This is a genomic window from Amycolatopsis sp. NPDC049253, assembly GCF_040678995.1.
GTDB lineage: Bacteria > Actinomycetota > Actinomycetes > Mycobacteriales > Pseudonocardiaceae > Amycolatopsis.
Genome location: NZ_JBFAQX010000028.1, coordinates 1 through 105,605 on the forward strand (window position 1 = coordinate 1; position 105,605 = coordinate 105,605).

Below are 105,605 nucleotides of genomic sequence, written 5' to 3' on the forward strand. Positions count from 1 at the left end.
GCCTTCAACGAGAAACTCAAGGAATGGGAGGACTACTACAACTTCCACCGCCCTCACGGCGGCCTCGCCGGCCAGACCCCGTATGAGAGGCTGCTACAGAAGACCCAACCCCACGCCCAACCTGTCAACCACCAACGACAGCAGCACACCTAGTCGCCTTCGCGCGCTGGCGTTTGCCAGGTCGCGTTGGCCGGATTGCGATCGGTCACGGGGATCGGGGACGCGCGGGCGCTGCTGATACCGAGACCTGCCTGGGACTCAGCGCTGGTGCCGGTTCCGCCGGCGGTGAGGGCCGGCGGAACCGGTGCTCACTCGGCGGCGCCGGTGAACATCGCCACGAGGTCGCGGGCCGAGGTGCCGCGCGCGAAGAGTTGCTGTATTTCGTCGCCCTCGGCGGCGATGGCCTGGCTGCGCGGGAACATTTCCTGTTCGTATTCGGACAGGGCGGCCTCGACGTCGCCGGGGTGGGTGGCGAGGGCTTGGCCGAGCCGGGCGGCGTCGAGCATGGCGAGGTTGGCGCCTTCGCCGTTGGGGGGCATGAGGTGGGCCGCGTCGCCGACGAGGGTGACGCCCGGTGTGCGGTCCCAGCGGTGGTCGTGGGGCAGCGTGAAGTGGGGGCGTAGCAAGGGGGCGGTGTCGCCGTCGGTGATGAGGGCGGTGAGTTCCGGGGCCCAGCCGTCGAATTCGCGGGCGATGCGTGCGGCGGTCGCGGCGGCGTCGGTGAAGTCGATGGCGGCGAACCACTCCTGCGACCGGGTGAGGACGACGTAGGTGTGCAGCGTGTCGCCGCTTTCCCGGTGCGCGTGGATCTCCCGGCCGGGCGCCGGCGCGATGAGCGACCCGCCGCCGACGGCTTTCGCGGCCGCCGCGTGGCGGGTGTCGGCGTTGTGGAGGTAGACCTCGACGAACGAGGTGCCGGCGTACTCGGGAACGGCCGACGAGAGCAACGGCCGCACGCGCGACCACGCGCCGTCCGCGCCGACCAGCAGGTCGCTCACGACCACGCTGCCGTCGGTGAAGGTCACCTCGTGGCGGCCCCCGCCCACGGCGCGGGCGTCGGCGACCTTGGCGCCCCAGCGAACCGTGCCGGCGGGAAGCGAGTCGAGCAGCAGCTGCCGCAGCTCCCCGCGTTGGACTTCGGGCCGGCCTCCGGTGCCGTCGTCGGCTCGGTCGAGCAGGACGGTCCCGTCGGGATCGAGGACCCGCATCTGCTGGCGGCCCTCGAGGATCAGGCCGCGGAACTCGTCCATGAGCTCGGCGGCTTCGACGGCGAGCTGGCCGTTGTAGTCGTGGATGTCGAGCATGCCGCCCTGGGCGCGGGACGTCGGGGACGGCTCGGCCTCGTAGACGGTGGCCGCGATGCCGTGGACGTGCAGGACGCGGGCGAGGGTGAGGCCGCCGAGACCGGCGCCGATGATCGTGACGGTGTTCACGGTGACTCCTTCGAATCGGACTGGAATGTCGTTCCAATGTTGGAACGACATTCCAGATGTGTCAAGATGGGCACATGGTTGCGCGGACCCGCCGAGCTCAGCGGCGTACCGAGGCGCTCTCCCGCGAGCGCATCACCGAGGCCGCCGTCGAGCTGCTCGACGCGTCCGGCGAGAGCGGGCTGACGTTCCGGGCGCTGAGCGAGCGCCTCGCCACCGGGCCGGGGGCGATCTACTGGCACGTGGCGAACAAGGGTGAGCTGCTCGAGGCCGCGACCGACGTCGTGGTCGCCGCCGCGCTGGCCGAGCCCGCCGAGGCCGCGGGCTCGCCGCGCGATGAGATCCGCGCCGTCGCGCTCGGCCTGTTCACCGCGATCGCCGAACACCCGTGGCTCGCCACGCAGGTGTCGTTGCAGCTGTCGCACGGTCCGACGAAATCGGTGCCGCTGCGGATCTTCGAGGGCATCGGCCGGCACGTCGGCGCGCTGGGCGTGCCCGAGGACAGCTGGTTCACCGTGGCGTCGGCGCTGATGCACTACATCCTCGGCTCCGCCGCGCAGAACGCTTCGAACGCCCGCGTCGCCGGGTCAGTCGTGGATCGGGCGGAGTTCCTCGACGCGGTGTCGGCGGCGTGGGAAGAGCTTGACCCGGACGACTACCCGTTCACCCGAGCCGTTGCCCGCCAGGCGCGCGAGCATGACGACCGCCAGCAGTTCCTCACCGGGATCGACCTCATCCTCGCCGGGATTCGCGCCCGGTGACGGCGTTGCCGGCGTGGTGGGGCAGCCGGATCGCGGCGACGAGCGGGATCACCAGCAGGACGGCCAGCAGCGCCAGCGCCACGCGGAACGGGCCGGGCGCGTCGGTGGTGACCAGGCCACCAGCGCGGATGAGCAGGGCGCCGATGGCCACACCCAGGCCCGCGCCGAGCTCCTGCAGCGTCGAAAGCAGGGTGTTGGCGTGGTTCATCAGGAGCTCGTCGACGTCGGCGAAGGCGACGCTGTTGTAGGCCGTGAAGCCGGTGGAACGGGAGATGCCGCTGACGAGGAGCAGGGCGAGCAGCACGGACAGCGAGGTGCCGGCCTGCACGAAGGCCAGGCCGACGAGGCAGGCGGCGCCGACGAGGATCGACCCGAGCAGCACCGTGCGGATGCCGAAGCGGCGCATGAGCGGGGTGGTGGCGGGTTTGATGCCGACGTTGCCCACGAACAGCGCGATGACCACCAGGCCGGCGCGCGCGGGGGTCCAGCCGAAGCCGAGCTGGAAGAGCAGCGGGAGGACGAAGGGGATGGCGGTGATCACGCCGCGGTAGACGGAGCCGGTGGCGGCGGTGATGCGGTAGGTCGCGATGCGGAGGATTCGCAGGTCCAGCAGCGGATTCGGCGCGCGCAGCAGGTGCCTGATCGCCCAGCCGAGTCCCACGACGGCCACGACCAGCGCCACGGCCGTTGCCGGGCCGAACCCCGAGCCGAGACCTTCGAGCGCGACGACCAGCGCGGCGGTGCCGACGGCCACCCACCCGAACCCGACGCGGTCGAACGGCGCCGGCCGCTCCGCGCGCAGGTCGGGCACGATCGCCCACGCCACGGCCAGCGCGGCGATGCCCAGGGGCAGGTTGATCACGAAGATCCACCGCCACGACGCGTACTGCGCCAGCAGCCCGCCGACGACGGGCGCCACCACGGGCGCGAGCAACGCGGGCCACGTCAGGTAGGCGACTGCTTTGACCAGGTCTTTTTTGGGCGTGGCGCGCAGCACCACCAGCCGGCCGACGGGCACCATCATCGCGCCGCCGACGCCCTGCACAACACGCGCTGTTGTCAGCAGCACAAGGTTTGGTGCGAGTGCGCACGCCAATGATGAAAGCGTGAAGAGGATCAGTGCGGTCGCGAACACGCGGCGCGCGCCGAAGCGGTCGGTGAGCCAGCCGCTGATCGGGATGAGGACGCCGAGAGTGAGAACGTAGGCCGTGATGGTCACGTTGACGTCCACCGAACTCACCCCGAGGTCGGCCGCCATGAGCGGCGCCGCGGGCGCGATGATCGTGGCGTCGACGATCTCCATGAAAAACGTGGCGGCCACCAGCAGCGCCAACCCCCGCCGAAACCCCATGGCGATCGACCCTACTGGCCCCGCGGGGCTGGCCGGCCGGTCGCGATGGGGATCACATTGGTTCGGACAGACGGCGCGGCAGGCGGCGGCGCGGCTCGCCCCGACGGCCGCGCGGATTCGGCCGAGTGGTCCGGCCGCGGTTGTGCCGCGCACGGTGGACAACGGTTCGGTCGCGCGCCATCAGTGAGCGCGGCGGAGGGAGAGAACCCCGCGAGTGAACTGCGTTCGCGATCGCGGCGGCGTGGCGGAATCCGTTGCGGTGATGAGGGCTTCGGCTGAGCGGGGTGTGGGGCGGCGCGGTGGGGCCGGGTGCGGGACGAGGTCCTTGTGAGTGGTGGGGCCAATCGCGAAGCAGGTCGACGGCGACGGTGCGCGGCGGGGTGGTGCCCGCCGCCGCGCTGGGCGTGCGGGCAGGAGCCGTGGGAGACGGCGGGTCGGCGGCGGGGCGGAGCTGTCCGTGCGGGGTCAGGTGAGGGAAGCGAGCGCGGCCGACAGCCGTTGGGTGCGGTCCTTGCGCGCCAAGAGGGCGGTGTCGAGGTCGACCTCGCGGAAGTGGGTTTTCGTGCCGGGGGCGGCGCGGGCGACGAGGTCCATGTCGGCGCTGATGACGGTGGCGACCATGGCATAGCCGCCGCCGGAGACGGCGTCGCGGTGGAGGACGATGGGCTGGGTGCCGCCGGGGATCTGGATGGAGCCGACGGCGTAGCCGGCGTCCACGATGTTGGACGGGTCGGAGCCGGCGCCGAAGGGCTGCACGCGCTCGCGCCATTCGACGCCGGGGCCGTCGTAGCGCAGGCCGGCGCGGTCGGCGACCGGGGTGAGGGTCCATTCCTCCTCGACGAGGTTCGCGAGGCCGCGTTCGGTCAGGCGGTGGTCGTAGAGACCCAGCAGCACGCGCACATCCTGGTGTCGGGAAAACACCGGGCGGTGTTCGGGATCAACCACGGAACCGGGAGGCAACGCCCGCGGCGCGCCGATCGGCACCACGTCACCCGCCGCCAGTTTGCGGCCCTGGAAGCCGCCGAGGGCGCCGAGCAGGTACGTCGAGCGGCTGCCCAGCACGGAAGGGACGTCGATCCCGCCGGAGAAAGCCAGGTAGTACCGGGAGCCGCCGCCGATGTAGCCGAACGACAGCTCGTCGCCTTCCGCCAGGGACAGACGGGTCCACTGTGGATGCTCGACCCCGTTCACCTGCACCGGCACCGGGGCGCCGGTGACCGCGACGTCGAGCGGAGCCAACGCGCGAAGAGCCGGCCCCAGGTAGGTGCACTCCAGCAGCGCCTCGCCGTCGACGTTGCCCACCAGCGCGTTGGCCAGCTCCGCCGAGTACTGGTCCAGCGCCCCGCCCTGGGGAATGCCGAGGTCGTAGTACCCGACCCGCCCGCGGTCCTGGACGGTGGTCGCCAGCCCGGGCTGGTTGATCTCGATCGCGCGCTCACTCGCCACGGAGCACCTCCAGCAGGGTGGCGTTGTAGGCCTCGGGGTCGGCGATGGCCTGCTCGGTGTCGAACTCGACCGGGACGGTGCGGTAGCGGAACGTGCCCGCCTCGACGTCCGCCTCGATCCGGCGGTACTCCTCCTCCGACACCGGGGTGAACTTCACGATGTCGCCGGGTCGGAAAAACACCATGGACTGCGTGAAATCCGCCAGTTTCTGTGCGGGATCGAAGATCGGCGCCGCCGCGATGCCGAACATCTGGTAGCCGCCGGCGCCGCGCACGGAGTAGATGCACGCGAAGCACCCGCCGTGGCCCACGGTCAGTTTCGGGGTGTCCGTGCGCGGGCTCAGGTACTTCGGCACTTCCAGCTGGTGTTCGCGGTCCACCAGCTGGAACAAGAACGGCAGCCCCGCGACGAACCCCACCATCGACACGATCCACGGCTGCGTGTGGTGCCGGCGGATGAACTCCGCCGCGTCGGCGAGCCCGTTGACCCGCGCCGCGTAGTCCAGATCCGTGCCGGTCGGATCCTGGTGGTACCCCTCGCGGAACCGCCCCACGACCTCACGCGTGTACGGATCGTCGTACCACACCGGCACCTCCACGATCCGCGTCGACAACACGGTGTTCGTTTCCGAACGCGTCCGCGCTTCCAGCTCGCGCACCGTGCTCTCCAGCGACGCCGGCTCCAGCACGTCCGGGTCGAAGCGGATGAGCAGCGACGCGTTGGCCGGGCAGATGTCGACGACCCCGTCGAGCGCCAGCCCGGCCAGCCCCCGGGCGATGCCCATCGCCCGCAGGTTGCCCGGCAGGCTCATCTCCTCGGCGATCTCCACGAACAGGAACTCGTCGCCGCCCCAGGTGTAGCGGGCCGTGGCGGGCAGGGTCTGCGGTGCGCTCACGCCGTCTCCTTCAGCAATCCGGGAGTCGTCTCGATGAACTTCGTGTGGTGCTCCACCGCGGCCAGCTCGGGCCGGGCGAACAGGTCCAGCTGCAGCCCGACCGTCGTCGCGATGCCGGTGATTTCCACGCCCCGCAACGCTTCCGTCATCCGCGCGATCGCGGCCGTCCGATCAGGACCGTGCACGATCAGCTTCGCGATCATCGAGTCGTAGTACGGCGCCACCGCGTCACCCGCGGCCACCCCGCTGTCCACGCGCACGCCGGGACCCGAAGGCCAGGTCAGCGCCGAGATCGTCCCGGGACTGGGCAGGAAACCGCGATCCGGGTCCTCGGCATTGATCCGCGACTCGAACGCGTGCCCGGTGAACGTCACGTCCGCCTGCGCGAGCCCCAGCTCCTCGCCCCGCGCGATCCGCAGCTGCTGCTCGACCAGGTCGACGCCGGTCACCAGCTCTGTCACGGGGTGCTCCACCTGCAGCCGCGTGTTCATCTCGATGAACGCGGCCTCCTGGCGCACCGGGTCGTAGAGGAACTCCACCGTGCCCACGCCGCTGTAGGAGCACGCCTTCGCCAGATCCACCGACGAGCTGCGGATCCGTTCACGCACCTCGTCCGGCAGGTCCGGCGCCGGCGCCTCTTCGAGCACCTTCTGCGACCGCCGCTGCATGGTGCAGTCGCGGTCGCCGAGGTGGATCACGCGCGAGCCGTCGCCGAGCACCTGCACCTCGACGTGCCGGGCGCGTTCGACGAAGCGCTCCAGGTACATCGTGTCGTCGCCGAAGCTCGCCCGCGCCTCCGACCGCGTGAGGTCGAGCGCGCCGAGGAAGTCCGCGGGATCGGTGACGAGCCGGATGCCGCGCCCGCCGCCGCCCGCGGAAGCCTTGAGCACCAACGGAAACCCGACCTCGCGCGCGACCGCCAGCGGGTCGGCTGTGACATCGAGCGGCCCGTCGGACCCGGCGAGCACCGGCACCCCGGCCCGTCGCGCCGCTTCCCGCGCGGCCACCTTGTCACCCATCAGCCGGATCGCGGACGGAGCCGGTCCCACCCACGTCAGCCCGGCATCGAGCACGAGCTGCGCGAACTCCGCGTTCTCGGAAAGGAAACCGAACCCGGGGTGCACCGCGTCGGCGCCGGTGTCCACAGCCGCCTGCACGACGGCAGCGCTGTTGAGGTAACTGTCCCGTGCCGGCGGCGGGCCGACGACGACGGCCTCGCCCGCGGTCCGCGCCGCGAGCGAATCGCGATCGGCCTCGCTGCACACCACGACGGTCGCCAGGTCCAGTGCGTGGGCCGTGCGCAGGATCCGCACGGCGATCTCGCCGCGGTTGGCGATGAGCAGCTTGCGCACTAGTCCTCCACCACGACGAGGACTTCGCCCGGGGTGACGGTGCCTCCGTCCGCGACGTTGATCGACACGACCGTGCCCGCGCTTTCCGAGCGGATCTCGGTGAACTGCTTCATCACCTCGACGATGCCGACCGCGGCGCCGGCCTCGATGTGGTCGCCGGGCTGCACGAACGGTTCCTTGTCGGGCCCGGGCCGGGTGTAGAAGATGCCCGGGAGCGGGGAGAGGATGTCGGACACGGACCTGCCTTCCTCAGCGTTGACGGTCGAGCACGGCGCGGACGGCCGCGGCCACGTCGGGGGAGTTGGGGGCGTCGGAGTGCACGCAGACGCTGTCGAAGCGCAGGTCGAGCTCGGTGCCGTCGACGGCGAGCACCGGCTTTCCCGCCAGCGCCCGCGAGACGCGGTCGGCCGCCGCGGCGGGATCGGTGCGGGCGGGGCGCCGCAGGATGATGAGGTTGCCGTCGCCGTCGTAGTCGAGATCGACGTAGAGCTCGGCGACGAAGTCCACGCCGAGCTCGGCGCACACCGTTTCGTGGGCGCTGCCGGGAATGCCGAAGAACGGCACGCCGTACAGCTTCGCCACGCGCGCCGCACCGGCCATCAGCTCCGGGTCGCCGGCGAGCATCCCGTAGAGCGCGCCGTGGGGTTTGACGTGGTTGAGCGCGGCGCCGTGCTTGGTGAGGAACGCCGTGAGGGCGCCGACCTGGTAGAGCATGATCGACTCGACCTCTTCGGCCGCCAGGACCATGCGCCGTCGTCCGAAGCCGGTGAGGTCCGGCAGGCCCGGGTGCGCGCCGATCCGCACGTCGTGCGCGACGGCGGCGGCGACGGTCGCGTCCATGACGTCCGGGTCGCCCGCGTGGAACCCGCAGGCCAGGTTGATCACGTCGACGAGATCGAGGAGCGCTTCGTCGTTGCCGAAGCTGTGCAGGCCGAGTCCTTCGCCCATGTCGGAATTCAGGGTCGCGGTCATGCTTGGCAACCCTAGGCACCGTGTGGTGCCCGGCACATTGGTCAAAGTGACCTAATCGATCGGCTGTGATTGTGCGCAGTGCTCTAGCCTGGCCGGGTGCGAGTCTCCGACCTGCTCGAAGATCCCCAGCGCCGCATCGAAATCCGCGTCGCGGGGCCGCCCTCTGCGCTGGAGCGGCAGATCACCTGGTGCGCGCCGACGGAATCGATCGATCCGTCGCCGTTCCTCACGCCGGGCGCGGTGATGCTGACGTCCGGGATGGCACTGAACGTCACCGACGTCCGGATCTGGGACGCCTACGTCGAACGCCTCGCGAACGTCCCCATCGCCGCGCTCGCCTTCGGCCTCGGGCCGGCGCACGCGACGCTGCCCGAAGGCCTGGTGGTGGCGTGCCGCAACCACGGCGTGCCGCTGCTGGTGGTGCCGGACGAGGTGCCGTTCGTGCTGGTGCAGCGCGACGTGCAGGACCGGCTTTCGGCCGAACGCTACGAAGCCCTGCGGCGCGGCTCCGAGCTGGCCGACGACTGCACGCGCATCGCCGCCGACCAGGGCACGATGCAGGACGTGCTGCACCGGATCAGCGAGGCCGCGGGCGCGCGGGTGTCCATTCAGGACTCGACCGGCGCGACGCTGCTCTCGGCCGGCGACGAGCGCGGGTTCGCGGCCCGCACCGAGTTCACGCTGCCGGGCAACAACCGCGATCGGTTCCGGCTGGTCGTGGAGGAGGCTGTGGCCCAGCCGGCGATCCGGACGCTGCTCGCGCCCGTCGCCGCCGTCGTGTCCATGCAGCTGAGCACCACGCTCGGCTCGGCCGGGGTCGCGCACTCGCGCAACGCCGGGCGGCTGACCGAAGCCGTGTACGGCAATGACGCGGTGCCCACGGCCGAGCTGATCGCCCTGGCCCGCGACGCCGAGCTGGAGCCCTACCAGCGCACGGGCGTGGTCGTGCTGCAGGCCGAGGCCGGGATGTCGACGACGTACCTGCGGTCGGTGTCGTGGCGCGCCCGCGTGATCCTCGCGGGCGAGTTCTCCTCGATGCGGTTCGTGGAGGAGCCGGATCTGTCGACGATCCTGCTGCAGAGCGAGGCCCTCGATCCCGGCCACCTCGTGACGTCGGCGCGGGCCGCGGTCGGGCACGCACGGTCGGTTTCGGCGGTCGTCGCCACGGCCGAGAACGCTGCGGAACTGGGCCTCGTCCTGCGGATGTGCCGCCGCGCGCTGGGGGATCCGGGGGTGCACGCGGCGCCGAGCCTGGACTTCGACGCGGTGGTCGACACCCTGCGCCACCCCGGCGCGATCAGCCTGGCCCAGCGCCTGGTCGCGCCGCTGTCGCGCTCCGACGACCGCACGCTGCTGACCACGCTCGAGGCGTACCTGCGCCACAGCGGCGCGACGCCCGCGATCTGCGCGGAGCTGTTCATCCACCGCAACACGCTCGCCTACCGGCTCAAGCGGATCCGGGAACTTCTGGGGCTCGACCTGCAGGACGGCCGCGTCCGCGCCACACTGCTCATGGCGCTGCGGCTCGCGTGACCCGCAGTCCGGTTTGTGCTGAGTGCACAGCTTGGCGGGCCGCGGTTGGGCAGACCGCCGTGGCTGCCGAATTCCCGTGGCACCCGCGCCGGCAGCGACGGCGGTTCGGCGCCGAGCAGCAGCGCTCCTGCCGCGACGTCGTAGGTGTCGGGCCCGGCCGCCGCCGCTGACGGCGGTATGGCCACCAACGCCGACGTGTTCGGCCGGCGTGTTCCCAGCTGTCGCAAGCAAACGCGCCCGGTTCGCTCGACTGCATGGGCCCGCAGCCGATCGCATCGGCCGCGTCGACGAACCCGTTGCTGACGGGCCGAGCGAGCCGGGCGGTTCTGCCGTGCGGGGAAGGGCGGGCGGCCTCGGCGTGGTGGGAGTTCATCGGCTTGAGTTCGTTTCCGACCGTTCGGCGGCACCGGGCGGACACCGTCGCCGAGGCCGGTGGCGGGCGCCGAAGGGTGCTCCGGCCTGGCGATGCTTCAACTCCATCGGATCGGGGTATGAGGACGCTGGATCATGCCGAAGTTCGGAGAAGGAGCGCTGACCGCTGGTGGACTGTCCTGTGCGCTCGAGCCGGACGCGGCGATGACAGCGCTGCCGCTGACCGGCGCCGGCGGTGAGCTGCACCAGGTGCGGTGCTGGACGCGCGAGCACCTGCACGACGTCGATGCCGACGTGCTGATCGACGTCGTGCAGGTGGTCGACGAGCTGGCCACCAATGCGCTGTCCCACGGTGGGCCGCCGCAGTGCGTACGGCTGCTGCGGTTGCCCGGCCTGGTCCGCATCGAGGTCGACGACAGCACCCCGGTCCGCGCGGCGCCGCGGCCGCCGGACAACGAGGGTGGCCGCGGCCTGCACCTCATCGCCGCCTTGAGCGTGGCGTGGGGCCAGCAGGTCACGGCGACCGGGAAGACCGTGTGGGCCGAGCTCGCACTGGGGTCGGGCAACGGCACCGGTTCGTGAGGGTGACCGGCCGCGGCCGGAAGTGGTGTGGCGCCACCACCTTGTGGTGGAATTTTCCCGTGAGTTCGGATCTGGAACCGGTGGAGCAGGCCGCCAAGGTGGAGCAGCTGGAGGCGGCGCTCGCAACGCGCCCGGTGATCGAGCAGGCCAAGGGCATGCTGATGCTGGTGCGCAGCTGGACCGAGGACGAGGCCTTCGAGGCCCTGCGTGAGGTCTCCCAGCACACGAACGTGAAACTGCACGACGTCGCCACGGTCGTCGTCGCGAGCGGCGCGGGCGCGAAGCCCGAGTTGCCGGCTGAGACCGCCGACGCCGTGCTCGCCGAGCTGCGGGCCGGTGTGCTGGGCAGCGCCTTCGGCACCGACAGCTGAGTCCCGACGGGAACGACCGGCGCGCGCCTGAGCGAGGGCGGCTTCGTGCGGAAGTTCCGCCACACCACCGGGACGACGGTGTTCGACCGGATCGACCGCGAGCGCGAAGGTTCTGCTCGAAAGCACCGGTCACCGCATCTCCGAAATCGCTCCGACGGTGGGGTCGGCTCCGCGGAACCCCTGCGTCACCACGTCGAACGCCCAGCCGGCACCACCGCGGGCAGCGGCCGGTTCCCCTTCCGCGCGGCACTCGCCCTGAGCTGGCCGGCCGCTAAGATACGACTGGAATTTCTTCCCGACCTCACGGGGGATCGATGGCGAGCGAGCGCTTCGGTGCGAAGGACCGCGCGCTCGCGTACGTCAAGGAGCAGGTGCTGTCCGGTGGGTTCCCGGGTGGCGAGCTGATCAGCGAGGGCGAGGTCGCCGAGGCCCTCGGTATGTCCCGGACGCCGGTGCGCGAGGCGTTCCTGCGGCTGGAAGGCGAGGGGCTGCTGCGGCTGTACCCGCAGCGTGGCGCGCTGGTCGTGCCGGTTTCGCCCGACGAGGTGCGCGCGGTGCTGGAGGCGCGGCTCGTGCTGGAGCAGTTCGCGGCCGGCAAGGTCGCGGCCGCGCGGCCGGAGGTGCGCGAAGCCGTCTTCGCCGGCATGGAGGAGCAGCGGGCCAAGCAGCAGGCGGCGGCCGGTCTCGGCGAGTTCCTCGAAGCCGATCGCGCGTTCCACACCGTGCTGGTCGACGCGGCCGAGAACCCGATCCTCCGCTCGGTGTACGGCTCGCTTCGCGACCGGCAGATGCGGATGATCGGTGAGTCCACCGTGAACGGCCGCACCGGAACCCGGAACCGTCTCGACGTGATCCTCGAGGAACACCAGGAAATCGCGGAAGCCGTTCGCGCGGGCGACGGCGAACGCGCGTGCGAGGCGGTCCGGGTGCACTTGGCCGGCACCCGCCGGGCCCTGGGCGTCACGGAGGACGCGGGGCGGTAACGAGCCCGGCCATTGTTCAACCGGGACTCAACCGTTCCGGAGCTATCGTGGCCGCATGGCAGGTGACGCGGATCTCGCCCGGATCGGATTCCTTCTCTCCGACCGAAACCGCGCCGCGATGCTCCTGCTGCTCCTCGACGGACGGCCGCAGCCGGTTTCGGCGTTGATGGCGGAGATCGGCATCTCGGCGTCGCTGGCGAGCACCCACCTGCGCAAGCTGAAGGACGGCGGCCTCGTCGTCGTCGAGGTGTCCGGCCGCCAGCGGCTGTACCGGCTCGCGAGCCCGGTCGCCGACGCGATCGAGGGCCTTTTGCTGCTCGCGCCGCCCGGGCCGGCGAAGTCGTTGCGGCAGGCGACGCGCGGGCGCAAGCTGCGCGAGGCCAGGGTCTGTTACGACCACCTCGCGGGCAGCGTCGGCGTCGCCATCAACGACGCCTTCCTGGCGAAGGGTTTCCTGGTCGAGGACCACGGTTCCTACGGTGTTTCGGCCGACGGGCGCGCCGAGCTGGCGGCGTACGGGATCGACGTCGACGGGTTGCGCGGTCGCGCCCGGCCGCTGGCCCGCCCGTGCATGGACTGGAGCGAACGCCGCCACCACCTCGCGGGCAGCCTCGGCGCCGCAGTGAAGAGCCGGCTGCTCGAACTGGGCTGGATCGACCTCCTGGAAGCCAGCCGTGCGGTCGACCTCACCGAGTCCGGGCGGCGCGAGCTGCGCGAATGGCTGGGTGTCGACCCGGTGTAAGTGTTGCTGTTCAACGCCGGAACGGAGCGAGATGTTCGAGGTCAGCGAGGTGACGGTGGTCGCCGTCGACGTCTTCGGGACCACTGTGGACTGGCGCAGTGGCGTGATCGACGGCGTGGCCGCGATCGCCGAGCGGCACGAGGCCGAGTTCGACTGTCCCGCGCTCGTGGACGCGTGGCGCGAGCGGTACCTGCCCGCGGTCGGGCAGATCAACCGCGGCGAGCGCGCCTGGGCGAACCTCGACGCCGTGCACCGCGAGGCGCTCGACGAGTGCCTGGAGGTGTTCGGCGTCGCGGGGAAGTTCGGCGCCGAGGCGCGCGAGCGCATGGTCCGCGCCTGGTACGCGCTGCCGCCGTGGCCGGACGCCGCCGAAGGGCTGGCCAAGCTGCGGCGCGACTTCGTGGTCGTCGCGCTGTCCAACGGCGGGTTCGCCCAGCTCACCCACGTGGTGAAGGGCGCCGGCCTCGAGTTCGACGCGATCCTTTCGGCCGAGAACGTGGGTGCGTACAAGCCGGATCGCCGCGCGTACACCAACGCGGCGAAGCTGCTCGACGTCGAGCCCCGCCACATCCTCATGGTCGCCGCCCACACGTGGGATATCCACGGCGCTCGCGACGCCGGGTTCCGCACGGCCTTCGTCGAGCGACCGCGGGAGAAGGGCCCTGACCGGCCCGCCGACACCGCCGAGACCACGGACTGCGACCTCAGCGCGGGGAGCTTCGCCGACCTCGCGGTCCGGCTGCGCGCTGCCGCGAAGGAGGTCGCCGGCGACCGATAATTTCACGATACGGAAGATGAATTACACTTGGTGGAAATTTCTGGCGTTCAGGCCTTGTGGCCCGGTAGGCTGAGAGTTAGCGTTGATCGGGCTACGACTTGTATCTCAGTCATGTTCCAGACCTCCTCCGCGAACCGGGAGAGGTCTGGACGACCTGGTGGAGGTGGCGACGGTGCCGCAGCGCTTGCACGCCGAGTTCGTCGAAGCCGTGGGTGCGGACGCGGTGGTGTCCGACCCGGTCGCCTTGAGGTCCTACGAATGCGACGGGCTGACCGGCTTCCGCGTCGTCCCGTCGCTGGTGCTCGTGCCGGCCACGGCGGAGGCGGTCGCCGCGGCGGTGCGGGTCTGCGCGAAGCACGATGTGCCGTTCGTCGCCCGCGGCGCCGGCAGCGGGTTGTCCGGTGGCGCGCTGCCGGTGGCCGACGGTGTGGTGATCTCGCTGCAACGGCTGAGGTCGGTCGTCGAGATCGACGTGGTGAACCGGCGGGCGATCGTCGAGCCCGGAGTGACCAATGTGGACATCAGCCGGGCGGCGGCGCCGTACGGGCTGTACTTCGCGCCGGACCCGTCGTCACAGCAGGTGTGCACGATCGGCGGCAACGTCGCGGAGAACTCCGGCGGCGCGCACTGCCTCAAATACGGCTTCACCGTCCACCACATCCACTCGGCCGAGGTCGTGCTGCCCGACGGCTCGACCACGGTCCTCGGCGGCGACAGCCCGCAGCTGGGCGGCTACGACCTGCTCGGCGCGTTCATCGGCTCCGAAGGCACGCTCGGCATCGCCACGCGCATCACCGTGAAACTGCTGGCCAAGCCGGTCGCGGTGAAGACGCTCGTGGCCGACTTTCCGTCCGTCGAGCAGGCGGGCGACACGGTGAGCGCCGTGATCGAGGCCGGGATCGTGCCGGCGGCGGTGGAGATGATGGACGCGCTGGCCATCGAGGCGGTGGAATCCGCGGTCGACGCCGGCTACTCGAGGGACGCGGCCGCGGCGCTCGTGGTGGAGCTCGACGGGCCGCAGGCGGAGGTCGACGCGCAGTTCGCTCAGGTGAAGCAGCTGTGCGAGGAGTTCGGGACGACGAAGCTGCGTATTCCGGCGAGTGCCGAGGAACGGGCGCTGGTGTGGAAGGGCCGCAAGGCCGCGTTCGCCGCGGTCGGGCGGATCAGCCCGAACTACTTCGTGCAGGACGGAGTTGTCCCGCGCACCCAGCTGGCGACGGCGTTGACGCGGATTTCCGAGCTGGCCGCGGAGGCCGGGCTGCGCGTGGCGAACGTGTTCCACGCGGGCGACGGGAACCTGCATCCGCTGGTGCTCTACAGCGAGGCCGCCGGCGAGCACGAACCGGCGGAGGCGCTCTCGCGGGCCATCGCCGAGCTGTGCGTGGACCTGGGCGGCTCGTTGTCCGGGGAGCACGGGATCGGAACGGACAAGGCTTGTTCGATGCCGCGGCAGTTCGGCGAGGACGACCTGGCCACGATGGCGCGGCTGCGGCACGCGTACGACCCCTCGGGGATCTGCAACCCGGGCAAGCTGCTCCCGACTCCTCGGTTGTGCGGGGAACGCCCGGGTGTCTACAAGCCACATCCCCTCGAAGCCGCCGGCTTGATCGAGCGGATGTGAGGGACGTGACTCAGGTGACCACGTTCTCTCCGTCCACTGTGGAGGAAGTGCACGCCGCGGTGGCGGACACCCGGGCGAGCCACCCCCGACTGCTCGTGACCGGTGCGGGGACCGCTTCCGAGTGGGGCGCGCCGGCCGAGCCGGCCGACGCGGTCATCGACACGACGTCGTTGACCGGGGTGCTGAAGTACGCGCCTTCGGATCTGACGATCGCGGTCCGGGCGGGCACGCCGTTCACGACCGTTCAGGAGACGCTCAGGGGGGCCGGCCAGCGCGTGGCGCTCGACGCGGCCCGCGCCCGGCGGGGCGCCACGGTCGGCGGGCTGCTGGCCACGGCCGATGCCGGGCCGTTGCGCACGACGTTCGGCAGCCTGCGTGACCTGGTCATCGGTACGACCGTCGTGCTGGGTGACGGCACGGTCGCGCGGTCCGGCGGGCACGTGATCAAGAACGTCGCCGGCTACGACCTGGCGAAGCTGTTCCACGGTTCGCTCGGGACGCTCGGGGTCGTCGCCGAAGTCGTGCTGCGGCTGCACCCGCTTCCCCAAGCTGTAGGCACGGTGGCGATCGAGGCCGAGGCGGCCGAGGCGTTCGACCTGGCCGGCAAGGTCGTCATGACAGGACTGGAAGCGTCCGCCCTCGAATGGTCCGGCGGACGGCTGCTGGTGAAGCTCGAAGGAACGCCGGAGGGCGTCGAGCAGCGCGAACGTGAGCTGTGCCGGCTCGGGGGCACTACGGCCCGGGTGCTCACGGACGAGGAAGCGGACGCGGCCTGGACGGGTGTTGCCGCGATCGCGGATGGAGTTCGAGGAACAACAGTTGTTCGAATCGGGACCATGCCTGCCGGCGGTCCGGTGCTGGTGGCGAGGCTGGTCGCCGAGGGAGCCGCGGTGACCAGCTCGATGGCGATCGGCGTCCACACCGTGCAGCTCACCGGCGGAGACCACGACGAACTTCTCACCCAGTTCCACCAGGAGTTCGGCGCGGCCGTGACCGTGCTGCGCCGTGACGGCCTCTCCGCCGGCCGCGCATGGGGTCCGCCACCCGCGCCGGTGCGGGTGATGCAGGCGATCAAGCGGCAGTTCGACCCGGCCGGACGGTTCGGTGCCGGTCGGTTCTCACTCTGGCTCGAAGAAGAGGAGCGTGCGTCATGACGTCGACGATCGGCAGCTCCTTCGACGAGCACCACCCGCCGAAGCGGGAGCTGCTCGACGACTGCGTCCACTGTGGGTTCTGCCTCCCGACCTGCCCGACCTACGCGGTCACCGGCCAGGAGATGGAATCCCCGCGCGGGCGGATCTACCTGATGGACCTGGCCGCCAAGGGTGAGATCGGCTTGGACGAGACGTTCGGCCACCACATGGACACCTGCCTCGGCTGCCTGGCGTGCACCACCGCCTGTCCCTCGGGTGTGCAGTACGACAAGCTCATCGAGTCGGTCCGGCCGCAGGTCGAACGCCACGTGCCGCGCGGCTTTCTCGACAAGGTGTTCCGCGCGTTCGTCTTCTCGCTGTTCCCCTACCCCCGCCGGCTGCGGCTGGCGGCGTTCGGCGGCCTGCTCTACACCCGCCTCGGCTTGCGCGCGCTCGTCCACCGGCTGGGCATCCTGAAGGCCCTGCCGCCCCGGCTCAGGGCGCTGGAGGCCTTGCTGCCGCCGGTGACACTGCGGGCGTTGCTCGCGAAGACGCCGGAACGGACCCTCAAGCCCACCGGTGAAGCGCGCTTGCGCGTGGGGCTGCTCGCGGGCTGCGCGAACCGGGTCTTTTTCGGTGACGTCAACGCGGCCACCATCCGGGTGCTCGCGGCCGAGGGCTGCGACGTCTACGTCCCCCAGGACAACCAGTGCTGCGGGGCGCTGTCCGTCCACGCGGGACGGGAGGAAGACGGCCTCACCCGCGCCAAGGGGACCATCGAGATGTTCGAGCGCTACGACCTCGACGTCGTCGTCGCCAATGTGGCCGGCTGCGGTTCCACGCTCAAGGAGTACGGCGACCTCCTCGCGGACGTACCCGAGTACGCCGAGCGGGCGCGGACCTTCGCCTTGCGAGTGCGGGACGTCAACGAACTGATCGGGGACCTGCCCGCGCGCGCCACCCGGCACCCGATGAAGACCAAGGTCGCCTACCACGACGCCTGCCACCTGGCCAACGCCCAGGGCGTCCGCCGGCAACCGCGTGAACTGCTGCGCAGCATCCCCGAGCTGTCCGTGCACGAGATCGCCGAGGCGGAGCTGTGCTGCGGATCGGCCGGGATCTACAACCTGGTGGAGCCCGTGACGGCCGAAGAACTCGGCCGCCGCAAGGCGAAACACCTCGCGGACGTCGAACCCGACGTGGTGGCGACCGCGAACGCCGGGTGCCTGCTGCAGATCCGCCGGTTCCTCGAACAGGGGGTCCCGGTCGTGCACCCGATCCAGCTGCTCGACGCGTCCATTCGCGACGTCGATCCACTCGATATGCGTTCCTGAGGGTTCTTTCACAGCACCATTTGTCCAGCGCCGATTGATTCGGCGTCGGTTCAGCGTGCCGATTTTCACAGGAGATTTCACATGAGCACGGTGGGTTTCATCGGCCTGGGCATCATGGGCCTGCCGATGGCCGAGAACCTGGTCAAGGCCGGGTACGACGTCGTCGGCTGCAACCGCAGCGCCAAGCGGGTCGACGCGCTGGTCGCCGCGGGTGGCCGTGGCACGTCGAGCGTCGCCGAGGCGGTCGAGGGCTCGGACGTCGTGATCACGATGCTGCCTGACTCGCCGGACGTCGCGGCTGTCGCGACGGGCGAAGGCGGCATCTTCGAGAACTCGCACCCCGGGCAGCTGGTCATCGACATGAGCACCATCGAGCCGGCGACGGCTCGCGCGGTCGCCGAAGCGGGCGCGAAAGCCGGCGTGCGCGTGCTCGACGCGCCGGTGTCCGGCGGGGAAGCCGGTGCCGTCGAGGGCGCGTTGTCCATCATGGTCGGTGGCGCCGCCGAGGACTTCGCCGCAGCCAAGCCGGTGCTGGAAGCCGTCGGGCGCACCGTCGTGCACGTCGGCCCGCACGGCGCGGGCCAGACCGTCAAAGCGGCCAACCAGCTCATGGTCGCCGGGCACCTGCAGCTCCTCGCCGAGGCGCTCGTGCTCGCCGAAGCGTCCGGTGTGGACCCCGTGGTCGCCGTCGAGGTGCTCGGCGGCGGGCTGGCCGGCAGCACCGTCCTCGACCGCAAGTCGGACACCATGCTCAAGCGCGATTTCACCCCCGGTTTCCGCCTCTCCTTGCACCACAAGGACATGGGCATCGTCACCGCGGCCGCACGGGAGGCCGGGGTGGCGATCCCTCTCGGCAGTGCGGTCGCCCAGCTGATCGCCGCCCTCGTCGCTCGCGGCGACGGCGGGCTCGACCATTCCGGTCTGTTCAAGCTCACCGAAGAGCTCGCCGGCCGGACCCAGTAGGACAGTCACTTGTCAGGAGTGGACTCATGCCCAGAATGACCGCAGCCGACGCCGCCGTCGCAGTGCTGCGCCGCGAAGGAATCACGAACGCCTTCGGGTTGCCCGGCGCCGCCATCAATCCGTTCTACGCCGCGTTGCGCCGAGACGGGAACGTCGCGCACACGCTGGCCCGCCACGTCGAGGGCGCCTCGCACATGGCCGAGGGCTACACGCGGACGCAGCCGGGGAACATCGGTGTGTGCATCGGCACCTCGGGCCCGGCCGGCACCGACATGATCACCGGCCTGTACTCCGCCAGCGCGGACTCGATCCCGATCCTGTGCATCACCGGGCAGGCGCCGGTGGCCAAGCTGCACAAGGAAGACTTCCAGGCCGTCGACATCTCGGCCATCGCGGCCCCGGTCACCAAGTGGGCGGTGACGGTGATGGAGCCGGCGCAGGTGCCGGGCACCTTCCAGAAGGCGTTCTGGCTCATGCGCACCGGCCGGCCCGGCCCGGTGCTGATCGACCTGCCGATCGACGTGCAGCTGGGCGAGATCGACTTCGACATCGACTCCTACGAGCCCCTGCCCGTCGCGAAACCGGCGGCGACGCGCGCCCAGGTCGACCGGGCGCTGGACCTCGTGGCCGCGGCCGAACGGCCGGTGATCGTGGCCGGCGGCGGGATCATCAACGCCGACGCGGCCGACCTGCTGGTCGAGTTCGCCGAGCTGACCGGTATTCCCGTGATCCCCACGCTCATGGGGTGGGGCACCATCCCCGACGACCACCCCCTGATGGCCGGCATGGCGGGGATCCAGACGAGCCACCGCGGCGCCAACGCCACCATGCTCGAAGCCGACTGCGTGCTGGGCATCGGCAACCGCTGGGCCAACCGGCACACGGGTGACCTCGACGTCTACCGCGGCGAGCGCACGTTCGTCCACGTCGACATCGAGCCGACGCAGATCGGCCGGGTGTTCGCGCCGCACTACGGGATCGTGTCCGACGCGAAGGCCGCGTTGGCGCAGTTCGTCGCGGCCGCCCGGGAGCGGAGGGAGGCCGGCACGCTGCCCGATCGTTCGGCGTGGGCCGGGGATTGCGCGCGCCGCAAGTCCACGATGGCACGCAAGACGCATTTCGACGAGGTGCCGATCAAACCGCAGCGGGTCTACGAGGAGATGAACCAGGTGTTCGGCAAGGAGACCCGCTACGTCTCGGCCATCGGGCTCTCGCAGATCGCCGCGGCGCAGTTCCTGCACGTGTACCGGCCGCGGCACTGGATCAACTGCGGGCAGGCCGGGCCGCTCGGGTGGACGGTCCCGGCGGCCCTGGGCGTCGCCGCCGCGGACCCCGGCGCCGAGGTCGTGGCGATCAGCGGCGACTACGACTTCCAGTTCATGATCGAGGAGCTGGCCGTCGGGGCGCAGTTCAACCGCCCCTACGTCCACGTGCTGGTCAACAACTCCTACCTCGGCCTGATCCGCCAGGCGCAGCGGGCGTTCGACATGGACTACTGCGTGCAGCTGGGGTTCGAGAACGTCAACTCGCCCGAGACGGCCGGGTACGGTGTGGACCACGTCAAGGTGGCCGAGGGCCTGGGCTGCAAGGCCATTCGCGTGCGCCGGCCGGAGGATCTGCGGGCGGGGCTCGAGAAGGCGCGGCAGCTGGCGGCCGAGTACCGCGTGCCGGTGATCGTCGAGGTGATCCTGGAGCGCGTCACGAACATCTCGATGGGTACGGACCTCGCGGGCGTGAACGAGTTCGAGCCGCTGGCCGAACGTCCGGAAGACGCGCCGACGGCGCTCACGCACTGACGCGTCCGAAGTAGAGGGTTCCGGTGCCGTAAGGAATCGGAAACTACTGCCAGGCCTTCGTCGGCGATTAGTCTGGTTTTTCCAAGCCGGGCCAAGACGAAGGAAACATTCATGGTGAAACGCGTGGTGGCCGGCGGTCTCGCGGCCGTGGTCGCGGTCGGGCTCGCAGCTTGTTCGTCGGACGAGCCCGCCGCGCCCGCGGCCCCGGGCCCCCACGCGGTGTACGTCACCAACTGGGCTTCCGACACCGTCGCCGAGTTCGGGCTCAACGACGACGGTTCCCTGAAGGCGCCGGCGATTTCACTGCCGGTGGGCAAGGGCGACACCCACCCGCAGGCGTCGATCCGTTCGCACGACGGAAAATGGCTCTACGTCGGCAACTGGGGCACGCGGGACGTCACCCCGTTCCGGATCGAAGCCGACGGGCGCCTGACTCCGTTCCCCGCCGCGCACGGTCCGGCGCCGGAACCCGTGACTCCGTCGGGCATCGCGTTGAGCCCCGACGGCAAGAATCTCTACACGGCCAACTTCAGCAACGGCGGTGACGGAACCGTTTCGCACTACCGCGTTTCCGCCGACGGCCGGCCGGCCGGCGTCGCGACGATCCGGGCCCACGGACGCGGCACGACGGCGCTGGCGGTCGCACCCGACGGCCGCACACTCGTCACGGCCAACAGCGCTTCCGGTGACGTCTCGACGTTCACCATCACCGCCGACGGCAGTCTCACGTGGGTGACGACCCTCGCCACGGGCAAGGGCGCGTTCTTCGCCGCCATCACCCCGGACAGCTCACACGTGCTCGTCACCAACTCGCTGGCCGACAGCATCAGCTTCCTCGACCTGGGCAAGGATTCCCGGCCCACGCTGGTCGCCACCGTGCCCAACCCGGCCGACGAGCCCCGCGGCATCGTCCTCACCGCCACGGGCGACCGCGCGTACGTCGCCAACTTCGCGAACGGCACGGGCCCCGGCCACATCACCACGTTCAGGGTGACGGCCACCGGCATCAGCCAGGCGGGCCCGGCCGTGGCGACCGGCGGCAACGGCGCCGAGGGCATCGCGCTGTCCCACGACGGCCGCAGCCTCTACAACGCCAACTTCAACACCGACGGCGACGGCAGCGTCACGAGCTACCCGCTGGCCGCCGACGGTTCTGTGGGCCCTCCGCGGCCGCCGGTGCTCACGGGTGGCCGTCAGCCCGACCTGACGAGCATTACCCTGCCGGCGCGCTGACCGTGCCGGCCCCGGATGCCGCTTCCGGGGCCGGCACCGGTCACCTGCGCGCGAACGACGCGAGGTACGCGGCGGCCGGGGTGCCGACACCGGTGGTGGTGTCGTAGCCCGGAGCCGTGGTCAGCGAAGTGTCCAGATCGGACGTGCGCAGTGTCGTCACGAGGCCTTGGCTCGCGTCGAAGGAGTTCGAGTAGTCGACGCGTACCACCGCCGGGTTCTGGCTGGTGCCCAGCGGGTTGCCGTTCGGGTCGCGGAACAGCCGGCCGCGGTACTTCTGGTAGATCAGCGGGTTGGCGAAGCCGAGCGGTTCGCCGGTGAGCTGCTGCACCAGCGCCTGGATGCCGGCGATCACGGGGGTGGCCAGCGACGTCCCGCCGATGCGGTGTTCGTTGTACTGCGCGGTGCCGTCCGGGAACAGCTGGGTGTCGCCGGTGATGAACCCGGTCGTGGGATCCCCGACGGCCGCGAGGTCGGGCGTGACGCGCACCGCGGTGGCCGATCCGTCCGGATGGGACAGTGCGTCGGGCACGATGCCGCGCTGGTACGCCGGTTGCGCGGTGCCGGGGACGGCGCCACCGCCGGTGCCGTTGATGAAGTCGCCGGGCGCGGAGGTCCACGCCGACCCGTCGGCGCTCAGCGCCGCGCTGTGCGAACCCCAGCCCGTTTCCCACAGGTACTGATCGCCGGCGCCGATGGCCAGCGTGGTGCCGCCGACGGAGGTGACCCACGGGTCGCGCGAGGGGAAGTCGACCTCGCCGGTGTGGGTGTTGTCGAGCCGGAAGTCGCCGAGGTCGCCGTTGTCGCCGGACGCGGCGTAGAAGCCGATGCCCTGCACAGCGCCCAGCTGCAGCAGGTTGTCCACAGTGGCCTGCTGGGCGGGGGTGACGGGATCGACGGCGTACCAGGAGTTGGACACGATGTCGGCGAGGTGGCGGTCGACCACGGTCGCGATCGAGTCGTAGAAGTCCTCGCTGCGACAGGACGCGGAGCTGACGACGGTGAGGTCCGCGGCCGGGGCGATGGCGTGCACGGCCTCGGTGTCCAGTGTCTGCTCGCCGAACTGGCCGCCGGGGTCGCAGATGTCGAGGTTCGTGTAGGCCGACGGAGTCACCTGGCGGAGCTGGCCGGGGCGGTAGGCGGCGTCTCCGTTGCGGGCGGCGTACTGGGACAGGTCCGCCGCCAGCGTGGGCGAGGCGTAGGCGGTGATGACGGCGATCTTCACGCCGGCGCCGGTCATGGCCGGCGTCGCACCGTAGACGTCGCGCAGCTGCCGGCCGTTGTAACCGCGCACGGCGTACGGCACCTTGGCTCCGTCGACCGCGGGCAGGGTCGTCGCGACCTTTTCGCCGTAGTAGTCGGACAACGGGCCGGAGTTGCGGAAGACCGGCTCGGGCTTGGCGTCGGTGGGCCGCACCGTGTCGCCGATGACCGGGGCCGGAGCGCCGTCGACGGCGCCGGGGTCGGCCGGCAGCGTGGTGCCGGGAGTGGACGGGGCGGCCCGGCGCGGGGTGGTGTCGAGCCCGGTGACGGCCAGGACGTCGTGGGCCATCGAAGCGGGGACCGAAGGCGGTTCGCCGGCGGAGCGGTAAGTGGTGCCGTGTCGGGTGTAGCTCGTCAGCTTCACCGCGAACGCACTGTCCACGGCCGCCGCCGGGCCTTCGAACGTGACGTAGTTCCGGGTCCTGGCGGTCACGTGCAGGTCGTTCGAGGCCAGCCAGCCGGAGACCCGGTCGGCCTGCTGCGGTGTCGGGCCGAAGCGTGACAGCGCCTGCGCGGTCGAGAGGTAGCGGCCGTAGTTCTTCGAGTCCGGATCGGACACGTCCGCGGCGGACGCCGCCAGGCCCGCGGGATCGCGGCCGGCGAGGTAGACGCGGCCGGACACGACGGTGGCCGGATCGACGTTCTGGCCCGAGGACACGGGACTCACCACGTCCGAGGCAACCGGATCACGGGTGGTGGTGGCGGACGCGCTCGGCGCCGAACCCAGCAACAGGGTCGCGGTGAGCGCCGCACTCAGCGGACTGATCATGAGGCGAGCCTAAGCCGGACCACGCTGTCCTCGTGGCCACTCGTTCGTGGCCACGACGCCACTTTGACTGCTGCGGTAAGGAATTCGAAAGATCTCAGGTGAGCATGTGCATCCCGCCGAAGAACGCGACGGCGAGGACACCCACGGCGAACCCGACGAACAGCGCGGCCCCGAGACCCGGCCGCAGCCTGGTGCCCGCGTAGGCCAGGCCCAGCGTGAGGATCAGCCACGACCCGATGAGGGCGACGCCGCTCATCATGGACTCGGCGAAGATGGCGGCGACGCGTGCGCCGGCCGCGACGAACAGGGCGAACCCCGCCGCCGCGGCCGGGATGACCCAGGGCCTGCGGCTCACGTGCGGGGTGCGGGCGGATTCCGGTGACCTTTGCATGACAACGCTCCTTGGCTGGATGACCACTGTTCGTAGTGTGCCCTGCGTCACGGCAAAGATCCCTTACCGTCGGCTAACGCTCGGTCTGCCCGGTGCTCGCGCAGGTAGCGGATCATGCCGATCACGTCCTCGTTGACGAACGCGCCGAGCTTGTGCTTGGCCGCGAGGTCCTTTGTGGTCTCTTCGTCGTCGGCGGACAGCGCGACGACCGTGACGTCCAGTTCCGCCGAAGTGTCGGCCGCCCGCTGGAACGGCTACCAGCTGCCGCAGCTCGGCGGGCAACGGTGGACGGTGCCGTCCACAGTGGTCGGCGACAGGCCGGGGAAGCTGTTTCCGGGTTGGCCTCCGGCCGCCGGTTCTTGCCCGGTTCGCCCGGGATTTCGGCGAGGTAGTGTCGGCGGACGTGGATCCGGAGTCAGCCGAGTGGGTGCGAGCGCTGTCGGTCGGCGCACCCACGCGGGAGGCGGCGGTCGAACGGCTGTACGCCAGGCTGCTGCGGATCGCGCGCGCCGAGTGCGGGCGTCGTGGGGCGGGCGGAGACGCCGACGACCTCGCTCAGCAGGCGGCGACCGACGCCGTCGTGGCCGTGCTGGCCAAGCTGGGCGAGTTCCGCGGGGAGAGCCGGTTCACGACGTGGGCGTGCAAGTTCGTGGTGTTCGAGGTGTCCGCGACGCTCGGCCGCCACTTCCGGCGCACGTCGCCCGAAGGCTGGGACGTCGAGGACTGGGCCGCGGTCCCGGACCGCTTCGGGCTCGTGCCCGAGCAGCAGGCGGAGTGGCAGGACCTGGTGCTCGGCCTGCGCAAGGCCGTGCACGAGGTGCTCAGCGAGCGGCAGGGGCGGGTGTTCGTGGCGCTGGTCCGCAACGCGGTGCCGCTCGACGCGCTCGTGGCCGAGCTCGGCACGAACCGCAACGCGATCTACAAAACCCTCTTCGACGCCCGGCGCAAGCTGCGGGCGCGGTTCGTCGCCGAGGGGCACCTCGACGAGCCGGGAGAACGAGCGTGAGCGACCTGAACGCGTTGGCGCGATTCCTCGACACCGATCCGTGCGACCGTGGGTGCGGCGAGGCGATGGAGCTGTTGCACGTCTACGCCGAGCTGCTCCGGCGAGGCGAGGACGCGGCCCGGTTCCACCCGAGCGTCGCCGCGCACCTGCGCACGTACGGACCCTGCGAGGGAGACCTCGAAGGTTTGCTGCTGGCCATTGAGGACGGTTCCGGTTAGGGGTTCGTAATGACCGAGTCGCCCCTCCGGCGGGGTCGGCGCTTGTAGCTTCGGGGACGTGGTGTTCCGACGTTGTGCTCTGGCTGCCAGTGCGTTGCTCCTCGCCGCTTGTGGTGCGGCTCCGGTGACTCCGGCCGCGCCGCCGTTCGTGTTCCCCCGGGCGGCGGCCGGGGTCGCGACGTGGACGCCGTGGCCTTCGGCGTTGCACGACGCCCGGCACTCGGGCGCCTCGGCGGTGGCGGGACCGACGCACGGAACCATCCGCTGGCAACGCCGCCTCGAAGGCGCCACGACCCCGGGACCGGTGGTCGGCGCGGACGGCACGGTGTTCATCTCCTCGAACGCCGGGGTCCTCCACGCCCTCGATCCCGCCGACGGGCACGACAAGTGGACCTACGACACGAAGAACCCCGTGGGTGGTGATCTGTCGATCTCGCCCCTCGTCCTGCCGAGCGGCACGATCCTGCTCCCCAGCGGCGAGGACCTGATCGCGTTGTCCCCGAGCGGCCGGCCACTGTGGACGAAGGCGTTTTCTTCTCGGGTGACGTCTCCGGTCTCCGCCGACGGGAACCGGGTCTACGTCGGGACCGGCGACGGTTCGGTGTCCGCAGTGGACGCCACGGCCGGGCGTGTCATCTGGACCGTCGGCAACGGGGCGGCCTCTTACGGCTCGGTGGTCACCGACGGCCGGGGCCGTGTCTACACCACCGCCGGCTCGTCGCTGATCGCCCTCGACGACCAGGGCACCTCCGGCCGCGTCGCGTGGCGCGTGGACCCCCACGACGACATCACCGAGGTCTCCGCGGGACTCGCCCCGGACGGCACCGTGCTGCTGGGCACCAACGGCCGCGCCGAGTGGGCCTACCACCCGGACGGGAAACTCGCCTGGCAGGCCCCACGGGTGATCACGTATTCCTCACCCGTGGTCACCGCCACCGGCCTGGCCTACGTGGCCGACCACAGTGGACAGGTCCACGTCTTCGACGTCCACACCGGACACGAGACCACCCGCTACGGCCCCATCGGCGCCCAGATCTGGAGCTCCACCGTCGTCGACCGCACCTACCACCTGTACTTCGGCGGCGAAAACGGCCACGCTTACGGCTACAACCCCGACGGCACCCGGCTGTTCGATCTCGACCTGGGCGGCAAGGTGGACAGCTACCCGGCCCTCACGGGAGACGGGGCGCTGGTGATCGGCAGCCGCAACGGGTTGGTCACCGCCATCGACTGAGCCGACGTGGTTCAGGCGGGGTATCGGCGCTCGATCTCGGCCAGCTTGCGGTCCACGACCTGTTGCGCGGCCGTCCTGGGGGAGACCGCGTCGGTCTCGGACCGGGCGAGCAGGTCGGTGACGATGCGGTCCATCGCGTCTCGGACCTTGGCTTCGGCCTGCCGCGCGTCCGCGTCGAGGTCACCGAAGAGGGTCCACCACCACCAGGCGTTGGTGGCCGAGTTGGCGGCGAAATCGGGGATCACGGTGACACCGCGGGCGGCGAGCGCGGCCTCGGCCGCCGCCGTGGTCGGCATGTTGGCCGCTTCGACGACGACGCTTGCGGTCACGCGGTGCTGGTTCGTCTCGTCGAGACAGTGGGAAACCGCGGCCGGGACGAGGACGTCGCACTCGACGTCGAGCCAGGAATCCAGCGGGAGCTCGCGGTCGGCCGGCCGTAGCCGTGCGCGGTCGAGGCCGCCGAAGGGATCGCGGGTGAGTAGGAGGCGCTCGACGTCGAGGCCCTCGGGGTTCACCACGACCCCGTCCGCGTCGGCGATGCCCACGACGAGGACGCCGGCCCTGGCCAGGTAGCGGGCGGTCGCGCCGCCCATCGAACCGAAGCCCTGTACGACGGCCCGCCTGGGCGCCGAAGGCAGCCCGAGCCGGTCCATCGCCGTGAGCGCGGCTTGCGCGACGCCCAGCCCGCCGACGAGCTCGGGCAAGGCGACGCCGTCGACATCGATCGAAAACGCCTTCGCCAGCCGGGCGCGCGCGTCGTCGGCGTTGTCCAGCAAGGGATAGACGGCCTGCACGGAACTTTCCAGGCCGAGCTCCGCCACGACCTCGTCGATCGTCTCCTGCCGGACGCCCAGGTCCTCCCCGGTGGTCCAGTGCCGCTCGACGATCGCGCGCACCGCGCCCAGGAACCGCGTGAGCACGTCGCGGGCCTCGGGGTCGTGAGGGCTGCAGTCGATGCCGCCCTTGGCGCCGCCGAGCGGGATGTAGCGGGCGCCGGGTTCGTAGTGCAGGGCTTCCTTGCGGGTCATGCCTGCCGCGAGGCCGCGCACCTCGTCCAGCGTGCAGCCCTCGCGCATCCGCAGCCCACCGCTCGCGACGCCGCGCACCAGGCGGTCGACGACCACGAAGCCGCGGCGGCCCGTCTCGGCGTCGGTCCAGGTGATCGAGAGGTGCGGCTCCCGCGCTGTCATGTGTGCCCCGTTCGTCTACTACTGAATCACGATGCAGTAGCGGGCGAAGGATTGTCAACCGGCCAGACCCAGCTCCTGCGCGACGTGCCGGCGCGCCCACGCCTGCATGCGCTCGCGGTTCTGCACTCCGCCGTGCACGAGCGCCTGCACGGCGAGCCCGTCGAGGAACGCGGTGATCCGCCAGGCTGCGCCGCGCGGGTCCGGCGCGGTGAACTCACCGGTGTGGACACCGTCCTGGATGATCGCGACCAGCGCCTCTTTCCACCGCAGGTCCAGCTCGCGGCCGACCTGCCGGAGCTCGGGTTCGCGCAGCGCGGCGGCCCAGCCCTCGATCCACAGGCGCCACCCCTTCGCCTGCCCGGTCGGGGCGTACCACGCCAGCGCGGTGCGCAGGCGTTCGGGCGCGGTGGCCACGTCCGCGGTCAGCCGGTCGAGCTTCTCGAGGTCGCGTTGCGCGGCCCAGGTGAAGGCCTCCGCGATCAGCGCTTCCTTGTTCTTGAAGTGGTAGAGCACGAGCGAGGTGCTCACCGACAGGTCGGCCGCGACGTCGGCCATCCGCACGGCGTGGATCCCGGACTGCTCGACGTGGCGAACGGTGGCGCGCAGGATCTCGTCCCGGCGCACGGTGGTGTCTTTCCGGCTGCGGCTCACGGGGCCGAGCCTATCCTGAATGGTGAGTCAGTAGTGACTTACAGGACACCGGCGCGGAGAGCGAAGGCGACGGCCTGGGTGCGGTTGCGGAGGTTGAACCGGCCGATGATCGACGCCAGGTCCTTCTTCACCGTGCTCTCCGAGTACACGAGGGTTTTGGCGATCTCACGTGTCTCGACGCCTTCGGCGAGCATGCGGAGGATCTCGACCTCGCGAGTGGACAGTCCGGGGCCGGTGTAGCCCAGGGGTTCCAGGACGTTGCGTTGCAGGCCGCGGATTTGCGCGACGAGGTTGCCGAGCAGGCGGGGCGACAGGACGGCGGAGCCGTTGGCGCTCGAGAGGACCGCGTCGGCGAGGTCGGCGCCGGTGGTGGTGGCGCGGTCGAGGACGGCGACGACGCCGTGGCTGACGAGGGAGAGCAGGGAGTGCTCGCGCACGTCGGCGGTGAGCAGGACGATGGGGGCCGCGAAGACGGCTGCGGCGTGGACGCGGCGCATCGTGGCCGTGGAGAAGCGGTCGTCGGCGACGACGGTGACGTCGGGCGGCTCTTCACCCGACGTGCGCGGGGGTTCGACGCCCAGGAGCTTGCGGATGCCTTCGGCCGTCAGCGGATCGGGGCCGACGACCGTGACCGCGACCTCGGCGAGCGACCGGCGCGGCCTGGCCGCGACGGGTGAGCAGGACGTCACGACGAATCCCTCCTCCGGTGCCGTTCTCCCACCGAAGATACTGAGCGAACTCGCCGGAAACCGGTTTCGCAAGAGTTCGGTCACATGAGAAATCCGGTGGCCGGACCACGAAACGGCGAATGGATCCGTCAGCGCTGGAGGGCGTGTGCCGCCAGCACGTGGGCGACGGTTTCCGTGACTTGCCGGGCGAAGGGGATGTTCAGCCATTCGTCGGGCACGTGCATGTTCGACTCGGCACCGACCGCGCCCGTGACGAGGAAAGCCGCGTCCGGGTAGGCCTGCCCGAGCATCTGCATGAACGGGATTCCGCCGCCCAGCCCCAGGAACTGGTGCGGGGCCTCGAAAACGCCGGATTCGAGCGCGGCGGACAGCCACGCCGGTGGCTCGGGTGCGCACCAGCCGTCCTGGGCCATCACGTCGGTGAGGGCCGCCGAAGCGCCGAACGGCACGTCGGTGGTGGTCACCCGCTCGATCGCGGCCGCCGCGTCGGCGGCGTTGACGGTGGGCGGCAGGCGGAAGCTGAGCCGCAAGGACGTCGAGGCCCGCAGGACCGCGCCGGCTTCGGCCACGTCCGGCAGGCCGGCCGCGCCGGTGACCGACAGCGTCGGGCGCCAGGTGTTGTTGAGGATGCGTTCGGCCTCGTCCTCGGCGGCGGGCCGGCCGCCGGGGACCAGGGAAAGCGGGTGCAGCGTCGAGAGCGGGCGCAGTTCGGCCAGCCGCTTCGCGTCCGCCACGCGTTCGGGCGGGATCGGTGCGTTCAGCTCAGGCAGCAGGATCCGGCCGGTGGCGGGATCTTCGAGCCGGTCGAGCAGCAGCCGCAGGATGCGGAACGAGCTGGGGACGACCCCGCTGGCGATCCCCGAGTGCACGGCTTCTTCGAGCACGGCGACGGTGAGCGTGGCCTGCAGGATGCCGCGCAGGCTCCGCGTGACCCACAGCCGTTCGAAGTCGCCGCCGCCGGAGTCCAAACAGGTCACGAGGCTCACGCCGCCGAGCCGGTCGGCCAAGTGGCCGAGGTAGTCCGGCAGGCCGGGGCTGCCCGACTCCTCGCCCGCCTCCAGCACGAGAACCACGCGGCAGTGCTCGCCGCCGGCGGCCCGGACCGCGGTGACGGCGGTGAGAGCGGCGTAGGCCGCGTAACCGTCGTCCACCGCGCCGCGGCCGTAGAGCCGATCACCGCGCAGCACCGGTTGCCACGGGCCGAGTCCCTCGGACCAGCCGTCGAAGGGCGGCTGCTTGTCGAGGTGCCCGTACAGCAGGGCCGTGCCCTCGCCCGAGGCTCCCGGCGTGGCGGGGATCTCCGCGAACAGCAGCGGCGGCACGCCGTCGAGCTCCACGACCTCGGCGGTGCTGCCCTCCGGCGCGGTCGCCTCGATCCAGCCGCGGACGTGCTCGATCGCGCGGCGCAGGTACCCGTGTTCGCGCCATTGCGCGTCGTACGCGGGGGAGACCGCGGGGATCGCCACGAACTCCGCGAGACTCGGCAGGACCCGGTCCGCCCAAGCGGCCTCGACGTGGTGTCGTACCTGTTCGAATTCCACCAGTTCGCCCTACTCCTCGGTGACTACCTGATCATCGAATCACAAAACCCCGGCGCGCAGGGCGAACGCGACGGCCTGGACGCGGTTGCGGAGCTTGTACCGCGTCGTGAGGCTGTGCAGGACGTGCTTGATCGTGCTCTCCGAATAGGTCAGCTTCCGGGCGATCTCGGCGGTTTCCGCCCCGTCGGCCAGGAGCCGCAGCACCTCGACCTCGCGCTCGGTGAGGCCGGCGCTGTTCACGCCCAGGGGCCCGAGCGTTTCGCGCTGCATCCGCCGCACCAGGCCGATGAGCGTCCCGAGCAGGTCCTGCGGCATCACGCTGTGCTGGTGCGCAGCGGCCGACACCGCGGCCGCGAGCTCGGCGCCGTCGGCGGACTTGCTGTCCACGATGGCCACCACCCCGTGCTCGATCAGGGTGAGCAGCGCGGCTTCCTCGACGCCGGCGGTGAGCAGCACGACCGCGGCACCCGAGGGTTGCAGCGCCCGCAGCTGCGCCACAGCCGTCGCGTTCACGTGCGGCGTCGAGAAGACGAGGACGTCGGGACGCGAGCCCGGACGCGCCCGCACGAGGCCGGCGTGGCTTTCGAGGACCAGCCGCAGACCCGTGGCGCTGAGGGTGTCCGTGGCTTCCACCCGGACCGAAACCTGCTGGGCGACCCGCGGCCGGAGCGCGACGGGGTGGGATCCCGGGACGGGGGGCCGGGGCCGGACCGCAACGTGTTCCATGGTGCTCTTCCTTGCCTGTCTCGTCATCCGGAGCCGGTGCGGGGACGCGGGTGTGCTCCTGGTGCTCGTCCAGCATGCCTCGGGCGCGTTCGCGCGGCCTTGACGAAACCTTTATCGCGCGCGGCGATCACCCGCGCACGGTCGGTTTCATTCGTTCTTCGGCGGCTGAGCTTCGGAAAGACTCATGCGACGACACCGTCGCGACGGCCGGGGACGATCTACGCTCATCCGGCGAACAGCAGTGAACCGCAGTTCGTCCGCCGGCGAAAGGTGTGGACCCGAAATGGCCGAAGTGGACCCCGAGGTCGAGTACACGGTCACCCACCAGTGGGTGCGACGGCTGCCGGACGGCTTCGCGCGAATCGGCATCAGCGACTTCGCGCAGGAAGAGCTGGGCGACATCATCTCCGTGTCCCTGCCGGCGGTCGGTGCCGAGGTCGTGGCGGGTGAGCCGTTCGGCGAGGTCGAGTCGACGAAGAGCGTGGCCGAGGTCTACGCGCCGGTGTCCGGGGTGGTCACCGCGGTCAACGGCCTGCTCGCCGACAGCCCGGAGATCGTCAACGACGACCCGTACGGTGACGGCTGGCTCGTCGCCGCGGACGTGCGGGCCGGGGAGACGAAACTGCTGAGCGCGCAGGACTACCGGACCTTCACCGAGGGCTGAGCCACGCGGGCGAGGCAGGCGTAAGTCGCTTCGACCAGCGCCATCTTGCGCGGGTCGTCGCGCGGGTGGGAGCCCATCCGGTTCATCACGTACCCGAATCCGACGCCGCTCTCCGGGTCGGCGAACCCCGTCGAGCCGCCGAACCCGTCGTGGCCGAAGCCGCGCGGGTTCGGGCCGAAGCTGAGCTGGTCGCCGCCGAGGGTGAAGCCGAGGCCGAACTCGTTGTCCAGCCCCATGACCAGGTCGCGGCAGCGGCCCTGGCCGGTGCGGCCGAGCTCGATGGTCTCGTGCCGCAGCAGCCGTTCCGAACCGTCGGCGAGGGCGCCGTAGATCGTGGCGAGGCCGTGGGCGGTGCCGTGCCCGTTGGCCGCCGGCACCTCCGCGACGCGCCAGCGGGTGAGGTTCGCGGTGCGGCCCAGGGGAAGAGGGTTGGCGAGCGCCGCCAGCGTCGCGCGGTCCGGCACCACCGTCCTTTCCGGACCGGCGGCCGGCTCGACCATCGTGGAGCAGCGGGTGAGGTCGTCGCGGCCCACTCCGATGTGGACGTCCACGTTGAGCGGTTGCGTCACGTTGGCGCGGAAGAACTCGCCGACGGTCTGCCCGGTGATCCGGCGGATCACCTCGCCGACGAGGAAACCGTAGGACAGCGCGTGGTATCCGCTCGCCGAGCCGGGTCGAACAACGGTTCCTGCGCGGACAGGAGCAGGGTCATCTTCGTCCAGTCGAGCAGGTCGTCGATCTGCAGCGGGTGCTCCGGCGCGACCCCGGTGACCCCGGAACGGTGGGAAAGCAGCCAGCGGACCGGGATGCCGGCCTTGCCCGCGGCGGCGAACTCGGGCCAGTAGCGGGCGACGGGCGCGCCGAGATCGAGGTCGCCGCTTTCCACGAGCTGCAGCGCGCACAGCGCGACGAGGCCCTTGGTGGTCGACCACAGGTTGGTCAGCGTCGGGCGCCGCCACGGAGCCCGGCGCTCCTCGTCCGCCCAGCCACCCCACAGGTCGACCACGGTCCGGCCGTGCACCACGACGGTGACGGCCGCGCCCAGCTCGTTCCGCTCGCTGAAGTTCTCGCGGAAAGCCTGGGCCACCGGCTCGAAACCTTCGGCGATCTCACCGTGGACGGGTGCGGGTGACGAGAGGGTCATCGGGCGTTCCTTAGGTCGAGGCGAGATCGCCGGACGCGCTGGTGGCGGCCCGGCGAAGCCGATTCTCCCCGGCCGTGCGGCGCGAAAACGCGGACTTGGCCGGAAAGGCGGGAAACGTCGCCCGCGCGATCACGGGATCTCCCGCAGGAGCTCGTCGAGCGCGCGCCGCGCCTGCCGGCCGTCGTGCTCGCGGTGTTGCTGGTGGTAGAGATCCACCGCTTGCCGCAGGCTCTTCACCGCCAGGTCGTGGCGGCCCAGCTTCTCGTAGGCCGCGCCGAGCGTGAGCAGGGTGTCCGGGATGGAGAACATCTCGTCCCCGAACAGCGCCAGTGCCTCTTCGAGGTAGGCGATGGCCCGGTCCACGTTGCCGAGTCCGAGGTGGATGGTGCCGAGAGTGTCCAAAAGGGCCGGCCGGATGTTGTTCATGCGGGCCTCGTCGGCCAGCGCGAGCGTCTTCTCCGAGATGGCCAGTGCCTGTTCGTACCGCTTCTCCAGCTGCAGCGCCCACGCCAGGTGGTTGCCGACCCAGGCCCGGATCGCCGGCGGCAGCTCGGTGGCCAGCTGCCACGCTTCCGTGCTCAGCTCGACGGCCTCGGCGATCCGCTGCGCCCGCACGGAGATCTCCGACCACGCGTTCAGGCTGAGCACGCGCTGCGACACGTCGCCGAGCTCTTCGGCGATGGTCAGCGCCACCTCGACGTGCTGGACGGCTTCCTCGTGGCGGCCGGTGCGGGTGAGCGCCTGCGCGATCACGCGGCGGGCCAGGCACTCGGAGCTGCGTTCCCCGAGGATCTGCGCCGCGGCGAGACCGTCGCGCCAGACGCCGATGGCGTGGTGCGCGTCGCCCTGGGTGGCGTAGAGCGAGCTGCTGCCCCACGCCAGCTGCCACACGATCTTGTGCCACGCGCGCTCTTTCGCCAGCGACCGGACGGCGCGGATGTTCTCCGCCTCCGTGTTCACCCACCGCTTGGCTTCGGTGCTGTCGCGCAGCGGCACGGGCGTGCAGCCCGCGGGCAGCGGCACGGGGGTGATGGGCGGGCGCCCGGCGTCGGCGAGGGTGACCGCGTGGACCAAGGTGTGGAGGTAAAAGCACGTGAGCCGGTGGAGTGCGGCCGTGATTTGTTCGTTGTCGCGCGAAAGCTGTGCGAGTTCTCGCGCGTACGCACGCACCAGGTCGTGGAGGCGGAAGCGGCCCGGCTCGTGTTGCTGGACCAGCGAAGCTCGTTCGAGAACTCGCAACGCGGTCCGCGTCGCCGCGTAGGTCTTGCCCGCGAGCGACGCGGCGGCGTCGAGCGAGATGTCCGGGCCGGGGACGAGACCGAGCAGCGTGAACAGCTCGGCGGGCTCGCCCGCCAGCGCCGCCAGTGACGTCCGCAGCACGGCCCGGATGCTGAGGTCGGTGCCGATCTCCAGCGCGTTGAGGGTGGAGCCGGAGTCGACGAGCTCGTCGGCCAGCGCGGTGAGCGCGAACTCGGGGTGCTCCTGCGCCCGGCCGACGACGATGCTCAGCGCCAGCGGCAGGCCACCGCACGCGTCGGCCAGCCGGGTGACGGCGGCCGGTTCCGCAGCCGTCCGCGACGGGCCGAGCCGCGAGACCAGCAGCTGCCGGGCGGCGGCGCCGTCGAGGACGTCGAGGGAGATCAGGTCGGCGTGGTGGCTCGAGACCAAAGTCGTCAGCCGGTTGCGGCTCGTGACCACGACCGGGCACCGCGGAGTGCCCGGAAGCAGCGGCGTGACCTGGTCGGCGTCGAGCGCGTTGTCGATGACCACCAGCAGGCGCTTGTCCGCCACCAGGCTGCGGTAGAGACCGCTCATCGCGGCGAGGTCCTGCGGGACGGCCGCCGGCTTCACCCCGAGCGCGGAGAGGAACGCGCGCACGGCGGTCTCCGGCGGCACCCGGTCACCCGACGGCGCGAAGCCACGCAGGTCCACGAACAGCTGCCCGTCGGGGTACCGGCCGGCGTTGTCGTGGGCCCAGCGCAGGGCGAGGCACGTCTTGCCGACACCGCCGGGGCCGACGATCACCGACACCGGGGCGTCCGCCAGCGCTTCGAGCTCCCGGTCCCGCCCGGTGAACGCGCGGGGCGGCGCGGGCAGCTGCCGCGGCACCGGCGGTGGCAGGCCGGGATCCTCGTCGGCCGGACCGGGCCGCGCGGCGCGATCGTCCACAGTGGTCTCATCCCGCAGGATGGCCTGGTGCACGGCCCTCAGCGCGGGCCCGGGATCCACCCCGAGCTCCTGGGCCAGCAACGTTTTCACCTTCTGGAAGTGCCGCAGCGCGTCGGCCTGGCGGCCGGTGCCGTGCAACGCGAGCATCAGCTGGCCGGCGAGGCGTTCGTCGTACGGGTGGTGCTCGGCCCGGCTGGTGAGCGTCGGCAGCACCCGCGCGTGGCGGCCGAGTTCCAGCTGCAGGTCCGTTCTGGTCACCAGCGTTTCGTCGCGCTCGGCCAGCAGCGCCGTGCGGAACTCCCGCAGCCACGGGCTGTCCAGCCCCGCGAACGGTTCGCCCCGCCACAGGTCCAGCGCTTCGTCGAGGAACCCGAGTTTCTCTTCGGCGTCCGCCGAGCGGCGCGCCCGGCCGCTCAACCGCCGGAAGCGATGCACGTCGACGTGGTCGGGATCGACGTCGAGCACGTAACCGTGGCCCCGGCGCACGATCTGGTGCTCACCCGCCAGCGCGGTGCGCAGCCGGGTGAAGTAGCTGTGCAGGATGCCCCGCGCGCTGCCCGGTGCTTCGTCGCCCCACACACGCACCACGAGGTCGTCGAGCGAGACCGGCTGCCCGGCTTCGAGCAGCAGCGACACCAGGACGCTGCGCGGCCCCGCCGGGCCGATCGGCTGGGGCTCCTCGCCCCGGACCACCTCGACGTTGCCCAGGAGCCGGAAGCCGAGAGACATCCGAGACCACCTCTGACCCGCTCCGCGCGAACATTCGCCACATCTTAAGCACGGCCGCCGAATGTCTTGCCCGACAGGTAACCGCATCCCGCATTCTAGATCCGCGCCGCCGACGAATTCGGATCCGGAATCCTTATCATTCGATTAAGGAATGCGCCGCGTCATGCCGCGCATGTTCGGTCGCGGCGGCTACATTCTCCGGGAAGACTCGCGAAAGGAGCCCAGACATGGCCGCACCGTCCCGGACCGTGGGCTTCACCGGCATCTGCCTGGGGTATTTCGCGATCATCCTCGACGGCAGCGTGCTCAACATCGCGGTGCCCGCGCTGCGCGACGACCTCAAGACCTCCCTGGCTTCGGTCCAGTGGGTGATCAACGCGTACACGCTGTGCCTCGCCGCCCTGCTGCTCACGGCGGGCGCGCTGGGGGACCGCTGGGGTCTGCGAAGGTGTTTCCTCTGGGGCACCACGATCTTCACCGCCGCCTCGCTGGCCTGCTCGCTCGCGCCGTCGGTGCACGTGCTCATCGCGGCCCGCGTGGTCCAGGGCGTGGGCGCGGCGGCCCTGCTGCCGGCGACGCTCGCGCTGATCCGCACGCTGTTCTCCGACGACGGCGACCGCGCCCGCGCCACGGCCGTCTGGGTGTCCACCGGCGCGATCTCCACCGCGGTCGGGCCGATGGTCGGTGGCCTGCTGATCGACGCGTTCGGCTGGCGCAGCATCTTCCTGATCAACCTGCCGATCGGCATCGCCGCGATCCTGCTGGCCCGGGCGGGGATCACAGAGGCGCCGCGGCACGAGCGCAAGGTCGACCACGCCGGGCAGCTCACGGCCGTGGCCGCGCTCGGGCTGATCACCGCGGGCGTGATCGTGAGCGGCAGCGCGGGCTGGAGCTCCCCGCTCAGCCTCGGCCTGCTCGCGGGCGGCGTGGTGTCCGCCGTCGCGTTCTGGCTGGTGGAGCGCCGGGTCGCGCAGCCGATGCTGCCGCGGGGCTTCTTCTCGGTCCGGGTGCGCTCGGTCGCGGTGGCGAGCGCGGCGTTCATGGGGTTCCTGTTCTACGGCACGCTTTTCGTGATGTCGCTGTACTTCCAGCAGGCGCGCGGCTGGTCGGCGGGTGAGGCGGGGATCGCGCTCCTGCCGCTCACCGTCGGGTCCACGGTCGGCTCGCTCGTGATCTACCGGCCGCTGTCGCGGCGGTTCGGCAACCCCGTGGCGCTGCTGACCGGGTTCGCCTTGTGCGCGTCCGGCGTCGCGGTGCTGCTGATCTTCACCGGGGCCACGGCGTACGTGCCGGTCGCGGTCGGCCTGCTGCTGGTCGGGCTGTCGAGCACGATCGCGTTCTCCGCGCTCACGTCGCTGCTGGTGCCGAGCGTGCCGGTGCACCAGTCGGGTGTCGCGTCCGGCGTGCAGAACACGAGCCGGCAGTCGGGCGCGCTGATGTCGGTGTCGGTGCTGGGCGCGATCCTGAACACGGCGGCGTTCGCGGCCCGGCTGCCGATCGCGTTGAGCGTGCTCGCCGCGGTGGTCGTGCTCGCGCTCGTCTCGGCCGGCTTCGCGACGCGACCCGCCCGCTGAACCGTTGTCCGTTCGGATCACGAAATCGGCCTGTGCGACCAAGATCGGCGTGGGGCCGGTTCACCCGGCGAGGCCGCCGGGTAGCCAGGTGCCGACCCGGACGAAGGGAAGTACTCATGTCGGCTGGCACTCGGTGGCACGTGATCCCGCGAACCGCGGGACGGTGCGTGCTCTGGCTCCTCATCGGTCTCGCGCTGGCCGTTCAGGCCGTGCTGGTGCTCAGCACCTCCAGCGTGAACCAGCCCGCGCTGGAGGTGGTCGTGGCCGTGCTGGGCGTGATCCTGGCGGGGTGCTCGATCGCGGGGCTGGTGGCCCCGCGCCTGCGCGGCCGGTGAGCCACTGGTCGCGCAGCGCCGGGTCACACGTCGTCGTACCGGCGAGCGGCGGGGTGCCACAGGTGTGGCCGACGCCGCTGCGGCAGGCCCAGCGGCGTCGGCACGGAACACGCTTCGCGCGCGACGGCGACGGCCCCACGCACGCCGGGGTTGATCGCGGCGAGGGCGCCGAACAGCAGCGTCCGGCCGCTGACGCGCCGGATTCCGGCCGGGAGCGCTTCGCCGGGCGCGTCGAGTTGGACGGACGTGATGGTCGGGCGCTCGTGCACGAGCTTCGTCACGGTCAGCGGCCGGAAGCCGGTCCGGCCCGGACCCGCGGGCTGCTCGGCCGAGCTGAGCAGGTCCCGGAACGACCGGCGCCGGCCGGGGCTCGGCGCGGGGATGTCGACGGCGGATCCGAGGGCTTCGGTGGTGCGGTTCGCGGTGTGGAGCAGGGCGGCGACGGCGGCTACGGTCATCTCGTGCGGCCCGCGCCGTGTCCGCACGATATCGTCGCCGGCCGTGACGTGGCCCTCGCGGAGGACGCGGAAACAGAACCCCGGGCGCCCGTGGGAAACCAGCGGCGAAGGCAGCTTCGGCTCGTTGAGGTGCAGGGCCGGCCATGAGCGCACCATCCGGGGGCCGCTGACGGCGGTCTTCCCGATGCCGGTGTGGACGATCCTGCCGCTCCGCTCGACGGATTCGGGCATTCCCACGTTGACCGACACCAGCGTCAGCACTCTTGCTCCTTCCTGTCGGCGCCGAACTGCTGGGGACGCGTTTTCCCCGGCGTGCGGAAATCGTCACGGCACATGAAATTTCCGGAGGATCTTGTTAGATTTTCCGAATGACAACGCTGCGCGCCCTGGAATGTCTGGTCGCCCTCGTGGAAGAGGGCTCGGTGACGCGTGCCGCGGCCTCGTTGCAGATGTCGCAGCCCGCGCTGTCGCACCAGCTCGCCTCGCTCGAACGCGAGATCGGCACCCCGATGGTGCAGAAGATGGGCCGCGGCGTGCGCGTGACCGCCGCGGGCCACGCGGTCGCGGAAGAGGCGCGGGTGGCGTTGAAGGCGTCCGAACGCGCGGTGCGCGTGGGCCGGCAGATCGGTTCCGGCGGCGCGGGGCGGCTGCGGATCGCTTGCGCGGAAACGATGACGGCGTGGCTGCTCGTGCCGGTGCTGCGGCACTGGCGGGCGCGCCGGGCCGAGGTGCTCATCGAGCTCAGTGAGCACACGAGCTCCGACCGGATGGTGGATCTCGTGTGCTCGGGCGAGGTCGACGTCGCCGTGGGGCCGCGGCCGTCGGAGACGGGTGAGCACCTCGAAGTGCTCGGCGAGGAGGAGGTGGTGGTCGTCGCGCCGGCGGGCCACCCGTTCGCCGAACGCCTGTCGGTGCCGTTCGCGGATCTCGCGGCGGAGCCGTTCGTCCACTTCGTCAGCGACAACGGGTTGTCGGTGTGGCTCGACCAGCTCGCCGCGGAACACGGTGTGGTGCTGGATCCCGTGCTGCGCACCAGGAGCCCGCGCACGGCCGCGCAGCTCGCGGCGGCGGGCATGGGCGTGACGATCGTGCCCGTCTCGGCGCTGCCGGCTCGCCCGCCGGGTGTGGTGCGGCGGCTGGATCCCCTGGTGGAGCGGGAGATCGTGGTCGTGGTCGCGGCGCCGTCGGACTCGCTGGTCGAGCTGTTCGTGGGCGATCTGCGCCGGCGCGGGTTGCCGGGTGGCCGGCCGGGTCGCGTCCACTGAGAGTGTGACGGAATTCTTTCGGTCCCGGCGACGCGGGTTTCGCCGTGCCCGGCGCGGCTACCGTGACCCTCGACCTGGTTGTCGACCGGGAACGCGAGGTGGGTCCGCGGGCGCGGACCGGCACCGGACTCTCTTCTCTCGCAAGGATTCCCGCGGCTTCGTGCGGTCCTGCGCGCGTTCCCCCGAACACGGAAGAAGCGCGCACGTGGATCAGCTGCAGGCTTATGTACTCGACGTCGACGGGACCGACATCCAAGCGGAGGGCGCGCGGCTGCGCGAAGGCGGCTCGGCGGTGGTGGTGGAGCTGCCGGGCGGGGTCCGCGCCTGGGCGGTCGGCCACGCCGGCACGCTGAAGTCCTTGCTGACCGACAGCAGAGTGTCCAAGGATCCGCGGCAGCACTGGGCCGCGTGGAAGGAAGACCGCATCGCCGCCGACTGGCCGCTGCGGATCTGGGTGTCGGTGCAGAACATGTTCACCGCCTACGGAAGCGAGCACCGGCGGCTGCGCTCGCTGGTCGCGTCGGGCTTCACCGCGAAGCGGACGATGGAGCTCAAGCCGTGGGTCGAACGGATCACGGCGACGTTGCTCGACGAGGTGGCCTCACTGGGCCGGGCGGACGGTGTCGTCGATCTGCGCGCGGCGTTCGCGTATCAGCTTCCGGTGGAGGTCATCTGCCGGCTGTTCGGGGTGGACGACTCCCAGCGCGCCGGCCTGCGCAAGGTCGTGGACACCGTCTTCGACACCACGACCACCCCCGAAGCCGCGCAGGCCAACGCCGAGGACATGTACCGGATCCTCACGGGCCTGGCCGAGCAGAAGCGCGCGCATCCCGGCGACGACGTGACGAGCGCGATCATCCAGGCCGGCTCCGATCGCTTCGGCCGGCTCACCGACGCCGAGGTCGTCGACACGCTCATCCTCATGCTGACCGCCGGGCACGAGACGACCGTGAACCTGCTGGACCAGGCCGTGACGGCGATGCTCACGCACCCGGAGCAGCTGGCGCTCGTGCGCTCCGGCGAACGCACGTGGAGCGACGTCGTCGAGGAAACCCTGCGGTGGCAAGCCCCCGTGGCCTACCTGCCGCTGCGGTACGCGGTGGCCGACATCGACCTGGGTGACGTCGTGATCCCCGAGGGCGACGCGATCCTCGCCGCCTACGCCGCGGCCGGCCGTGACGAGGCGGAGTACGGCGAGACCGCGGACGAGTTCGACATCACGCGCGGGGTGAAGCAGCACCTGGCGTTCGGGCACGGGATCCACCACTGCCTCGGTGCCCCGCTGGCGCGGCTCGAGGCGACGACGGCGTTGCGGATGCTGTTCGAGCGGTTCCCGGAGCCGGCGTTCGCGGAGCCGTCGGCGCAATTGGTGCCGATGAGCTCGTTCCTGTCCAACGGTCACGCGCGGCTGCCGGTGCGGCTGGGGCGCGACGCGGCGGTCTGATGCTGGTGGCGGGGCCTCGATTCCGCGCGGATTCGAGGCCCCCGCCGTGATCGCCGTTCCGGGTCAGGTCAGCGGTTCGCCGCCGTCGACGCGCAGGGTCACGCCGGTGAGAAACGGGTTCGTCATCGCGAACAGCACGGCCGAGGCGATGTCGTCGACGGTGCCGATGCGCCGGGCGGGGTTGTGCGTGCGGAAGTGCTCGAAGTACGCAGCTTTGCCTTCTTCGCCCATGGCGTCCCAGATGCCGGTGTCGATGACGCCCGGGGAGATGGCGTTCACGCGGATCGGCGCGAGCTCCAGCGACAGCGAGCGCGTGAGGAAGTCGGCCGCGCCGTTGGTGATGGCGACGCCCAGGAAGCCGACCGCGGGCTTGAACGCAGCCACGCCGGAGAAAAGGGTGAAGGAACCGCCCTCGGCGAGGTGCGGGGCGAAGTGCTTGGCCAGCATCACGGGTCCGATGACCTTGGTGTCGAACGATCGGCGCAGCGCGTCGCGGTCCAGGTCCGCAAGGAGGCCGCGGGCTCGCGACGACGCCGTGGTGACGAGGTGGTCGACGGAACCGAGGCGTTCGGCCAGTGCCGCGATGGACTCGTCGACGGTGACGTCGACCTCTTCGGCGCGGATGCCCTCGTCGTCGTAAGCCTGCACCAGCTTGGCCTTGTCGCGGCCCGCAACCACGACCTGGGCACCCTCGGCGCGCGCGGCGAGCGTGACCGCCCGGGCGATGCCGCTCGGCCGTCCGATGACCAGAACCGTGCGGTTCTCCAGCGCTGTCTCCACGACCGTCCCTCCCGTGCTCCTCTGTGGACGCTTCCACCGTACGGTCCTGGCGCGCCGGGGAGCCATCGATGTAATGGCAGGTCAGGCGAGGTTTCCTGCATGGATCGATGGCAAGCATTAGGTGAGTTCCCGGGTGCCGACCTTGATCACCTGAGTGACTGAAAGGTTCGGTCTTGCATTCTCCTGACTAATGGGTATAGCGTCACGGTATACGTTAGTTGAGCGGCGGACGGGCCGGGTGTGAAGAGGAAGGACAAGGGGGCCGGAGCCCGGCAAAAGCCGCGCGAAACATTCGCCGGCTCTCGCTCACGGGCAGAAAACTTTCATGAAGCGGGCCGAATCACCGGCCTACGCTTCCTCGCGGGACTGTTCAAAGGAGACACACTCATGTCCGAATCCCTCAAGGGACGCAAGGTTCTCGTCATCGGCCGCGGCAGCGGCATCGCCCGCGCCGTGGTGCTCGCGGTGCGCGCCGCCGGTGCCGAGGTCGTCGTCGCCGGGCGTGACGAGGAGAAGCTCAAGGGCGCGTACGACGATCCGGGTGTCTCGGTCGAAACGGTCGACCTGACCGACGAGGCCAGTGTGGCCGCGCTCGCCGAGCGCCTCGGGCAGGTCGACCACGTCGTGTCCACCGCGTCGGCCCGCGCCCGCGGCCTGGTCGGCGACCTCGCGCAGGGCACGATCGCGCTTTCGTTCGAGACCAAGGTCATCGGCCCGATCCTGCTGGCGAAGCACCTGGCCCCGAAGATGCCGGCCGACGGCTCGATGGTGATCTTCTCCGGCGCGACGGCCCGCAAGCCGTCGATCGGGATGCTGGCGGTCGCGGCCACCAACGGTGCGGTCGACTCGCTGACCAAGGCGCTCGCGGTGGAGCTCGCGCCGATCCGCGTCAACGCCGTCTCGCCGGGCACGATCGACACCGGTGCGTACGACGCGCTGGGCGACGAGAAGAAGGCCGCGCTCTTCACGCAGCGTTCGGCGAGCAACCCCGCGCGGCGGATCGGGACGTCGGAAGACATCGCCGACGCCGTGGTCTTCGCGCTCACCAACGGGTTCGTGACCGGGGTGTCGCTGGGCGTCGACGGTGGCGAGCCGCTGGTGTGACGCTTTCCTCGGTAGACAGTGACCGGGTCGACGGTGGTGTGACCGAGCGACTGGGGCCGACACCGGTCGCGCCGCGAAGTTCGAAGCGATGAAGGGAGGTTCGTGATGCCATTGCCGTGGTTGGTCGCTGCGCCGCTGGAGGAGTTCCGGGGCAAGTTCCTGGTACCCGACGCGTTGCCGGATCGCCTGTCGTACCGCGAACCCCTGCGGCGCAGGCTGCGGGTGCGGTTCGCGGGGGAGTGGATCGCGGACAGCGAGCACGTGGTTCTCCTGCACACGCCGGGCCGGTTCCCGGTCGCGTACTTCCCGGCTTCGGACGTGCGGGTGGAGGTCCTGGAGTTCCGCCAGCGGACGACGCTGCACCCGGATCTCGGGAAGACGGCGTGGTTCGCCGTCCGTGTCGGCGACCGGGTTCACGAGGGCGCGGCGTGGCAGCACGTGCGTCCGCCGGCTCACGCCGCGGAGTTCGCGAACCTCGTCGCCTTTTCGTGGCGGGCGATGGACGGGTTCCAGGAGGAGGACGAGCCGATCATCGCTCACGCGGCGGACCCGTACCACCGCGTCGACGTGCGGAACGCGTCGCGCGAGGTACTGGTCGAGGTGGACGGGCGGGTGGTCGCGAAGTCGCGCCGTTCGCGGGTGCTGTACGAGTCGGACCGGGAGCCGCAGTGGTACCTGCCGCGCGCGGATGTCGACGAGACCGCGTTGTCCGAGGAGACCTTGCGGACCCGGTGTCCGTACAAGGGGGTCGCGACCTACTACGCCATCGGTGGTCAGTCCGGGGCCGCGTGGTCCTACGCGGACCCGCCGGGCGAGTCAGCGGGGATCGCCGGGTTCGTCGCGTTCGACGCGAACAAGCTCGGGGTGTACGTCGACGGCAGGCGGCTGCACCACACGCTCGGCCGGCGCGGAGCGAGGACGGGTCTGGATCGGGCGTTCGCGTCGGGACGCAGAGGCTGAGACGGTGGGGCCGGCCCGGTGAGACCACGACGGCGAGATCAGCGGCCTTGCGCGAACAGCCGTTCGCAGTGGTCGAGGAACGCCTGCGCCCGATGCGTCAGTGGGCCTCCGGCCGGCCAGCCCATGACGACGGGCGTGGAGGGTGCTTTGTCGCGCAACGGAAGCGCGATTACCGCCAGCCCTTCGTAGGACTGTGACAGCGCGGGTTGCTGAACGGTCATCGAGTAGCCGAGGCCACGTGCGACAAGCGACCGCGCGAGTTCGAAACTTCGCGCCCGGTGTGCGGGCACCATCGCCAGCTGTGCGGACTCGAACACGGCGCGGAAGTAGCGCTCGCTCGGGGGCACGTCGAGGAGGATGAAGGGCTCGTCGGCCAGCTCCTCGAGCGACAGCGACTCGCGATCGGCCAGCGGGTGGTCGCCCGGCAGGAGGATCGCGGGCTGCTGGTCGTACAAGGTCCGGAAGGTGATCGCGGGATAGATGTCCTGTTCGTAAAGGAACGCGATCTCACATCGCCCGTCGAGCAGGTAGTCCTGGATCTCGGGCAGGCTGCCCTCGACGAACCGCACCGAGACGTCGGGATGATCGTTTTCGAACGTCGCGATCGCCGCCGGCAGGTGGAAGGGCGCGATCGGGCCGTAGCAGCCGACGACCAGCGTGCCGCTCACGTCCCGGCCCAGGCCCAGGGCCTCGACGCCGAGGTCGCTCAGGGCTCCGACCACCCGCCGCGCGTCCGCGAGCACCTGCTTGCCGGCCGCGGTGAGCGAAGCACCACGCCGGGGTGACCGGATCACCAGCCGCAGGCCGAGAGCGCGTTCCACCTCGGTGAGGGCCAGCGAGATGGCGGCCTGCGAGACGTGGCAGCGCGCGGCCGCCGTCGTGAGCGAGCCCGTTTCGGCGACGGCGATCAGGTATTCGAGCTGCCGGATCGTCACGTTCGGCAGATTCATGAGCTCAGCATATAACTGGCCTCAGTTCTTCAAGCTGGACTTGGTAATCACTGGTCGGCAGTGTTGCCGGTGTGACTCAGCCGCGGAAGCACCGATACCCGTTCGTGCCGTACGCCCCGCCGCGGCTGCCCGTCGACGAGGGGCTGCGCCGGGGCGCCGAGTTCCGGCACCTCGATCGGCGGCGGTCGGTGCGCTGGTTCTCGCCCGACCCCGTGCCGGTCGAGGCGATCGAGCTCGCGGTGCGCGCGGCGAACACCGCGCCGAGCGGCGCGCACCAGCAACCGTGGACGTTCGTCGCCACACGGGATTTGGTGGTGAAACACCGGATCCGGGTGGCCGCCGAACAGGAAGAGCGACGTTTCTACCGCGAGCGGAAGATCCCCGAGTGGCGTGCCGCGCTGGCGCCGCTGGAAACGGGCGAACACAAGGAGTTCCTGGAAGTCGCGCCCTGGCTCGTGGTCGTGTTCGCGCAGAAACACCGGGTATTGCCGAACGGACAGCTGCAGAAGACCTACTACGCGTCGGAAAGCGTCGGGATCGCCTGTGGGTTCTTCATCGCCGCGCTGCACTCCATGGGGCTCACGACGTTGACGCACACGCCGAACCCGATGGCGTTCCTCGGCCGGGTGCTGCACCGCCCGGCGACCGAGCGGCCGTACATCCTCTTCCCGGTCGGTTATCCGGCCGACGACTGCGAGGTCCCGGACCTGACGCGGAAGCCGCTGTCGGAAGCGTTGGTGTTCGTCGGCGACTGAGCCGTCAGGCCAGGGTGATCGGGTCGTCCAGGTGGACCGTGCCCGGCCGGACGACCTCGGCGTACACGCCCGCGCACGGCATGGCCTTGCCGAGCCCGGCGACGTCGACGCGGTTGCCCGCCATCACCGCCCGCACGGCTTGCGGGTTGCGCGGCAGCGTGCCGTGGGCGAGCGACGGCACGGCGCACCGCGGGGTCGGCAGGGTGACGCGCAGCCGCGCACCCGTGCCGGCCTCACCGAACTGGATTTCCTTGCCCAGCCAGTGGTTCTCGACGAACGCGTCGGTGCCGGGCGGTGTCGCGATGACGAGGTTCGGCCGGTACCGGACGGCCTCGGTGTCGAGGTGGTCCAGCGTCGCCGTGCTGATGAGGTGGATCGGGGAGTGGTCCACGAAGTTGTGGCCGGGCGTGCCCTGGCCGATCTGCAGGGTTTGCGCCGGAACCACGGCGCTCACGCCGTTGTCGAGCACGTCTTCCGGTGCCGGGCGCTCCACGGACGCGCCGTCGGGCCGGATCCCGGACACCGTGATCGCGCGGCCCAGCAGGTCCGACAGGCGCGAGCCCGCTTCGGGGTCGTCGGCGGCGAGTTTGGTGCCGTCGGGGAAGGTGATGAACACCCGGCCGTCGGTCTCGGCCGCGAGCTCCAGGAGCCGGCGCCACAGGCGTGGGTGCTTCGCCGTCGCGACGAAGCCGGTGTCGGAGTCGATCACGGCGAGCGTGCGGTCGCCGTCGAGACCGGCGGCGCCGACCCGTGCTTCGGTGACTTCCTCGCCGAGCATGGATTTCACCGGGTAACGCCGCAGCGCGACTACACGCACGTCTGCCTCCTCAGGGGTGATCGGAACCGGACACGGGATGGTGGACGGCCGAAGCGGTCGAGCAGATCAGCACCCGCGCGGCCCGGGCGGACGTGTTGTGCAGCCGATGCGTGCTGCCGGAGTCGAACCGGACGGAGTCGCCGCCGTTGAGCGCGATCTCCTCGTCGCCCAGGAGCAGCACGACGGCGCCGCTGCGGACGTGGAGCCATTCCTCGCCGGTGTGGTGCACCGCGCCGGTTCTCCTGCCGGGCGGCGGCGCGAGCCCGACCACCGCGCTGGCGGCGCGCGGCCCGCTGCCGTCACGCATGGTCGGACACCGCCCGGCGGCCGCTCACGCGCCGGCCTGGCGGGTGCGCTGGTAGTGGCGGCGGGCCTTCATGCGGTTGCCGCACACGGCCATCGAGCACCAGCGGGCGGTGTTCGGCTTGCTGTGGTCGATGAGGAACAGACGGCACTCCGGGTTCGCGCACGGCCGAAGCCGGCCGGGGCTCGCGTGGCGCAGCGTGTCCCAGGCCAGCACCGCGCGGGAGGCCGCCGCACGGCCGGACGCCGTGTCGAGGTCCCACTTGATGCCGCCGTCGTCGAAGACCGCGCGGTAGCCGAGGCCGTCGACGAAGGGGGCCAGGGCTTCCGGCTCCGCGTCTCCGCGCACGACGTCCTGCAACGCCGTGCGCACGTCGACCAGCGCGCGCCACTCCTGCGCGGACGCCGGCTGCCCGTGGGCGGCGAGCCACTCGCGGCCCAGGTCGGCGTCGGCGAGCTCGTCGTGCGGCGTCCCGTCGACCACCGGGGTGGTGTTCAGCAGGTCGAGCAGCAGCTTCTCGTCGGTCACCAGGTCAGGCTAACCGGCAAACTCGGGCTTGACAAGTTAGGTGGACCCTGTTTGAGTCCTAACCAACAAAAGATGCGTTAGGAGTTAGACGTCATGACCGCTGTTCATCACCGCTACGCGACCGTCGACGGCCGGCAGCTCTTCTACCGCGAGGCCGGGCCCGCGGACGCCCCCGTGGTCGTGCTGCTGCACGGCTTCCCGACCAGCTCGTTCATGTTCCGGAACCTGATCCCGGCGCTGGCCGACCGTTACCACGTGATCGCGCCCGACCACCTCGGTTTCGGCCTGTCCGACGCGCCTTCGGCCGGCGATTTCGACTACACCTTCGAGGCGCTGACGGACCTCACGGCCGGCCTGCTGCGCCAGCTCGGCGTCACCCGCTACGCGATCTACGTGCAGGACTACGGTGCCCCCATCGGCTGGCGCCTCGCGCTCGCGAACCCCGACGCCATCACGGCGATCATCACGCAGAACGGCAACGGTTACGACGCCGGTTTCGTCGAGGGGTTCTGGAAGGTCGTGTGGGACTACCAGGCCGAGCAGAACGCCGAAACCGAGGCCGGCATCCGCAACGCGCTCAGCCTCGACCTGACGAAGTGGCAGTACGTCACCGGCGTCCCCGACGAGACCCTCGTCAGCCCCGACACCTGGAACCACGACTTCGCCCTGCTTTCGCGCCCGGGCAACGACGAGATCCAGCTCGCGCTCTTCCGCGACTACGCCACCAACCCGCCGCTGTACCCCGCGCTGCACGAGTACCTGCGCAAGACCCAGCCGCCCGTCCTCGCGGTCTGGGGCAAGAACGACCCGATCTTCGGCCCGGACGGCGCCACCGCCTTCGCCACCGACGTGCCCAACGCCGAAATCCACCTCCTCGACGGCGGCCACTTCCTCCTGGAGAGCGCGGGAGACGAGGTCGCGGCCCACATCCGCGACTTCCTGGGCCGCGTGACGGTCGGCAACTGACGGTTCTTCGGTGCGTTGCGGGGTTTCGGACCTCCTCTTCGCGTCTCTGGTCTCCACCCCACCTCCGGCTCCTTCCGGGCCGCACCTGCCTTCGCGGCGCCATCCCCGTCGCGAAGGCAGGTCTGGCAGTGGTCGTGCTGACCGACAGCGCGGGTGCCGAGCCGCGGGCCGACGAGAGCTTCGGCACCGTGCTCAGCGGCCTCGCCGGCGTCGAGACAGCGCCGCTGCCGATGCCGCCCGCGAACCGGCCCGCATCGACATGGGCTCTCTGCGGAGAAGTCCCGGCGCACCGTGGGGACTTCCTGGACGGCATGTGTCACCCGGAGGCGGGCTACGTCGGACGGCACGTGGCTCGCCCGGACCGCGGGAACGCCGACGTCCTCATACCGCCGGAGCGGCACGGGCGGTGGCTCGCCGGCACCTTCCCGGGCCGCCTGTCACTGGGCTGGCTCGCGGCCCCGCTGTTCGTGGATTGAATACTGTTTGACTCATAACTCGCGATCCAGGGTGCGAAGTCATGCGTAAGCAACACGATGTCGCATGCCTGAAACACAAACTGTATACCGTTCGGCCCGATGAACGCGAACTCGACGGTCCAGCCGGTGCTGGACGAACGTGCCCAGGACCTGCTCGCCCGCCTCGACGCCGCCGAGCGGGCGGCCGCGCTCGCGCTGCCCAGCGACGACCCGCTCGACCCGAACCGCCGGTTCCGCACCGACGCGACGTGGCCGGAGCTGCTCGCGCAGCCCGACGTCGTCGTGCGGAACTGGGCGGCCAACGCGGACGCCCTGGCTGAGACAGCCGACCGCATCCGCAGGCACGACCCCGAGCGGGTGTTGCTCGTCGGTGCCGGGGACTCACTCGCCGTCATGATCGCCGCCCGGCCGGCGCTCGAAGCCATGCTCGGCGTGCCGTGCGAGCCGATGCAGAGCCTCGAGCTCGCCTTCTACTACGCGAACACCATCACCCCGCGGACGCTCGTCGTCGCGCTGTCCAGCTCGGGCGAGACGACCCGCACCGTGCAGGCGCTGCTGCTCGCCCAGGCGGCCGGCGCGATGACGCTCGCCCTGACCAACAAACCGGCCTCCACGCTCGCCGCCGAATCGACCGCGACCCTGTTCGTGGACGCCACCCGCGTCGGCTGGCCGACCCAGTCCTCGACCGCTCCGCTGGCGTTGCTGCTGCGCTTGGCCGGGCTCGTCGGCGGGGCCCGCGGAGCGTCCCTGCTGTCCGAATTGGACACCGTGCCGGAGCTGATGGCCACCACGATCGACCGGGCCGGCGAAGCCATCGCCGGGCAGGCCGCCGGCGAACACCACGGCCGCATGTTCCTGTTCGCCGGAGCGGGGCCCAACCACGCTTCCGCCGTGGTCGGCGCCGCCAAGGTCAAGGAGTGCACTCCCGACCACGCGGTCGCGGTCCAGCTGGAGGAGTTCCACCACTACAACTCGCAGAAGGCCGGCGAACCGCTGTGGCTGCTGGTGCCCTCGGGCCGGGCCACCGCGCGCGGTGTGGACACCGTGCACGAGGCGCACCGGCTCGGCGGGCACGTCTACGCAGTGACCACCGACGGCGAAACCTCCTACGACGGCTTGGCGCGCGCGGTGCTGCACCTGCCCGAGGTGAGTGAGGAACTCAGCCCGCTGCTCTACTTCCTGCCCGCGCAGCTGGTCGGCTACCACCTCGCCGTGCGGAAGTTCGAGGCGGCCGCCGATGAGTGACCTCGTGTGCGTCGGCAACCTGACCATCGACGAGTCGGCGCAGCCGGACGGCACGCGGACCGAAGCGCTCGGCGGTGACGCGGTTTTCGCCACGCTGGCCGCCCGTCTCGCCGGGGGCGACGCCGAGTGGCTCGCGCCGATCGGGGCCGACCTGCCTGCCGCGTTGTCCGCCCGGCTCGCCGCGGCGGGCCTGTCGCTCGACCAGCCTCGGCGTGACCTGCCGACCGTGCGCAACACCATCCACTACGCGGCCGACGGCAGCCGCTCGTGGGACCTCGTGCACGGCGAGGCGCATTTCGACCGGATGTCCGTCCACCCGGCCGACGTGCCCGGCCACGTCCTGGCCGCGCGCGGGATCCTCGTGCTGGCGATGAGCTTGCGCGCCCAGCTGTCGCTGGTGCCGTGGCTGCGTGCGCACAGCACCGCGAAGCTCTACCTGGACCTGCAGGAGGACTACCTCGCCGGGCACGAGACCGAACTGCGGGCTCTGGCCGCCGAGTGCGACGTGTTTCTGCCCAGCGAAGTCGAGGCGACCCACCTCGCCGGCACCACCGATCCGATCGCCGCCGCCCGGTCCTTCGACTGCCCGGTGGTCGTCGTGAAGCTCGCCGAGCGAGGCTGTGTCGTCCTCGAGCACGGCGTGGTCACCGAGGTGGCGGCGGAGCCCGCCGAAGCGGTGGACCCCACCGGCGCGGGAGACTCGTTCTGCGGTGCGTTCGCGGCCGTGCACCTGGCAACCGGTGATGCGGTCGCCGCCGCTCGCGCGGCCGTGCGGGTCGCCGCGCTCGCCGTCCGCGGCCCCGGCGTGACACCGCTGCTCGACGCGGTGGTGGCGCGATGAGCCGGACGATCATGGTCATCAACCCGAACACCACTCGCGCGATGACCGACACCGTCGTGGCGGCGGCGGGTGCGGTGGCCACGACAGGCACGAAGCTCGTCGGCGGCACCCCCACCGAGGGTGTGCCGTCGGTGGAGAGCCACGTCGAGGAGGTCTGGGGCGCCGTGGGCGTGCTCGACCAGGTCCGCGCCGGCGAGAAGTCCGGTGTGGACGGTTACGTCGTCGCCTGCTTCGGTGACACCGGCGTGGCGGCGGCGCGCGAGCTGGCGCGGGGTCCCGTCGTCGGGATGACCGAAGCCGCCCTGTTCACCGCCGCTCTCGTCGCACCCCGGTTCACCATCGTCACCCTGCCGCGCCGGACCCGGGAGATGTCCGAGCGCGTGCTCCGGGAGACCGGCCTGGCCCACCGCTGCACGGTCCGGGCCATCGACGTGCCGGTCGCCGACATCGCCGAAGGTTCGCTGCACGAGCTGGAAGCCGTTGCCGCGGAAGCCAGTCTCGGCCTCCAGCAGGACGCGGCCGAGGCTGTCGTGCTGGGCTGTGCGGGCCTCGCCGACCTCGTCGCGCCCCTGGAGCAACGGCTGGGTGTCCCCGTCATCGAGGGCGTGTCGGCAGCGGTGACGATGGTCGAAGGCCTGCTGGCGCAAGGGCTCGCGAAGCGGCGGCGGCCATGACCGACGTCCTGTTCACCGGCGTGCTCGTCTACGGCGCCGAAACGATCTCGACTCCGACGGACGTGCTCGTGCGCGGGCAGCGGATCGCCGCCATCGGGGACGGGCTCGTGGCCCCGCCGGGTGCGCGGGTCATCAACGGCCGCGGCCACCACCTGCTCGCGCCCGGTCTCGTCAACGCCCACTTCCACTCCCCGGCCAACCACCTCAAGGGGATGCTGCCGAGCCTGCCGCTCGAGCTGTTCATGCTCTACGAATCGCCCGCCGACGAGGCGTTGCGCCCGTCGCCGCGCGAGGCCTACCTGCGGACCATGCTGGGCGCGCTGGAGATGCTGCGCACCGGCACGACGTCGGTGCAGGACGACGCCTTCGTGATGCCCGCGCCCGAACCGGACATCATCGACGCGATCATGTCCGCCTACGCCGACGCCGGGATCCGCGCGACGGTCGCGCTGGACCAGCCGGAACTGCCGGAGGCCGACAAGCTGCCGTTCCTGGCCGAGCTCGCCGGTCCGGAACTGGCCGCGGCGATCCACGCACCCGCCCCGATGGGCCGGACCGAGCTGCTCGGGCGCTACGACCACCTGTTCCGGACCTGGCACGGAGCAGCCGACGGCCGCCTGCGCGGCGCCGTCTCGGTCTCGGCGCCGCAACGCGTCAGCCCTGAGTACTTCGCGGCGCTGGCGGAGCTGGGCGAGCGGCACGACGTGCCGATGTTCGTGCACATGCTGGAAACGAAGGTGCAACGGGTCCTGGCGACCGAGCAGCCGCGGTTCGCCGGCCGGTCGCTCGTGCGCTACACGGCGGACCTCGGGCTGCTGACCGAGCGCACGAACGTCATCCACGCCGTCTGGGTCGACGGCGCCGATCTCGACCTGATCGCCGAGGCCGGTGCGACGGTCGCCCACAACCCGGTCAGCAACCTCCGCCTCGGCAGCGGCATCATGCCCTTCCGCGAGATCCGCCGCCGCGGGATCCCGATCGGGCTCGGTGTCGACGAGGCGATCTGCAACGACGCGGTGGACATGTGGAGCGTCGTGCGCGCGGCCGGGCTCGTGCACAACGTAACCGGCCTTGACAGCGACCTGTGGCCCTCGGCCGCCGAGGTGCTCGATTGCCTGTGGTCCGGCGGGGCCCGCGCCATGGGGCAGGCCGACGAGCTCGGTGCGGTGGAGGCGGGCCGGCTCGCCGACCTCGTGCTGATCGACCTGCACGCACCGGCTTTCACGCCGCTCAACGACATCCGGGGCCAGCTCGTGTACTGCGAGTCCGGCGGCAGCGTGCGCCTCACGATGGTCGACGGGCGGGTGGTCGCCGAGGCCGGCCAGGTGTCCACTGTGGATGAAGACGCGCTGCTGGCCGAGGCGCGGGAGTTGTTCGCCGCCCGCCAGCCGGCGCTGCGGGAGGCGCACGCCGGGGCGGAGCGGTTCCGCCCCGCCTACGAGGAAATGGTGCGGCGGGCCGCACGGCGCGAGGTCGGGCTGAACCGATGGGCTGGGGGACGAGCATGAGCGACCGGTATTCCTACAAATCGATCGGCGACCGCCCGCACGGGCGCTGGCCGAACGGCCGCGGGCTCGCGGTGTACGTCGCGGTCGGCGTCGAGGACTACCGCTTCGGAGAAGGGCACGTCGAGGATCTCCTGCCGGGCGTGCCGCATCCGGACCTGGTCAACCGGTCCTGGCGGGACTACGGCAACCGGGTCGGCGTGTTCCGGCTGCTCGACCGGCTCAGCGGGCTGGGGATACCGCCGACGGTGCTGCTCAACACGATGGTCTACGACACCGCTCCGGCGGTCACCGACGCGGCTCGCGCCGCCGGGGCGGAGATCATCGGCCACGGCGTCACCAACTCCGATTCGCTCGCCGGCCTCACCGAAGAAGCCGAACGCCAGTACCTGCGCACGGTCGCGGCCCGGATCCACGCCGAGGAGGGCGAGCGCCCCGGAGGCTGGTCGAGCCCCTGGCTGACACACACCCCGCGCACCGTCGATCTCCTGGCCGGCGCGGGGTATCACTACCTGCTCGACCTGCGGCCGGACGATCAGCCGGTGTGGCTGGATTCCACGGGCGGGCCCCTGCTGGCGATTCCCTACGCGCTGGAGCTCAACGACAGCAGCACGGTCATCGGCAGACAGGCCTCGGCCGCCGAGTTCGCCGACATGATCGTCGACGAGTTCGACGAGCTGCGCGCCGCGGCCGAGGAGCGGCCGCTGGTGATGAGCATCGTCGTGCACTCGTTCATCTCCGGCGTGCCGTTCCGGCTGCGCCAGCTGACCCGGGCGCTGGCGCACCTGGCCGCGCACGGCGAGGACGTGTGGTTCACCCAGCCCCGGCACATCCACCGCGCCTTCGCGGCGATGACCCCGGATCCGCACAGCGAGGAGGCCAGCCATGCCCGGCCCTGACACCGTCGCGTCCGTTCGCGACCTGACCGTTTCCCTGCGGCGGCGCGGCGCGCGCAGCCCGGTCCTGCGCGGGATCGACCTGGACATCGCGCCCGGGGAGATCGTCGGCCTCGTCGGCGAGTCCGGGTCGGGCAAGAGCGTGCTGGCGATGACGATGCTCGGCCTGTTGCCGCGCTCGTCCCGCCCGGAGATCACCGGTTCCGTGCACGTCGCGGGCACCGACATCCTGCACGGCTCGGCCGCGCAGCTGCGGGCCGCGCGCCGCACGCGGCTGGGCGTGATCTTCCAGGACCCGATGACCTCGCTCAACCCGACGATGCGGATCGGCAAGCAGATCACCGAACTCACCGGTGACAACGGCGAGGCGATTTCGCTGTTGTCGGCGGTGGGTGTGCCCGAACCGCGCAAGCGCATGCGGGCGTTCCCCCACGAGCTTTCCGGCGGGCTGCGGCAGCGGGTGATGGCGGCGATCGCGTTGACCGGGCGGCCCCAGCTGATCGTCGCCGACGAGCCGACCACCGCGCTCGACGTCACCGTGCAGGCGCAGCTGCTCGCCCTGCTCGCGGACCTGCGCGCGCAGTTCGGGTGCAGCGTCCTGTTCATCACCCACGACCTCGCGGTCGCCGCACAGCTCACCGACCGGATCGCCGTGCTGTACCAGGGCCGAGTCGCCGAGCTCGGCCCGACGGCGCAACTACTGGACCGGCCCGCGCACCCGTACACCGCGGGCCTGCTCGGCTCGCGCCTGTCGCTCTCGACTCCGCGCCGCGACTCGCTGCCGACCCTGCCCGGCGACAGCGCGCCCGTGACCGATCGCCTGCACGGCTGCGCGTACCACACACGGTGCCCGCTCGTGCTCGACCGCTGCCGGATCGACCAGCCGCCGCTCGAACCGGCCGGGGACGGCCGGACCCGGGCGTGCTGGCGGGACACCGCCGAGGTCCACGACGTCGTCGTTCCCGCCGACGGACTGGCGGCTCCGCTCGCGCCGTCCTCGGCCGAGTCCGCGGACACCGTCATCAAGGTGCGGGACCTGGCTTGCGAGTTCCGCACCCGGTCCGGATTCGGCCCCAAGCACACCGTGCACGCGTTGCGCGGCGTGGATCTCGACGTGCGCGCGGGCGAGGCACTGTCCATCGTGGGCGAAAGCGGGTCCGGCAAGTCGACGTTGCTGCGGGTGCTCGCCGGACTGACCAACGCCACGAGCGGCACTGCGGTGCTGCGGGGCACGGCGCAGATGGTGTTCCAGGACGCCGGTTCGTCCCTCACGCCGTGGCTCACCGTCGGCGAGTTGCTGCGCGAACGGTTGCGCGGCGCCGGAGCCGGCTCCGGCGACCGGATCCGCGCGATCCTCGCCACGATGGGCCTGCCCGAAACGGTGCTCGACGCCCGCCCCGGCGAACTGTCCGGCGGGCAGCGTCAGCGCGTCGCGCTCGCCCGCGCGGTCGTCGTGCCGCCGACGGTGCTGTTGTGCGACGAACCGACCAGCGCACTGGACGCTTCGCTGGCCGCGAGCGTGCTCAACCTCATCCGCGAGATGCGCCGGGAACTGGCGATGACCGTCGTGTTCGTCACGCACGACCTCGCGGTCGCCCGGCTCATGGGCGACCGGATCGCGGTCATGGCGCAAGGGCAGCTGGTGGAGATCGGTGATGCGGACGACCTCGTCACCGCACCCACGGACCCGCGGACCCGCGCACTGCTCGACGCCGTGCCCCGGATCGACTCCACGGAGGTGCTCCGATGACCGTGCTTTCCGCGCCACGGCGCAAGTTCTCCCTCTCGATCGGGGACAGGTTCCAGCCCGCCGGCCGGGTCGGCAACGTGGTGCTCGTCGGGTTGCTGGTGCTGACGACGCTGGTCGCCGTGTTCGCCTCGGTGCTGGCGCCGGACAACCCGATCCAGCCGGTCGGCGACCTCAACCTCCCGCCGCTGTCGCCGCACCACCTGCTCGGCACGGACAACCTCGGCCGCGACCTGCTCAGCCGGACCCTGATCGGCCTGCGGGCGAGCTGGTTCTCGGCGCTCGTGGTCGTGGCGATCGGCCTGCTGTTCGGCGGCCTGCTCGGCGTTCTCGCCGGCGCGTTCGGCGGCTGGGTCGACGGCGTGCTGATGCGGTTCACGGACCTGTTCCTCGCCCTGCCCGGCGCGCTGGTGGCGATCGCGGTCAACGCCGCGCTCGGACCCGGGCTGATCCACACGCTGATCGGGGTCTGCGTGGTCTGGTGGCCCTACTACGCGCGCATCATCCGGGCAGAGGTGCGCGGGCTGGCGAGCCGGCCGCACGTGGAAGCCGCCCGGCTCGCCGGAGTGGGCCGGTTTCGCTTGGTGGTCAAGCACATCCTGCCCGGAGTGGTGCCGACCGCGATCGTCACCGCGAGCCTCGACGTCGGCAACGTCGTCGTGCTGCTGGCGGGCCTGTCCTTCCTCGGGCTCGGCCAGGCCGCGCCCGCGCCGGAGCTCGGCGCCGACGTCCAGCGCAGCCTCTACCTGGTGCTGGAGCAGTGGTGGATCCCGATCATCCCGGGGCTGGCGGTGATGCTGCTCAGCCTCGTGGCGAACCTCGGCGGCGACGCGCTGCGCAATCTCCTGGCAGGTGAGCGATGACCCGGTTCCTGCTGCGCCGCGTGGGCGCCGCCGCGGTGCTGCTGGTCGTGCTGTCCGCGCTGATCTTCGCGCTCGACCAGATCTCACCGGGTGACAAGGCACGCGCCTACGTCGGGGGCAACGCCTCCCCGGCCGCCGTCGCGGCCGCCCGCCACCAGCTCGGCCTCGACCAGCCCTGGCCACAGCAGTACCTGCGCTACCTGTGGAACGCCGTGCACGGTGACCTCGGGGCCTCGCTGCGCACGCACCGGCCGGTGACCACCGACCTCGGCCAGTTCCTGCCCGCGACCGCCGAACTGGTCCTGTTCTCCTTCGTGCTCGCGGTGCTGCTGGCCCTGCTGTTCGCGTTGTCCGGCGCGCTGCGCTGGCCCGGCACCGGTCTGTACCGCGGAGTGCTGCTGCTCGGGGCGACCGCGCCGGCGTTTCTGCTCGGCCTCGGCGGCATCGTGTTGTTCTACGGCCGGCTGCACTGGCTGCCCGAAGCCGGCCGCGGCGTCGACACCAGCTCACCCACCGGGTTCGTGCTCCTGGACAGCCTGCTCCACGGCGACGGAACCGGGTTCGTGGTGGGACTGCGGCACTTGCTGCTGCCCGGGTTGGCCCTCGCGATCGCCCCGGCGATCAGCATCGGCCGCATCTTGCGCTCGGGGCTGGAAAGCGTCTATGGCGCGGACCACGTGCGCACCGCCCGCGCCAAGGGGATTCGCGAAAGCGGTGTCCTGTGCCGGCACGTGGTGCGCAACTCGCTCGACGCCGCATTGTCGATGTCCGGCCTGCAACTCGGCTTCATGTTCGCCGGTGTGGTGATCGTGGAGGACGTGTTCGCCTGGCCCGGCGTCGGCTACTACCTCGCGCAGAGCATCCCGCAGTCGGACTTCCCGGCGATCGCCGGGGTGACGCTACTGCTCGGCGGCGTCTACATCGTCGTCAACGCAGTCGTCGATGTGCTTCAGGCCGCGGCGGACCCCCGGCTCACCGTGTGACCCCACCCTGAATGGAGAACAGCGTGCCCACTACCCAAACCGGACGCACTTGGCGTCTGCTCGCGGTGGCACTGGCCGCCGCCGCGACCGCCACCGCCTGCGCCGCGGGCGACACCGGCGCGAGCGGGGGCGCCAAGCCGCCCACCGACGGAACGCTCACCGTCGGCCTGCTCGGTGACATCGGCCAGCCGCCGGACCCGGACATCTACTACGCCAACAACGGCACGGCGATCATGATGAACGTGTACGAGGGCCTGGTCCAGTACGCGAACAACACATCCGAAGTGAAGATCGCACCGCGCCTGGCGACCTCGTGGGACGTCAGCCCCGACAAGACCGTCTACACCTTCCACCTGCGCCAGGGGGTCACCTTCCACGACGGCACGCCGTTCACCTCCGCCGCGATCGAGCCGTCGTTCAAGCGCCGGCTCGACGTCAAGGGCGGCGCGGCGTACATGGTCGAGGGCGTCAAGAGCGTGCGGACACCGGATCCCTACACCGCGATCATCACGCTGGACCAGCCCAACTCGGCGTTCCTCAGCTACCTCGCCTCGCCGTTCGGGCCGAAGATGGAATCTCCCACCGCACTGGCGAAAAACGCCGGCAGCGACCACGCGCAGAAGTACCTGGAGACCCACGACGTGGGCACCGGCCCCTACGAGCTGGCCTCGGCCGTGTCGGGCACGAAGTACGTGCTGTCCCAGTACAAGGGTTACTGGGGACCGAAATCACCGTTCACCACCGTGAACCTGCCGGTCTACAGCGACGCCGCGCCGTTGCAGCTCGCGCTGGACAACGGCGACGTCTCCGCGGTGGTCGCCGCCCTGCCGTCGTCGAGCCTTTCGCGGTACGAGAACAACCCCAACGTGAAGAACTACTTCCTGCCGACACTGCAGTCCGCGCTGCTGACCCTCAACCCCGCCAAGCCGTTTTTCAGCACCGTGCAGGCCCGGATGGCGTTCCTGAAGTCGGTGGACCAGCAGAAGCTCGTCTCGCAGGTGCTGGGCAAGAGGTCCGAAGTGGCGACCACGCTGTACGCCAAGGGAATGATCCCGGGCGGGGCCGACAAGCAGAACATCGGCTACGACCCGGCCGTGATGGCCGCCTACGCGAAGACCCTGCCGCCCGGCACCCCGATGACCATCGGCTACGCGAACGGAAACCCGAACGCGCAGAACATCGCGCAGATCCTGGCGGCCCAGCTGCAGGCGATCGGGGTCCAGGCCACCGCACAGGGCTACGACACCTCGATCGTGTTCTCGTGGCCCCAGAAGCCGACCGCCGGACCCGATGCGTTCGTCGACGGCAACAACGGTCCCGACGGCGGTGACCCGTACCTGTGGGGCCACGTGTTCTGGGACAAGTCCGGCGGCATCGACTACTTCGCCTGCGACGTGCCGCAGGTCGACGAGAAACTCAACGAGGCGCTCAAAACCGGCGACACCGCGTTGTACGTGCAGGCGGCCCAGCAGTATTCGGCCAACGGCTGCTACCTGAACCTGTCGTACAACCGGGACTGGGTCGTGGCGCAGAAGTGGCTCACCGGGGTTCCCGAGTCGCAGAACCTCGGCGCGAACGAGCTCAACTTCAGCCTGCTGGGCATCGCCCGGTAGCCCCGAGTAGGTGGTGGCGCGGTCCACCGCGCCACCGCCTCCCGGCCTCAGGCGATCCTGCGGTTGCGCGCCAGCGCGGCCATCGATTCGGCGCGGTCACGTTCGATGTGCATGTACGCCACCGATTCGGCGAGGCGCTCGTTGCCCGAGCCGATCGCGTCGAGCAGTTCCTCGTGGCCGGACAGCGCATCGAGCACGTCGAGCTCCGAGGTCAGGTAGAACAACCACATCATCCGGCCCGAGACCGAACGCATCAGCGAGGCCATCAGCGCGTTGCCGGTGAGCTTGACGATGACCTCGTGGAAGCGGGTGCTGTCCCCGGCGATCCGGTAGGGGTCCCCGGTGGTCACACCTTCCCGGGACAGATCCAGCGCTTCGCGCAGCGGCTGCGGGGAAACACCTTGAGCGATCTGCCGGGCCGCGAACCTCGCCGCGCCGACCTCCAGGCACAGCCGCAGGTCGAACAGGTCGTGTGCGGATTGGACAGTCCACTGTGTCACGACCGCGCCCCGGCGCGGCAGGGTTCGCACGAACCCGTCGACCTCCAGCAACGGGACCGCCTCGCGCAGCGGCACTCGGGAAACCTCCAGTTCTTCGGCGAGCCGCTGTTCCGCCAGCCGGCTGCCCTGCGGGTACCGGCCCCGGATGATGCCCTCGCGCAGCCGGTCGTAGATCTGGCTGGACAACGAGTCGGCTCTGCGTTCCGTCGGTTCCGGTGCCATGCTCCTCCGTTCGCGGGCGCCGAGGACAGCGCAGCACCAGTTTCGCACAGCCGAGAGGAAGAATGCGTGTCGTCGCTGTTTCAGCCTGTGTCTTCGCCGATCGCGACCACGGCGCGGCTCGCGGACCTCATGCGCGCTCGATCGAGGCTCCTCTCCGCCACGCTCGAACGCCCTCAGCGGTGATGCACTCACCCGGATGGTCCATGGAAACCCTTGCCGTGCCTGAAAGCGACGACCGCGGCGATGACGTACGCCGGTGGCTCTGTCCGACGGTACACCGGTAGGACACTGTCCACATGGGCGTCTTGTTCCCCGGGACGCACCGCAGCCGTGCGCTGAGGCCATCGTGGCCGTCGACAAGTTCCGAGGGGTCGGGAGAAGAGATATCCGCCGTCCGACAAAACGTCCGTTCAGGGAGCATTGTCCAGTTTGACGCGGGAGTTGTACTCCACGCGGCTGGCAACCGGTGTGGGACTCACCACGAGCGGGCCGGTGAGTGGGCCGGGCTTGCGAAGATCGGCTCGTGAGCACAGGACTTCTCGCCGCCGAAATACCAAGTCGTGTCGCTGCGTGGCACTCCCGCGCTCGCAGAGCGAACGGTTGTGGCCGTGACCGTGACTTGCTGATCGCGGCGGTGGCCGGGCATGGCTGAGGAGTTCCGGCTGCGGTCGGTGGCCGTCGCGGTGTACGGGCCCGCCGCGTTGTTCGGGCTGGCGGAGGGGTCGATGCTACCGGTCGTGGCGCTGAGCGCGATCGACCGCGGGGCCACGACGTCGGTGGCGGCGTTGATCGGGGCGCTGCTCGGCATCGGCTCGCTGATCACGAACATTCCGGCGGGCGTCCTCGCCACCCGGGTCGGTGAGCGCAAGTCGATGCTGGTGGCGGCCGGGGTGACGGCCGTCGGGCTCGTGCTGTGCCTGGTCGACATCGGTTCGGGGCAGGCGGCGCTGGTCGTCTACGGCGCCGGCGTGCTGCTGATCGGCGCCGCGAGCGCGGTGTACAGCCTTGCGCGCCAGTCGTACCTGACCGAAGCGGTGCCGCTGCACATGCGGGCGCGGGCGCTGTCGACGCTCGGCGGGACGATGCGCGTCGGGCTGTTCCTGGGGCCGTTCGCCGGAGCCGCGGCGATGCAGGTCTGGGGGCAGGCCGGCGCGTACTACCTGAGCCTCGTCGCGGTGCTCGCCGCCGGGATCGTGGTGTACCGCGTGCCGGATCTGGAGACGGTCGAGGAACAGCGCGTGGCCGCGGCGGCGATCACGACGTGGGGAATGGTCAAGCAGAAGTGGCGGGTGTACGCGACGCTCGGCGTCGGCATCCTGCTGCTGTCGGGGATCCGGCAGACGCGCCAGACCGTCGTTCCCCTGTGGGCGGCCCACCTCGGCCTGTCGCCCACGGTCAGCTCCGTGATCTACGGGTTCGCCGGCGCGATCGACGCTCTGGTCTTCTACCCGGCGGGCAAGGTGATGGACCGCCGCGGCCGGCGGTGGGTCGCGGTCCCTTGCACGATCGTGCTCGGCGCTTCCTTCGTCCTCATGCCGTTGACGCACGGGCCGGTGCTGCTGGCCCTCGTGGCCATGGTGATGGGACTCGGCAACGGTCTCGGTTCGGGCATCGTGATGACGCTCGGCGCCGACGTCTCGCCGACGGTCGGGCGCCCGACGCACATCGGCATCTGGAACGAGCTGGCCGACATCGGTTCCGGCCTCGGCCCGCTGCTGCTGGCCGGGGTGACCGCACTGGCCGGGCTCGGGCTGGGAATCGTCGCCAGCGGGCTGGTCGGCTTCGCGGCGGCCGGGGCGCTGTGGGCGTGGATCCCGAGAACGGCGCACCGGGTGCGAAGAGTCGCCGAGCGGACGTGAACGCCCGACGCTCAGGCGTCGAACCACTCCTCGGCGCCGTGTCTCGCCGCGCGCAGCTGTGCCGTCGCGAGAACCCACGACGGGGCGGCGAAGAAGTGCCCGTTCAGCATCAGCACGATTCCCTGGATCAGAATCAGCCACGCGACCGCGGTCATCGCGCGCAGAACCCACCGCGCACCTCCGCCGAGCGCGACGGCGCACGCCGCGAACGTCGCCGCGCCGACGACGTCGAGCACCACGCCCGCGCCCAGGAACACGCTCCACCAGCCGCTGCTGTCCCCGACTTCGGCCACGCCATAGCCCGCCGCCATCAGGGCGGCGGGGACCTGTAGCCACAACCCCCACCGCAGGACGCGGATCGTCGTTGGCTCGTCGGCTGCCACTGTCCCCACTCCATCTCAAAGTGTCGCAACGCCACCGGCATCGCCGGAAGGACGGAAAACGGGCTGACCGTGAGCGAAACCGATCAGCCCGCTGTCACCTCCGTCAGAAGCCGGGGAACACCCGGCGCAGGTCGTCGAGCGAGAGGGCGCCGTCGACGGTCACGCCGTGGTCGTACGGGGCCTTCAGCCTGCCGCTGACCAAGCGGACGAACGCTTCGGCCGGGCCGTTGAACGTGGCCGAAGGCGCTTCGAGGTGGTCCACCACGGTGACGGCCTCGTCGATCACCAGGCCTGCGTCCGGGATGGCGACAGATGCCGGCTTCCCGAGCTCGGCCGGCTTCGCGAGGAAGCCCAGCATGAAGCCGACCGGGCCGGCCAGCAGATCGACGAGGACCTCGGCCGAGGCGGCTTCCACGCCGGCGTCGGGGTCGAAGGCCACGCGCACGTCCCACGAGTGGTTGGCCACCTCGTTGAGGCGCATGCCCAGGGCGGTCAGCAGCGAGACCGGCTCGGGCAGGAAGCCGAGGTCGACGGTCAGCGACGAGCGCTGCTCGGGCGTGAAGGCTTCGACGGTCTCGAGCCAGCGGGCGTTGTGCTGCAGGAAACCTTCGGCCTGCGCGCGCGGCGCCGAAGCGTCCCAGCGGGCCCAGATCGTCGGGTTGTCTTCGGCCGCCACGGTCTCGCCGGCGGCCCGGGCGATCGGGGCGCGGCCGATCTCCGCGCCACTGCCGAGGTGTGACAGGGCTTGCGCGACGGTCCATTCGGCGGCGCCGCTGGTCGTGGCCAGCTGCTCGTCGGTGAGGGTGCGGACGAGGGCGGCGAGCATGTCGTGCTCGGTGCGCAGGGCGGTGATCGTGCGGTCCACGAGTTGGCTCATGCCACGCTCAACTCCGGAGTGGACGGCTGTGTTCCGCTGATCACCGAGCGGCGCACTCCTTTTTCCGCTCGCGGTAGGCGCGCGTCGCCATCTGGCCGCTGCACGTCGTGCTGCAGTACAGCGCGGAGGAGTTGCGCGTCTTGTCGAAGAACGCCGTGTAGCAGGTGTCGTTCTTGCACACCTTCACCCGCGGCCACGCGCCCCGCGAGGCGAGGTCGGCGACCGCGCTGAGCAGGTGCGAGAATGACCGGTCGACGCCGGTGCCCGTCGGGTGCAGCTCGCACCCGTCCGCCGTGACGACCGTGGTCGCCGGGAAGCGCACCGCGGCCCGCTGCAGGTGGGCTTCGGATTCGGCCACCATCGCCACGCCCTCGTCGCAGCCGACGTGCGCGCGCAGGATGCCCAGCAACGCGTCGCGCAGTTCGCGGGCGGTGGCCGCGTCGGCGTCCGTGGCGTCGGCGGAGTCACCCGCGACGGCGGCCTGGAACCACTTCGCGACCGCCGCGCTGTCGGTCAGCTGCTCCTCGGCCTGCTTGCCGTGCACGCGCGTGTTCACGAATCCGACCAGCAGGTTCGAACTCGAACACTCGTCGCCGGCTCGCGCGGGACCCAGCGTCACCTTCACAGCCGCCTACGACAGGTGATCAAGCCCGCCGCGCCCGACCGGGTTCTGGGCCGAGGAGTTCGCGGTGCCACACCGCATCCTGGCCGCGGCGGGCGTGGAGCTGACCATCGCGACACCGGGCGGGCGCCCCGCCCCGGCCGAGTTCGACGGGGTGCTGATCCCCGGCGGCCACGGCCCGATGCAGGACCTGGCCGTGCGGTGGCCGGCTGTTCAAGGGCCGCAAGCTCACCGCGTTCACCGACGAGGAGGAGCAGCAGGTCGGCCTCGCGCAGAACGCCCCCGTGGCTGCTGGAAGAGCGGCTTCGCCACGCCGGCGCCGAGTACTCCTCGGGTCCGGCCTGGGGTCCGTACGTGGTGGTCGACGGCAACCTGATCACCGGCCAGAACCCGGCCTCCGGTGAGCTGGCCGCCGAAGCGGTGCTGAAGGTGCTGGCCGAGCGCGGCTGAAACCGTGCGGGCAGCGCGTGCCGGCCCGCGCGCTGCCCGGGGTCTTGACAGTTCTGAGTGCACCAACGCAGAATGGCCGTAATCTGAGTCGGAGGACTCAGATTACCGGCGCCGGCTGTCCTGTGTGGACGTTGCCGGTCGTCGACGTGCCGGCGACCGCGGGAGGATCCGTGCAGGAGTCAGACTGGAAATCCGTGCTCGACACGGCGAGCACGGCCGCGCTGGAGTACCTCGGTTCGCTGCCGGACCGGCCGGTGTTCCCGGCGGCGGACCACGCGACGATCCGCGCGGCACTCGACCGGCCACCGACGGCGCAAGGGGCCGACGCCGTGCGGGTCGTCGACGAGCTCGCTCGTGATCTGGAGCCCTACGTCGCCGCGCAGGCGAGCGGGCGCTACTTCGGTTACGTCGTCGGTGGCCTGCACCCGGCGGCGCTCGGCGCGGACCTGCTGCTCTCGGCGTGGGACCAGAACGCTTCGCTGTACCCGTCGACGCCGGGCGTCGCCGTGGCCGAGGAGCTCGCGGCCGAGTGGCTGGTCGACCTGCTGGGCCTGCCCGGCGACAGCTCCGTCGGGTTCGTCACGGGCGGGCAGATGGCCACGTTCACGTGCCTCGCGGCGGCCCGGCACCAGGTGCTGCGCGACGTCGGGTGGAACGTCGAGGCCGACGGGCTCGTCGGCGCGCCGCGGATCACCGTCGTGGTGAAGTCCGGGGCGCACTCGACCGTGTTGCGGGCACTGCGGTTCCTCGGGCTCGGCGAGCGAGCGCTCGTCACCGTGGAGTGCGACGACCAGGACAACATGCGCCCCGACGCGCTGGCAAAGGTGCTGGCCGCCGTGCACGGGCCGACGATGATCGTCGTCGAATGCGGCAACGTGAACACTGGGGCCTTCGACGACTTCGCCGCCGTGGCGGACCTCGCCGACGCCCACCGCGCCGCCGGCAACCCGACGTGGGTCCACGTCGACGGCGCCGTGATGCTGCTGGCCGCCGCGGCGCCGACCATGGCGGCGCGCACCGCGGGCCTCGAGCGGCTCGACTCGTGGTCGACCGACGGGCACAAACTGCTGAACGTCTCCTACGACTGCGGAATCGCCATTTGCGCCAACGCGTCCGCGCACCGGGCGGCGATGAGCGTGCAGGCGGCGTACCTCGAGCAGGGCGAAGGCGGTCGCGACCCGATGGACTGGGGCCCCGACTTCTCCCGGCGGGCTCGTGGCGTCGGTGTCTACGCGACGTTGCGGGCGCTCGGCCGCGACGGTGTCGCCGACCTGGTCGAGCGGACCACCGGACTGGCCCGCCGCTTCGCCGGCCGGCTCGGCGCGAGCGGGCAGGCCGAGATCGTGAACGAGGTCGTGTCCAACCAGGTGCTCGTTCGCTGGCTCGCGCCCGACGGCGACCACGGCCGGCTCGCCGACGCGGTGATGGCCGGCGTTCGCGCCGAGGGCACGGCGTTCTTCAGCGGCACGACCTACCGCGGCGAGCGGCTCATGCGCATCTCGGTGTCCGACTGGGCGAGTGACGAGGCGGACGTGGACCTGGCCGTCGAAGCGCTGCTGCGCCACGCGCGGCAGGCCGGCTGAACCTCAGCGCCGGCTCTCCACGAACGCGCGCACCGACTTCAGCTGGGCTGCCAGCTCGCGTCCGTCGGGGTCGGCGCGCGCGATGGTGAGGGTGCCGAGCACGGTGGCGGTGAGCAGGTCCGCGAGCACGGCCGGGTCGGCGGTGGATTCGCCCAGCTCGCGGCCGCGTTCGAGGGCGGCCAGAAACCCCGCGCGGAGCTGCTCGCGGTAGCGCCGGGTGGCGGCGGCGACGTGCTCGTCGATCGGCTTGGCCATCGCCGTGGTGGCCAGGCAGCCGAAGCCCGCGTTCGGGCCGTCGAGCACGGATTCCAGGCGCGACAACGCTTCGAGCACGTCTTCGGCGCCGCGCTCGCCCTGGTGCAGCGGCGCGAGGACGTCCTGCATGAGCCCGAGGTACTCGTCGACGGCCTCGCGGTAGATCTCGATCTTCGTGCCGAACGAGTTGTAGAGGCTCGACGTGGACAATCCCGTCGCGGCGGCCATCTGCTGCTGGGTGACGCCGTCGAAGCCGATGTGCCAGAACAGGGTCATCAAGCTGCTCAGGGCTTCGTGGCGGTCGAAGCCGAGCGGCCGGCCCGCGCGCGGCGATTCTGAGTTCACCCACTCAGTGTTCGTCGCCGGCGGGCGGATTTCAAGCCCGCGGACCTGCGGTGGTACCCGCGAGGTATCACAGAGCGCGGAACAGGTCTTGGACGCGGCTCGCGCGCCCGGCGCACAGTCGAGGTGATCGACGACGGGAGCGAGATGAGCAGGGAACCCGGGATGGACCGCGGCGCGGTGCTGTGGTCCGAAGTGGAGAGTGGGCGCGGGTCACGGCCGCTGCTGGTGATGCTGCACGGCTGGAGCTACGACGAGATGCACCTGCACCGGTTGATCACACCGCAGCTGCCGGCGGAGGTCGTGGTCGCGTCCGTGCGGGCCCGCATTCCGGAGGCCGGCGGCTACGCGTGGTTTCCCAGCCAGGGGAACCCGATCGGTGATCCTCAGCCTCGGGTGGCCAACGCGGCGACAGTCGATGTCCTGGCGTGGCTGGAGACGCTCGACGCGCCGTCGATCGGGCTGCTCGGCTTCTCCCAGGGCGGCGCCATGGTCCACCAGCTGATGCGGCACGCGCCTGCGCGTTTCGCGTACGGCGTGAACCTGGCGGGTTTCGTCGTGCGCGACGAGCAGCCCGGCGACGACCTCCTGAGCGCCACGCGGCCGCCCGTCTTCTGGGGCCGGGGGCGGGAAGACGGGGTCATTCCGGCCGCCGCGCTCGCCCGGACGGAGCGGTGGCTGGCCTGGCACGCCACCGTCGAGAGCCACGTCTACCCCGGTCTGGGCCACGACGTGCGGGGCCGGGAGATCGAGGACATCGCGGCTTTCGTCGGCGAGCAGATCCGCTAGCCATCAAGGCTTTTCCCAAGTCACCAGTGTCGGAGGAGGCACCCATGCGTCACGATATCGAGTTCGATGCCGAAGGAGCGTTGCTGCGCGGCTGGTTCTACGAGGCCGAAGGCGTCACCGGGCCCGCGCCGTGTGTGGTCATGGCCCACGGCTGGAGCTCGACCAAGCGCATGTACCTGGACCGGTTCGCCGAGGTCTTCGCCGCCGGCGGCCTGTCGGTACTGCTGTACGACAACCGCGGCTGGGGCGGTTCGGAAGCGGCCCCGGGCCAGCCGAGGCACGAGATCGACCCGTGGGTTCAGGTCGGCGACTACCGGCACGCCATCACCCACGCGCAGAACCGGTCCGATGTGGACCCGGATCGCGTGGGCGTGTGGGGCACCAGCTTCTCGGGCGCCCACGCCTATGTCGTCGCCGCGATGGACCGGCGCGTGAAGGCCGTGGTCACGCAGGCGCCGTTCGTCAGCGGCCGCGCGACCTACGCGAACCTCGCGCGGGTCGACAACCAGGTCGTCGGGCCCGACGTGTTCACGGCCGACCGGCGAGCCCGTGCTCGCGGGGAAGCCGCCGCGACGATCCCGGTCATCGGCACCGACCCGGGGCAGCTCGTCGGGCTGCCTACGCGGGACTCGTACGAGTGGTTCACCCAGGCGCGGGCCGAGCTGGATCCCAGCTGGCCCAACGAGGTCACACTGCGCAGCCTCGACAACTTCTACTGCTACGAGCCGGCGAAGTACCTGCCGGAGGTCACGCCGACGCCGCTGCTGATGATCGTCGGCAGCGAGGACGGCCTGACGGGCGGCAACCTCGCCGCCGTCGCGTTCTCCAGTGCGGCCGAGCCGAAAGACATCGTTTTCCTGCCAGGCGGCCATTTCGACGCGTACACGGGCGAGGGCTTCAAGGTCGCTTCGCAGGCGGCGCGGGACTGGTTCGCACGCCACCTCGCCGCGCGGTGATGTCCGGAAGGTATCACAGCGAGCGGAAGAGGTCTTGGACGTACGTCCCGGCCCGGACGCACAGTTGTTCGGTATCCAGAGTAAGCAAAAGGGAGTTGTCATGAGGGTCTTCTTGACCGGCGGATCCGGCTACATCGGGCAGGCCACGATCGCCGAGCTGGTGAAGCAGGGGCACACCGTCGAGGCGCTCGCCCGCAGCGACCGTGCGGAGACGGCCGTGGTGGCGGCCGGCGCCACGGCGGTCCGCGGCGGCCTCACCGACCTGGCCGTGCTGAAGGACTCCGCGGCCCGCGCCGACGCCGTGATCCACCTGGCGCAGGCCGAATCGGGTGACGAGGACCTCGCCGCGGCCACGGCGATGCAGGACGGCGTCGGTGCCGGCACCTACGTGCACACCGGCGGCAGCTGGGTCTACGGCGACACCGACGGCGTCGTCGACGAGACCGCGCCCTGGAACCCGCCCGCCGCGGTCGCGTGGCGCAAGCCGGTGGAGGACGCCGTGCTGGCCCACGGCGGGCGCCCCGTGATCGTGCAGCCCGGCCTGCTCTACGGCGGCGACAACCGCCTGATCGACATCTTCTTCGTCCAGCCCGGCAAGAAGAACGGCGCCATCCCCTACATCGGCGACGGCACCAACCACTGGGCGCTCGTCCACATCGACGACCTCGCCCCGTTGTACGTCGCCGCCCTCTCCGCGCCCGCCGGCTCGGTCTACGTGGGCGTCGGCGGCGTCAACCCGACCGCGAAGCAGGTCGCCGAGGCGTGCGCCCACGCCGTCGGCCTCGCGGGCAAGACCACGTCGATCTCGCTGGACCAGGCACAGGCCGAGATGGGCCCGATCGCCGACGCGTTCGCCCTCGACCAGCAGCTCACGCCCGCCAAGGCCCAGCGCGAGCTGGGCTGGCAGCCGCGGCACACCGACCCGCTGGCGGTCTTGGCACAGGGCTGATCCCCGCGACCCGGCGGTGTTCTCGCTCGCCAGGACCGCCGCCGGGCTCGACGCGATCGGCTTGGCGTGGGCCGAGCGCGTCGACGGGGATGGTGGAGGTAGGCGGGGCCGACCTCCGGCTGCGGCCGGGAGCAGGGTGTGGTCGCCGGGAAGAGCCGGCCGCCGGCCCTGCGCCACGGCGGCCGGGCTCGGGGGTGGTCGACGGCGGCCGGGGGTTGGGCGCCGTGGTGCGCACGATGGTGCGGACGCCCAGCGCCCACTGGCCGACGCCGGCCCGGGTGGAGTTCGTCCGGGCGGCTAGTCGATCGCCGGGCTGGTTCCGTTGTGCACGCGCGCGGCGCCACGATCGGCAGCGTTGCCTTCGCCGGCGGGTTTCGGTCGGCGACGAGTTTCGGGGCGGCGTTCGAGCAGCGCTCCGGGATGACACCCGGTGAGGCGCGCGAGGCCGGCGGAGGCGGCCGGTGCGGGACGGGGTTTGCGCGTTCGGAGAGCGGTTGTGCGCGAATGCGGGATCCGGGCCGCCGCCGGGCTCCTGGCTTCGGGGGAGTCACGGCGCCGCAGCCAGGGAGACCGCGCCATGCCGACCATCGACGTCAACGGGACCAACCTCGCCTGCACCGCGGCCGGACCCGAGTCCGGGACCGCGGTCGTGTCGAGCCACTCGTTGTTCTTCGACGCTGACGCCGGACCACGGCGGCGAGCACTTCGGCAAGCAGGATCCGATCGCCTACGAACGCTTCCGGGTGCCGACGCTCGTGATCGCCGGCGCCGAGGACCCCCTGCGTGAGCCCGGGTGCGCCGACGAGATCGCCGCGCGCATCCCCGACGCCGAGCTGCGCGTGTACAGCGAGTGCGGCCACCTGCCCAACATCGAGCACGCGCAGCGGTTCGTGGAAGACCTCCTGGCCTTTTTCGCGAGCCGGTACCGCAAGCCCGAGTAACCGGCCCGGCCACCCGTGAGCGCCGCCGAGCTGTCTTCGGCGGCGCTCTTCGGCGTGTCCGGGCTCGCACAGCGAGGCCGGCCCGGCGATTGACTCCCGATCTCCGCGTCTGCTCTACTGTTCAGAGATTAGTTCTGCTCTACAGAGTTTGCGGTTTGAGGAGAGTCGACGATGACGGATCAGTCCGGCACCCTGTCCGACGTGCGGCGCGGGATGATCCCGGCGCACATCTACAACGACCGGGAGATCTTCGAGCTGGAGAGGGAGCGCGTCTTCGGCCGGGCGTGGCTGTTCGTGGCCCACGAGTCGGAGATCGCCAAGCCCGGCGACTACGTCGTGCGCCGCGTGCTGGACGACTCGTTCATCGTCACGCGCGACGAGAAGGGCGAGATCCGGGCGCACTTCAACATGTGTCTGCACCGCGGGATGCAAGTCTGCCGTGCGGAGATGGGCAACGCCTCGCACTTCCGCTGCCCGTACCACGGCTGGTCCTACCGCAACGACGGCCGGATCGTCGGGCTGCCGTTCCACCAGGAGGCCTACGGCGGCGAGGCCGGGTTCAAGCGCAAGGGCCAGCGGCTGCTGCCGGCGCCCAACCTCGACACCTACAACGGGATGATCTTCATCTCGCTCGACCCCGAAGCCCCGCCGCTGGTGGACTTCCTCGGCGACTTCCGCTTCTACCTGGACTTCTACACCAAGCAGAGCCCCAGCGGCATCGAGCTGCGCGGCCCGCAGCGCTGGCGCGTGAAGGCCAACTGGAAGATCGGCGCGGAGAACTTCGCCGGCGACATGTACCACACACCGCAGACGCACACGTCGGTCGTGGAGATCGGCCTGTTCCGCGAGCCGAAGGCGGAGAAGCGCAAGGACGGCGCCACCTACTGGGCCGGCAACGGCGGCGGGACGACCTACAAGCTGCCGCCGGGCGGGTTCGACGAGCGCACGCGCTACGTCGGCTACCCGCAGGAGATGGTCGACCGCATGAAGACCACGTTCTCACAGGCCCAGCAGCAGGTGATCGGCGAGGACGGCTTCATGATCTCCGCCGCGTCGGTGTTCCCGAACCTGTCGTTCGTGCACAACTGGCCGCGCGTCGCGGATTCCGACGACGTGCTGCCGTTCATCTCGGTCCGGCAGTGGCAGCCGATCAGCGAGAACGAGACTGAGGTGCTGTCCTGGTTCGCGGTCGACGCCGAGGCGCCCGAGGAGTACAAAGCCTTGTCCTACAAGGCTTACCTGATGTGCTTCGGCTCCACCGGCATGTTCGAGCAGGACGACGTCGAGAACTGGGTCTCGCTCACCAACACCGCCGCCGGCTCGATGGCGCGGCGCCTCAAGCTCAACAGCCGGATGGGGATCCTTGAAGACGACACCGAGGTCGTCCCCGCGCTCACCCCGGAGCAGTTCCACGGCCCGGGCGTCGCGCACACCGGCTACGGCGAGTACAACCAGCGCGAACTGCTCAACCGCTGGGCCGACTACCTCGAACAGCCGACGAAATCGGCCACGGCCCTGGAGGTCGGCGCGCCGGCCGAGACCGCCGAGGCGGTGCAGGCATGACCACCGAGACGCACTCCAGCCGGTCCGCGCTCGGCGCGCACGCGTCGCGCATCCAGCGCACCGGCCGGCCGCTGCCGTTCGACGACGCCCGCCACCTCCAGGCGCACCAGTGGCTCGTCGACGAAGCGTGGCTGCTCGACGCCCAGGACTACGAGCAGTGGCTGACCACGCTCACCGAGGACATCCACTACCTGATGCCGGTGCGCGTCACCACGGCGCTGGGCGCGGGGTTCGACACCGCGCCGGGCATGGCGCACTTCGACGAGGACAAGTACTCGCTGTCGCGGCGCGTCGCGCGGTTCATGACCGAGCACGCCTGGACCGAGGACCCGCCCTCGCGCCTGCGCCACCACCTGTCCAACGTGCGCACCTTCGCGACCGAAGACGACAACCACCTCGTCGTCGAATCGGCGACGCTGCTGTTCCGCAGCCGCGGCGACGTGCTGTCCGGCTCGATCGTCTCGGCCGGCCGCGAGGACCTGCTGCGCCGCACGCCCGAGGGCTGGCAGCTCGCGCGGCGCACGATCCTCGTCGACGATTCGGTGATCCGCATGCAGAACCTGGCGATCTTCCTGTGAGCCTCTCCTGGGACGGCGAGGCCGAGGACGCCCGCGCGGCGGCCGCGGCCGCCGAGGAACACGACGAACTGGTTGCCCACACCACGGGCGAGGTGATCCGGCTCGGCAACGAGTTCGCCGAGATCCTGGTGCGGCGCGTCGACACGCGCAACGGCGCCCGACTGCTGATCGAGTCGCCGAAATCGGGCCAGTGGGTGTCGTTGTGCCCACTGGAGCTGGAGGCGCTGACCTGGCAGAACACCGAGACGTTCTCCGCCATGATCGGCCACCCCTTCGGTCCGCTCGTGGCCGCCGAATCGGCCGACTCGGGGGAGGACGCGTGACTGGCTGGCTGGAGGGCCGGCGCGCGCTGATCGTCGGCGCGGGGTCGGGCATCGGCCGGGCCGTGGTCGACGCGTTCCGCTCGGAAGGCGCCCGTGTCGCCGTGCTCGAACGCGACGCGGGTAAGGCGGCCGCCCTCGAAGCCGAGGTGCCGGACGTGCCCGTCACGGTCGGCGACGCGACCACCCGGGCGGCCAACGACACCGCCGTGGCCGCCGCCGTCGCGGCGTTCGGTGGTCTCGACGTGCTCGTCAACTGCGTCGGTGTCTTCGACTTCTACCGCAGCATCGAGGACCTCGACGCCGACGTGCTCGACGACGCGTTCGACGAGATGTTCCGCACCAACGTCAAGAGCCACCTGCACTCGGTGAAGGCCGCGCTGCCGGAGCTGAAGCGCTCGGGGCACGGCGTGGTGCTGCTGACCGAGTCGACGTCGTCGTACTACCCGGGCCGCGGCGGCGTGCTGTACCTGTCGTCGAAGTTCGCCGTGCGCGGGCTCGTCACCGCGCTCGCCCACGACCTCGCGCCGGAGATCCGCGTGAACGGCGTCGCGCCCGGCGGGACGCTGGGCACCGACCTGCGCGGCCTGCCCAGCCTCGGCACCGCCGAACGCAGCCTCGGCGACGCGCCGCGGCGGGCCGAGGAGCTCGCCGCCCGCGTGCCCCTGCACGTGGCGCTCAGCGGCGAGGACCACGCGTGGAGCTACGTGTTCCTCGCCTCCGACCGCGCCCGCGGCATCACCGGTCAGGCCGTCCACCCCGACGGCGGCATCGGCGTTTCCGCGCCCCGCAAACGATCCTGAACCCGAAACGGAAAGACCCGATGGCCAAGCTCACCGCCGACACCGACCTCTGCCAGGGCTACGGCAACTGCCTCACCACCGCCGCCGACGTCTACGACATCGACGACGACGGCAAAGTCGTCCTGCTGACCGAAACCGTCCCCGAGGCCGACCGCGCCCGCGTCGAAGCGGCCGCGCGCAGCTGCCCGGTCAAGGCGCTGGGGGTGATCGACGGATGAGCACGGTCGTGATCGTCGGCGCGTCGGTGGGCGGGGTCCGCACGGCGCAGGCGCTGCGGGCGCAGGGCCACGACGGCCGGATCGTCCTCGTCGGAGCCGAGCCGCACCTGCCCTACGACAAACCGCCGCTGTCCAAGCAGTTCCTCGCCGGTGCGTGGGACCACGACCGGCTCGCGCTGCTCACGGAGGAGGAAGCCGCCGCCGACCGCATCGAGCTGCGGCTCGGCGTCGCGGCGACGGGCCTCGACCCCGCCGCGCGCACCGTCAACCTCGCCGATGGCACGACCATCGGCTACGACACCCTGGTGGTCGCCACCGGCGCCGCCGCGCGACCGTCGCCGTGGGCCGCCGAATCCGGCGTGCACGTGCTGCGGACCCTCACCGACGGCACCGGCCTGCGCGTCGCGCTCGCCGAACCGGGCGCGCTCGTGGTCGTCGGCGGCGGGTTCATCGGCGCCGAGGTCGCGGCCACCGCCCACGCCGCCGGCCGCGCGGTCACCGTCGTCGACCCGCTGCCCGCGCCGATCGCGCGTGTGCTCGGCGACGAGGTGGGCCGGCTGGTCGGCGACGTGCACCGGCGTCACGGCGTCGAGACGCGGTTCGGCACGGGCGTCCAGGCGGTGTCCGGCCGCGTGGGCGCGCTGGAGGTCACGCTCACCGACGGGACGGTGCTGCCCGCGGGCACGGTGGTCGTCGGCATCGGCGCGGTGCCGGCGGTCGGGTGGCTCGCCGATTCGGGGCTGGAACTGGACAACGGCCTCGTCTGCGACGAGTTCTGCCACGCCACCGGGCACCCGGAGATCTTCGGCGTCGGCGACGTCGCCCGCTGGTTCCACGCCGGCCACGGCGAGCACGTGCGCGTCGAGCACTGGACCAACGCGGTCGAGCAGGCCGCGTGCGTGGCGCACAACGTCGTCCACCCGGAGGAGCCGGTGCAGTACCGGCCCACCGAGTACGCGTGGAGCGACCAGTACGACTGGAAGATCCAGATCGCCGGACGGCCGAACCGGGCGACCGGCTTCGAGCTGGCCGGCGATCCCGCCGCCGACCCGCCGCGGTTCGCGGCGCTCTACCGCGACGAAACCGGCCGGCTTTCCGCGGCCGTCACGGTGAACTGGCCGAAGCTGCTCGTCGCCGCGCGCCGGCTCATCACCGCCGGAACCCCCTACGAGGAAGGACTTTCCGTGCTGGACAAGCTGATCGCACCGGTGAGCGCGGCATGACCGAGTTCCAGCGGGAACGGCGGCTCGTGTCCGACGCCTGCCGCGTGCTCGCCGCCCGCGGGCTGGCGGAAGGGTTTCTCGGCCACGTTTCCCTGCGCATCGACGACGATCGCCTGCTCGTCCGCTGCCGCGGGAACCAGGAGCGGGGGCTGGCGTGGACGACACCCGAGGACATCCGGCTGGTCGACCTCGACGGCGGGGCCGCGGCGCCCGGCGAGCTCGACGGCTGGTCGGTCCCCAACGAGCTGCCCCTGCACACCGAGGTGCTGCGCACCGCGGCCGAGGTGAAGGCCGTGGTGCACGCGCACCCGCCTTCGGTCGTCGCGGCGGACCTGGCGGGGCTGGCGATCCGGCCCATCGTGGGCGCCTACGACATCCCCGGCGCGAAGCTCGCGGCCGGCGGTGTGCCCGTGTACGCGCGTGGCGTCCTGGTCCGCAACCGAGCGCTGGCGAAGGAGATGGTGGCGGCGATGGCCGGCCGGCCGGTCGTTCTGCTGCGGGGGCACGGCCTCACGAGCAGCGGCGGTTCGGTGCAGGAGGCGGTGCTGCGCGCGCTGTCGGTGGACACGATCGCGCGGATGGCGCTGGACGTGGTGAGTGCCGGCGGCCGGCTCGCCGACCTGCCGGCCGAGGACCTGGCGGAGCTGCCTGATCTGGGGCCGGCCTTCAACGAGGGCGTGGCCTGGCGCCACGAGCTTGCCCGGCTCGGCTAATGCAGCAGCGGCGTGGCTTCGGCGACCGTCTCCTTGAGACGTTCGCCGATCTGCCGGACCTCGGCGCGGGACAGCCGCCCGACCGGCAGCGAGACGTTCAGCGCGAGCCGTGCGGGGAGGTTCCCGGCGGGGAAGGCGACGGCGACCGACGCCACGCCTTCCTCGCTCTCCTCGCTGCTGGTCGCGTACCCGCGCCGGCGCACGCTCTCGATCTCCAGCTCCAGCTCGCCGCGCGTGCCGATGGAGTTGGGCGTGAGGGTCTCCAGCTCCTCGTCCGGGTACATCCGGTGCAGGTCCTCGGTGGACAGCTCGGCGAGCAGCGCCTTGCCGGTCGAGGTGCAGTTGGCGGGCATCGCCTGGCCGAGCCGCGAGGCCACCCGGACCGCGCGCGGGCTTTCGATGGCCTCGATGAACCGCACCGTGGTGCCGTCGAGGATCGCGAGGTGCACGGTCTCGGCGAACTCGGTGTTGAGCTTCTCGAGGAACGGCCGCAGCGTCTCGCGCACGTCGAACCGCTGCAGGATCGCGAAGGCGACGGCCGTGAGCGAGGTGCCCGGCCGGTAGGTCTTCGTGCGCGCGTCCTGCCGGATGAAGCCGCGGTACTGCAGCATCGCCAGCAGCCGGTGCGCGGTGGAGGAGGCGACACCCAGGTACTCGGCGACGTCCGTCATCCGCAGCTCGGGGCGATCCCCCAGCAGCAGGAGGATCCGAAGCGCCTTGTCGACCGAGTCGATCGGGTACTGCGGTGCGGGCGAGTGCGCGCCGGCGGGGTCGAGAGCGGGCTTCTTCATAGCAGAATCGTACGGCAAGAGGCGAACCCGGCGGGTCCCGGTGATCTCCGTGCCGCGGGCGGTCCGTGCCGGGAACCCCTGCCCGGCAGCCAAGAACTCGAAAACAACTCGGCTTTGCGAACTGCGGAAAACGCGGTCCGCAACCGTTCCGAAACGCTGGGAACGCACGGCGAACCTGTGCCTTGACCCGGTTGTCAACCTCTGTTAGACAGAGCGCACTTCTTCATCGCAGAAGACTGGTGAACCATGACCATTGCTGTTCAGTTCTCCCCACCGCCGAGACCGTCCCCGCCACGGCGCCGCCTCGGCTTCGTGTTCGCGGCTCTCGCACTCGCCACGACCGGCTGCTCCGCTTCAGCCGCTTCGGACGACTCCGCCTACACCTTGGGCCTCATCACCAGCCAGACCGGCACCGGCAGTCAGCTCGGCGTCGGCGAGCTGCAAGGTGCGCAGCTGGCGGTGGACCAGATCAACGCCCGCGGCGGCGTCAACGGCAAGCCCCTGCGGCTGCGCACCGCCGACGACCAGAGCAATCCCGCGCAAGCCGTGCTGCAGACGCGCAAAATGCTCGGCAGCGTCGACGCGCTCGTCGGGCCGTCGTTGTCCGGTCCGTGCCAGGCCGTGATCCCGCTGGCGTCCAGCGCGCAGCTGATCGACTACTGCCTTTCCCCCGGGGTGAAGCCGAAACCGGGCTCGTACCAGTGGTCGGCCAGCGCGCCGACCGACACGCTCGCCGAGCGGCTGCTGGCGTACTGGAAGAGCCAGGGCATCACCCGCGTCGGGCTCATCTACACCACCGACGCGAGCGGCCTCGACGGCGCGCACGCGATCCAGTCGGCCGCCGCGCACACGGGTGTTTCCGTGGTGGGACAGGCCAGCTACAGCCCCACCGCCGTGTCGGTGACGTCGCAGCTGCAGGCCACCACCTCGGGCACGCCGCAGGCGCTGGTGGTGTGGAGCAGCGGCGCGGCCGCGGGTGTCGCGTTCAAGGGCATCGACCAGATGGGGCTCAAGCTCCCGGTCGCGACCACCGACGGCAACCTCACGTACGCGTTCCTGCGCCGCATCGCCGACTACACGCCGGACACGCTGCTCATCCCGGCGACGCGCGACTTCTGGTGGCAGCAGCAGAACACCAGCACCCAGGTGCAGCAACTGGAACGCGGCTACCACGACGAGTTCCGCGCCCGCTACGGCGCCGACCCCGACTTCGGCCCCGGCGTCGCCTACGACGGGGTGCTGCTCGTCGCGCAGGCACTGGAGAAGGCGCACGGCAACGTCGCCGGAGCCCGTGACGCACTGGAGAGCCTGCGCGGGGTCTCGGGTGTCGTCGGCACCTATTCGTTCGCCCGGGACAACCACCGCGGGATCGGCGCCGACGACGTCGGCATCGTGCGCGCGACCGGTGGCCGGCTGACCTTCGTGGGGAGATGACGGCCATGTCCGGACTGATCCAGGTCCTCATCGGCGGCCTCGCCGACGGGGGCGTGTACGCGCTGATCGCGCTGGGCGTCTCGCTCGTCTACTCGATCAGCCGCATCATCAACCTCGCCCAGGGCGGGTTCGTGGTGCTCGCGGCGCTGCTGGCCGTGTCGATCCAGCAGTGGCTGGGGGTGCCGCCGCTGGTCACCGTGGTGATCGTGGTGCCGCTCTTCGCGGTGCTCATGGCGGTGGTGGAACGGCTGGTGATGGCGCCGGCCGCGGCCCGCGCGACGCCGGACCGGATGCTGCTGGTCACCGTCGGCCTGCTGCAGGCGATCGGCGGGCTGCTGCTGCTCGTGTGGGGCAACCTGCCGTACACGATGCAGCCCTTCAGCGGCGACACCGCGATCACGATCGGCGGCGTCCGCATCGTCTCGCAGTACCTGTGGATCATCGGCGCGCTCGTGGTGACGGTGGCCGCGCTGTGGTTCCTGGTGCAGCGCACGAGCCTCGGGCTGACGATGCGCGCGACGGCGAGCAACCCGGAAGCCGCCGCGCTGCAAGGGATCAACGTCGGGCGCATCCGGCTGATCGCGTTCAGCCTCGCCGGCGCGATGGCGGCGTTGGCCGGCACCACGGTCATCCCCGCGACGTTCCTGCAGTTCTCCACGGTGACCCCGTACGCGGTCGCCGGGTTCATCGCGGCGGTCGCGGGTGGCCTCGGCAGCACGGCCGGTGCCGTGGTCGGCGGCCTCGTGCTCGGTCTGCTGCAAGGACTTTTCAGCCGCTACACCAGCGGTGATCTCGCGCAGGTGATTGCGATGGCCGTGCTCATCGTGCTCCTGCTCGTGCGACCGACCGGGCTGCTGGGCAAGACGAGCGAGGTGCGCCGATGACCACGCAGGAACAGACCACCCCGCTCACGAGGACACCTCAGCCTCGCTCGCAACGGTCACCGCGACGGCTGATCGTCGCGACCGTCGCGGTGGTCGTCGCCCTCGTGCTGCCGTTGCTGGTCCCGGGCTGGCTGGGCCTGCTCGTGATCGCCGGGATCTTCTTCCTGATCGTGCTCGGGCTCAACCTGCTCATGGGTTACGCGGGCCAGGTCTCGTTGGGACAGACGCTGTTCATGGCGATCGGCGGCTACGGCGCGGGCCTGCTCACGCTGCGCTGGCACTGGCCGACGCTGGTGGCGATGATCGTGATGGCCGTGGTCTCCGCTGCGGTCGCGGCCGGACTGGGCACCGTGTTCCTGCGGCTGCGCGGCTACTACCTCGCGCTCGCGACGCTGGGGCTGGCCGTGATCACGGAGTCGCTCGCGTCCGGGCTCACCGGGTTCACCGGCGGGCCTTCGGGCCTCGTCGGCGTGCCGAGCCTGCGCCTGGGCACGTTCGACGTCTTCAGCGACCAGGCCAACTACTACCTGCTGCTCGTGGTGTGCGGGCTCGGCGCGTGGTTCGTCGGCAACCTGCAGCGTTCCCAGACCGGGCGGGCGCTCTCGGCCATCGCCGCCGACCCGGCGGCCGCGACGATGCTCGGCATCAACGCGGCTCGCTACAAGACCAGCGCGTTCGTGGTCTCCGCCGTCTATGCCTCGCTCGGCGGCAGCCTCTACGCGTTCTACCTGCGGTTCATCTCGCCGGAAGTGGTCGGCGTGACGGTGGCGCTGAGCATCGTGATCATGCTCGCGCTCGGCGGCGCGCGCACGATCGTCGGGCCGCTGCTGGGCGCGCTCGTGATCCAGGGGCTGCCGGAGGTGGGACAGAGCTTCGCGTCCTGGTCGCCGTTCGTGGCCGGGGTCGTGCTCATCCTCGTGATCACCTACCTGCCGCGCGGGATCTGGGGCGCGGTCAAGAAAGCGGTGCAGCGATGACCACCGAGACCCCGCTGCTGGCCGTGCACGGCCTGACCCGCCGCTTCGGCGGCGTGACCGCGGTCGACGACGTGAGCTTCACCGTCGCCCCGGGCACTGTGCGTGCGATCATCGGCCCCAACGGCGCCGGCAAGACCACGCTGCTCGACCTCATGACCGGGTTCACCGCGCCCGACGCCGGCCGTGTCGAGTTCGCCGGGCGCGACATCACCGGCGTCCGCCCGCACCGGCTGCCCACGCTCGGCCTCGCGCGCACCTTCCAGTCCGCGCGGCTGGTCGGCACGCTGACCGTGCGCGAGAACGTGATGCTCGGCGGCTACCGCTTCACCCGTGCGCGCTTCCTCTCCGACGGCCTGCGCCTGCCGCGCACCCGCCGCGAGGAGCGCGCGCTCGGCCGCCGCGCCGACGAGCTGCTGGAGTTCCTGGAGCTCGGCGCGTTCGCCGACAGCCTCGCGGGCGAGCTGCCCGCCGGCGCCCAGCGGCTGGTCGAGGTCGCCCGCGGACTCGCGGGCGGACCGACGTTGCTGCTGCTCGACGAACCGGCGGCCGGGCTCGACGACACGGAGACCGGCGAGCTCGCGGCCGCGCTGCGGGCCGTGTGCGCGGGCGGCATCTCGCTGGTGGTGATCGAGCACAACATCGAGCTGGTCATGACCGTGAGCGACCACGTCACCGTCCTCGACGCCGGGCGCGTGATCGCCGACGACGTGCCCCAGCGCGTGCAGGCCGACCCGGCCGTGATCGAGGCCTACCTGGGAGTGAAGCCATGAACCTCACCGTCCGCGGCCTCGACGCCCGCTACGGTTCCACCCGCGTGCTGCACGACGTCTCGTGCGAAGTCCCCGACGGCACGATGGTCGCGATGATCGGCGCCAACGGCGCGGGCAAGACCACGCTGCTCAAGTGCCTCGCCGGGCTGCACCGGCCGGCCGCGGGGGAGGTCACGCTGGGCGGCGAACCGGTCGCCGGGCTCGCCGCGCACGAGGTGGCCCGCCGCGGCGTGTGCCTGGTCCCGGCCGGGCGGCAGCTGTTCGGCGACCTCACCGTGGCCGAGAATCTGCAGGTCGGGCTCCACGGCACCGGGGTGCGCGGCCCGGCGGTGACCGAACGGCTGGAGCGGGTCTACGGCCTGTTCCCGATCCTGCGTGAGTTCGCCACCCGCCAGTCCGGGCTGCTCTCCGGCGGCCAGCAGCAGATGCTGGCCATCGCGCGGGCGCTCGTGCGGGAGCCGAAGGTGCTGCTGCTCGACGAACCGTCACTGGGTATCGCGCCCTTGCTGGTCACCGAGATCCTCGGGGTGCTGCAGCAGCTCGCGCGTGACGGCGTGACGATCCTGCTCGCCGAGCAGAACGCCGCCGCCGCGCTCGGCATCGCCGACCACGGCGTGGTGATGGAGAACGGCACCATCACCCGCACCGACACCGCGGCGGCCCTGCTCGCCGACGACGACGTGAGCCGCCACTACCTCGGCACCGCCCGGGACGCCGTCGCCGTGGGCCACGCCCGCGCGCTGCCCGCCGGGCTGCGCGAACCGCTGTAGCCTGCGGAAGAGTGTCCACAGAAGATGTCCAACGAGGAGTTCGGGTGAAGATCGTGCTCGTCCACGGCGGGTGGCAAGGCGGCTGGGCGTGGGATGGCGTGGCCGAACAGCTGCGTGCCGCAGGCCACGACGTGTTCGCCCCGACCCTGCGCGGCCACGAGGACGGCGCCGTCGACCGGTCCGGCGTGACGCTGACCACCATGGTCGACGACCTGATCGATCGGATCGAGCGGCACGGGTTCGACCGGTTCGTCCTGGTCGGCCACAGTGGTGGCGGACCGGTGATCCAGCTCATAGCGGAACAGCGACCCGAACGCGTCGAGCGCACCGTGTTCGTGGACGCCTGGGTGCTGGCCGACGGCGAGTGCATCAACGACCTCCTGCCGGACGAGGTCGTCGGTGAGACCACCGCGCTGGCCGGGCAGAGCACCGACAACTCCATCACCCTGCCGCCCGAAATGTTCCTGGGGGCGTTCATGCAGGATGCCGACGAGGAGCTGGCTGCGCGCGTCCTCGCGCGGCTCGTGCCGACCCCGCTGGGCTGGCTCACCGAGCCGGTCCGGCTGTCCCGGTTCTTCACCTCGGGTGTGCCCAGCAGCTACGTTTTCCTGCAGCAGGACCAGGCCGCGCCGAAGGCGATCTACGAGCGGTCCGCCGGCCGGCTGACCGACCCGCGGATCGTCGAGTGCCCCGGCAGCCACGAGGCCATGCTCACGCACCCGGCAGAGCTCGCGAAGGCGTTGCTGGAGGCCACCGCGTGAGGCACCGCACCGGTTTCCTGGCGCCGCTGTACTACGACGAGCTGAGGCCGGACCACGGCCCGGCGCGCAGTATCGTCCTCGTGCACGGCGGCAGCGTGACCGGTGCGTGCTATCTGTCCACTCCGGACGGTCGCCCCGGCTGTGCCCACGCCTTTGCCGAACACCGCTAGCGGGTGCTGGTGCCGGACTGGCCCGGCATCGGGCGCAGCACGTCGCTGCCGCCGGACGAGGTCACGGGCGAGGTCGTCTGCGCGGCGCTGGGCGCGCTGCTCGAGGCGCAGGACGAGCCGGTGGCTCTGGTCGTGCACTCGATGTCGGGGCCGTTCGGGTTCCGCCTGCCGGCCACGCTCGGAGACCGGATCGCCGCGCTGGTCGCGCTCTCGCCCGGCCTGCCCGGCGACATCCAGCCGGAGCCCGCCGTGCTGGACGAGACCGACGACGAGGTCGAGATCCAGGGCCTGGCCCTGCGGTGGCGGCTGCCGAAGCGCGGCCTGTGGTAGCCGAACGACGCCTCCGCGTGCAACTGCCCAACGGCGTGATCGACCCGGAGCGGGCGGCACAGCTCTGGGACCGTTACCTCGCCGAATGGCAGGTGGCGGACCGGGCCGGCCTGAACGTGATGATCAACGAGCACCACCAGCCCGCGACCTGCCTCGACCCGGCGGCCCCGGTGATCGCCGGCGTGCTCGCGCGCACCACCGAGCACGCCCGCATCCTGATCCTCGGCAATCCCATCGCCAACCGCAAGGACCGGTGCGCGTGGCCGAGGAGATGGCGCTGGTCGACGTGCTCAGCCGCGGCCGGCTCGAGGTCGGCTTCGCGCGCGGGGTGCCGTTGGGAGGGCCGGTTCTTCCAGCAGTGGCACGTGAACATCTGGCCGCGCGCCTACCAGCAGCCGCACCCGCCCGTGTGGGTCACGGCGATGACCGCGCCCAGCGCCGCCCGGATCGCGGACAACGGGCACGTGGTCGCGTCGTTCCTCACCGGCTTCGACGGCACGCGGAAGGTCTTCGACGCCTACCGCGACAAGTGCGCGCAGCTGGGCCGGCCGGTCCCCGGTGACGACCGCTTCGCCTACGCCGCCCTGGTCTACACCGGACAGACGGACGAGGAAGGCCTGGCCGGCGCGGAAAAGCTGATGTGGTAGGTGAAGGCCAACAAGGTGCCGTTCCACCACGTGCAGCCGCCGGGGTACACGCCGTACTTCGTGCGCGCCGCGGGCCTGGCCGGCGAACGCTCGGCCTACGACTTCAACTCCATGACGCTGCCGGACATGATCGACGGCGGCATCGTCTTCGCCGGGAGCGCCGACACCGTGCGCGGGCAGATCGAGCGGTTCTACGAGCGCGTCGGCGGGTTCGGTCACCTGCTGCTCATGGGCCAGGCCGGGTTCCTGGAGCACGAGGAGACCGTGCGCGGGATCGAGACGTTCGCCAGTGACGTCAAGCCGAAGCTCGCCGGGCTGTCGACGGCGGACGCGGGGGCGAGCCGTGGCTAGCGGGGTCGTCGGCGCGGACGAGCTGCGCCGGACCTGCGCGGCGTGGCCGACCGGCGTCGCCGTGGTGACGAGCGCGCGGCCGGACGGCACGCCGGTCGGTCTCGCGGTGAACTCGTTCACCTCGCTGTCGCTCGACCCGCCGCTGGTGGTGCTGTTCTGCGCCGCGCGGTCGTCCACGACGTGGCCGCACATCCGCACGGCCGGCCGGTTCCTGGTGCAGATGCTGGCCGCCGACCAGCACGCGGTCGCCAAGGTGTTCGCGCGTTCGGGCGGGGACAAGTTCGGCGGCCTGGCCTGGCACCGGCGCAACGGGCTGCCCCAGCTCGACGGGATCGCGGCCGTGCTGGAGTGCTCGACGGACGGCGTGTACGCCGGCGGCGACCACGAGATCGCCGTCGGCCGCGTCGAAGCCGTCGAGACGTTCGACCGGCGGCCGCTGGTGTTCCACGAAGGCGACCTGCACGCCCTGCCCCTCGCCCGGGCGAGCTGAGTCGAGGAGACGGTGTGAACTCGATCAGGTTCTGCGTCCTTCCGGTGTCCGACGTGGACACTTCGAGGGCCTTCTACGCCGCGCTCGGCTGCGTCGAGCGCGGGGTCGACGGCGACCGGTGGGCCGGGGTGTCCTCGGACCACGTCGCGCTTTCGCTGTGCGGCCCGACGGATCCGAAACGTCCGGCACAGCCCGCTTTCGCTGTGCTGGTCGACGATCTCCCGGCCGCGTTGGCGCAAGCGCTCGCGGCCGGTGGACGGGCGTTGCCGGACCCCGACGGTCACGTCCGGCTGACCGATCCGGACGGGAACCACGTGATGCTGATCGAACGGGGCACACCTTCGGGCTGAAGGTGCTCGCGCCGAAGAACAGTCCGGCCGGTGTCCGCTGTGGCTCGACCAGGCCGGAACCCCCTTATCCGACAAGGAGAACCACGATGTCGTCCGTCCTCATCACCGGTGCGTCGAAAGGCATCGGCCGCGCCATCGCGATCGAGCTGGCCGGGCGCGGGCACCGCGTGATCGCCACCGCCCGCCGCCCCGAGACGCTCGCCGACCTGCCCGTCGACCAGCGCCTGCGCCTCGACGTGACCGATCAGGAAAGCGTCGACGCGGCCATCCGCGAGGCCGGCGAGATCGACGTCGTGGTCAGCAACGCCGGGGAAAGCGTCCGCGCACCGCTGGAAAGCGTGCCGCTCGACGAGGTCGCGCGGCTGTTCGAGCTCAACACGCTGGGCGCGCTTCGCGTGGTGCAAGGAGTGCTGCCGGCCATGCGCGAGCGGGGCTCGGGCCGGCTGGTGTTCGTGTCCAGCATCCAGGGCCGGATGGTGCTGCCGATGATCGGGCCGTACGGCGCGACCAAGTGGGCGCTGGAGGCGCTCGCCGAGACGCTCGCCATCGAGACCGGCCACTTCGGCATCCGGGTGAGCCTGGTGCAGCCCGGCGCGGTCTCCTCCGGCGGCGGCGAACGCGCCAAGGTGCACCTGAAGGACGACGACCCCTATTCGCCGCTGTACCGGGAACTGCCGGTCTTGCGCGGCGAGATCGTGACGCCGGAGGCGGTGGCCGCGACGGTCGCCGACACGATCGAGCAGCCCGAACCGCCGCTGCGCGTCCCCGCCGGTGCGCCCGCGAAGCAGGTGCTGGAGGCGCGCAAGGTGGCGCCGGAGGACAAGCCGGTCCTGGCGACGCCCATCAACTGGTAGTCAGCCGGCCGGCGTGGTCCGCGCCGCCGAGATCGGTTCGAGCAGCCGCCGCGGGGTGTTGAGCGCGGCGGACACCGGGTCGACCTCGGCGCCGGTCGGCCGGAAGCCGGGGCCGGGTTCGATGCGGGTGTCGCCGACCGCGACGAGCTCGCCGCACTTCTCGCACCGGCCCTCGTGGTCGAGCAGCGCGCCGTCCGCGTCGTGGCGCAGCGCGCGCTTCACCCCGGCCGGCGAGTAGAAGTCGTCACCCCAGTTGATGAGCGAGCGGACGATCGGCCACAGCGCCACGCCCTTGTCGGTGAGGACGTACTCGACGGTGCCCGCGCTGTCGTCGCGCGTGAGCACGCCTTCGCGGACGAGGAGCTTCAGCCGGGCCGTCAGCACGGCGCGGGGGATGCCGAGCTGGGTGGCGAAGTCCCCGAAGCGGCGCACGCCGTAGAACGCGTCCCGCACGATGAGCAAGGTCCACCGCTCGCCGACGATCTCCAGGGCTCGCGCCAGGGAGCAGTTGCGTTCCGAGTAGGTGCTGGGAAGGGACATACCCGCAGTCTACTCCGCTGGTTCGCTCACTGAACCGGAGTTGTGCTACAGTCGGCTGCAGTTCATTGACTGAACTGCGTTTGCCTCTGTTGTGCAACCTCTGTCGAATCCCCGGGAGAACCAGCGATGTACCAGTTCCTCGTTTCCTTCACCGTGCAGCCGGACCACCGCGACGACTTCGTGCGCGTGGCCCGCAGGACCGGCGTCGACTCCCTGGCCAACGAGCCCGGCTCGATCCGGTTCGAGGTCATCGCGGACGAGGAGAACCCGGACGTCTTCTACCTCAACGAGGTCTACGCCGACGTCGACGCCTTCAACACCCACGCCCAAGGCCCGTACTTCGGCGCGTTCTTCGCCGAGGCGAGCACCTACGCCGAGGGCCCCGTGTGGCTCATGAAGGGCAACCTGGTCGACGACAAGGCCGCCGTCTGAGCCTGCTCTCAAGACCGGCGGAAGGGGTGGATCGGTGAACGAGGGTCAGCGCGCCGGGTTGCTCGACCTGGTGCTCGAAACCCACGGCGGCCGCGAGCGGTGGAGCACAGCCCGGACGGTCCGGGCGCACCTGCACATGGTCGGGCCCACGTGGACGGGCCTGGGCCAGGAGAAGACGTTCGCCGGCGTCGACCTGACCGTCGACGTGCACCGGCAGCGCACGGTGTTCACCGACTTCACCGGCCGCGGGCTGCGCGGGGTGTACACGCCGCAGCGCGTCACGATCGAAGACGCCGGCGGCGTCGTGCTCCAAGAACGCCGCACGCCCCGCGAGTCCTTCCCGCCGCGAGTCCGCGGCACGCGGTGGGACGCGCTGCACGCGTTGTACTTCGCGGGGTACGGCATGTGGAACTACCTCACCAACCCGTAGCTGCTGACCCTGCCCGGCGTGCTGACCGAGGAGCTCGAGCCGTGGCACGCCGGCGGCCGCGACTGGCGGCGGCTGCGCGTCACGTTCCTTCGTACCTGCACACGCACAGCACGCAGCAGACGTTCTACTACGACGAACGCGGTCTGCAGCGCCGCGTCGACTACGCGCCCTACGTGCTGGGCAACTTCCCCGCGACGCACCACACGGAGGCACACCGGCCGGTTTCGGGCCTGCTCTTCCCGACGCACCGCTACGTGCTCCCCGTCGTGGACGGCAAGCCCGCGTCCCGGCCGACCATCGTCGTCGACTTCAGCGACCTCGCCGTCGAATTCGCCGGCGAAGCACAGTCCTTCGAGGGAGGGCGAGAGTGAACACCCAGCCGTACGCGGAGAAGAAGTTCGCCGAGATCAACGGGATCCGCATGGCGTACCTCGACGAGGGCGAGGGCTCGGCCATCGTGTTCCAGCACGGCAACCCGACCTCGTCCTACCTGTGGCGCAACGTGATGCCGCACCTGGACGGCCTGGGCAGGCTGATCGCCTGCGACCTCGTCGGCATGGGCGACTCCGGCCGGCTGGAGCCCTCGGGCCCGGACCGCTACTCCTACTTCGAACAGCGCGAGTACCTGTTCGCGCTGTGGGAGCACCTCGATCTCGGTGACGAGGTCGTGTTCGTGGTGCACGACTGGGGCTCGGCGCTCGGCTTCGACTGGGCGTTCCAGCACCAGGACCGCGTCGCCGGGATCGCGTACATGGAGTCGATCGTGGCCCCGATGACGTGGGCCGACCGGCGGGAGTCGTTCCGCGGCACGTTCGAGGGGTTCCGCTCCCCCCGAGGGGAAGAAATGATCCTCGACGGCAACGCGTTCGTCGAGCAGGTGCTGCCGGGCGGGGTCCTGCGCGATCTGAGCGACGAGGAGATGGCGGTCTACCGCGCGCCCTACCTCACGCCGGGGGAGAGCCGCCGGCCCACGTTGAGCTGGCCGCGCCAGCTGCCCATCGAGGGTGAGCCGGCCGACGTGGTGGCGATCGTCGAGGAGTACGGCAAGTGGCTGGCGACCTCGGACGTGCCCAAGTTGTTCGTCAACGCCGAACCCGGCGCGATCCTGGGCTCCCGCCAGCGGGAGTTCTGCCGGGCCTGGCCCAACCAGACCGAGCTCACGGTGCCCGGCATCCACTTCGTGCAAGAGGACAGCCCGGACCTGATCGGCTCCGCGGTCGCGCAGTTCGTCCGCGGTCTGTCCCGATGAGCTCCGGCATTTCGAAAGGTGTTGCAGTGTCCCACGACGACAGGCTGTTCCTGGTCACCGGCGCGACCGGCAAGACCGGGGGCGGCGCGCTCAAACTGCTGCTCGAAGGCGGCCATCGCGTCCGGGCGATGGTGCACAGCGAGGACGGCCGCTCCCGCGCGCTGGCCGAAGCCGGTGCGGAGGTGGCCGTGGCCGACCTGCACGACCTCGACGCCATGACGAGCGCGTTGCAGGGCGTCACCGGCGCGTACTTCTGCCACCCGATCCTGCCGGGCCTCGTGGAGGCCACCGTGATCTTCGCCCAGGCCGCGACCGAGGCCGGGGTGCGCTCGGTGGTGAACATGTCGCAGATCTCCGCCCGCCGCGAGGCCGGCAGCGACGCCGCGCGCCAGCACTGGCTGTGCGAGCGGCTGCTCGACCGGACCGACCTGCTCACCACGCACATCCGGCCGACGTTCTTCGCCGAGTGGCTGAAGCTGTGGTGGGAGAAACGCGACGGCGAGGGGTACCTGCGCCTGCCGTTCGGCGAGGGACGGCACGCGCCGATCGCCTCGGCCGACCAGTCACGCGTGATCGCCGCGCTGCTCCTGCAGCCCGAGCCGCACAACCGCGCGGCGTACTCGTTGCACGGTCCGGTCGAGATGAACCACCACGAGATCGCCAAGGCCATGGCGGCCGAGCTCGGCCACCCCGTGCACTACGAGCCGATCAGCGTCGAGGAATTCTCCGCGTCGGGACTGGCGAAGGGCGCGGACGCGCACCTCGTGCAGCACCTGTCGAACGTCGCGATCGACTACCGCAACGGCGTGTTCTCCGGCACGAACGACGTCGTCGAGAAGATCGGCGGACGCCCGCCGCTGTCGGTGGCGGAGTTCGTCCGCGAGAACCGCGCCGACCTCGCGACCAGCGGGCCGCGTTTCGTCCCCGCTCCGTGACGCGGGCGGTCCGGGCGAGCGAGGAGAGTCCGTTGTCCTCCGTGGTGGGTCCGGTGAGCGCGGCAAGTCAGTCCACTCGCGACAGTCGGGGAACGCTACGCCCGCCGCGCCCGTTTGGCATCGCGGGAGATCTGTGCCTCGGTGTCTTCGACGGTGACGTCGTGGCCGGCCGCGCAGCGCACGGCGGCGAGGAGCGGTTCACCGCAGCCGGCGTGCACCAGTTCGACGCCGCCGGTCGGGCCCTCCAGAGTGGCGCCCCAGTTCATCATCGCGACCACCACGGGGAACAGCGAACGTCCCCGCTCGGTCAGCACGTACTCGTGGCGGGTGCGCGACCCGGGCTCGCGGTAGGGCTGCTGGCGCAGCAGGCCGTCGTCGACGAGCTGTTTGAGGCGCTTGGCCGCGACCGCGTCGCTCAGGCCCGTGCGCCGGGTCAGCTCGTCGAAGCGCCGGCCGCCGTAGAACGCCTCGCGCAGCAGGATCATCGCCGATCGGGTGCCGATGAGCTCCAGCGCCCGCTCGATCTTGCACCAGCCTTCGGCAGTCCACGCGTCGCGGTCGACGAACCGGCCGATGCGCGTCACCACGGGACGGTCCGCCTCGGGCTCCTGTGTGTGTGCCATGACAGTCACTGTACCTGTCTAGCTTTGACCATAGTCAGGCTGCTAGCGTGCTGGCTATGTCTTTGGAAAGCCAGCCGGTGTCCATGACCAGGCCGGAGACCGCGAGACCCGCGGCCGGAGTTCCCGCGCAGGGCCGGTGGTGGGCTCTGGCGGTGGTCTGCCTCGGCGTGATGATGGCGTTCGTCAACGTCTCCTCGATGATCTCCGCGCTGCCGGCCATCCAGTCCGACCTGCACACGTCGTCGGCCCAGCTGGTGTGGGTCAGCAGCGCGTACACACTCGCCGTGGTGAGCCTGGTGCTCACGGCGGGCACGCTGGGGGACCTGGTCGGCCGCCGCGCCGTGTTCCTCGCCGGGGTGGTCGTCTTCGCCGCGAGCAGCGCGCTGGCGTTCTCCTCCGGCAGCGCGGGCTTGCTGATCACGGCCCAGGCGCTCATGGGTGTCGGCGGCGCCGCGATCCTGCCCGCCAGCCTGTCGATCGTCAGCCACTCCTTCACCGATCCGCGCGAACGCACGAGCGCGATCAGCGTGTGGGCGAGCTGTTCCGGGCTGGGTCTCGCGATCGGCCCGCCGGTGGCGGGAATCCTGCTCGACCACTCGAGCTGGCACGCGGTGTTCCTGACCAACGTCGTACTCGGTGTCGTCGCGATCGCGCTGACGCCCGTGCTGGTCCCGGAGAGCAAGCACCCGACGCGGCGGCTCGACCCGGCCGGGGTGGGGCTGGGCACGATCGTCGTCGCGTCGGCGACCTACGCGATCATCGAGGGCGGGTCCATCGGCTACGCGGCCGCGCAGATCATCGCGGTGTACGTGGTTTTCGCGGTGTCGCTCGTGGCTTTCGTCCGCGTCGAGCTGCGCCACTACGACCCGATGCTGGACCTGCGGCTGTTCAGGAGCCCGTCGTTCGCGGCGGTCATGGGAGTCGCGACCACCACGATGTTCGGCTTCGTCGGGATCTCGCTGGTGAGCGTGCTGTACCTCGAACGCGTGCAGCGCCTGGGCGCGCTGGCCACCGGCGTGCGGATGCTGGTCATGTTCGGGACCTACATCGTGGTCAGCGCCGTGGCGGCCCGGCTCGTGCGGCGCATCGGCTTCGTCACCATGCTCACCGGCGGGCTGGTGCTCATGGGAGCCGGCGCGCTGCTCCTGCTGATGGCGGGGCCGGCGCAGGGGTTCGGGCAGGTGTGGCCCGGCCTGCTGGTCGTCGGTGTCGGTTCCGGGCTGCTGGTGGCGCCCTCGACCGCGGCCGCGGTGAACAGCGTGCCCGCGCAGCAGGCGGGCATGGCCAGCGCCGCGGTGAACATGTTCCGGCAGCTGGGCAGCGTGCTCGGCCCGAGCGTGCTGGGCACGATCGTCACGACCGAGTTCCCCCGGAACCTGTCCGACCGCCTGCTCGACGCCCGGGTGCCCGCCGGGGTGACCCGCCAGATCGTGGACGGCGCGAGCCACGGCGGCAGCACCGCCGGAGTTCCGGCCGGCCTGAAGACCACGGTGACGAACTCCGTGGCTTCCGCGTTCACCGGCGCCGTCCACCTGGGACTGCTCGTCGGCGGCATCGTCCTCGTGGCCATGGCGATTCCGACCGTGGCCTTCGTGCGGCACGCGGCCGCCCGCCGCCGCCCGGAAGGAGCACCGGCGTGACCGGTTCGTTCGCCGTCCTGGACTACCCCGCCTGGCATTCGCTGCGGGGACCGCACCGGCGGTTCGCGGTTCCGGGACAGCCGGACGGTTCTCGTGCTTTCCGGTATCGGCCGGACATCGCGCCGTTCGCCGCGGTCGAGGATCCCGACGACCCGCAATCCTGGAACGCGCTCGCCGCGTTGACGGGACCGGGTGACTCGATGGCCGTCCAGCTTTCTCCGTCCAGTGCGCACGGGGTCCGCCGTGCCACCGCGCCGACCGGATGGACCGTTGTCACCGAATTGCTGCTCACCCAGATGATTTCGACGATCGAGGAAACTCCCGGAGTGGGTGACCCGGTCGTCGAACTGACCAGTGCCGACGTCGACGAAATGCTCGCTCTTGCCAAGCTCACGAAGCCCGGCCCGTTCGCACGGGCCACCGTCGACCTCGGCGGCTACCTCGGGATCAGACGCGGCGGCCGGCTCGTCGCGATGGCCGGCCGCCGGTTCGGCCCGCCGGGCTGGGGTGAGGTGAGCGCTGTCTGCACGCACCCCGGCCACCGGGGCCAGGGACTTTCCCGCCGGCTGGTGTCCGCGGTGACGGCCGGGATCCGCCGCGACGGCAACCGGCCGTTCCTGCACGTGATGCACGAGAACAAGGTCGCCGCGCGGATCTACGAGTCGATGGGTTTCGTCCGCCGCGCCGATCTTCTGCTCACCGTGGTCCGTCCGCCGGAGTCCTGAAAGCGTCCACAGAAAAGCGCGATTGATCCTCCGAAACCGTCCTGGTGAAATGGCCAGGGCGGCCTTCGTGCTGCCTGGTTCCGGTAATTTCGCCGGCCGGAAAATACTTGATCTTTTTTCCCGGCCAATAGGACACGGCGGCCTGAAGATCACATTGGGGGATGGCAAAAAATTTCCATCCCGTAGTAGGTTGCGTTTATCAACCCACTTCCCGGCCGGGATCCCGGCCGACCACGCGCTTTCGGGGAGGAAAGTCATGACCACCACCTATCCACGCGACGCCCGGGGCCAGTACGAGCGGCGGACGGCGCAGCTGTGCGAAAACGATTCACAGGTTCGTGACGCGATTCCCCGGGCCGACGTCCACGAGGCGGCGTTCCGGCCGGGTCTTTCGCTGGCGGAAACCGTGGCCGCCGTCATGGCGGGCTACGCCGACCGGCCCGCGCTGGGCGAGCGCGCGCGGGAGACCTTCACCGATCCGGCCACGGGCCGGACCGAGGTCCGGTTGCTGCCGCGCTTCGAGACGATCAGCTACCGCGACCTCTGGGCCCGCGCGACCGCCGTCGCGAGCGAATGGCACCACGATCCGCACACGCCGCTGCGCCGGGGTGATTTCGTCGCCACCCTGGGTTTCGTGAGCTCCGACTACGTCGCGGTCGAGCTCGCCTGCATCCGGCTCGGCGCCGTCTCCGTGCCCCTGCAGGCGGGGGCCACCGCGGGCAACCTCAAGCCCATCGTCGAGGAGACCGGCGCCAAGGTGCTCGTCGCGAGCTCGGAGTACCTCGCCACGGCGGTCGACCTCGTCCTCGCAAGCCCGTCGGTGCTCCGGCTCGTGGTCTTCGACTACACCGCCGAGCTCGACGGTCACCGCGAGAGCGTCGAAGCGGCGCGAGCACGTCTTTCCGACGCCGGCAGCGACGTCGTGCTCGACGTTCTGCCCGCGGTCGTCGAACGCGGCTCCGCACTCCCGGCCGCGCCGCTCGCCTCCGCCGACCCAGAAGACCCCGCGGACGCCGATCCGCTGGCGATGCTCATCTACACCTCGGGCAGCACCGGCACGCCCAAGGGTGCCATGTACACCGAGCGCGTCTCCCGCGAGCTGTGGCGCGATTTCATGCCCGGCCGCGACAATCCCGCGATCGTGCTCGACTTCCTGCCGATGAGCCACGTCGTCGGCCAGAACGTGACGGCCAGCACGCTGGGGTGCGGCGGCACCGTTTACCTGGTGGGCAAGAGCGACCTGTCCACCCTGCTGGAGGACTACTCGCTGGTGCGCCCGACCGAGCTGCTCGTCGTGCCGCGGATCTGCGAGATGCTGTTCCAGCACTACCGCAGTGACCTCGACGGCCGCGTGGCCGCCGGCGGTTTCCGCGAGGGTCTCGACGAAGAGGTGAAGACCGAGCTGCGCGAGAAGACGCTCGGCGGCCGGATCCTCTGGGCCGGCTTCGGGTCCGCCCCGCTTTCGGCCGAGCTGACCACGTTCATGGAGTCCCTGCTGCACGTCCCGATGCACGACGGCTACGGCGCCACCGAAACCGGCGGTGTCGTCATGTTCGACGGCAGGATGTGGTCGCACCGCGTGTCCGGCTACCGGCTGCTCGACGTGCCGGAGCTCGGCTACTTCTCCACCGACCTGCCGCACCCGCGCGGTGAGCTGGTGGTCAAGGGCGGCACGCTGGTCGCCGGGTACTACCGCCGGCCGGACACCACGGCCGAGGTGTTCGACGCCGAGGGCTACTACCACACCGGCGACATCATGGCGGAGCACAGCTCGGGCGAGCTGGTGTACCTCGACCGGCGCAAGACCGTGCTCAAGCTGTCGCAGGGCGAGTTCGTCGCGGTGTCCAAACTGGAGGCCGTGTTCGCGGCGGCGCCGCTGGTCGAGCAGATCTACGTCTACGGCAGCAGCGAGCGCTCCCACCTGCTCGCGGTGATCGTGCCGACACGCGCGGCGCTCGCCGAGGGCGACCCCGCGGCCTTGAAGCGCCGGTTGAGCGATTCGCTGCAGCAGGCGGCGAAGGAGGCCGAGCTCAACTCGTACGAGATCCCGCGCGACTTCCTGGTCGAGACCGAGCCGTTCAGCACCGTCAACGGTCTGCTCACCGGGATCAAGAAGCTCCAGCGCCCGGCGTTGAAGAAGCACTACGGCGAACGCCTGGAAGTGCTGTACGCCGAGATCGCCGACCGCGAAGGCAGCGAGCTGCGGGAGCTGCGCCGGCTCGGGCGCGACCGGCCGGTGGCGGACACGGTGGCGCGGGCGGCGGAGGCGCTGCTCGGCGCGTCGGCGGCCGAGCTGGGCCCGGAGGCCCGCTTCGCCGACCTCGGTGGCGATTCCCTTTCGGCGCTGTCGTTCTCGAACCTGCTGCGCGACATCTTCGGCGTCGACGTCCCGGTCGACGTGGTGATCAGCCCGGCCAACGACCTGCGCGCGATCGCCCGGCACATCGAGCAAGCCCGGCAGCCGGGCGTGCAGCGGCCGACGTTCGCCACCGTGCACGGTGCCGAGAGCACCGTCGTCCACGCCGCCGAGCTCACGCTCGACAAGTTCATCGACGCCGAAACCCTGGCCTCGGCGAAGAACCTGCCCCGTCCCACGGGCACCGTGCGCACGGTTCTGCTGACGGGAGCCAACGGGTACCTCGGCCGCTTCCTCTGCCTCGAATGGCTGGAGCGCCTGGCCGAGACCGGCGGGAAACTCGTCTGCCTCGTGCGCGGGCGCACCGCCGAAGCGGCCTACGCGCGGCTCGAGGAAGCGTTGGACACGGGCGATCTGGCTCTGCTGCAGCACTTCCGCGCGCTGGCCGCCGACCACCTGGAGGTGCTGGCCGGCGACATCGGCTCGGCCGACCTCGGTCTCGAGGAACCGGCGTGGCAGGCGCTCGCCGACACCGTCGACCTCATCGTGCACCCGGCCGCGCTGGTCAACCACGTGCTGCCCTACGACCAGCTCTTCGGCCCCAACGTGGTGGGCACCGCGGAGCTGATCCGGCTCGCGATCACCACGCGGATCAAGCCGATCACCTACCTCTCCACCTTCGCCGTGGCCGCGCAGGCCGCTTCGGGTGACGAAGTGTCGGACATCCGCGAGACGAGTCCGTCGAGGACACTCGACGACAGCTACGCCAACGGCTACGGCACCAGCAAGTGGGCGGGAGAGGTGCTGCTGCGCGAAGCGAGCGACGCGGTGGACCTGCCGGTGACCACGTTCCGTTCGGACCTGATCCTGGCGCACAGCCGCTACGCCGGGCAACTGAACGTGCCCGACATGTTCACGCGCCTGGTGCTGAGCCTGATCATCACGGGCATCGCGCCGCGATCGTTCTACAGTGGACCGGGGCCGGCGCACTTCGACGGGCTGCCCGTGGACTTCACCGCCGAGGCGATCGCGGCGCTCGGCCTGGAGACCGAGGGCTACCGGACCTACAACGTGCTCAACTCGCACGAGGACGGCATCTCGCTCGACACCTGTGTGGACTGGCTCGTTGCCGCCGGCTACCGGATCAGCCGCGTCGAGGACTACCACACGTGGTTCGAGCGGTTCGAGACGGCGATCCGTGCGTTGCCGGAGAAGCAGAAGCAGTACTCGCTCCTGCCGTTGCTGCACGCGTATGCGGAGCCGGAGGAACCCGTTGCGGGGGCGGTCATTCCGGCGGACCGCTTCCGCGCGGCCGTCCGGAAGGCCCGCGTGGGTGCGGACGCGGACATCCCGCACGTGACGGCCGAGCTCATCGAAAAGTACGCCTCGGACCTCGCCGGCCTCGGCCTGATCTGACCTTCCGATGCCCCGCTGGCTTTGCTTTTAATTAGTCAGATTCTGACGGGAGAAATCCGTGAAAACCAAGTACACCGTGGAAAACTACGAGTACATCAGCGACAAGACCTACGAGGAAGTGGTGGCGGAGCTCGACGCCGTGCTCGGCGACGTCGAACGCGGCAGGTTCAACGACATCCTCGCCGCGGCGGAGACCGTCGAGGAGTGGCAGGCGGAGATCACCAAGCAGCTCGGCCCGAGCGGGATGCTGCGCTTCTTCGAGGTGGACCACGGCCGCTGGATGGGCTTCTACGGGCACCGGGTGAAAGCCAAGAAGTACGTCTACGGCAACCCGCTCATCGCCGAGACCATGATGCGCTACGACACGCGTTTCGGCCTGGAGGCGCCGAACCAGATCATGGTCTACGAAGACGCCGACGGCCGCGCCCGCGTGACCTACGACCTGCCGTCGTCGATCTTCAACTTCATCGGTAACGAAGAGCTGACCCGCACCGCCTACGGCCTGGACGCCAAAGTGGCCGAGTTCGTCGAGAAGCTCACCGGCACCACCGCCTGAAGCCGTGGTGAAGGATGCCGGCGCGCGAGAGTGCGTGCCGGCATCCTGTGCCCGGGGTGTTACTCGTTCGGGTCCCAGCCGACGAGCAGGTCGAACTGACGCCGGTCGCCCTCGAGTTTCAGGGAGTCCAGGGGATGGCGGTTGTAGCAGGTCAGGACCAGCTCGTGTGCGGTGCCCCGGACGGCGGCGTCGGCGGGCACCCCGTCGGGCCGGGACAGCCGTACTCCGCCGGCCGAGAGCGAGAGGCGCCAGGAGCGCCCCTCGGTGGCGTGGAAATCGATGACGGCGGGCTCATGGGGCCAGGCGCTCGTCGACGTGCAACAGGTGGACAGGAACTCTTCCGCACCGTCGAGCGCGACGTCGTCCGGCAGCGGCTGCGGGGCGCCGACGGTGAGCTGAGCGTCGTAGGTGTGCACCGAGATCTCGTGGAGCTGGTGGCGGGCGACGGCACCACACGTCCGCGGCGACTGCGACGTACCCCACCACGTCCAGCACGCGCGATCCGGACCGGCCTCGCGCAGTGCGGCCAGCAGCTGCTCCGTCGATGCGGCGAGCCAGGCCACCAGGGCCGCGCGTTCGCGAGACCCGGGCAAGGCGCCCTCGGCCGCGGACTTGGCTGTGGCCTCCGGCCCGGCGGCGATCGTGGCCGCCCAGGCGCGGCGCCCCTCACCGAGGTGCCGCACGAGGTCGAACAGTGTCCACTCGGGGCAGGTCGGCACTTGCGCGTCGAGGCTCGGCACGGAGGCGATCACCGCGCGGAACGCGGCCGAGCGTTCGTCGATCAGCCGCAGCAGGTCGGGAAACCCCGGGGTGTTGTGCACGCAGGCTGTCTACCACGGTGCCGCGGTGGCGGGACAGCGGTTTCCCGACCCCCGGGTCAGAGGTAGCTGTCGTAGTCCGGCTGCCCGGCCCAGAAGTAGTCGGGGCCGAGCTCCTGGCCGAGCCGTGCCTTGATGTGCGAGTAGATCGCCACGGCCGAGGACCAGGGGCGTGAGCACGCGAGGACCTCGGCCAGCCCGTCCTCGTCGAAGCGCATCACGGACGCGATCGAGACGGGCTTGCCCTGGATGTCGCCGGTGAAGTAGCCGATGCGGTGGTTGCCGCGGTCCAGGCTGAGCTCGCTCCAGGCCCGCGCGCCGTAGACGGAGCTCGCGTGGCCGAGGACGCGGCTCGCCAGCGGTTCGGGGGCGACGCTCTTGCGCAGGATCGGGCTGTGGAAGCTGAGCGCAGGGCTGTACTTGTGGTTCGGTTTGGCCGAGTACTCACCGGGGTCCGGCGGGAGCCACGGCACGGTCCACGCCTCGGCTGGCAGGTCGTCGAACACCGCCTTCGCGCGGTTTCGCAGCGTGGTGAAGGGCTGGGTGCTGTTGAAGAAGCTCTTGACCGTGGTCAGGCGCCCGGTTTCGTCGGTGGTGGCCAGGAGGATCTGCCGGATGGGCTCGCCCTCGACCGCGCCGGCGCGCATCAGGCCCTCGGCGCGTTCGCCGGTGAACCGCTCGGTGATCTCGGCGTTCTCGACGCCGGCCGTTTCCGCGGCGAGCAGGGCCGCGGCCTGCTCGCCCGACAGTCCCGGCCAGTCGGTGACCGCGCTGTCGAACACCGCGCCGGGCGCGGCCGCGGACAGCACCGCCGCCGCCGTGAGACCCGATTCGACCAGGCTCGCGAGCGAGGGCGGCACCGTCAGCTCTCGTCCACCAGCGCGCGGAACTGTTCGACCACGCCGGCCCGCTCGTCCCGGGTCGCGCCGGCGGGGGTGATGGTGAGCGTGGTGACCCCGGCTTCCCGGTACGCGGCGATGCGCTCGCGGACGTGGCTTTCGGGGCCGATCAGCGAGATCGAACGGAGCAGCTCTTCGGGGACCGCCGCTTCCGCTTCCTGCTTCTTGCCGGCCAGGTAGAGGTCCTGGATCTTCTCCGCCTCGGCCTCGAAGCCGTAGCGGCGCACGAGGTCGTTGTAGAAGTTGCGGCCCTTCGCGCCCATGCCACCGATGTACAGCGCGAGCGTCGGGCGCATCGCCTCCAGTATCGGCTGGGGTTCGTCGGTGACGCGGAAGACCGCCTGGGCTTCGATCTGCAGCGGGGCCAGGTCGTCGGCGCGCTTCGCCGCGCCGTCGGCCAGCGACTGGCCCCAGACGTCCTTCGCCTTCTCCGGCAGGAAGAAGAACGGCTGCCAGATGTCGGCGAGCTCCGCGGTCATGGCGACGTTCTTGGGCCCGATGGAGGCGATCAGGATCGGGATCCGGCTGCGCACCGGCGTGTTGACCAGCTTGAGCGGCTTGCCGAGGCCGGTGCCTTCGTCCTCGGGCAGCGGGATGCGGTAGTGCTTGCCCTGGTGCACGACGCGTTCGCGCCGCCAGACCTGGCGGCAGATCTCGACGACCTCGCGGGTCCGGCCGAGCGGCGCGTGGTAGGGCACGCCGTGGAACCCCTCGATCACCTGCGGTCCCGAAGCGCCGAGGCCGAGGATGAACCGGCCCTCGCTCACGTGGTCCAGGCCCGCGGCGGTCATCGCGACCAGCGAAGGGGTGCGCGTGTAGATCGGCAGGATCGCCGAGCCGATGCGGATGGTGCTCGTGAGCGCGGCGAGCGCGCCGAGCTGGCTCACCGCGTCGAACGTGTACACCTCGGCCACGTAGGCGATGTCCGCGCCGGCGCGTTCGTACGCGACGACGTCGCCGGCCAGGTCGCGGAAGCTGCCTTTCGCGCTGTACTCGTTGTAGATGCCGACAAGCACGGTCCCGCCTGCTTTCCTTCTCCGGTGAAGTTGCTGCGTCCTCTCAGAGTTGCGCAATGCAACTCACTCGTCAACCGCCGATGTGACTTGAGTTCGATCGGTGCGGCTCCGGGGTGATCGTCCCGTAGACTACACCTGACTGTGCAAAAGCCTAGCCAGACGGTGGGCATTTTTTCCGAAGGAGCACGTGCATGAAGCCAGCCCTCAACCGGCGCGTCGCGGTGACCGGGATCGGTGTCGTGTCGCCGGCCGGCATCGGCGTGAAGGAGTTCTGGGACGGGCTGTCGCGTCCGGCCGCCGCGGCCAACGTGCGGCGGCTCAGTGGCTTCGACCCGCGGCGCTGGATGTCGCACAAGGTGGCGCGCACGGCGGACCTCGCGACGCAGATGGCGGTCGCGGCCGCCGACGAGGCGCTGGCAGACGCGGGGCTGCTGACCGGCGAGATCGAGCCGACGGTGACCGTGCCGGACGCCGAACGCGCCGCCGTCTCGCTCGGCACGGGCATCGGAGGCGTGTCCACTCTGGAGTCGCAGGCCGGGGTCCTGGCCGCACAGGGCGAGCGGAGGGTGTCGCCGCACACCGTGCCCATGACGATGCCGAACGCGGGCGCCGCCGCGCTCAGCATCCGCTACGGCTTCCAGGGCAGCGCGTCGGTGATCACCACGGCCTGCGCGGCCGGCACCGACGCGATCGCCGCGGGCGCCAAGCTCATCGCCTCGGGTGCCGCCGATCTCGTGCTCGCGGGCGGCAGCGACTCGAGCCTCACGCCCGTGTGCGTGGCCGGGTTCACCAACATGCGCGCGCTGAGCCGCAGCGGGATCTCACGTCCGTTCGATGTGGACAGAGACGGCCTCGCCGCGTCGGAGGCGGCCGGCATCCTCGTGCTCGAACCGCTGGAGCTGGCTCTCGAACGAGGCGCGAGCATCTACCTGACCATCGACGGCACCGCTTCGACCGCCGACGCCTACCACGTCACCGCGCCCGCCCCGAACGGCGCCGGCGCCGAGCGCTGCATGCGGATGGCGATCGAGGACGCCGGCTACACGCCGCAGGACATCACCCACATCAACGCCCACGGCACCTCGACCGCGCTCAACGACGCCGCCGAGGCCCACGCCATCCGCCGCGTCTTCGGCGCCTCGCGGCCGCTGGTGACCAGCATCAAGGGCGCCACCGGGCACTCGTTCGGCTCGGCCGGCGCGGTGGAGGCCGTCGCCGTGGCGCTGACGATGGCGCACGAGCTGGTCCCACCGACGCTCGGACTGTCCACACAGGACCCTGCGCTGGACATCGACGTGCCCCGCGAACCGACGCCGTGGACGCCGGGGCCCGTGCTCTCCAACAGCTTCGGCTTCGGCGGGCACAACGGCAGCCTCGTGTTCTCGCCGCTCGCGTGACCAGTGCGCGGGCCGACGGAACGCAAGGACGCGCGCGGACGTGCTCTGCCGGACGTCGCCGTCCTGGTTCTCCGTCTTGTACGACATCAGCACGGTGGCACGCGACGGCCGCGACCGCGAGAAGGTGAGTTTGTCGATCTGTCCTTCGACGTGCAGCACGTCACCCGCGCGCGCCGCCGACGGCCACGCCAGGTCGATGGCCGCCCCGACGATCCCCGTGGCGAGCGGCAGCGCGGAGGTGACCAGCAGGCGCATGGTGATCGCGGCGGTGTGCCAGCCGCTCGCGACCAGCCCGTCGAAGAACGTGCCGCGCGCGCCGGTGTCGTCGAGGTGGTAGAGCTGCGGGTCGAACGTCGTCGCGAAGGTGATGATCTGCTCTTCGGTCACGAGGAAGGTCGAGGACCGGAACGGCATCCCCTCGTGCAGGTCGTCGGCCCACAGCCCGGCGGCGTTCACGGGTTTCGGAATGAGGTCGCTGTCCATCGTGGCGGTGTCCCTTCGCGTGCTGCGGGGGACGTTAGGCCGCGAAAGGCGTGACGCGTATGACGGCAGTCGTGCGCGCGCCGAACGAAAGTCACATCACTCGACAGGAGGACCACTGTGGCCAGTGGATACACCACGGACGAGGTGATCGCCGCCGTCACCGAGCTGCTGGACCGCTTCGATCCCGACCGACTCGTCTCGATGCCGCGCGACGACTTCGTGCTGAAGTTCCGCGACTCCCTGCCCTACGGTGGCGAGTACCTCGGCGCCGAGGGCGTCGAACGGTTCATGGCCCAGATCCGGGCGACGGGCGGCTACTACGACTCGTTCACCCCGCGCCTCAAGCGCGTTCTCGTCGCCGACGACCACCTCGTCGCACCGATCGTCATCACGTCGCGGGGCAAGAAGACCGGCGAGACGACCGTGTTCGAGAACCTCTGGCTGTTCGAAACCCGCGACGGCAACTTCGTGCGCGCCCAGGTCTGCGCCGACACCGCCGCGGCCAACCGCACCACCGGCTGACCACGGCGTGCGTGCCGGGTCGGCGGAAGACGGCGGCGTGCTCGGTGACGTAGTCGTGCAGGGTGATCGGGGTGTGGCCGGTGATGCGCCGGAACGCGTCGGTGTCGGTGAATTTCGTGTTGCCCCGCTCCAGTCCCTCGGCCACGGCGTGGCCGCACGCCGCGATGTGGCGCGACATGTCGGCGTTGAGCAGGCCCGCCCGCGTCGAGGCGGCCAGGTCGATTAGTTCCTTCTCCCAGGCTTCTCGGTTGACCGGCTCGAAGCGGACCGACCGGCCAAGCACGTCGCTGAACACCTTGGCGGCCTGGTGGAAGTCGAAGACTCCGGGCCGGGCAGGTAGCGCACCGGCGCGTCGGCGAACAGCTTCGGGCGCAGCAGGGCCGCCACGCAGAACTCCGCGGCGTCCAGCGCGTTCAGCCAGCTCACCGGCTGTTCGGCGAAGCAGTTGCGGATCACGCTCTCGTGGCGCACCGACTGCGTGGACAACAACGGCAGGTTCTCGTGGAACACCGCGGCCATGCGCAGGATCGTCACATCCAGCCCGGCCCACTGCAGGATCTCCTCCGACAGCCACTGGCCCCGGCCGAGGTGGCTCGGATGCATGCGCGTCGACGGTCCCATTGACATCACGACGGTGCGCGGGTTTCCGCCCCGTTTCACGCACCGCCTCCGCGTAGTTCGCCGCCTGAACGATTCCCGCGTCGACCGGGTAGGTGAGGTACGCCTGCGCCACCCCGTCCAGCGCCGGCACGAGGGTCCGGTAGTCGTTCAGGTCGCCGACCACCACCTCGACCCCGAGCGCGGCCACCCGTTCGGACCGCTCGTCGTGCCGGCGGACCAAGGCCCGCGCCGGAATCCCGCTCTCCAGCAACCGTCGCACGACGTGCGCGCCGGTGCCGCCGTGCCGCCCGGTCGCGCCCGTGACCAAGTGCGTGTCCGAACTCATCCCTGTTCTCCGTTCTGACTTCGCCCCAGCGGGGGACTGTCACCACGGTCCCAGTATGGGTTGGAAAAGACAACCCGTTGCTGTGCCGAGGATCCGACATCCGTCCGAAGAGGACACCGCGCGAGCTGACCGGCCGCGGTAGCGCAGACCGGCTGCCGCGGCGGACCTCGGTGGACAGTGCGGTGCACCGCGTCGCGGCCCAGGCCTGCTCGGCCGGCCCCGGCGATTGCCGGCGCGGCGCAGCCCGCCGTGAACGAGGTCGCCACAGGCGGGACAGACACGCCCGGGGATCGGTGACAGGATGGCCTGGTGGACGTGCGCAGCAGGAACAACGTGACCGTGACCGACCGGGAGGACGGGCCCACGGTGCTGCTCGCGCACGGGTTCGGGTGCGACCAGAACCTGTGGCGGCTCGTCGTGCCGGCGCTGGCCGAGCGGTTCCGCGTGGTGCTGTTCGACTACGTCGGCTCGGGAAAGTCGGACCTGTCGGCGTGGTCGGAGCCGCGGTACTCGCGGCTGGAGGGGTACGCGCAGGACGTGCTCGACGTCTGCGCGGAGCTCGAGCTGCGTGACGTGGTGCTGGTCGGGCACTCGGTGAGCGCGATGGTCGCGGTGCTGGCCGCCAACCGCGAGCCGGCTCGCTTCGCGAAGCTGGTGCTGCTGACGCCGTCACCCCGGTACCTCGACGACGGGGACTACCGCGGCGGGTTCAGCCGCGCCGACATCGACGAGCTGCTCGACTCGCTCGACGCGAACTACCTCGGCTGGTCGGGCGCGATGGCGCCGGTGATCATGGGCAACCCGGAGCGGCCCGAGCTCGGCGAGGAGCTCAAGGACAGCTTCTGCCGCACCGACCCGGCGATCGCCCGGGTCTTCGCGCAGGCCACGTTCCTGTCCGACAACCGCGCGGACCTGCCGAAGGTCGCCGTGCCCACGGCGGTGCTGCAGTGCACCCAGGACGCCATCGCGCCGCCCGAGGTCGGGCGCTACGTCCACGAGCGGATCGCGGGCAGTGTGCTGGTGACTCTCGACGCGACCGGCCACTGCCCGCAGCTGAGCGCACCCGAGGCGACCGCCGCCGCGATCACGGCGTTCGCGGCCGGCTGATGATGGGCGAGACCGGCGACGCCGGCGGCGGGTCGGCGGGAGAGCACCCCGAGGCGCTGGCCGCGTCCTTCTCCGCCCTGCTGGAGGACAGCGCCGAGGACCTCTACGAGCACGCGCCGTGCGGCTACCTGTCCACGTTGATGGACGGCACGATCGCCAAGGTCAACACCACGCTGCTCGGCTGGCTCGGCTACCGGCGCGAGGAGCTGGTGGGGCGGCGCCGGTTCACCGATCTGCTCACTGTCGGTGGCCGGCTGTACCACGAGACGCACTTCGCGCCGTCGCTGCGGATGCACGGCGAGTTCGGCGGCATCGCCCTCGAGCTGAAGGGCGCCGACGGGACGCGGTTGCCGGTGCTGGTCACGTCCACGGTGAAAACCGGTTCCGGCGGCGAAGGCCAGCTGATCCGCACCACGGTCTTCGACGCGCGTGACCGCCGTGCCTACGAGCAGGAGCTGCTGCGGGCCCGCCAGGAGGCCGAGTGCGAGCGCGACCGCGTGCATCGCCTGGCCACGACGCTGCAGCGGACGTTGCTGCCGCCGGTGCTGCCCGCCGTACCGGGGATGGACGTCGCCGCGTACTACCACCCCGCCTCGGCCGACGAGGTCGGTGGCGACTTCTACGACCTGTTCCCGCTGACCGGTGACACCTGGGGGTTCTTCCTCGGCGATGTGTCGGGCAAGGGCGCGGAGGCCGCCGCGGTTACCTCGCTGGCCCGCTACACCCTGCGCGCGGCCGCGGTCTACGACCCGGATCCGGTCACGGTGCTGGGCAACCTCAACACCGTGCTCAACCACGAGTACCACAGCACCGACCCGCGGTACTGCACCGTCGTCCACGGCCTGCTCGTGCCCGACGCCGGTGGCGCCACCGTCACCCTGGCCGGGGGCGGGCACCCGCCCGCGCTGCTGATCCGCCACGACGGCGCGGCCGAGCTGCTCGACACCCCCGGTGGCCAGCTGGTCGGCGCGCTGCCCGACGCGCGATTCGCCGCCGTCCGGCGCCACCTCGGGCCCGGGGACACACTGGTGCTGTACTCCGACGGCCTGACCGAAGCGCGCACGCGGGGCCGCGTGCGCTACAGCGAGGAGCAGCTGCGCGACTTCGCCTCGACCTTGGCCCCGGCCACGGCGACGACGGTGGTGGCCGCGATCTCCGACCTGCTCGCCGGCTTCGCCGACGGCGTCGACGACGACACCGCCCTGCTCGCCCTGAGCATTCCGCACACCGGAGACGAGGAGCAGTGACCATCGAGTTCACCGTCACCACCCGCGACACCGCGTCGGGCCCCGTGCTCGAGCTCAGCGGAGAGCTCGACGCCGCCACCGCGCCCGACGCCCTCGAAGCGATCCGGCTCCTCGCCCCGTCGGCCGGTCAGCAGCTGCTCGTCGACCTGAGCGGCTTGGAGTTCTGCGATTCCAGCGGCGTCTCGGCCCTGATCGCCGCTCGCAACGTGGCTGTCGCGGCGGGCGCGGCGATCGCGTTGGCCGCGGTGCCCGGCCACCTGGCCCGCACGCTCGGCCTCATCGGGCTGGCCGAGCTTTTCAAGAGCTATCCCACCACCGAAGACGCCCGGAAGGCATGGGGGTCAAGCGCTTCCGGTCCGTGACCGCGGGGCAGGCCCGTCCCGCGCGGCTCGCCGCGGCATCGGTGGCTGTGCGGAGCGGCGGCGGGCGGACGAGTATCGGGGGATGCCGGCAACAGATCCGAACCCAGGACAAGACCCCCGCTCGTTCGCGGGGGAAACGACCATCAGCTTGCGCCGCGCCGGATCCGCCGTGGTGCTGACCGCGCAGGGCGAGTTCGACGCGGTGAGCACCCCCGGGCTGCGGACCTCGATCCGCGAGGCGGTCGAAGACGGCCCCGAAGTACTGGTGATCGACCTCACCGCCGTGGAGTTCTTCGGCTCGGGCGCGATCGCGACCCTGGTCGACGCGCACCTGAGGGCCGCCGAGCAGACCAGCCTGCGCCTCGCGGTCGAGCACTACCTCGACCGGACGCTGAAGCTGGTGGGTCTCGACCAGCAGCTCGCGACGTACCCCTCGGTCGAGGAGGCGCTGGCCGCCGGGTGAGCATCCGGTGCTTGAGAGTGCCGTGCGCGGGTATCCCGAGCCATGACGTCCAGGCCAACCCGATCAGGAAAGGGCGAGGTGGCGCACATGGCTCCGGCCGGCGATTTCGGCGCGCCCGTCACCCCCGAGCTGCGGGTGACGTCGCCGGCGCGGACCGGTGACGTGACCAAGGTGCGCCACAAGCTCACCCGCTGGATCGCGGCGCACCACCCACCCGCCGACCTCGTGGGCGACATCGCCCTGGCCGCCTACGAGGCACTGATCAACACCGCCGAGCACGCCTACCCGGCCGGCGCCGCCGGCGACGTCGAGCTGCGCGCCCAGCACCAGCCCGGCCTGATCCGCATCACGGTCACCGACTTCGGCCGCTGGGACCACCCGCCGGCCGCACCCGACCCTTCGCGCGGTCGCGGGCTGGCCCTCATCCGGATCCTGTCCGACGACGCCACGATCGTCCGCACCGGCTCCGGCACGACCGTGACCATGACCTGGCGCCTGCACCCCGACGGCACCTAGGTGTTCTGTCCTGTGAGGTTGGGGACGCGGGTGGCGGGTGGTTTGCCGCCGAGTGCGGTGTGGCCGCGGTGGTGATTGTAGGTGTGCAAC

At 71.1% G+C, this 105,605-nt stretch carries 110 protein-coding genes and 4 pseudogenes; 78 read left to right on the forward strand and 36 right to left on the reverse strand.

Annotated elements, in window-relative coordinates:
* Positions 1 to 308: 308 nt before the first annotated feature.
* On the reverse strand, positions 309 to 1,433 hold the full coding sequence (locus tag AB0K15_RS38235) for an NAD(P)/FAD-dependent oxidoreductase (RefSeq protein WP_364062292.1): 1,125 nt from the start codon (positions 1,431 to 1,433) through the stop codon (positions 309 to 311).
* Between the two features lie 74 nt (positions 1,434 to 1,507).
* Between AB0K15_RS38235 and AB0K15_RS38240 the strand changes: the two genes are divergently transcribed.
* Entirely contained in the window at positions 1,508 to 2,191 is a 684-nt protein-coding gene (locus tag AB0K15_RS38240; protein ID WP_364062295.1) for a TetR family transcriptional regulator, read from the forward strand.
* Here AB0K15_RS38240 and AB0K15_RS38245 read toward each other — a convergent pair.
* From AB0K15_RS38245 to pxpA, 6 genes are all read right to left on the reverse strand, one after another.
* Positions 2,163 to 3,542 carry an MFS transporter gene (locus tag AB0K15_RS38245; RefSeq protein WP_364062298.1) on the reverse strand — a complete coding sequence of 460 codons (1,380 nt, stop codon included), beginning with the start codon at positions 3,540 to 3,542 and terminating at the stop codon, positions 2,163 to 2,165. The genes AB0K15_RS38240 and AB0K15_RS38245 overlap by 29 nt on opposite strands.
* A gap of 465 nt (positions 3,543 to 4,007) precedes the next feature.
* Entirely contained in the window at positions 4,008 to 4,988 is a 981-nt protein-coding gene (locus AB0K15_RS38250) for a biotin-dependent carboxyltransferase family protein (protein WP_364062301.1), read from the reverse strand.
* Entirely contained in the window at positions 4,978 to 5,883 is a 906-nt protein-coding gene (locus tag AB0K15_RS38255) for a carboxyltransferase domain-containing protein (protein WP_364062304.1), read from the reverse strand. Before AB0K15_RS38255 ends, AB0K15_RS38250 begins: the two co-directional genes overlap by 11 nt.
* Positions 5,880 to 7,235, reverse strand: coding sequence for an acetyl-CoA carboxylase biotin carboxylase subunit (locus AB0K15_RS38260; RefSeq protein WP_364062307.1), 1,356 nt, complete (start codon positions 7,233 to 7,235; stop codon positions 5,880 to 5,882). Before AB0K15_RS38260 ends, AB0K15_RS38255 begins: the two co-directional genes overlap by 4 nt.
* Complete coding sequence (locus AB0K15_RS38265) at positions 7,235 to 7,471, reverse strand: acetyl-CoA carboxylase (protein ID WP_364062310.1); 237 nt, start codon at positions 7,469 to 7,471, stop codon at positions 7,235 to 7,237. Before AB0K15_RS38265 ends, AB0K15_RS38260 begins: the two co-directional genes overlap by 1 nt.
* Positions 7,472 to 7,484: 13 nt before the next feature.
* Positions 7,485 to 8,207, reverse strand: coding sequence for a 5-oxoprolinase subunit PxpA (gene pxpA, locus AB0K15_RS38270; protein ID WP_364062313.1), 723 nt, complete (start codon positions 8,205 to 8,207; stop codon positions 7,485 to 7,487).
* A gap of 96 nt (positions 8,208 to 8,303) precedes the next feature.
* Here pxpA and AB0K15_RS38275 point away from each other — a divergent pair, with 96 nt between their 5' ends.
* From AB0K15_RS38275 to AB0K15_RS38335, 13 genes and pseudogenes are all read left to right on the forward strand, one after another.
* Positions 8,304 to 9,740, forward strand: a complete 1,437-nt coding sequence (locus tag AB0K15_RS38275) for a PucR family transcriptional regulator (protein WP_364062316.1) — start codon at positions 8,304 to 8,306, stop codon at positions 9,738 to 9,740.
* Positions 9,741 to 9,803: 63 nt separating this feature from the next.
* A pseudogene (locus AB0K15_RS38280) lies at positions 9,804 to 10,045 on the forward strand (fasciclin domain-containing protein); the annotation flags it as partial.
* 202 nt (positions 10,046 to 10,247) lie between these two features.
* Positions 10,248 to 10,694, forward strand: coding sequence for an ATP-binding protein (locus AB0K15_RS38285; RefSeq protein ID WP_364062319.1), 447 nt, complete (start codon positions 10,248 to 10,250; stop codon positions 10,692 to 10,694).
* A gap of 59 nt (positions 10,695 to 10,753) precedes the next feature.
* Positions 10,754 to 11,065 (forward strand): ANTAR domain-containing protein, encoded by a 312-nt coding sequence (locus tag AB0K15_RS38290; RefSeq protein ID WP_364062322.1) that lies wholly within the window; start codon positions 10,754 to 10,756, stop codon positions 11,063 to 11,065.
* A 314-nt stretch (positions 11,066 to 11,379) separates the two neighbouring features.
* Positions 11,380 to 12,048 (forward strand): GntR family transcriptional regulator, encoded by a 669-nt coding sequence (locus tag AB0K15_RS38295; protein ID WP_364062325.1) that lies wholly within the window; start codon positions 11,380 to 11,382, stop codon positions 12,046 to 12,048.
* Positions 12,049 to 12,103: 55 nt separating this feature from the next.
* Positions 12,104 to 12,790 (forward strand): winged helix-turn-helix domain-containing protein, encoded by a 687-nt coding sequence (locus AB0K15_RS38300; protein WP_364062328.1) that lies wholly within the window; start codon positions 12,104 to 12,106, stop codon positions 12,788 to 12,790.
* A gap of 31 nt (positions 12,791 to 12,821) precedes the next feature.
* Positions 12,822 to 13,568, forward strand: coding sequence for a haloacid dehalogenase type II (locus AB0K15_RS38305; protein ID WP_364062331.1), 747 nt, complete (start codon positions 12,822 to 12,824; stop codon positions 13,566 to 13,568).
* Between the two features lie 172 nt (positions 13,569 to 13,740).
* Positions 13,741 to 15,189, forward strand: a complete 1,449-nt coding sequence (locus tag AB0K15_RS38310) for an FAD-linked oxidase C-terminal domain-containing protein (protein WP_364062334.1) — start codon at positions 13,741 to 13,743, stop codon at positions 15,187 to 15,189.
* Positions 15,190 to 15,203: 14 nt separating this feature from the next.
* Positions 15,204 to 16,343 carry an FAD-binding protein gene (locus AB0K15_RS38315; protein ID WP_364062337.1) on the forward strand — a complete coding sequence of 380 codons (1,140 nt, stop codon included), beginning with the start codon at positions 15,204 to 15,206 and terminating at the stop codon, positions 16,341 to 16,343.
* The gene (locus tag AB0K15_RS38320; RefSeq protein WP_364062340.1) at positions 16,340 to 17,656 is read left to right on the forward strand and encodes a heterodisulfide reductase-related iron-sulfur binding cluster; all 1,317 of its coding nucleotides are present in this window, start codon (positions 16,340 to 16,342) and stop codon (positions 17,654 to 17,656) included. Before AB0K15_RS38315 ends, AB0K15_RS38320 begins: the two co-directional genes overlap by 4 nt.
* Positions 17,657 to 17,689: 33 nt before the next feature.
* Positions 17,690 to 18,619, forward strand: coding sequence for a 2-hydroxy-3-oxopropionate reductase (locus tag AB0K15_RS38325; RefSeq protein ID WP_364062613.1), 930 nt, complete (start codon positions 17,690 to 17,692; stop codon positions 18,617 to 18,619).
* 26 nt (positions 18,620 to 18,645) lie between these two features.
* The gene (gcl, locus tag AB0K15_RS38330; RefSeq protein WP_364062343.1) at positions 18,646 to 20,415 is read left to right on the forward strand and encodes a glyoxylate carboligase; all 1,770 of its coding nucleotides are present in this window, start codon (positions 18,646 to 18,648) and stop codon (positions 20,413 to 20,415) included.
* Positions 20,416 to 20,526: 111 nt separating this feature from the next.
* Positions 20,527 to 21,648 (forward strand): beta-propeller fold lactonase family protein, encoded by a 1,122-nt coding sequence (locus AB0K15_RS38335; RefSeq protein ID WP_364062346.1) that lies wholly within the window; start codon positions 20,527 to 20,529, stop codon positions 21,646 to 21,648.
* Between the two features lie 40 nt (positions 21,649 to 21,688).
* Here the strand turns inward: AB0K15_RS38335 and AB0K15_RS38340 are convergent, their stop codons facing one another.
* Together AB0K15_RS38340 and AB0K15_RS38345 are read right to left on the reverse strand one after the other, a co-directional pair.
* Complete coding sequence (locus AB0K15_RS38340) at positions 21,689 to 23,677, reverse strand: S53 family peptidase (RefSeq protein ID WP_364062349.1); 1,989 nt, start codon at positions 23,675 to 23,677, stop codon at positions 21,689 to 21,691.
* Between the two features lie 94 nt (positions 23,678 to 23,771).
* Positions 23,772 to 24,068, reverse strand: coding sequence for a hypothetical protein (locus tag AB0K15_RS38345; protein WP_364062352.1), 297 nt, complete (start codon positions 24,066 to 24,068; stop codon positions 23,772 to 23,774).
* A 403-nt stretch (positions 24,069 to 24,471) separates the two neighbouring features.
* Between AB0K15_RS38345 and AB0K15_RS38350 the strand changes: the two genes are divergently transcribed.
* The 3 genes from AB0K15_RS38350 (at position 24,472) to AB0K15_RS38360 (ending at position 26,526) form a co-directional block, all read left to right on the forward strand.
* The gene (locus AB0K15_RS38350; RefSeq protein ID WP_364062355.1) at positions 24,472 to 25,074 is read left to right on the forward strand and encodes a sigma-70 family RNA polymerase sigma factor; all 603 of its coding nucleotides are present in this window, start codon (positions 24,472 to 24,474) and stop codon (positions 25,072 to 25,074) included.
* Entirely contained in the window at positions 25,071 to 25,292 is a 222-nt protein-coding gene (locus AB0K15_RS38355) for a hypothetical protein (RefSeq protein WP_364062358.1), read from the forward strand. Before AB0K15_RS38350 ends, AB0K15_RS38355 begins: the two co-directional genes overlap by 4 nt.
* Positions 25,293 to 25,416: 124 nt before the next feature.
* A complete protein-coding gene (locus AB0K15_RS38360; protein ID WP_364062361.1) occupies positions 25,417 to 26,526 on the forward strand; it encodes a PQQ-binding-like beta-propeller repeat protein in 1,110 nt (369 codons plus the stop codon).
* Between the two features lie 11 nt (positions 26,527 to 26,537).
* On the opposite strand, the gene AB0K15_RS38365 is transcribed toward AB0K15_RS38360, so the two are convergent.
* The 5 genes from AB0K15_RS38365 to AB0K15_RS38385 all read right to left on the reverse strand — a co-directional run bounded on the left by AB0K15_RS38365 (position 26,538) and on the right by AB0K15_RS38385 (position 31,230).
* Positions 26,538 to 27,716 carry a Glu/Leu/Phe/Val dehydrogenase dimerization domain-containing protein gene (locus tag AB0K15_RS38365; protein WP_364062364.1) on the reverse strand — a complete coding sequence of 393 codons (1,179 nt, stop codon included), beginning with the start codon at positions 27,714 to 27,716 and terminating at the stop codon, positions 26,538 to 26,540.
* A 54-nt stretch (positions 27,717 to 27,770) separates the two neighbouring features.
* Positions 27,771 to 28,367 carry a TetR/AcrR family transcriptional regulator gene (locus AB0K15_RS38370; protein WP_364062367.1) on the reverse strand — a complete coding sequence of 199 codons (597 nt, stop codon included), beginning with the start codon at positions 28,365 to 28,367 and terminating at the stop codon, positions 27,771 to 27,773.
* A 38-nt stretch (positions 28,368 to 28,405) separates the two neighbouring features.
* Positions 28,406 to 29,056 carry a response regulator transcription factor gene (locus AB0K15_RS38375; protein WP_364062370.1) on the reverse strand — a complete coding sequence of 217 codons (651 nt, stop codon included), beginning with the start codon at positions 29,054 to 29,056 and terminating at the stop codon, positions 28,406 to 28,408.
* A gap of 128 nt (positions 29,057 to 29,184) precedes the next feature.
* Positions 29,185 to 30,597 carry a M20/M25/M40 family metallo-hydrolase gene (locus tag AB0K15_RS38380; protein ID WP_364062373.1) on the reverse strand — a complete coding sequence of 471 codons (1,413 nt, stop codon included), beginning with the start codon at positions 30,595 to 30,597 and terminating at the stop codon, positions 29,185 to 29,187.
* Between the two features lie 39 nt (positions 30,598 to 30,636).
* Positions 30,637 to 31,230 carry a LuxR C-terminal-related transcriptional regulator gene (locus tag AB0K15_RS38385; RefSeq protein ID WP_364062376.1) on the reverse strand — a complete coding sequence of 198 codons (594 nt, stop codon included), beginning with the start codon at positions 31,228 to 31,230 and terminating at the stop codon, positions 30,637 to 30,639.
* Between the two features lie 376 nt (positions 31,231 to 31,606).
* On the opposite strand from AB0K15_RS38385, the gene gcvH reads away from it, so the two are divergent.
* Positions 31,607 to 31,987: a glycine cleavage system protein GcvH gene (gene gcvH, locus AB0K15_RS38390; RefSeq protein ID WP_364062379.1), complete on the forward strand. Its 381-nt coding sequence runs from the start codon at positions 31,607 to 31,609 to the stop codon at positions 31,985 to 31,987.
* Here gcvH and AB0K15_RS38395 read toward each other — a convergent pair.
* Both AB0K15_RS38395 and AB0K15_RS38400 read right to left on the reverse strand, forming a co-directional pair.
* A pseudogene (locus AB0K15_RS38395) lies at positions 31,963 to 33,131 on the reverse strand (serine hydrolase domain-containing protein). The gene gcvH and the pseudogene AB0K15_RS38395 sit on opposite strands and share 25 nt — an antisense overlap.
* A 129-nt stretch (positions 33,132 to 33,260) precedes the next feature.
* On the reverse strand, positions 33,261 to 36,029 hold the full coding sequence (locus AB0K15_RS38400) for a BTAD domain-containing putative transcriptional regulator (protein WP_364062382.1): 2,769 nt from the start codon (positions 36,027 to 36,029) through the stop codon (positions 33,261 to 33,263).
* Between the two features lie 227 nt (positions 36,030 to 36,256).
* Between AB0K15_RS38400 and AB0K15_RS38405 the strand changes: the two genes are divergently transcribed.
* Together AB0K15_RS38405 and AB0K15_RS38410 are read left to right on the forward strand one after the other, a co-directional pair.
* A complete protein-coding gene (locus AB0K15_RS38405) occupies positions 36,257 to 37,603 on the forward strand; it encodes an MFS transporter (protein WP_364062385.1) in 1,347 nt (448 codons plus the stop codon).
* A gap of 167 nt (positions 37,604 to 37,770) precedes the next feature.
* Positions 37,771 to 37,938, forward strand: a complete 168-nt coding sequence (locus tag AB0K15_RS38410; RefSeq protein WP_364062388.1) for a hypothetical protein — start codon at positions 37,771 to 37,773, stop codon at positions 37,936 to 37,938.
* Positions 37,939 to 37,961: 23 nt separating this feature from the next.
* On the opposite strand, the gene AB0K15_RS38415 is transcribed toward AB0K15_RS38410, so the two are convergent.
* Positions 37,962 to 38,657 (reverse strand): hypothetical protein, encoded by a 696-nt coding sequence (locus AB0K15_RS38415; RefSeq protein WP_364062391.1) that lies wholly within the window; start codon positions 38,655 to 38,657, stop codon positions 37,962 to 37,964.
* 107 nt (positions 38,658 to 38,764) lie between these two features.
* On the opposite strand from AB0K15_RS38415, the gene AB0K15_RS38420 reads away from it, so the two are divergent.
* Positions 38,765 to 39,661: a LysR family transcriptional regulator gene (locus AB0K15_RS38420; protein WP_364062394.1), complete on the forward strand. Its 897-nt coding sequence runs from the start codon at positions 38,765 to 38,767 to the stop codon at positions 39,659 to 39,661.
* Positions 39,662 to 39,866: 205 nt separating this feature from the next.
* Positions 39,867 to 41,105 (forward strand): cytochrome P450, encoded by a 1,239-nt coding sequence (locus AB0K15_RS38425; protein WP_364062397.1) that lies wholly within the window; start codon positions 39,867 to 39,869, stop codon positions 41,103 to 41,105.
* Positions 41,106 to 41,168: 63 nt separating this feature from the next.
* On the opposite strand, the gene AB0K15_RS38430 is transcribed toward AB0K15_RS38425, so the two are convergent.
* Positions 41,169 to 41,885 (reverse strand): SDR family oxidoreductase, encoded by a 717-nt coding sequence (locus AB0K15_RS38430; RefSeq protein WP_364062400.1) that lies wholly within the window; start codon positions 41,883 to 41,885, stop codon positions 41,169 to 41,171.
* A 387-nt stretch (positions 41,886 to 42,272) separates the two neighbouring features.
* Between AB0K15_RS38430 and AB0K15_RS38435 the strand changes: the two genes are divergently transcribed.
* Positions 42,273 to 42,989 carry an SDR family oxidoreductase gene (locus tag AB0K15_RS38435; protein ID WP_364062403.1) on the forward strand — a complete coding sequence of 239 codons (717 nt, stop codon included), beginning with the start codon at positions 42,273 to 42,275 and terminating at the stop codon, positions 42,987 to 42,989.
* Positions 42,990 to 43,094: 105 nt separating this feature from the next.
* The gene (locus AB0K15_RS38440) at positions 43,095 to 43,949 is read left to right on the forward strand and encodes a DUF427 domain-containing protein (protein ID WP_364062406.1); all 855 of its coding nucleotides are present in this window, start codon (positions 43,095 to 43,097) and stop codon (positions 43,947 to 43,949) included.
* 38 nt (positions 43,950 to 43,987) lie between these two features.
* On the opposite strand, the gene AB0K15_RS38445 is transcribed toward AB0K15_RS38440, so the two are convergent.
* Positions 43,988 to 44,899 (reverse strand): LysR family transcriptional regulator, encoded by a 912-nt coding sequence (locus AB0K15_RS38445; protein ID WP_364062409.1) that lies wholly within the window; start codon positions 44,897 to 44,899, stop codon positions 43,988 to 43,990.
* Positions 44,900 to 44,970: 71 nt separating this feature from the next.
* Between AB0K15_RS38445 and AB0K15_RS38450 the strand changes: the two genes are divergently transcribed.
* Positions 44,971 to 45,654 (forward strand): nitroreductase family protein, encoded by a 684-nt coding sequence (locus tag AB0K15_RS38450; protein ID WP_364062412.1) that lies wholly within the window; start codon positions 44,971 to 44,973, stop codon positions 45,652 to 45,654.
* A 4-nt stretch (positions 45,655 to 45,658) separates the two neighbouring features.
* On the opposite strand, the gene AB0K15_RS38455 is transcribed toward AB0K15_RS38450, so the two are convergent.
* The 3 genes from AB0K15_RS38455 to AB0K15_RS38465 are packed head-to-tail and all read right to left on the reverse strand — an operon-like array spanning position 45,659 to position 47,303.
* Entirely contained in the window at positions 45,659 to 46,471 is an 813-nt protein-coding gene (locus AB0K15_RS38455) for an MOSC N-terminal beta barrel domain-containing protein (RefSeq protein WP_364062415.1), read from the reverse strand.
* Between the two features lie 10 nt (positions 46,472 to 46,481).
* A complete protein-coding gene (locus AB0K15_RS38460) occupies positions 46,482 to 46,778 on the reverse strand; it encodes a cupin domain-containing protein (RefSeq protein WP_364062418.1) in 297 nt (98 codons plus the stop codon).
* A 24-nt stretch (positions 46,779 to 46,802) separates the two neighbouring features.
* Positions 46,803 to 47,303, reverse strand: coding sequence for a CGNR zinc finger domain-containing protein (locus AB0K15_RS38465; protein ID WP_364062421.1), 501 nt, complete (start codon positions 47,301 to 47,303; stop codon positions 46,803 to 46,805).
* A gap of 93 nt (positions 47,304 to 47,396) precedes the next feature.
* Between AB0K15_RS38465 and AB0K15_RS38470 the strand changes: the two genes are divergently transcribed.
* The 11 genes from AB0K15_RS38470 (at position 47,397) to AB0K15_RS38520 (ending at position 59,112) form a co-directional block, all read left to right on the forward strand.
* Complete coding sequence (locus tag AB0K15_RS38470) at positions 47,397 to 48,269, forward strand: alpha/beta fold hydrolase (RefSeq protein WP_364062424.1); 873 nt, start codon at positions 47,397 to 47,399, stop codon at positions 48,267 to 48,269.
* A 128-nt stretch (positions 48,270 to 48,397) separates the two neighbouring features.
* Positions 48,398 to 48,745 (forward strand): hypothetical protein, encoded by a 348-nt coding sequence (locus AB0K15_RS38475; protein WP_364062427.1) that lies wholly within the window; start codon positions 48,398 to 48,400, stop codon positions 48,743 to 48,745.
* 99 nt (positions 48,746 to 48,844) lie between these two features.
* Positions 48,845 to 49,990: an SIS domain-containing protein gene (locus AB0K15_RS38480; RefSeq protein WP_364062430.1), complete on the forward strand. Its 1,146-nt coding sequence runs from the start codon at positions 48,845 to 48,847 to the stop codon at positions 49,988 to 49,990.
* The gene (locus tag AB0K15_RS38485; RefSeq protein WP_364062433.1) at positions 49,983 to 50,831 is read left to right on the forward strand and encodes a carbohydrate kinase family protein; all 849 of its coding nucleotides are present in this window, start codon (positions 49,983 to 49,985) and stop codon (positions 50,829 to 50,831) included. The genes AB0K15_RS38480 and AB0K15_RS38485 overlap by 8 nt, the downstream gene beginning before the upstream one ends.
* Positions 50,828 to 51,505 (forward strand): aspartate/glutamate racemase family protein, encoded by a 678-nt coding sequence (locus AB0K15_RS38490; protein WP_364062436.1) that lies wholly within the window; start codon positions 50,828 to 50,830, stop codon positions 51,503 to 51,505. The genes AB0K15_RS38485 and AB0K15_RS38490 overlap by 4 nt, the downstream gene beginning before the upstream one ends.
* Positions 51,502 to 53,013 (forward strand): amidohydrolase family protein, encoded by a 1,512-nt coding sequence (locus AB0K15_RS38495; RefSeq protein WP_364062439.1) that lies wholly within the window; start codon positions 51,502 to 51,504, stop codon positions 53,011 to 53,013. The genes AB0K15_RS38490 and AB0K15_RS38495 overlap by 4 nt, the downstream gene beginning before the upstream one ends.
* A complete protein-coding gene (locus AB0K15_RS38500; protein WP_364062442.1) occupies positions 53,010 to 53,909 on the forward strand; it encodes a polysaccharide deacetylase family protein in 900 nt (299 codons plus the stop codon). The genes AB0K15_RS38495 and AB0K15_RS38500 overlap by 4 nt, the downstream gene beginning before the upstream one ends.
* Positions 53,896 to 55,656: an ABC transporter ATP-binding protein gene (locus AB0K15_RS38505; protein WP_364062445.1), complete on the forward strand. Its 1,761-nt coding sequence runs from the start codon at positions 53,896 to 53,898 to the stop codon at positions 55,654 to 55,656. Before AB0K15_RS38500 ends, AB0K15_RS38505 begins: the two co-directional genes overlap by 14 nt.
* Positions 55,653 to 56,516 (forward strand): ABC transporter permease, encoded by an 864-nt coding sequence (locus AB0K15_RS38510; RefSeq protein ID WP_364062448.1) that lies wholly within the window; start codon positions 55,653 to 55,655, stop codon positions 56,514 to 56,516. The genes AB0K15_RS38505 and AB0K15_RS38510 overlap by 4 nt, the downstream gene beginning before the upstream one ends.
* Positions 56,513 to 57,499 carry an ABC transporter permease gene (locus AB0K15_RS38515; RefSeq protein ID WP_364062451.1) on the forward strand — a complete coding sequence of 329 codons (987 nt, stop codon included), beginning with the start codon at positions 56,513 to 56,515 and terminating at the stop codon, positions 57,497 to 57,499. The genes AB0K15_RS38510 and AB0K15_RS38515 overlap by 4 nt, the downstream gene beginning before the upstream one ends.
* Before the next feature lie 23 nt (positions 57,500 to 57,522).
* The gene (locus AB0K15_RS38520; RefSeq protein WP_364062454.1) at positions 57,523 to 59,112 is read left to right on the forward strand and encodes an ABC transporter substrate-binding protein; all 1,590 of its coding nucleotides are present in this window, start codon (positions 57,523 to 57,525) and stop codon (positions 59,110 to 59,112) included.
* A 47-nt stretch (positions 59,113 to 59,159) separates the two neighbouring features.
* Here the strand turns inward: AB0K15_RS38520 and AB0K15_RS38525 are convergent, their stop codons facing one another.
* Positions 59,160 to 59,834, reverse strand: a complete 675-nt coding sequence (locus tag AB0K15_RS38525; RefSeq protein ID WP_364062457.1) for a GntR family transcriptional regulator — start codon at positions 59,832 to 59,834, stop codon at positions 59,160 to 59,162.
* 644 nt (positions 59,835 to 60,478) lie between these two features.
* On the opposite strand from AB0K15_RS38525, the gene AB0K15_RS38530 reads away from it, so the two are divergent.
* Positions 60,479 to 61,693 (forward strand): MFS transporter, encoded by a 1,215-nt coding sequence (locus AB0K15_RS38530; RefSeq protein ID WP_364062459.1) that lies wholly within the window; start codon positions 60,479 to 60,481, stop codon positions 61,691 to 61,693.
* A gap of 11 nt (positions 61,694 to 61,704) precedes the next feature.
* Here AB0K15_RS38530 and AB0K15_RS38535 read toward each other — a convergent pair whose 3' ends face one another.
* The 3 genes from AB0K15_RS38535 to AB0K15_RS38545 form a co-directional block, all read right to left on the reverse strand.
* A complete protein-coding gene (locus tag AB0K15_RS38535; RefSeq protein ID WP_364062461.1) occupies positions 61,705 to 62,076 on the reverse strand; it encodes a hypothetical protein in 372 nt (123 codons plus the stop codon).
* A gap of 103 nt (positions 62,077 to 62,179) precedes the next feature.
* Positions 62,180 to 62,953 carry a maleylpyruvate isomerase family mycothiol-dependent enzyme gene (locus AB0K15_RS38540; RefSeq protein ID WP_364062463.1) on the reverse strand — a complete coding sequence of 258 codons (774 nt, stop codon included), beginning with the start codon at positions 62,951 to 62,953 and terminating at the stop codon, positions 62,180 to 62,182.
* A gap of 40 nt (positions 62,954 to 62,993) precedes the next feature.
* The gene (locus tag AB0K15_RS38545) at positions 62,994 to 63,572 is read right to left on the reverse strand and encodes a CGNR zinc finger domain-containing protein (RefSeq protein WP_364062466.1); all 579 of its coding nucleotides are present in this window, start codon (positions 63,570 to 63,572) and stop codon (positions 62,994 to 62,996) included.
* 623 nt (positions 63,573 to 64,195) lie between these two features.
* Between AB0K15_RS38545 and AB0K15_RS38550 the strand changes: the two genes are divergently transcribed.
* The gene (locus AB0K15_RS38550; RefSeq protein WP_364062469.1) at positions 64,196 to 65,608 is read left to right on the forward strand and encodes a pyridoxal-dependent decarboxylase; all 1,413 of its coding nucleotides are present in this window, start codon (positions 64,196 to 64,198) and stop codon (positions 65,606 to 65,608) included.
* A gap of 3 nt (positions 65,609 to 65,611) precedes the next feature.
* Here AB0K15_RS38550 and AB0K15_RS38555 read toward each other — a convergent pair whose 3' ends face one another.
* Positions 65,612 to 66,208 (reverse strand): TetR/AcrR family transcriptional regulator, encoded by a 597-nt coding sequence (locus AB0K15_RS38555; RefSeq protein ID WP_364062472.1) that lies wholly within the window; start codon positions 66,206 to 66,208, stop codon positions 65,612 to 65,614.
* A gap of 144 nt (positions 66,209 to 66,352) precedes the next feature.
* Between AB0K15_RS38555 and AB0K15_RS38560 the strand changes: the two genes are divergently transcribed.
* From AB0K15_RS38560 to AB0K15_RS38610, 11 genes are all read left to right on the forward strand, one after another.
* Positions 66,353 to 66,994: a dienelactone hydrolase family protein gene (locus tag AB0K15_RS38560; protein WP_364062475.1), complete on the forward strand. Its 642-nt coding sequence runs from the start codon at positions 66,353 to 66,355 to the stop codon at positions 66,992 to 66,994.
* Positions 66,995 to 67,038: 44 nt separating this feature from the next.
* Positions 67,039 to 67,950, forward strand: a complete 912-nt coding sequence (locus AB0K15_RS38565) for an alpha/beta fold hydrolase (RefSeq protein ID WP_364062478.1) — start codon at positions 67,039 to 67,041, stop codon at positions 67,948 to 67,950.
* A gap of 100 nt (positions 67,951 to 68,050) precedes the next feature.
* A complete protein-coding gene (locus AB0K15_RS38570; protein ID WP_364062481.1) occupies positions 68,051 to 68,899 on the forward strand; it encodes an NAD-dependent epimerase/dehydratase family protein in 849 nt (282 codons plus the stop codon).
* Between the two features lie 461 nt (positions 68,900 to 69,360).
* Complete coding sequence (locus AB0K15_RS38575; protein WP_364062484.1) at positions 69,361 to 69,840, forward strand: alpha/beta fold hydrolase; 480 nt, start codon at positions 69,361 to 69,363, stop codon at positions 69,838 to 69,840.
* 171 nt (positions 69,841 to 70,011) lie between these two features.
* Entirely contained in the window at positions 70,012 to 71,403 is a 1,392-nt protein-coding gene (locus tag AB0K15_RS38580; RefSeq protein ID WP_364062487.1) for a Rieske 2Fe-2S domain-containing protein, read from the forward strand.
* Positions 71,400 to 71,981, forward strand: coding sequence for a 3-phenylpropionate/cinnamic acid dioxygenase subunit beta (locus AB0K15_RS38585; protein ID WP_364062490.1), 582 nt, complete (start codon positions 71,400 to 71,402; stop codon positions 71,979 to 71,981). Before AB0K15_RS38580 ends, AB0K15_RS38585 begins: the two co-directional genes overlap by 4 nt.
* Positions 71,978 to 72,304, forward strand: coding sequence for a hypothetical protein (locus tag AB0K15_RS38590; protein WP_364062493.1), 327 nt, complete (start codon positions 71,978 to 71,980; stop codon positions 72,302 to 72,304). Before AB0K15_RS38585 ends, AB0K15_RS38590 begins: the two co-directional genes overlap by 4 nt.
* Complete coding sequence (gene hcaB, locus AB0K15_RS38595) at positions 72,301 to 73,104, forward strand: 3-(cis-5,6-dihydroxycyclohexa-1,3-dien-1-yl)propanoate dehydrogenase (protein ID WP_364062496.1); 804 nt, start codon at positions 72,301 to 72,303, stop codon at positions 73,102 to 73,104. The genes AB0K15_RS38590 and hcaB overlap by 4 nt, the downstream gene beginning before the upstream one ends.
* A 20-nt stretch (positions 73,105 to 73,124) precedes the next feature.
* Entirely contained in the window at positions 73,125 to 73,322 is a 198-nt protein-coding gene (locus AB0K15_RS38600) for a ferredoxin (protein ID WP_364062499.1), read from the forward strand.
* Positions 73,319 to 74,545, forward strand: coding sequence for an FAD-dependent oxidoreductase (locus AB0K15_RS38605; RefSeq protein WP_364062502.1), 1,227 nt, complete (start codon positions 73,319 to 73,321; stop codon positions 74,543 to 74,545). The genes AB0K15_RS38600 and AB0K15_RS38605 overlap by 4 nt, the downstream gene beginning before the upstream one ends.
* On the forward strand, positions 74,542 to 75,258 hold the full coding sequence (locus tag AB0K15_RS38610) for a class II aldolase/adducin family protein (protein WP_364062505.1): 717 nt from the start codon (positions 74,542 to 74,544) through the stop codon (positions 75,256 to 75,258). Before AB0K15_RS38605 ends, AB0K15_RS38610 begins: the two co-directional genes overlap by 4 nt.
* Here AB0K15_RS38610 and AB0K15_RS38615 read toward each other — a convergent pair.
* Positions 75,255 to 76,049: an IclR family transcriptional regulator gene (locus AB0K15_RS38615; protein WP_364062508.1), complete on the reverse strand. Its 795-nt coding sequence runs from the start codon at positions 76,047 to 76,049 to the stop codon at positions 75,255 to 75,257. The genes AB0K15_RS38610 and AB0K15_RS38615 overlap by 4 nt on opposite strands.
* A gap of 246 nt (positions 76,050 to 76,295) precedes the next feature.
* On the opposite strand from AB0K15_RS38615, the gene AB0K15_RS38620 reads away from it, so the two are divergent.
* The 13 genes from AB0K15_RS38620 to AB0K15_RS38680 all read left to right on the forward strand — a co-directional run bounded on the left by AB0K15_RS38620 (position 76,296) and on the right by AB0K15_RS38680 (position 84,837).
* A complete protein-coding gene (locus tag AB0K15_RS38620) occupies positions 76,296 to 77,483 on the forward strand; it encodes an ABC transporter substrate-binding protein (protein WP_364062511.1) in 1,188 nt (395 codons plus the stop codon).
* Between the two features lie 5 nt (positions 77,484 to 77,488).
* Positions 77,489 to 78,367 carry a branched-chain amino acid ABC transporter permease gene (locus AB0K15_RS38625; RefSeq protein WP_364062514.1) on the forward strand — a complete coding sequence of 293 codons (879 nt, stop codon included), beginning with the start codon at positions 77,489 to 77,491 and terminating at the stop codon, positions 78,365 to 78,367.
* Complete coding sequence (locus AB0K15_RS38630) at positions 78,364 to 79,344, forward strand: branched-chain amino acid ABC transporter permease (RefSeq protein ID WP_364062517.1); 981 nt, start codon at positions 78,364 to 78,366, stop codon at positions 79,342 to 79,344. The genes AB0K15_RS38625 and AB0K15_RS38630 overlap by 4 nt, the downstream gene beginning before the upstream one ends.
* A complete protein-coding gene (locus tag AB0K15_RS38635; RefSeq protein ID WP_364062520.1) occupies positions 79,341 to 80,114 on the forward strand; it encodes an ABC transporter ATP-binding protein in 774 nt (257 codons plus the stop codon). The genes AB0K15_RS38630 and AB0K15_RS38635 overlap by 4 nt, the downstream gene beginning before the upstream one ends.
* Positions 80,111 to 80,884, forward strand: coding sequence for an ABC transporter ATP-binding protein (locus AB0K15_RS38640; protein ID WP_364062523.1), 774 nt, complete (start codon positions 80,111 to 80,113; stop codon positions 80,882 to 80,884). Before AB0K15_RS38635 ends, AB0K15_RS38640 begins: the two co-directional genes overlap by 4 nt.
* A gap of 44 nt (positions 80,885 to 80,928) precedes the next feature.
* Positions 80,929 to 81,645 (forward strand): alpha/beta hydrolase, encoded by a 717-nt coding sequence (locus AB0K15_RS38645; RefSeq protein ID WP_364062526.1) that lies wholly within the window; start codon positions 80,929 to 80,931, stop codon positions 81,643 to 81,645.
* Complete coding sequence (locus tag AB0K15_RS38650) at positions 81,642 to 81,815, forward strand: hypothetical protein (protein ID WP_364062529.1); 174 nt, start codon at positions 81,642 to 81,644, stop codon at positions 81,813 to 81,815. The genes AB0K15_RS38645 and AB0K15_RS38650 overlap by 4 nt, the downstream gene beginning before the upstream one ends.
* A 9-nt stretch (positions 81,816 to 81,824) precedes the next feature.
* Positions 81,825 to 82,145, forward strand: coding sequence for an alpha/beta fold hydrolase (locus AB0K15_RS38655; RefSeq protein WP_364062532.1), 321 nt, complete (start codon positions 81,825 to 81,827; stop codon positions 82,143 to 82,145).
* A gap of 17 nt (positions 82,146 to 82,162) precedes the next feature.
* Positions 82,163 to 82,792, forward strand: a complete 630-nt coding sequence (locus tag AB0K15_RS38660) for an LLM class flavin-dependent oxidoreductase (protein WP_364062535.1) — start codon at positions 82,163 to 82,165, stop codon at positions 82,790 to 82,792.
* Complete coding sequence (locus AB0K15_RS38665; protein ID WP_364062538.1) at positions 82,793 to 83,143, forward strand: hypothetical protein; 351 nt, start codon at positions 82,793 to 82,795, stop codon at positions 83,141 to 83,143.
* Positions 83,136 to 83,633, forward strand: coding sequence for a flavin reductase family protein (locus AB0K15_RS38670; protein WP_364062541.1), 498 nt, complete (start codon positions 83,136 to 83,138; stop codon positions 83,631 to 83,633). The genes AB0K15_RS38665 and AB0K15_RS38670 overlap by 8 nt, the downstream gene beginning before the upstream one ends.
* A 14-nt stretch (positions 83,634 to 83,647) precedes the next feature.
* Positions 83,648 to 83,983, forward strand: coding sequence for a VOC family protein (locus AB0K15_RS38675; protein WP_364062544.1), 336 nt, complete (start codon positions 83,648 to 83,650; stop codon positions 83,981 to 83,983).
* 86 nt (positions 83,984 to 84,069) lie between these two features.
* On the forward strand, positions 84,070 to 84,837 hold the full coding sequence (locus AB0K15_RS38680) for an SDR family oxidoreductase (protein ID WP_364062547.1): 768 nt from the start codon (positions 84,070 to 84,072) through the stop codon (positions 84,835 to 84,837).
* On the opposite strand, the gene AB0K15_RS38685 is transcribed toward AB0K15_RS38680, so the two are convergent.
* Entirely contained in the window at positions 84,838 to 85,377 is a 540-nt protein-coding gene (locus AB0K15_RS38685) for a helix-turn-helix domain-containing protein (RefSeq protein WP_364062550.1), read from the reverse strand.
* A 126-nt stretch (positions 85,378 to 85,503) separates the two neighbouring features.
* On the opposite strand from AB0K15_RS38685, the gene AB0K15_RS38690 reads away from it, so the two are divergent.
* Genes AB0K15_RS38690 through AB0K15_RS38710 form a run of 5 tightly spaced genes read left to right on the forward strand, consistent with a single transcriptional unit; the run spans position 85,504 to position 88,423 of the window.
* Positions 85,504 to 85,809 carry a putative quinol monooxygenase gene (locus AB0K15_RS38690; RefSeq protein ID WP_364062553.1) on the forward strand — a complete coding sequence of 102 codons (306 nt, stop codon included), beginning with the start codon at positions 85,504 to 85,506 and terminating at the stop codon, positions 85,807 to 85,809.
* 34 nt (positions 85,810 to 85,843) lie between these two features.
* The gene (locus tag AB0K15_RS38695) at positions 85,844 to 86,239 is read left to right on the forward strand and encodes a hypothetical protein (RefSeq protein ID WP_364062556.1); all 396 of its coding nucleotides are present in this window, start codon (positions 85,844 to 85,846) and stop codon (positions 86,237 to 86,239) included.
* Positions 86,240 to 86,280: 41 nt separating this feature from the next.
* Complete coding sequence (locus tag AB0K15_RS38700) at positions 86,281 to 86,610, forward strand: hypothetical protein (protein ID WP_364062559.1); 330 nt, start codon at positions 86,281 to 86,283, stop codon at positions 86,608 to 86,610.
* Positions 86,607 to 87,488: a haloalkane dehalogenase gene (locus AB0K15_RS38705; RefSeq protein ID WP_364062562.1), complete on the forward strand. Its 882-nt coding sequence runs from the start codon at positions 86,607 to 86,609 to the stop codon at positions 87,486 to 87,488. Before AB0K15_RS38700 ends, AB0K15_RS38705 begins: the two co-directional genes overlap by 4 nt.
* 26 nt (positions 87,489 to 87,514) lie before the next feature.
* A complete protein-coding gene (locus AB0K15_RS38710) occupies positions 87,515 to 88,423 on the forward strand; it encodes an NmrA family NAD(P)-binding protein (protein ID WP_364062565.1) in 909 nt (302 codons plus the stop codon).
* Between the two features lie 95 nt (positions 88,424 to 88,518).
* Here AB0K15_RS38710 and AB0K15_RS38715 read toward each other — a convergent pair whose 3' ends face one another.
* Entirely contained in the window at positions 88,519 to 89,046 is a 528-nt protein-coding gene (locus tag AB0K15_RS38715) for a helix-turn-helix domain-containing protein (protein ID WP_364062568.1), read from the reverse strand.
* A 56-nt stretch (positions 89,047 to 89,102) separates the two neighbouring features.
* Here AB0K15_RS38715 and AB0K15_RS38720 point away from each other — a divergent pair, with 56 nt between their 5' ends.
* From AB0K15_RS38720 to AB0K15_RS38735, 4 genes are all read left to right on the forward strand, one after another.
* On the forward strand, positions 89,103 to 90,686 hold the full coding sequence (locus tag AB0K15_RS38720; RefSeq protein ID WP_364062571.1) for an MFS transporter: 1,584 nt from the start codon (positions 89,103 to 89,105) through the stop codon (positions 90,684 to 90,686).
* Entirely contained in the window at positions 90,683 to 91,411 is a 729-nt protein-coding gene (locus tag AB0K15_RS38725; RefSeq protein ID WP_364062574.1) for a GNAT family N-acetyltransferase, read from the forward strand. The genes AB0K15_RS38720 and AB0K15_RS38725 overlap by 4 nt, the downstream gene beginning before the upstream one ends.
* A gap of 256 nt (positions 91,412 to 91,667) precedes the next feature.
* On the forward strand, positions 91,668 to 95,183 hold the full coding sequence (car, locus tag AB0K15_RS38730) for a carboxylic acid reductase (protein ID WP_364062577.1): 3,516 nt from the start codon (positions 91,668 to 91,670) through the stop codon (positions 95,181 to 95,183).
* A gap of 58 nt (positions 95,184 to 95,241) precedes the next feature.
* Entirely contained in the window at positions 95,242 to 95,739 is a 498-nt protein-coding gene (locus AB0K15_RS38735) for a DUF302 domain-containing protein (protein ID WP_364062580.1), read from the forward strand.
* Between the two features lie 59 nt (positions 95,740 to 95,798).
* Here the strand turns inward: AB0K15_RS38735 and AB0K15_RS38740 are convergent, their stop codons facing one another.
* The 3 genes from AB0K15_RS38740 to AB0K15_RS38750 are packed head-to-tail and all read right to left on the reverse strand — an operon-like array spanning position 95,799 to position 98,472.
* A complete protein-coding gene (locus tag AB0K15_RS38740) occupies positions 95,799 to 96,560 on the reverse strand; it encodes a maleylpyruvate isomerase family mycothiol-dependent enzyme (protein WP_364062583.1) in 762 nt (253 codons plus the stop codon).
* Positions 96,561 to 96,616: 56 nt separating this feature from the next.
* Positions 96,617 to 97,417: a hypothetical protein gene (locus tag AB0K15_RS38745; RefSeq protein WP_364062586.1), complete on the reverse strand. Its 801-nt coding sequence runs from the start codon at positions 97,415 to 97,417 to the stop codon at positions 96,617 to 96,619.
* A gap of 2 nt (positions 97,418 to 97,419) precedes the next feature.
* Complete coding sequence (locus tag AB0K15_RS38750) at positions 97,420 to 98,472, reverse strand: LLM class F420-dependent oxidoreductase (protein ID WP_364062589.1); 1,053 nt, start codon at positions 98,470 to 98,472, stop codon at positions 97,420 to 97,422.
* A gap of 191 nt (positions 98,473 to 98,663) precedes the next feature.
* On the opposite strand from AB0K15_RS38750, the gene AB0K15_RS38755 reads away from it, so the two are divergent.
* The gene (locus AB0K15_RS38755) at positions 98,664 to 99,869 is read left to right on the forward strand and encodes a beta-ketoacyl-[acyl-carrier-protein] synthase family protein (protein ID WP_364062592.1); all 1,206 of its coding nucleotides are present in this window, start codon (positions 98,664 to 98,666) and stop codon (positions 99,867 to 99,869) included.
* Between the two features lie 198 nt (positions 99,870 to 100,067).
* Here the strand turns inward: AB0K15_RS38755 and AB0K15_RS38760 are convergent.
* A pseudogene (locus tag AB0K15_RS38760) lies at positions 100,068 to 100,352 on the reverse strand (MaoC/PaaZ C-terminal domain-containing protein); the annotation flags it as partial.
* 117 nt (positions 100,353 to 100,469) lie between these two features.
* Between AB0K15_RS38760 and AB0K15_RS38765 the strand changes: the two are divergent.
* Entirely contained in the window at positions 100,470 to 100,874 is a 405-nt protein-coding gene (locus tag AB0K15_RS38765; protein WP_364062595.1) for a nuclear transport factor 2 family protein, read from the forward strand.
* Between the two features lie 222 nt (positions 100,875 to 101,096).
* On the opposite strand, the gene AB0K15_RS38770 is transcribed toward AB0K15_RS38765, so the two are convergent.
* Both AB0K15_RS38770 and AB0K15_RS38775 read right to left on the reverse strand, forming a co-directional pair.
* Positions 101,097 to 101,477: a hypothetical protein gene (locus AB0K15_RS38770; RefSeq protein ID WP_364062616.1), complete on the reverse strand. Its 381-nt coding sequence runs from the start codon at positions 101,475 to 101,477 to the stop codon at positions 101,097 to 101,099.
* A gap of 58 nt (positions 101,478 to 101,535) precedes the next feature.
* Positions 101,536 to 101,820: pseudogene (locus tag AB0K15_RS38775) on the reverse strand (NmrA family NAD(P)-binding protein); the annotation flags it as partial.
* 309 nt (positions 101,821 to 102,129) lie between these two features.
* Between AB0K15_RS38775 and AB0K15_RS38780 the strand changes: the two are divergent.
* From AB0K15_RS38780 to AB0K15_RS38800, 5 genes are all read left to right on the forward strand, one after another.
* On the forward strand, positions 102,130 to 102,927 hold the full coding sequence (locus AB0K15_RS38780; protein ID WP_364062598.1) for an alpha/beta hydrolase: 798 nt from the start codon (positions 102,130 to 102,132) through the stop codon (positions 102,925 to 102,927).
* 2 nt (positions 102,928 to 102,929) lie between these two features.
* Positions 102,930 to 104,174, forward strand: coding sequence for a SpoIIE family protein phosphatase (locus AB0K15_RS38785; RefSeq protein ID WP_364062601.1), 1,245 nt, complete (start codon positions 102,930 to 102,932; stop codon positions 104,172 to 104,174).
* The gene (locus AB0K15_RS38790) at positions 104,171 to 104,536 is read left to right on the forward strand and encodes an STAS domain-containing protein (RefSeq protein ID WP_364062604.1); all 366 of its coding nucleotides are present in this window, start codon (positions 104,171 to 104,173) and stop codon (positions 104,534 to 104,536) included. The genes AB0K15_RS38785 and AB0K15_RS38790 overlap by 4 nt, the downstream gene beginning before the upstream one ends.
* An 82-nt stretch (positions 104,537 to 104,618) precedes the next feature.
* Positions 104,619 to 104,999: an STAS domain-containing protein gene (locus AB0K15_RS38795; protein ID WP_364062607.1), complete on the forward strand. Its 381-nt coding sequence runs from the start codon at positions 104,619 to 104,621 to the stop codon at positions 104,997 to 104,999.
* An 87-nt stretch (positions 105,000 to 105,086) separates the two neighbouring features.
* The gene (locus tag AB0K15_RS38800; RefSeq protein ID WP_364062610.1) at positions 105,087 to 105,515 is read left to right on the forward strand and encodes an ATP-binding protein; all 429 of its coding nucleotides are present in this window, start codon (positions 105,087 to 105,089) and stop codon (positions 105,513 to 105,515) included.
* The last annotated feature ends 90 nt before the right edge of the window (positions 105,516 to 105,605 follow it).

What these genes read in the sequence shown, in the direction of transcription:
- AB0K15_RS38320 (WP_364062340.1), top strand. Translation starts at nt 16,340, where the DNA reads ATGACGTCGACGATCGGCAGCTCCTTCGACGAGCACCACCCGCCGAAG.
- AB0K15_RS38580 (WP_364062487.1), top strand. Translation starts at nt 70,012, where the DNA reads ATGACGGATCAGTCCGGCACCCTGTCCGACGTGCGGCGCGGGATGATC.
- AB0K15_RS38505 (WP_364062445.1), top strand. Translation starts at nt 53,896, where the DNA reads ATGCCCGGCCCTGACACCGTCGCGTCCGTTCGCGACCTGACCGTTTCC.
- AB0K15_RS38615 (WP_364062508.1), bottom strand. Translation starts at nt 76,049, where the DNA reads ATGAAGAAGCCCGCTCTCGACCCCGCCGGCGCGCACTCGCCCGCACCG.
- AB0K15_RS38480 (WP_364062430.1), top strand. Translation starts at nt 48,845, where the DNA reads ATGAACGCGAACTCGACGGTCCAGCCGGTGCTGGACGAACGTGCCCAG.
- AB0K15_RS38620 (WP_364062511.1), top strand. Translation starts at nt 76,296, where the DNA reads ATGACCATTGCTGTTCAGTTCTCCCCACCGCCGAGACCGTCCCCGCCA.
- AB0K15_RS38335 (WP_364062346.1), top strand. Translation starts at nt 20,527, where the DNA reads ATGGTGAAACGCGTGGTGGCCGGCGGTCTCGCGGCCGTGGTCGCGGTC.
- AB0K15_RS38540 (WP_364062463.1), bottom strand. Translation starts at nt 62,953, where the DNA reads ATGAGCCAACTCGTGGACCGCACGATCACCGCCCTGCGCACCGAGCAC.
- AB0K15_RS38440 (WP_364062406.1), top strand. Translation starts at nt 43,095, where the DNA reads ATGCCATTGCCGTGGTTGGTCGCTGCGCCGCTGGAGGAGTTCCGGGGC.
- AB0K15_RS38755 (WP_364062592.1), top strand. Translation starts at nt 98,664, where the DNA reads ATGAAGCCAGCCCTCAACCGGCGCGTCGCGGTGACCGGGATCGGTGTC.
- AB0K15_RS38300 (WP_364062328.1), top strand. Translation starts at nt 12,104, where the DNA reads ATGGCAGGTGACGCGGATCTCGCCCGGATCGGATTCCTTCTCTCCGAC.
- gcl (WP_364062343.1), top strand. Translation starts at nt 18,646, where the DNA reads ATGCCCAGAATGACCGCAGCCGACGCCGCCGTCGCAGTGCTGCGCCGC.
- AB0K15_RS38635 (WP_364062520.1), top strand. Translation starts at nt 79,341, where the DNA reads ATGACCACCGAGACCCCGCTGCTGGCCGTGCACGGCCTGACCCGCCGC.
- AB0K15_RS38240 (WP_364062295.1), top strand. Translation starts at nt 1,508, where the DNA reads ATGGTTGCGCGGACCCGCCGAGCTCAGCGGCGTACCGAGGCGCTCTCC.
- AB0K15_RS38490 (WP_364062436.1), top strand. Translation starts at nt 50,828, where the DNA reads ATGAGCCGGACGATCATGGTCATCAACCCGAACACCACTCGCGCGATG.
- AB0K15_RS38570 (WP_364062481.1), top strand. Translation starts at nt 68,051, where the DNA reads ATGAGGGTCTTCTTGACCGGCGGATCCGGCTACATCGGGCAGGCCACG.
- AB0K15_RS38800 (WP_364062610.1), top strand. Translation starts at nt 105,087, where the DNA reads ATGGCTCCGGCCGGCGATTTCGGCGCGCCCGTCACCCCCGAGCTGCGG.
- AB0K15_RS38565 (WP_364062478.1), top strand. Translation starts at nt 67,039, where the DNA reads ATGCGTCACGATATCGAGTTCGATGCCGAAGGAGCGTTGCTGCGCGGC.
- AB0K15_RS38785 (WP_364062601.1), top strand. Translation starts at nt 102,930, where the DNA reads ATGGGCGAGACCGGCGACGCCGGCGGCGGGTCGGCGGGAGAGCACCCC.
- AB0K15_RS38495 (WP_364062439.1), top strand. Translation starts at nt 51,502, where the DNA reads ATGACCGACGTCCTGTTCACCGGCGTGCTCGTCTACGGCGCCGAAACG.
- AB0K15_RS38470 (WP_364062424.1), top strand. Translation starts at nt 47,397, where the DNA reads ATGACCGCTGTTCATCACCGCTACGCGACCGTCGACGGCCGGCAGCTC.
- AB0K15_RS38485 (WP_364062433.1), top strand. Translation starts at nt 49,983, where the DNA reads ATGAGTGACCTCGTGTGCGTCGGCAACCTGACCATCGACGAGTCGGCG.
- AB0K15_RS38460 (WP_364062418.1), bottom strand. Translation starts at nt 46,778, where the DNA reads ATGCGTGACGGCAGCGGGCCGCGCGCCGCCAGCGCGGTGGTCGGGCTC.
- AB0K15_RS38305 (WP_364062331.1), top strand. Translation starts at nt 12,822, where the DNA reads ATGTTCGAGGTCAGCGAGGTGACGGTGGTCGCCGTCGACGTCTTCGGG.
- AB0K15_RS38400 (WP_364062382.1), bottom strand. Translation starts at nt 36,029, where the DNA reads ATGTCTCTCGGCTTCCGGCTCCTGGGCAACGTCGAGGTGGTCCGGGGC.
- AB0K15_RS38445 (WP_364062409.1), bottom strand. Translation starts at nt 44,899, where the DNA reads ATGAATCTGCCGAACGTGACGATCCGGCAGCTCGAATACCTGATCGCC.
- AB0K15_RS38295 (WP_364062325.1), top strand. Translation starts at nt 11,380, where the DNA reads ATGGCGAGCGAGCGCTTCGGTGCGAAGGACCGCGCGCTCGCGTACGTC.
- AB0K15_RS38405 (WP_364062385.1), top strand. Translation starts at nt 36,257, where the DNA reads ATGGCCGCACCGTCCCGGACCGTGGGCTTCACCGGCATCTGCCTGGGG.
- AB0K15_RS38340 (WP_364062349.1), bottom strand. Translation starts at nt 23,677, where the DNA reads ATGATCAGTCCGCTGAGTGCGGCGCTCACCGCGACCCTGTTGCTGGGT.
- AB0K15_RS38420 (WP_364062394.1), top strand. Translation starts at nt 38,765, where the DNA reads ATGACAACGCTGCGCGCCCTGGAATGTCTGGTCGCCCTCGTGGAAGAG.
- AB0K15_RS38690 (WP_364062553.1), top strand. Translation starts at nt 85,504, where the DNA reads ATGTACCAGTTCCTCGTTTCCTTCACCGTGCAGCCGGACCACCGCGAC.
- AB0K15_RS38605 (WP_364062502.1), top strand. Translation starts at nt 73,319, where the DNA reads ATGAGCACGGTCGTGATCGTCGGCGCGTCGGTGGGCGGGGTCCGCACG.
- AB0K15_RS38600 (WP_364062499.1), top strand. Translation starts at nt 73,125, where the DNA reads ATGGCCAAGCTCACCGCCGACACCGACCTCTGCCAGGGCTACGGCAAC.
- AB0K15_RS38685 (WP_364062550.1), bottom strand. Translation starts at nt 85,377, where the DNA reads ATGTCCCTTCCCAGCACCTACTCGGAACGCAACTGCTCCCTGGCGCGA.
- AB0K15_RS38630 (WP_364062517.1), top strand. Translation starts at nt 78,364, where the DNA reads ATGACCACGCAGGAACAGACCACCCCGCTCACGAGGACACCTCAGCCT.
- AB0K15_RS38610 (WP_364062505.1), top strand. Translation starts at nt 74,542, where the DNA reads ATGACCGAGTTCCAGCGGGAACGGCGGCTCGTGTCCGACGCCTGCCGC.
- pxpA (WP_364062313.1), bottom strand. Translation starts at nt 8,207, where the DNA reads ATGACCGCGACCCTGAATTCCGACATGGGCGAAGGACTCGGCCTGCAC.
- car (WP_364062577.1), top strand. Translation starts at nt 91,668, where the DNA reads ATGACCACCACCTATCCACGCGACGCCCGGGGCCAGTACGAGCGGCGG.
- AB0K15_RS38680 (WP_364062547.1), top strand. Translation starts at nt 84,070, where the DNA reads ATGTCGTCCGTCCTCATCACCGGTGCGTCGAAAGGCATCGGCCGCGCC.
- AB0K15_RS38795 (WP_364062607.1), top strand. Translation starts at nt 104,619, where the DNA reads ATGCCGGCAACAGATCCGAACCCAGGACAAGACCCCCGCTCGTTCGCG.
- AB0K15_RS38500 (WP_364062442.1), top strand. Translation starts at nt 53,010, where the DNA reads ATGAGCGACCGGTATTCCTACAAATCGATCGGCGACCGCCCGCACGGG.
- AB0K15_RS38560 (WP_364062475.1), top strand. Translation starts at nt 66,353, where the DNA reads ATGAGCAGGGAACCCGGGATGGACCGCGGCGCGGTGCTGTGGTCCGAA.
- AB0K15_RS38715 (WP_364062568.1), bottom strand. Translation starts at nt 89,046, where the DNA reads ATGGCACACACACAGGAGCCCGAGGCGGACCGTCCCGTGGTGACGCGC.
- AB0K15_RS38245 (WP_364062298.1), bottom strand. Translation starts at nt 3,542, where the DNA reads ATGGGGTTTCGGCGGGGGTTGGCGCTGCTGGTGGCCGCCACGTTTTTC.
- AB0K15_RS38285 (WP_364062319.1), top strand. Translation starts at nt 10,248, where the DNA reads ATGCCGAAGTTCGGAGAAGGAGCGCTGACCGCTGGTGGACTGTCCTGT.
- AB0K15_RS38625 (WP_364062514.1), top strand. Translation starts at nt 77,489, where the DNA reads ATGTCCGGACTGATCCAGGTCCTCATCGGCGGCCTCGCCGACGGGGGC.
- AB0K15_RS38585 (WP_364062490.1), top strand. Translation starts at nt 71,400, where the DNA reads ATGACCACCGAGACGCACTCCAGCCGGTCCGCGCTCGGCGCGCACGCG.
- AB0K15_RS38345 (WP_364062352.1), bottom strand. Translation starts at nt 24,068, where the DNA reads ATGCAAAGGTCACCGGAATCCGCCCGCACCCCGCACGTGAGCCGCAGG.
- AB0K15_RS38640 (WP_364062523.1), top strand. Translation starts at nt 80,111, where the DNA reads ATGAACCTCACCGTCCGCGGCCTCGACGCCCGCTACGGTTCCACCCGC.
- gcvH (WP_364062379.1), top strand. Translation starts at nt 31,607, where the DNA reads ATGGCCGAAGTGGACCCCGAGGTCGAGTACACGGTCACCCACCAGTGG.
- AB0K15_RS38720 (WP_364062571.1), top strand. Translation starts at nt 89,103, where the DNA reads ATGTCTTTGGAAAGCCAGCCGGTGTCCATGACCAGGCCGGAGACCGCG.
- AB0K15_RS38525 (WP_364062457.1), bottom strand. Translation starts at nt 59,834, where the DNA reads ATGGCACCGGAACCGACGGAACGCAGAGCCGACTCGTTGTCCAGCCAG.
- AB0K15_RS38365 (WP_364062364.1), bottom strand. Translation starts at nt 27,716, where the DNA reads ATGACAGCGCGGGAGCCGCACCTCTCGATCACCTGGACCGACGCCGAG.
- AB0K15_RS38770 (WP_364062616.1), bottom strand. Translation starts at nt 101,477, where the DNA reads ATGCATCCGAGCCACCTCGGCCGGGGCCAGTGGCTGTCGGAGGAGATC.
- AB0K15_RS38530 (WP_364062459.1), top strand. Translation starts at nt 60,479, where the DNA reads ATGGCTGAGGAGTTCCGGCTGCGGTCGGTGGCCGTCGCGGTGTACGGG.
- AB0K15_RS38515 (WP_364062451.1), top strand. Translation starts at nt 56,513, where the DNA reads ATGACCCGGTTCCTGCTGCGCCGCGTGGGCGCCGCCGCGGTGCTGCTG.
- AB0K15_RS38510 (WP_364062448.1), top strand. Translation starts at nt 55,653, where the DNA reads ATGACCGTGCTTTCCGCGCCACGGCGCAAGTTCTCCCTCTCGATCGGG.
- AB0K15_RS38435 (WP_364062403.1), top strand. Translation starts at nt 42,273, where the DNA reads ATGTCCGAATCCCTCAAGGGACGCAAGGTTCTCGTCATCGGCCGCGGC.